Genomic DNA, 114,431 nt, shown 5'->3' on the forward strand with positions numbered 1-114,431 from the left:
CCGCCCCGTACCCGCGCTCGCCCCACGCCTCCAGCCAGCCGCCGTGCAGCCGGGCGTCCTCCAGGCTGATCGACAGGCCCAGCCCGGTGCCGCCGGTGCGCCGGTTGCGCGACGGGTCGGCCCGCCAGAACCGGTTGAACACCAGGTCCGCCTCGCCGGGCCGCAGGCCGACGCCCCGGTCCCGCACGGTCACGGCCACCGCGTCGTCGTCGCCGCGCAGCGTCAGCTCCACCGGCAGGCCCTCGCCGTGGTCGATGGCGTTGGCGAGCAGGTTGCGCAGGATGCGCTCCACCCGCCGCGAGTCCAGCTCGGCGGTCACCTCGTGGTCGGGCAGGTCCATCACGATCTCGGTGCCGCTGCTGTTGGCGATGGCCCGCACCGAGTCGTGCGCGCGGCGCGCGAGGACGCGGATGTCCACCAGCTCGGCGGCCAGCTCCTCCACGCCCGCGTCCAGGCGGCTGATCTCCAGCAGGTCGCCGAGCAGCGACTCGAACCGGTCCAGCTCGTCCACCAGCAGCTCGGTGGAGCGGGCCAGGCCGCTCGGGAACTGCTCGCGGGACGCGTGCAGCACGTCCGCCGCCATCCGCACCGTCGTCAGCGGCGTGCGCAGCTCGTGCGACACGTCGGAGGTGAACCGGCGCTGGAGCTGGCCGAACTCCTCAAGCTGGTGGATCTGCCGCTGGATGCTGGCGGCCATCTCGTTGTACGACTCGGCGAGCCGCGCCACGTCGTCCTCGCCGACCACGGGCATCCGCTCGTCCAGGCTGCCGTCGGCGAACCGCTCCGCGATCTCGGCGGCCTGCCGCACCGGGCGCACGACCTGCCGCGTCACCAGGTTCGCGATCACCGCGAGCAGCAGGAGCAGCACCAGGCCGCCGACGACCAGCGTCGACTGCACGACCTCGGCGGTGGCCTGCTCGCCGGTCAGCGGGAACAGCAGGTACAGGTGCATGGCGCGGGCCGAGCTGTTCACCAGCTTGCCCACCACCAACAGGGTGGTGCTGCCGGTGCTGCGCTCGACGGTGACGATCTGGTAGCCCGCGCTGCCCCGTTCGAGCAGCTTGGTCAGGCCCTCCGGGACGTCCTGCCACGGACCGACGGCGGTCGGCAGCCCGTCCGCGCCGACGCCCGCCGGGTCCAGCAGCACCGGCTCGAACGCGCCCGCGCCGGACGACGTCGCGTCCAGCCCCGACCCGGCCGCGTTGATCTTGTTCAGCGCGGCGGTGAACCGGGACTTCACGCTGTCCGGGCCGGGGTTCAGCCCGGACAGGTCCGGCTGCACGGCCGCCGCGCTCGCCTCCGCCTGCCGGATCGCCGCGTCGGTCTTGGTCTCCAGCAGCTGGCCGGTGATCTGCACCTGGAGCACCATGCCCAGCACGAACACCACGGCGGAGGACAGCGCGAGCGTGCTGACCACGACCCGCAGCTGGAGGGACCGCCGCCACAGCTCGCCGAACGCGGCGGCGCCGCGCCGCGCGCCCTCGACCCCGCGGCGCAGTTCGCGGACCGCGGAATCAAGCGCGCTCATCGGGCACCGATCACGGAGGACCCGCCTTGTACCCGACGCCGCGGACGGTCAGCACCACCTCGGGGTGCTCCGGGTCGCGCTCGACCTTGGAGCGCAGGCGCTGCACGTGGACGTTCACCAGCCGGGTGTCCGCCGCGTGCCGGTAGCCCCACACCTGCTCCAGCAGCACCTCGCGGGTGAACACCTGGCGCGGCTTGCGGGCCAGCGCCACCAGCAGGTCGAACTCCAGCGGGGTGAGCTGGATCGGCCTGCCCTCGCGCAGCACCTCGTGACCGGGCACGTCGATGGTCAGGTCCCCGATCTGGAGCACCTCGGCGGGCTCGGCCTCGGTGCGGCGCAGGCGGGCGCGGATGCGCGCCACCAGCTCCTTCGGCTTGAACGGCTTGACCACGTAGTCGTCCGCGCCGGACTCCAGGCCCAGCACCACGTCCACGGTGTCGCTCTTCGCGGTGAGCATGACGATCGGGACGCCCGACTCCGAGCGGATCGCCTTGCACACGTCGATGCCGTTCATGCCGGGCAGCATGAGGTCGAGCAGGACCAGGTCCGGTTTCAACTCGCGGAGCGCGGGCAGCGCGCGGGCGCCATCGGCCACCACCGCGGTATCGAAACCCTCGCCCCGCAGCACGATGGTCAGCATCTCCGCCAGAGCGGGGTCGTCGTCCACCACGAGCACGCGTGCCTTCATACCCGACATCGTCCCACTCGCGGTCGGGCCCCCACGCACCACCCGGTGCTCATCACCGCTGGTCGCCGCACGGGTCCGCACGGCCATCGTCCTGGGTCGCCGTTCCACGTGCCCCACCTCGCCTCACCGCGCGCTCCCCGTCAGCGACTCATCGGCCTGGTGGTCACGTTTCGTTACCTCATGGAGTCCAATGGGTGAAATGCCGGTCGAGCAGACCCTCCACCCGCACCTCGGCGGTGCCGTCGACGACCTCCCACGGCGACAGCCAGTGCGCGGCGGCGAGCCCGTCGTACACGGACGCGCAGCGGCCCTGGAGGTCGTCGTCGGACTCGTAGAGGTCCCGCTCGCGCCGCTCGGCGCTCTCCCGGTGGGCGGCCCGGTCCGCCGCGACGGCCCTCGGCACGCGCAGCAGCAGCTGGAGGTCCGGGACGGGCACGCCGAACCGGTCGACCTCGAAGGCGCGCACCCACTCGACGAACGCGCCGTCGGCGCCCTGCCGGAGGCGGGCCGCGCCGTAGGCGGCGTTCGAGGCGACGTACCGGTCGAGCAGGACGACGTCGTGGTCGGCCAGCTCCTGCCGGAGCCGGTCGGCCGCGCCCCGGCGGTCGAGCGCGTAGAGCACCGCCATCCCGTGCACGGAGTCCGTGAGGTCGCCCAGCCTGCCGTGCAGGGCGTCCCGCACGAGATCGGCGTGCACGTCCTCGTCGTACCGGGGGAACGCGCCGGTGGCGACCTTGCGGCCGCGGGCGGTGAGCGCGTCGGTGAGCGCCTTGGCGAGGGTGCGCTTGCCCGCGCCGTCCAGACCCTCGATCACCACGAGTTTTCCCACGCCACCACCCTAAGGGGCGGCGCGAAACCTCGATCGGCGGCATCATGTCGCCCAGTCGGGTGACTGGAGATCTTTCTCTCACCAGATCGAGTGACTACGGTGAACCCCATTTCAGGTCCGTGCGAAAGGGTGGTGGCCGCGGTGACCGCGGATTCCGGACCGGTCGACCATCCGGTGGTCCACCCACCAGCCCTGCCCAGCGCCCTCGCCGAGACCCTGCGCTACGGCCCGTTCCACCGCGCGCTGCACGACGCCATCGCCCACCGGGGGCTGTCCCTGGCGCGGCTGCGGGCGCACCTGGAGCAGCAGGGCGTCCAGGTCGGGCAGTCCACCCTCAGCTACTGGCAGCGGGGCCTGCGCCACCCCGAGGTGCCGCGCGCCATCGCGACCGTGCGCGCGCTGGAGACGGTGCTGCGGCTGCCCGCCGACTCGCTGGTGACGCTCGTCGGCAACCGCCCGCAGCCGAGGCTGCCGCGCCCGGCGTTCACGGAGCTGGCCAACGCGTGGGTGCGGACCGCGCCGCTGCTGGCCGAGTTCGAGGCCGTGCCGGAGAGCGCGCGGGCCAACGCCGACCTCGAAGTGCTGTCCGTGCACGACACCGTGCTCGTCGGGGCGCAGCGCGAGCAGCGCTCCATCAGCACGCGGCTCGTCGTGCGGGCGCTGCGCGGCGGACCCGACCGGTACCTGGCCGTGCACCAGGGCGACGAGGGGTGCACGATCGACAACGCCCTGGTGCGGCCCGCCGAGGGCTGCCGGCAGGGCAGGCTGCGCCGGCAGAGCGCGTCGCGGGGGCTGGCGTTCGAGCTGCTCTTCGACCGGCGGCTGGCGGAGGGCGAGGAGCACGTCTTCGGCTTCACGGTGGTGGACGACACGGGCGGCCCGACCCCCGGCCACCACCGGACGTTCCGCGAACCGTGCCGGGGCTACCTGCTGCAACTGGCGTTCAACCGCCGGGCGCTACCGGCGCGGTGCACCAAGCAGTTCCGCGCGGACGCCAGGGCCATGCCGGTGGACGTGGAGGAGCTGGTGTGCGGGCTGGGCGGGGTGGCCAGCGCGTACTTCACCGACGTCGGTCCGGGCATAGCCGGCATCGGCGTGGAGTGGAGTTGAAGAGCGGGGGTGGGGTGAAGAGGGGGGCGAGCGAGGGTCAGGGGCGAGCGGAGAGCGGGGCGGTTGGGAAGAACAGAAGCGGGTGCGGTTGGGCAGGGCGTAGAGCTGTGTTTAATTTGCCGCTCCTCCGTCGCGGCGGCTCGGCCGCCCTGTGGTCGGGCCGTCGCGCCTGATTTCCCGCCGATCTAAAAGCGTGATCGGCGGGAAATGAGGCGCGACAACCCGACGGCGGCCTCGCGGCGCGGGAACGAGTCGGGGGTGAGGGCGACGACTTGGTCGGGCCAGGGCCGATCCTGCTCCCGCGCCGCGAGGCCGCGTCGGGGTGTCGCGCCTCATTTCTTCGCGATCACGCTTTTCGATCGCGAAGAAATCAGGCGCGATGGCCCGACTTCAGGCGGCCGAGCCGCCGAGGCGAAGCCGAGGCAAATCAAACACAGCTCTAGTCACTGTCTCACCGCTCCCGCTTCGCTCTTCCCCCGCTCCCGCACCGCTCCCGCACCGCTCCCGCTTCGCTCCCCCGCCGCGACGGCGTCGCAGCGATCAGTACCGGTAGTGCTCGGGCTTGTACGGGCCCTCCACGTCCACGTCGATGTACTCCGCCTGGTCCTTCGTCAGCTTGGTGAGCTTGCCGCCCAGCGCCTCCAGGTGGATGCGCGCGACCTTCTCGTCCAGCTTCTTCGGCAGGCGGTACACCTCCTTGTCGTACTCCTGGTGCTTGGTGAACAGCTCGATCTGCGCGATCACCTGGTTGGAGAACGAGTTCGACATCACGAAGCTCGGGTGGCCGGTCGCGTTGCCCAGGTTGAGCAGGCGGCCCTCCGACAGCACCAGGATCGACTTGCCGTCCGGGAACACCCACTCGTCGACCTGCGGCTTGATGTTGATCCGCCGCACACCGGGGTAGCGCTGGAGGCCGGCCATGTCGATCTCGTTGTCGAAGTGGCCGATGTTGCCCACGATCGCCTGGTGCTTCATGGCGGCCATGTGCTCGACGCGCACGACGTCCTTGTTGCCCGTCGTGGTGATGATGATGTCGGCCTTGTCCAGCACGTCCTCCAGCACCTGGACGTCGTAGCCGTCCATCGCCGCCTGGAGCGCGCAGATCGGGTCGATCTCGGTGACGATGATGCGGGCGCCCTGGCCGCGCAGCGACTCCGCCGCGCCCTTGCCGACGTCGCCGTAACCGCAGATGACCGCGACCTTGCCGCCCATCAGGACGTCGGTGCCGCGGTTGATGCCGTCGATCAGCGAGTGGCGGATGCCGTACCGGTTGTCGAACTTCGACTTGGTGACCGCGTCGTTGACGTTGATCGCCGGGAACAGCAGCTGGCCCGCCGCCGCCAGCTGGTACAGCCGCATGACGCCGGTCGTGGTCTCCTCGGTGACGCCGCGGATGCCCTCGGCGATCTTGGTCCACTTGCCCCGGTCGGCCGCGAGGGACGCGCGCAGCGTGTCGAGGACGATCTTCCACTCCTCGGGGTCGTTCTCGTCCGCGGACGGCACGACACCGGCCTTCTCGTACTCCGCGCCCTTGTGCACGAGCAGCGTCGCGTCGCCGCCGTCGTCCAGGATCATGTTGGGGCCGCCGCCGTCCGGCCACGTCAGCATCGACTCGGCGGTCCACCAGTACTCCTCCAGCGTCTCGCCCTTCCAGGCGAACACCGGCACGCCCTTCGGCTCCTCCACGGTGCCGTGCGGGCCCACGACGACCGCGGCCGCGGCGTGGTCCTGCGTCGAGAAGATGTTGCACGACGCCCAGCGGACCTCGGCGCCGAGCGACACCAGCGTCTCGATCAGCACGGCGGTCTGCACGGTCATGTGCAGCGAGCCGGAGATCCGGGCCCCCTTCAGCGGGTACGCCCCGGAGTACTCGCGCCGCAGCGCCATCAGGCCCGGCATCTCGTGCTCGGCCAGGCGGATCTCCTTGCGGCCGAACTCAGCCAGGGAGAGGTCGGCGACGGCGAAATCGATGCCGTTGCGGTTCTGGAGCCTCTCGGCGGTCATCGCGGGTTCCTCCAAATTCGGGGTTCGACCGACCCTACCGCCCGCCACGCCGGTGGGCTCGGGTCGACGGCGACTGGGCAGTCATGCCCCACTATGGCTTGGCCGACGTGAGTCTCGCTGGAGGATTTTCGTGCTGATGCCCGGCCCCGACACGCGGGTCGTCGAACTGCGGGTGCACGGTGTCCAGGGCACGACGCCGCAGTCACTGGTGGACGCGGTCGCCGCGGTGGACGTGGCGGGCGACGGCCTGGGGCGCGTGGTGCGCCCGGCCGACCGACTTCGCAGACCCGCACCGGGTCCGGTGCTCCAGGCGAACGGCCGGCCGGTGTCGCGCGTGGTCGAGGGTTACGTGTGGGGCCGCATGACCTCCGGCGGCTGGGCGAAGGCGACGTGGGCGCTGCTGTTCCCGTTCTCGCTGGCGAACGTGGCGCACTGGATGCTGCCGCCGACGCCGTCCGGCTCCGTGCCCGCGCACCTGCTGGGCGCCTGCCTGCGCGCGCTGCTGCGGCTCGCGGCGCTGCTGCTGACCGTGCTGCTGGTGGCGCAGCTCGCGGTGATCAGCCTGGACCTGGTGGCGAGCCAGTGCCTCGCGCCGGGGTCGCCGTGCCTGGGCGGTCCGTCGTGGCCGGCGGAGGTCCCGTGGGTGCGGTCGGTGTCGGGGATGACGCCGATCGCCTTGCTGCTGCTGGTGCTGCACCGGGTGTCGAGCGTCGACTGGCGGATCGAGCGGAAGGCCGTGCCCGCGTCCTCCGACGGCGCGTCGGGGCTGCCCGGCGCGCACGTGGCGACGGACCCGGACACGCCCGCGTTGCGCGTGCTGCACCTGGTGGCGGGCCTGGGCACGGCGGTGGTGCTCGCGCTGGGCGGTCCGCGCGGACCGCTGCTCGCGCCCGGAGCGCACGGCGTGGCGCTGACCGCGGCGTGGGTGCTGGGCGTCGCGCTGGTGGGCTGCGCGGCGCTGGCGGCGATGCTGCTGGACGACCCGACCGGCGGCGCGCCGCACCGGGGCGGTCGGTGGCTGCGGGCGGCGCTGGGGCGGCGGCCCCGGCGCGTGCTGCTGACCGGCGCGTGGGTGTTGTTCCTCGTCTCGACGGCGCTGCTGACGCGCCTGCCGGCGCGGCTGCCGGGCGCGGACCTGGCCGTGCAGCTGGTGGCGGCGCTGGTGGCGCTGGTGTGCCTGCTGATCGGGCTGCTGCTGGCGCCCGCCGCGCTGCTGGCCCGCCGGACGTGGCGGGACCAGCCGCGGGCGCTGCGGCCGTGGGCGGGCGGCTGGATGGCCGCGCCCGTGGTGGCGATCGCGGCGCTGCTGGGCGGCGGCTTCGGCGCCGGGGTGGCGCTGGCGCTGCGGCGGGCCCTGGGGCACGGCGAGCTGCCGCGCGGGTACGACCACCTCGCGCTGCTGTGGGGCGTGGCCGGCGTGCTGGCGCTCGTCGCCGGGATCGCGATGGCGGCGACGACGGGCGCGGTGCGCTGGAGTTCGCTGCGGCGCGGCGAGGAGTGGGCGCGCGAGGCCGCGCTGCTGCACGCCGGCCGGGCACGCGACCTGCGGCGGGCGGCGCGGGCGTGGTGGTGGGCGCGCTGGGAGCAGCGGCACAGCCACCACGTGGTGCTGGTGGCCGCGGGCGTGCTGGTCGCGGGCGCGGTGCCGGCGACCGTGCTGAGGCTGCGCGGGATCGACCCGCCGGCGTGGGCCCGGCCGCTCACCGGGGTCGGGGTGGTGGTGCTGGCGGTGCTGGCGATCGCGCTGCTGCGGGCGGTCTACCTGGCGGCGCGGCGGCCGGACAACGCCCGGCAGTTGGGCGTCCTCGCGGACCTGGCGGCGTTCTGGCCGCGCGAGGCGCACCCCGTGGTGCCGCCGTGCTACGCGTTGAAGGTGGTGCCCGAACTGGTGGCGCGGGTGCGGGAGCACCTGGCCGACCCCGGCACGCGGGTGGTGCTGGCCGGGCACTCGCAGGGCAGCCTGCTGGCGGCGGTGGCCGCGGCCCGGCTGCTGGAGGAGCTGCCGCCGGCGGATGCGGCGCGGCTGGGGCTGCTGACGGCCGGTTCGCAGTTGCAGTGGGCGTACCCGCGCGCGTTCCCGGCGGTGGTGCCGCACAGCTCGCTGGCGGCGCTCGCGGGCGGGTTGGCCGGTCGCTGGCGCGCGCTGTGCCGGGGCACGGACCCGCTGGGCGGCGCGGTGACGACGTGGGACCGGCAGGTGTTCGACGGGATGCTGCTGGGCACCGGCTTCCTGCCGGACGGCACGACCGGGGCGCTGCCGCCCGCCTCGCGCGGGCCCACCGGCGCGCTGGTGCTGGGTGGCGACCACTGGCTGCCGGACCCGCAGCACGGGCCGTTCCCCGGACGGCGGTGGGCGGCGGGCGTGAACCGGCACGCGGACTACACCTCCGACCCGGAGTGGGACCGGGCGGTGGCGATCGCGGCGGGGCTGGAGGGCGTGACGACGGCCGCGCCGCCGCCCGGCCCGGTGCTGCCGGTCGCGCGCCGGGGCCCGGTCGTGGCGACCGGCTTCGAGGCCGGACCGAGGGGCGGCTCCCCGGTCCGGGAACCGGGGCCGGCCGAGCCGCGCACGGGGTCCGGACCGGCCGGACGGGCGGAGGACGCCACCCCGGGCGCGTGAAGGCGCTCGCGGGGCGCGGCCCCCGTCACCCCAGGTGCGCGAGGAGGCGGTCGGCGACCGCCACGCGGCCGGCGCCGGCGAGCAGACCCGCGGGCGCCAGCACGTAGTCCCGGTCCACCACCACGTCCGCCTCCTTCAGCACCGGTCGGAGCAGCGGGTCGGCGCGCAGCAGGCGGACCGCGCCGCCCACGTCGGGCGCGTGGCGGAACACCCCGCCGGACAGCACGAGCCGCCCCGCCCCGCGCGGGCCCAGCCGGCCCGCCACGAGCCGGAGGTGCCTGCGCAGGGCCAGCACCACGGCGAGCCCGGCCAGCCGGAGGTCCACCGCCGGGTCGTCCGCGAGCCACGTCACGTCGGCCGCCCGCCGCGCGGCCTCGCCGCGCAGGGCGTCGGCCTCCGCCGGGTCCACCAGCCGCTCGGCGACGGCCTCCGCCACCACGCCGGGCGCGGACCACCGCAGGCCCAGGTCCCCCTCGACCGTGCGGCGGTCCGGCGGCAGCGCCACCGCCCGCTCCGCCGCGCCGTCCTCGGCGGACACCGCCGAGTACACGTCCGTGGTGGCCCCGCCGACGTCGACGACCAGCACCGCGCCCTCGTGGTCCCGCGCGGCCAGCCGGGACACGCCGCCCAGCACCGCGTCCGGCGTCACCGCCCGGACCAGCCGGCGGAAACCGGCGCCGCGCGAGAGGCCCTTGCCGCCGATGACGTGGCGCAGGAACACCTCGCGGATCGCGCCGCGGGCCGGGCCGGGCGCGAGTTCGCCGACGTCGGGCAGGACGTTGTCGGTCGGCACGACCGTCCGGCCGGCCAGCAGCGCCACCGCCTCGGCGCGGGCGTCCGCGTTGCCCGCCAGCACGATCGGGCACGCGATCCGGTCGCGGCCCAGCCGGTCCGCGTTGTGCAGCAGCACCGAGCGGTCGCCGCCGTCCGTGCCGCCGACCAGCAGCACCAGGTCCGCCCGCGCCGCGCGCAACGCCCGGACGCCCGCGCCGTCGAGCGGGCCGGACGACACGTGCACGACCCGCGCGCCCGCCGACAGCGCCACCCGGTAGCCGGCCTCGGCGCTGACCAGCCGCTCCTGCCCCACCACCGCGAGCCGCAGGCCGCCGCCCGCCGAGGAGCACGCCAGCACCTCGTCGGCCGCGCCGAGCGCGCGGGACACCTCGGCCACGGCGGCCATCACCTCCGGCGGCGACGTGGGCCGCTGGGCGGTGCCGAGCAGCGCGCCGTCGGCGGACACGAGCGCGCCCTTGGTCCACGTGGAGCCGACGTCCAGGCAGAGCACGGTCATGTCCGGCAAAGTACCCGGAGGTTCCGTCGCCACGACCCGTCGCGGCCCGAACCTCTAGGGTGAGCAGCCGGAACACACGCTCGACGAGGAGGAGAAGCACCGTGCCGGGGAACGGGCTTTGGCGCACGAAATCGATCGAGCAGTCGATCGCGGACACCGACGAGCCGGACACCAGGCTGCGCAAGGACCTGACCGCGTGGGACCTCACGGTCTTCGGCGTCGCGGTGGTGGTCGGCGCGGGCATCTTCACGCTCACCGCGTCCACCGCGGGCAACCTCGCCGGGCCGTCGGTCTCGCTGGCGTTCGTGCTCGCCGCGATCGCCTGCGCGCTGGCCGCGCTCTGCTACGCCGAGTTCGCGTCGACGGTGCCGGTGGCGGGGAGCGCGTACACGTTCTCCTACGCCACGTTCGGCGAGTTCATGGCGTGGATCATCGGGTGGGACCTGGTGCTGGAGTTCGCGGTCGGCGCGGCGGCCGTGGCCAAGGGCTGGTCGGTGTACCTCCAGACCGTCCTGGAGCAGCTCGGGCTGTCGCTGAAGACCACGGCGACCGTGGGCGGCCTGGACGTCGACTGGGGCTCGCTGCTGCTGGTGGCGACGCTCACCGTGCTGCTGGCGCTGGGCACCAAGCTGTCGTCGCGGGTCAGCGCGGTGATCACGGCGGTGAAGGTCGCCGTGGTGCTGCTGGTGATCGTGCTCGGCATCGGCTACATCAACACGGCGAACTACAGCCCGTACATCCCTCCCGCCGAGACGGGCGGCACGACCGGGACCGGCCTTGAGCAGTCGCTGTTCAGCCTGGTCACCGGCTTCTCGGGCAGCACGTACGGCGTGCTGGGCCTGCTGGCGGCGGCGTCGCTGGTGTTCTTCGCGTTCATCGGGTTCGACGTGGTGGCGACGACCGCCGAGGAGACCCGCAACCCGCAGAAGGCCGTGCCGCGCGGCATCCTGGGCTCGCTGGCGATCGTCACCGTGCTGTACGTGAGCGTGTCGCTGGTGATCACCGGGATGCTGCCCTACGACCGGCTCAAGACGCAGCCGGACGGCAGCCGGGCGACGCTCGCGACGGCGTTCTCGGAGAACGGCGTCGACTGGGCGGCGACGGTCATCTCGATCGGCGCGCTGGCCGGTCTGACCACCGTCGTCATGGTGCTGATGCTGGGCCAGTCGCGGGTGCTGTTCGCGATGTCCCGCGACGGCCTGCTGCCGCGCGGCCTCGCGCGGACCGGCAAGCACGGCACGCCGTTCCGGATCACCGTGATCATCGGCGTGCTGGTCGCGATCGCGGCGGGCTTCTTCCCGGCCGGCAAGCTGGAGGAGATGGTCAACGTCGGGACGCTGTTCGCGTTCGTGCTGGTGTCGGCGGGCGTGCTGGTGCTGCGCAGGACCCGGCCGGACCTGCCGCGCGGCTTCCGGGTGCCGCTGGTGCCCCTGGTGCCGGTGCTGGCGATCGTGGCGTGCATCTGGCTGATGCTGAACCTGACCGCGCTCACCTGGGTCCGGTTCCTGGTGTGGATGGCGCTCGGCGTGGTCGTCTACTTCGTCTACAGCCGCCGGAACTCCCTGCTGGGCAAGGAGCACGGTGCCACCGCCGTGCCGGTGGTGAAGCCCGACGAGCGGCCCTGACCCGGTCCGACCGCCGACGCGGAGCGGGGCCCACCTCGACGTCCCGAGGTGGGCCCCGCTCGCTGTTCCGACGGCTCGCGGCTCGTGCCGAGCGCTACGACTTGGCCATGGTCCGGTCCAGGTCGGGCTCCAGGTAGATGAGCCGCGCCGCGGGCACCTTGTTCCGCACCCGCAGCTCGGCGTCGTCGATGGCCCGAGCCACCTCCGCCGCGGGCAGGCCGGGGCTCAGGGCGATCTTCGCGGCCACCAGCAGCTCGTCCGGCCCGATGTACTGGGTGCGGATGTGGATGACGCGCTGCACCTTGCCCGCCGCCAGCTCGTCCACGATCGCGTCCAGCTCCGCCGGCGCCGCGCCCTCGCCGATCAGCAGCGACTTCATCTCCACGATGAGGATGATCGCGATCACGCCGAGCAGCGCGCCGATGCAGATGGTGCCGACGGCGTCCCACACCGGGTCGCCGGTCAGGGTCGACAGGCCGACGCCGAGCAGGGCCAGCACCAGGCCGAACAGCGCGCCGGCGTCCTCCAGCAGCACGACCGGCAGCTCGGGCACCTTCGACTGGCGGATGAACTGCCACCAGGTCGCGTCGCCCTTGATCAGCCTGGACTCGGCGATCGCCGTCTTGAAGCTGTAGCTCTCCAGGCCGATCGCGACCACCAGGATCACCACCGCCACCAGCGGCGACGACAGCGGCTCGTGCGACTCCAGCTTGTGGATGCCCTCGTACAGCGCGAACACCGAACCGAGGCTGAACAGCAGCAGCGCGACCACGAACGAGTAGAAGTACCGGTCGCGGCCGAACCCGAACGGGTGGTTCAGGGTGGCCTTGCGCCGGGACGTCCGCTGACCCAGCAGCAGCAGGCCCTGGTTCGACGTGTCGGCCAGCGAGTGCACCGACTCGGCCAGCATCGACGACGAGCCGGTGATCAGGAAGCCGACGAACTTCGCCAACGCGATCCCGGCGTTGGCGACCAGCGCGGCGATGATCGCCTTGGTACCGCCTCCTGCTGACACGTGTGCTCCCTCGCGCGAAGGTCCGTTCTGGCCGGGTTGACCGGTTCGGGGGTGACCCTAATGCGCCGACCCTAATCCGTTCCGGCGGTTGCCCGGAAAAGGCGCGTCGGCTCGTCGGCGGTGATCACGACCGCCGGGTCGGACGCGGGCAGCCACACCGACCGGCCCCGGTCCACCGCCAGCGAGCCGCCCGCGGCGTCGGACAGCACCGCCCGGCCCTCCGTGACCAGCAGGATCTGCGGTCCGTCGTGGTCGACCACGGCCTCGCCGCCCGGCGGCAGCTCCAGCCGGGACAGCTCGAACTCGGGGCTCGGCGTCGGGTAGGTCCACAGGCCGGGCGCGGTGTTCACCCCGGTCTGCACCGGCATGTCGCCGCACGTGAAGTCCAGCACGCGCATCAGCTCGGGCACGTCGACGTGCTTGGGGGTCAGGCCGCAGCGCAGCACGTTGTCCGAGTTCGCCAGGATCTCCACGCCCGTGCCGTGCAGGTAGGCGTGCAGGTTGCCGGCGGGCAGGTGGATGGCCTCGCCCGGCTTGAGCACCAGGCGGTTGAGTAGCAGCGCCGCGAGCACGCCCGCGTCACCGGGGTACGCCTCGCCCAGCTCCAGGGCGGTGCGGCACTCCAGGTCGAACTCGCCGCGCTCCTTCACGTGCAGCACGCACGCGTCCAGCACCTGCGGCAGCAGGGCGTCCAGCGCGGTCTGCGGCAGCGTGATCAGGGTCGTGAACAGCGCGCGCAGCCCGTTGGCGTCCGGCTGCTCGGCCAGCAGCTCGGTGTACGGGGCGAAGTCCGGGGCCTCCAGCGACCGCAGCAGCGCCACCGTGCGGTGCGGGTCGCGGAACCCGGCCAGCGCGTGGAACTCGGTCAGCGCGCAGATCAGCTCCGGCTTGGCCGACGGGTCCTTGTAGTTGCGCACCGGCGAGTCCACCGGCACGCCCGCCGCCTCCTCGGCGGCGAACCCGAGCGCCGCCTGCCGCGCCGACGGGTGCGCCTGGAGGCTCAGCGGCTCCTCCGCCGCCAGCACCTTGAGCAGGAACGGGAGCCTGCCGCCCCAGCGCTCGGCGCACCGCGCGCCGAGCTGGCCCGCCGGGTCCTCGGCCAGCAGTTCGAGCAGCGAGCGGGAACCGTCCGGCCGGACCACGCGGGACGGGTCGCCGGGGTGCGCGCCCATCCACAGCTCGGCCTCGGGGTGCGGCGCCGGCACCTCCTTCCCGAGCAGCTCGGCGATGGCGGTACGCGATCCCCACGCGTACGCCCGCACCGCGTTGTGCAGCAGTTCCACAGCGAACGTCCCCTCACACGGCCGGCGCGTACAGCCCCGGACCGCCCAGCGTTCCCGCCGCCAGGCCCAGGTACAGCGCGGCCAACTCGAACCGCAGCGCGAGCAGCGCGGAGCACACCGCGTCGCCGCCGGTCACTTCCTCGGCCGGTTCGAGCACGTCGGCTCCCGGCAAGGTCTCCATCGCGGCCCGCCGCGCGTACTCCGCCGACCGGCCCTGGCGCACGGCCAGCAGCAGCACGCGCACCAGTCCCTCCCGCTCGTCGTCCGGGTCGGCGAAGATGTCGGCGCCGGAGGAACCGTGCACCGCCCGCCGGTGCAGCACGGACTTGGTCAACGCCTGCGGGTACCCCGCCACGTCGCTGACCAGTCCCGCGTAGCACGCCAGCACACCGGCGCCGTGCGCGGCGACGGCCGTGGCCGGGTCGTCCAGGCCCCACAGCAGCGGCGTCCGGTCGGCGACCCGCAGGGCCAGCGACTTGGCCGGGTTCACGAACGACTCGTGCATCGGGTGGTCGCGCTCGGCCTCGCGGTCCAGCTCGTCGGCGACCAGCTGCACGTCCACGTCCAGCAGGCGCAGCGCGTTCAGCGCCACCACCCAGGCCGCGAACCCGCGGGCGAACCCGAACCCCCGCGGCACGGGCACGCGCGGCGGGACGAGCAGGGCGTGCCGCGCGGCGGACGCGGCCACCGGGCCGTCCGGCTCGGCGGTCAGCAGCACCCGCGCGCCCCGGCGGGCGGCCCGGTCGACGGCCTCGGCCAGCACCACGTCACCGGCGTCCTCGGTGTGCGCGAGCACCACGTCCAGCGCGCCCACCCAGCCGGGCACGTCGTCGGTCACCACCACCGGCACCGGGCACCCCGGCCCGAGCAGGGCGGTCACCAGCTTCGCCACGGACGGCGCGACGCCGGGGCGGGTCACCAGCACCAGCGCTCGCGGCCGGTCCTGGAACACCCGGCGGACGCCCAGCTCCTCCGCCGCCTCCGCGGTGGCCCTGACCTGCGCGCCCGCTCGCGCGGCGGCGCGCAGCAGGCCGCCCGTGTCGGCGTCGGCGAGACGGGCCTGGTCGTCCAGGAGGCTGTCGTCGAGCACGTGGGCTCACCCCGCCGTCGGCGGGAGGGCCTCGTCCAGCAGGAGCACCGGGATGCCCTCCCGGACCGGGAACGACCGGCCGCACGCCGTGCACGTGAGGAAGTCGGCCTGCGGGTCGTCGGCGGTGCCGGGCCGCAGCGGCGCGTGCTCCGGGCACGGGCAGGCCAGGATCTCCAGCAGCTGTGCGTCGAGTTGGACGACCACGGCGCTCATCCCCTCACGATCGCCAGGACCTCGTCGCGCAACGCCGCGACCGAGGCCGCGTCGGCGGCTTCGACGTTCAGCCGCAGCAGCGGCTCGGTGTTGGAGGCGCGCAGGTTGAACCACGAGCCGTCCGGCAGGGTGACGGTCAGGCCGTCCAGCTCGTCCAGCTCGACGCCGTCCCGCGCGCCGAACTCGGCCTTGATCGCGGCCAGCCGGCCTGCCTGGTCGGCGACCGTCGAGTTGATCTCGCCGGACGCGGCGTAGCGCGCGTAGTCGGCGGTCAGGGCCGACAGCGGGCCGTCCTGCTCGCCCAGCGCGGCCAGCACGTGCAGCGCGGCCAGCATGCCGGTGTCGGCGCGCCAGAAGTCGCGGAAGTAGTAGTGCGCGGAGTGCTCGCCGCCGAAGATCGCGCCCGTGCGGGCCATCTCCGCCTTGATGAACGAGTGGCCCACGCGGGTCCGGACCGGCTTGCCGCCGTGCTCGCGGACGATCTCGGGCACGGCGTGCGACGTGATCAGGTTGTGGATGATCGTGCCGCCGGGGTCCTTGGCCAGCTCGCGCACGGCCACCAGCGCCGTGATCGCGCTGGGCGACACCGGCTCGCCGCGCTCGTCCACCACGAAGCACCGGTCGGCGTCGCCGTCGAACGCGACACCCGCGTCCGCGCCCTCCTCCCGCACACGGGCCTGGAGGTCGACGATGTTCTTCGGGTCGAGCGGGTTGGCCTCGTGGTTGGGGAAGCTGCCGTCCAGCTCGAAGTACATCGGGACGACCTCGACGGGCAGCCCGTCGAACACCGAGGGCACCGTGTGCCCGCCCATGCCGTTGCCCGCGTCCACCACGACCCGCAACGGCCGCGAGGACGACAGGTCCACCAGTTCGCGCAGGTAGGCGGCGTACTCGGCGAGCATGTCGCGCTCCGACACCGAGCCCGGCGCCACGCCCTCGGCGTCCGGGACGCCCTGCTCGACGTCCGCGCGGAGCTGCGCGAGGCCCGTGTCCTGGCCCACCGGCGAGGCGCCGGCGCGGCACAGCTTGATGCCGTTGTACTCGGCCGGGTTGTGCGAGGCCGTGAACATCGCGCCGGGCAGGTCGAGCTTGCCGGACGCGAAGTACAACATGTCGGTGCTGGCCAGGCCGATGCTGACCACGTCGACGCCCTGCCTGGTCACGCCCTCGGCGAAGGCCGCCGCCAAGCCGGGCGAGGACTCGCGCATGTCGTGGCCCACGACCACGGAGGGGCCGCCGACCAGCCGCGCGAACGCCGCGCCGAACTCCCGGACGACCTCCGCGTCGAGCTGCTCGCCGACGACACCGCGGATGTCGTACGCCTTGACGATGCCGGACAGATCACGCACGGCCACACTCCCGGTTCGGCTCTTGACGTGGGCGTCGAAAGCCTACCGGCGCGACTGCACGGGTCGTGCCCGGTACGTTCAGTCGTCGCGCGGGTCGGGCAGCACCCGCAGGTGACCACGCCGGACGGTGCCCGCGGGCACCTCGGGAGGGTCCACCGGCCGGTCGGCCCGGCCCGCTTCCCGCACCGCCTCGGCCAACGCCGTCAGGTCGTCCACGGTCGGCTCCGGGGCCACGAACTCGCCCTGGTGCCGGACCACCTCCCAGCCGCGCGGCGCGGTGAGCCGCAGGGCGTGCTCCTCGCACAGGTCGTAGCTGTGCGGCTCGGAGTAGGTGGCGAGCGGCCCGACGACCGCCGTCGAGTCCGCATAGGCGTACGTGAGCGTGGCGACTGCCGGGTTAGCGCACCCGGTTCGCGAGCACCGTCTCACGCTCCGCACGGCGGGGACGATATCGCGTCGCGGCTGAGGTGTGTTGGATTACCTACGGCGCGGCGGTCGAACGGGACAACTCCGCAGGTCGCCGACAGGCTGTCACCCCCGCCAACTACCCTCTACCCCGTGGTGATGGCAAGGGGTTCGCGACGTCAGGGCTCTCCGAGGCGGCGCAGCCGCGACCGCCACGGCCGAGGGCTGCGCGGACCGCTGTACCCGGCGACCCTGCCGGCGGCGCGGAGCCGGGCGGAGCGCTTCGACGCGCTGGTGCTGGAGGCGCTGGAGCCCATCGAGGCCAGGTGGCGGACGGAGTTGACCCAGCTCGACGTGGCCGTCGACGACGTGCCGGACGTGCAGGCGGCCTCCGACGACGGCGACGTGGTGGAGGACGGCAACGTCCCCCTGGCCCGCCTGCTGCCCGCCGGGACCGACCGGCGGGCGCGGATCGTGCTCTACCGGCGGCCGCTGGAGGCGCGGGCGAAGGACGGGGCGGACCTGGCCGACCTGGTGCACGACGTGCTGGTCGAACAGGTGGCGAACTACCTCGGCCTGGACCCGGACGTCATCGACGGCGAGTGAGATTCATATCACACACAGTCGTGCGGGGGCACTGCCCCAGACCTCTGGCCTCGCCCTTCCCCTCCTTGGCGGCCTGCCCAGCGGCGAGCGCTTCTTTCCGCTTTTGATCACTTCCGCTTCCGAGAGCCGATCCCCCACGCCCTTCACCGCCGTCGCGCCGGGATCGCCGTCAACACCGTGAACAGCACCGCCGCCGCCTGCACCAGCAGCAGCAGCTCCCGCACCGTCCCGGTCACCTCGACCCGCACCTCCGCCCCGCCCGCCGGCACCGGCACACCCACCAGGTGCCCCCAAGCCCGCACCACGGCGACCGGCCGCCCGTCCACCGTCGCCCGCCACCCCGGCTCGTCCTCCGCCGCGATCACGAGCAACCGCCCCTCGGGCCCCTCCGACACGCGGACCCCGACCTCGGGCGGCGCGGAGTCCACCGGCGCGGTGCCCGGCGCGCCCAGCGCGTCCGGCGGCGTGCCGCCGGTCCGGGCGCGGCGCGCCAGGTCGGGCGACAGCAGTACCGCGTTGCCGGCCGCCAGCTGGACCCGCAGCACCGGCCGCCCGTCCGACATCGGCGGCGCCTCGGCCACCAGGTCGCCGACCAGGTCGCGCAGCCGCTGCCCGGTCGCCCGGTCCGGCACCACGACGAACGCCACCCCGCCCGCCGCGGCTCCGGCCAGCGCCGCGCGGGCCTCGTCGGCCGTGCCCGAGGTGAGCTGCCGGTGCCACCGCTCCAGCCGGGACGCGGCGGCGGACGCCGGTGCGAGGTCGTCGTCGCCGAACGCGGGCAGCCGACCGGCGACCTGCCGCGTCGGCGTGCCCAGCACCAGCACCGACCGCCCGGTCCTGGGCAGCTCCTGCTCCACCGTCGCGGGCAGCCGCGCGGTGGACGCGGTCAGCGGCCCCGTCCGCAGCCCGACCAGGCCGAGGCACGCCATCCCGAACACGCCCGCCGCCCCGAGCACGGCGGCGGCGCGCGGCCACCGCACCGGGACGGCGTCCTTGCGGCACGCGGCCAGCACCACCCACAGCAGGCCCCAGGACGCGACGACCAGCGGCGCGCCGGCCCACCCCACGACAGCCGGGCCGCCGGTCGGCGGCGTCGCCGGCACCGCCCGCAGCACGATCACCGCGAACCCCGCCAGGACGACCGCCGCCACGCCCGGCAGCATCGCCCGCGACGGCCGCAGCACCGCGGCGGCGAGCGCGAACACCACCACCAGCACGCCCACGTGCGCCACCGCCCCCGGCCCGCCGGGTCGCAGCGCCAGCAGGTCGGCCCACCCCACCGGCGGGGTGTCGGGGTGCGCCCCGACGCCGTGCAGCACCACCGACGGGTGCCGCAGCAGCACCGCGGGCCAGGGCAGGAGCAGCGCCACGGGCAGCAGCACGACGGTGAACAGCCCGGCCACGCGCCGCCGCCCGTCGCCGGCCCGGCCGGGCACGACGACGAACCCGGCCAGCGCGCCGAGCGTCGCCAACGCGTGCACGAGCGGCGAGAACGCGCCCACCACCGCGACGGCCAGCGCCGTGCCGGACGCCACCGGCAGCCACGCCGCGCCCGCGCCGCCGCGCAGCACCGAGCGCACGCCGACGAACACCACCGGGGCCAGGACGTGCACCACGACGACGTCCAGCCGGCCCTGCGCGACCGCCGAGGTGGCCGCGGGCAGCAGCCCGTAGGCCGCCGCGACCACCGCGCGCGCGGGTCGCCGCACCGGCACCCGCCGCGTCGCGGCGTAGGCGAACAACCCGGCCAGCGCCGCGTCGCCGACGAACAGCACGGCCACCACCACGGGCGGACCGCCGAGCACCGCGCCGAGCGTCCCCAGCACGGCCAGCGCGGCCGGCGCGGGCGCGGTGGTGCCGCCCGCCACGGGGTGCCAGGACGCCAGGTAGGTCGACCACGTGGTCGCCAGGTCCGGCACCGGCAGCAGCCGGCCGCCGGACAGGTCCGCCCCGATCCGGCCGGTGTTGGCCAGGACGCCGAACACCACGAGCCCGAGCACGAGCACCAGCGGCGGCCCGAGCACCAGCGACCACAGCACCCGCGCCCGGTCGACCTCCACGAACACGACCGACGGCGCACCGCGCGGCGCCGGTGAGGGCCGGGGCCGGGGCGAGGGCCGCAGCGTGCCGGGCAGCGCCGCGTCGACGGGCACGGTGGTCGCCGGCAGGCGCAGCCCGCCGGTGGGTCGGACCGGTCGCCGCCGGGACAGCGCGCCGGCGGGCAGCGCCGACGGGCCGACCGCGCGACGCTCCACTTCGGACGGAGGCGACCAGTCCACCGGCCGGACGTCGTCCTCGGGCAGCCGGCCCAGCGCCGCGTCCGCCTCGACGCGCCGCCGGATCAGGTAGGCGGACACGGCGGCGACCGCGTTGCGCAACCGGGTGACCCGACTGGTGAACAGGCCGCGCACCACGCCCTTCACGGGCCGCGCCGCGCGGGCTTCCCGCAGCCGCGCCCGCCCGCCGAGCAAATAGCCCAGCGCGCCCAGCTCGGCGCGGGCGTCGGCGAACCGCCGCAGCACCGCGAAACCCGCCGCGCGCAGCAGTCCCAGCACCGCCAGCCGGGGCAGCCCGAGGACGAACGACAGCGTGCCGCAGTTGACCAGGAACGTCCGCAGCCCGTGCGCCCGGTCCACGCCGCGCGGCGGCGGTCCGGGCCGGTCCGCCGCCGCGTCCAGCCCCCGCGCGCCCCGCGCCGCCGCGCGCGCGTGCCGCAGCCGGGCCGCGGGCACGGACAGCACGAGGTGCCCGGCGAGGTTGACCCGCCACCCGAAGTCGACGTCGTCGCGCAGCAGCGGCAGCCGCCGGTCGTACCCGCCGACGTCCTCCCACACCGAGCGCCGGACCAGCGACCCGGCCGACGACACCGCGAGCGCCTCGGTGCTCTGCCGGAACGACCCGGCGAGCGCGACACCGCCGATCCCGGTCTGCCGGTGCCCCGACGCGTCCGTCGACACCCCGGCCTCGACCACCAGCCGCGGGTCGGCCCAGTCCAGGCCGAGCGGCCCGAGCACCGCCGCCGACGGCGACACCTCCGCCGCCGTCAGCAGCAGCGCCAGGCAGTCCGGCTCGGGCGCGCAGTCGTCGTGCAGCAGCCACAGCCACGCGCCCGGATCGCCCCACCGCTCCACGGCGTGCGCGACGGCCGCGTGCACCGCCTCGCCGAACCCCGTGCCGCGCGGCAGCGCCAGCACGCCGTCGATCACCCGATCGGGACCTTCGGCGGCTCCCGCGAGCAGCGCGGCGGTGCCGTCCACCGACCCCGTGTCGACCGCCACCACGTGCCGGGGCCTTGGTCGTTGCCCGCGCAGCGCGGACAGGGCCGTGCCCAGCCAGCGCTCGCCGTCGTGGCACACCAGCACTGCCAGCACGGGCGCGGTGCGCAGCCGTGGAGTGGTGCCGCTCGTCAACTGCCGCACCCCGTTCGTGTCGACTACGCCGTGGGACGCCCACGGTAAGCCGGCGCGATCAGCGGCGGATCACGCTGTGATCAGCGGCGTATCACACGGCGCGCTTTTTGAGCTTCCTCCGCTCGCGTTCGGACAGTCCCCCCCAAATGCCGAACCGCTCGTCGTGCTGGAGCGCGTACTCCAGGCATTCGGAGCGCACCTCGCAGCCCAGGCAGATCCGCTTGGCCTCCCTGGTGGAGCCGCCCTTCTCGGGGAAGAACGCCTCGGGGTCGGTCTGCGCGCACAGGGCGCGCTCCTGCCAGTCCTGCTCGTCGGTCGCGTCGAAAAGGTCGGTCAACACGACCGGCTCCTGCGCCGGCGCGTCACCGTCCACGTCACGACCCCCGTCGAATTCCCGCATACCGTCCGCCTCCTCGCCTTCCGCTCTCCCCGGTTGGCGGACACCACTCGCCGTCCCCACAACGACGAATGACACCGATGTGATTACACCTGTGTCACAACACGCGGTCAAGCCGAGTCCACAGGACGGGGGATATTCGCGCAGTTGACCGCGAAAGCCTTGACTAGCAGCACAGACGGTGATTTAGGCGGCACGCCGAGCGATAATGGCCGCGCGGCAGGCCCGCGCCCGCCCCTGTGAGCGACGGGGCCGGGGAGGCCACACTGGAAGGGTGAAGCGATCAGCGGTGCGACCGAGTCCACTGTTCCTCAGCCTGCTCGCGGTGACGGTGGCAGGCGCCGTGCTGACCCTGTTCGACGACTCCGACGCCGCCCTGATCGGCGGAACCGTCCTGTTCGTGCTCGGCGGGTGGGCGGTTTCGCTGTGCCTGCACGAGTTCGGGCACGCGATCGTGGCCTACCGGGGCGGCGACCACGCGGTGCGGGCGAAGGGCTACCTGACGCTGGACATCCGCCACTACACCGACCCGGTCATGTCGATCGTGCTGCCGCTGGTGCTGCTGGCGTTCGGCGGGATCCCGCTGCCCGGCGGGGCGGTGTGGATCAACCACCACGCCTTGCGCAACAAGCGGGTCGAGTCGATGGTGTCGCTGGCCGGCCCCGTGAGCAACCTCGCACTCGGCGCGCTGCTGAGCCTGGCCGTGCTGCTGTTCCAGCCGCCCGCCGGCCTGGCCGCCGCGCTGTCGTACCTGGCGCTGCTCCAGGTCTTCGCGTTCGTGCTGAACATCCTGCCGATTCCGGGCCTCGACGGCTGGGGCGTGATCGAGCCGTACATGTCCTACCAGGCGCGGCAGTTCGGCGCGAAGGCGCGGCCGTGGGCGCCGCTGGTGCTGTTCGCGGTGCTGATCGGGTTCCCCAGCGTCGCGCGGGTGTTCTTCGACCTCGCGGACGCGGTGTTCGGGCTGGTCGGCGGTGAGCAGCTCTGGGCGCGGTTCGGGCAGTCGACGTTCATGTTCTGGCGCTGACGGTCGCACCGCGGCACCCGACGCGGGCGTTCGCACCGCGCCGGCAGGCGTCCGCGACCGCCCGGCGACGGGCGCCGCGTCGCCGGACCGCGTCCCGGCGTCGGCCGCGCGGGCAGCGTGGGAGGATGGCGTCCCGTGAAGGTCGTCGTACTGGTGGGTGGGGTCGGCGGGGCGCGTTTCCTCGTCGGACTGAAGTCGTTGTTGGGTGCGCCCGAGCACGAGATCACGGCGGTGGTGAACACCGGTGACGACGTGTGGATGCACGGGTTGCGGATCTGCCCCGACCTGGACACCTGCATGTACACCCTGGGTGGTGGCATCGACGTCGAGCGCGGCTGGGGGCGGTCGGGCGAGACGTGGGCGGTCAAGGAGGAGCTGGCGGCCTACGAGGCGGACCCGACGTGGTTCGGCCTCGGCGACCGGGACATCGCGACGCACCTGGTGCGGACGCGGATGCTCCGCGCGGGCTACCCGCTCTCGGCCGTGACGGAGGCGCTGTGCCACCGCTGGCAGCCCGGCGTGCGGCTGCTGCCGATGTCGGACGACCGCGTCGAGACGCACGTCGTGGTCGACGACGGCGACGGGACCAGGGCCATCCACTTCCAGGAGTGGTGGGTCAAGCACCGGGCGGGGCTGCCCGCGCGGTCGTTCGCGTCGGTGGGCGCGGAGACCGCCACGCCCGCGCCCGGCGTGGTGGACGCGCTGCTGGACGCCGACGCCGTGCTGATCGCGCCGTCGAACCCGGTGGTGAGCGTCAACACGATCCTCGGCGTGCCGGGCGTGCGGGACGCGCTGCGCAAGACGGAGGCCGGCGTGGTCGGCCTGTCGCCGATCGTGGGCGGCAAGCCGCTCCGCGGCATGGCGGACGCGTGCCTGACCGCGATCGGCGTGGAGACCTCCGCCGAGGCCGTCGGCCGGTACTACGGCTCGCGCAGGACGACCGAGAAGGGCGTGCTGGACGGCTGGCTGGTGCACACCGGCGACCGCAGCGACGTACCCGGCGTGGCGGTGCGCGCGGTGCCGCTGCTGATGTCCGATGTGGACGCGACGGCCGCGATGGCGCGGGCCGCGCTGGAGCTGTCGGGGGCCCCGGTTGGCTGACCACGCCGCGACCGGCGGGCTCACCGTCCTGCCCGTGCCCGGTCTGCCCGAGTTCCGCCCCGGTGACGACCTGGCGGCGGCGCTGGCCTCGGCCGCGCCGTGGCTCGCCGACGGCGACGTCGTCGTGGTGACCAGCAAGGTGCTGTCCAAAGTGGAGGGACGGCTGGTCACCGTGCCCGCCGACCCGGAGCGGCGGGACGCCGTCCGGCGGTCCTACGTGGAGTCCGAGGCGGTCCGCGTCATCGCCCGGCACGGCCGGACGCTGATCACCGAGAACCGGCTGGGCATCGTGCAGGCGGCGTCCGGCGTGGACGCGTCGAACGTGGCGGGCGACGAGATCGCCCTGCTGCCGGTCGACCCGGACGCGTCGGCGGCGGCGCTGCGGGCCGCGCTGCGCGCCGCGCTGGGCGTCGAGGTGGCCGTCGTGGTCACCGACACGATGGGCCGGGCGTGGCGGGTGGGCCAGACCGACGCGGCGATCGGCGCGTCCGGCCTGGCCGTGCTGCACCGCTACGCGGGCTCGGTGGACGGCCAGGGCAACGAGCTGGTGGTGACCTCGGTGGCGGTGGCCGACGAGATCGCCGCCGCCGCCGACCTGGTGAAGGGCAAGCTGGGCGCGGTGCCGGTGGCCGTGGTGCGCGGGCTGGCGGTGGCCGACGACGGCTCCACCGCCCGCGACCTGGTCCGGCCCGTGGCGGAGGACCTGTTCCACCTGGGCGTGGCGGAGGCCGTGGCGCGGGGCCGCGCGGAGGCGGTGCTGGTGCGCCGGTCCGTGCGGGAGTTCACGGCCGACCCGGTGCCGGTCGAGGCGCTGCGCCGGGCCGTGGGCGCGGCCCTGACCGCGCCCGCGCCGCACCACACCCGGCCGGTGCGGTTCGTGCACCTGCGCGCCCGGCGGGACGCGCTGCTGACCGCGATGCGCGAGCGCTGGGCGGACGACCTGCGCGGTGACGGCCTGCCGCCCGAGCAGGTCGAGCGGCGGCTCGCGCGCGGCGACTTCCTGCGCGACGCGCCCGAGGTCGTGCTGCCGTTCCTGGTCGCCGAGGGCGCGCACGCGTACCCGGACGCGAGGAGGGCGGCGGCCGAGCGCACCATGTTCACCGTCGCCGGCGGCGCGGCCGTGCAGGGCCTGCTGGTGGCGCTGGCCGCCGAGGGCCTCGGCTCGTGCTGGGTGTCGTCGACGATCTTCTGCGCCGACGTGGTCCGCGCGGTGCTGGACCTGCCCGCCTCGTGGGAGCCGCTGGGCGCGGTGGCCGTTGGCCACCCGACCGAACCGCTCCTGCCCCGCCCGCCCCGTTCCCCGGACGAAGGGTTCGTCGAGCTGTGAGCCTGCACGCCGACACGACGTCGGTCCTGACCGACTGGCGACCGCCGAACCGCGACCAGGAGGCGCTGCGACAGGCGTTCCTGGGCTTCCTGGCGGCCCGCCCGGACGCGTGCCTGCGGTCCTGCGAGCCCGGTCACGTCACCGCGTCCGCGCTGGTGCTGGACGCGACCGGCGAGCGGGCCCTGCTCACCCTGCACCCGAGGGTGGGCCGCTGGCTCCAGCTCGGCGGGCACTGCGAGGAGTCGGACGCGACCCTGGTCGGCGCGGCGCTGCGGGAGGCGGCGGAGGAGTCCGGCATCCGGGGCCTGCGCGCGGAGCCGGTGCCGATCCACCTCGACGTGCACCCGATCACGTGCTCGCTCGGCGTGCCGACCCGGCACTTCGACGTGCGCTTCCTGGTGCGGGCGCCGGTCGGCGCGAAGGCCGTGCGCAGCGCGGAGTCCGTCGACCTCCAGTGGTGGCCCCTGGACGGCCTGCCGTCGAACGTGGACGACCTGGGCCCGATGATCGAGGCGGCGCTGAGCCGCCTGCGCTGACCGGGGCCCGCGGGCAGGCCCGAGCCCGAGCACGGGCGCGGTCGGTCAGCCGTCGCCGCTGAGGCGCTGGGTCAACCCCGGCGGGCGCTGCTCCTGGCCGCCCGACAGGCGCTGCGACAGCGACGGCCGCGACGTCTCCACCTGCTGCACCGTCGGCACCGGCCCCGGCGCGACCCGCAGTTCGGGCTGCGGCGGCGGTTCCGGCGCCGGTGCGGCCTGCGGTGCGGCCTGTGGCGCGGGCGCGCGGCCCGACGCGACCTGCGCCGACAGCACCATCGTCGAATCCGGGTCCGCCAGGCGGGGGTCGGCCGCGTCGACCATGCTGCGCGGGATCTGCTGGGTGGCCGACGAGTCCATCGGGGACGTCATGTTGTCCGGCGTCACGACGTGGATGCCACGTGCACGAGCACGGGCGAGCGCCGCGTCGGCCCGGGCGCGGGGGTCCATCCGGATCTCTCCTGCGTGTGCCTTGGGCCGGCGATCACGCCGGCGGTGCCGATCGGGGACGCTCGCCGACACGGGGCCTGAGCCCGTGTCGCCAAGGTGCTCGTGCCAGAGTATTCGCATCCACGGGCGGAAGTAAGCGGAGGAGGAAAAACGGCATGTCGGAGCTGCAAGGCGCCGAGGCGGTGGTCCTGGTCGGGGGCAAGGGCACCCGGCTTCGACCGCTGACCCTCTCAGCCCCCAAGCCCATGCTGCCCACGGCCGGGGTGCCGTTCCTCACCCACCTGCTGTCCCGCATCCGGGAGGTGGGCATCACGCACGTGGTGCTCGGCACCTCCTACAAGGCGGAGGTGTTCCAGGAGCACTTCGGCGACGGCTCGGCGCTGGGCCTCGACCTGGAGTACGTGGTGGAGGACGTGCCGCTGGACACGGCGGGCGCGATCCGGAACGTCGCGCACAAGCTGCGCGAGCCCGACGTGATGGTGTTCAACGGCGACATCCTGTCCGGCGTCGACCTGCGCGGCGTGCTCGACACGCACCGGTCGTCGGGCGCGGACGTGACGCTGCACCTGGTGAAGGTGGAGGACCCGCGCCGGTTCGGCTGCGTGCCGACCGACGCCGAGGGCCGCGTCACCGCGTTCCTGGAGAAGACCGAGAACCCGCCGACCGACCAGATCAACGCCGGGTGCTACGTGTTCCGCCGGTCCGTGGTCGACGGCATCCCGGCGGGCCGCCCGGTGTCCGTGGAGCGGGAGACGTTCCCCGGCCTGCTGGCCGCGGGCGCGCGGCTCCAGGGGCACGTCGACACGTCGTACTGGCTCGACCTGGGCACGCCCGCCGCGTTCGTGCGCGGCTCGGCGGACCTGGTGCGCGGCGTCGCGCCGTCGGCCGCGCTGCCGCCGGTGACCGGCGAGGCGATCGTGCTGGCCGGCGCGACCGTCGACCCGGCCGCCGAGGTGACCGGCGGCTCGACCATCGGTGCGGGCTGCACGGTGGCGGCGGGCGCGACCGTGGTCGGCTCGGTGCTGTTCGACGGCGCGGTGGTCGGCGAGGGCGCGCGGGTCGAGCGCAGCGTGCTCGGGGCGAACGCCCTGGTCCAGGCGGGCGCGGTGCTCTCGGACGCGGTGATCGGCGACAACGCCGTGATCGGCGCGCGGTGCGAGCTCGTCGGCGGCGCGCGGGTGTGGCCCGGTGTCGTGCTGCCCGAGGCCGGGGTGCGGTTCTCCACCGATGCCTAGGACGTGGCGTCCCCCGTTCCCGCTGGACGTGGCCGCGGTCCTCGGGCCGCTGCGGCGCGGTGCGGGTGACGTCGCGTTCCGCGTGGAGGGCGGCGGCGTGTGGCTGACCGCCAACACGCCGGTCGGTCCGGGGACGCTGCACGTGGTCGAGGCGGGCGACGTCGTGGGGCGGGCGTGGGGCGACGGCGCGGACTGGCTGCTGGACCGCCTGCCCGCGCTGCTGGGCGCGGACGACGACGATTCGGCGTTCCGGGCGCACCACCCGCTGGTCGCGGAGACCCGCCGCCGCCTGCCCGGCATCCGCCTCGGCTCGACCGGCCGGGTGTGGGACGCGCTGCTGCCCGCCGTGCTGGAGCAGAAGGTGACGCTCGTCGAGGCCCACCGCTCGTACCGCGAGCTGTGCCGCCGGTTCGGCGACGCCGCGCCGGGGCCCGCGCCGGCCGGGATGGTGGTGCCGCCGACGCCGCGGGCGGTGCTCGGCATCACCGACTGGGAGTGGCACCGCGCGGGCGTGGACGGGGCGCGCCGCCGCGCCCTGGTCGCCGCCGCGCAGGTGGCGCACCGCCTGGAGGGGGCGTGCGAGCTGCGCGGCGAGGCCGGGCGGGCGCTGCTGCGCAAGGTGCCCGGCGTCGGCCCGTGGACCGCAGCCGAGGTGGCGCAGCGGGCCTGGGGCGACCCGGACGCGGTGAGCTTCGGCGACTTCCACCTGGCCGGGCTGGTCGGCTGGGCGCTGCTGGGCCGCCCGCTGGACGACGCCGGGATGGCCGAGGTGCTGTCGCCCTACCAGCCGCAACGCCACCGCGCCGTGCGCTACGTCGAGGCGTCCGGCGCGCGCAAGCCCCGCTTCGGCCCCCGCTTCTCACCGCGCGACTACCGCGCGATGTGACCCCGCCGCGATGTGACCCCGCCGCGATGTGACCCCGCCGCGACTCCAGCGCGATGCGACCCCACCGGACCGGGAGTTCGCGGCGGGGAGGGATCGCCCGTGCCCCGCGCCACGACAGCCCGTGCCACGACAGGGGGCCGGTACCCCCGACGGGTCCGGCTTCAGGAGCGGCGGCCGGTGACCAGCTTGAGCCGCAGCCCCAGCCCCGCCCGCACGGCCAGCCGCAGCGGTCCCCACAGCGGGCCCTGGTGGCGGTCGGCCAGGTAGCGGTACGCGCTGCTGTGGTGCGCCGCCAGCATCCGGTCCGACGCGCGGGCCGTCGAGTGGCCGCCGATGTGGGTCACCTCGGCCTCCGGCACGTACACGTTGAGCCACCCGGCCCGGCCGATGCGGTCGCCGAGGTCCACGTCCTCGAAGTACATGAAGTAGCGCGGGTCGAACCCGTCCACCGAGTCGAACGCCTCGCGGCGCAGCAGCAGGCACGACCCGGACAGCCACCCGGCGGTGCGCTCCTGGACCGACGCCTTCTCCTGCCGGTACTCGCGCGTCCACGGGTTCGCGGGCCAGACCTTGGCGAACACCGCGTGCCCGAGCCCGCGCCCGAGCGACGGCAGCTGCCGCGCCGACGGGTACACCGCGCCGTTCGGCTCCCGGATCAGCGGGCCGAACGCGCCGCCGCGCGGCCACCGCTTGGTCGCCTCCAGCAGCACGTCGAGGCTGCCGGGCGACCACGACAGGTCGGGGTTCGCGACCACGACCCAGCCGACGTCGTCGGGCAGCGCCGCGACGCCCCGGTTCGCGGCCGCGCCGTAGCCGAGGTTGCCGCCGGTCGGCAGGAACGTCACGTGCTCGTGCGCCTCGGCCGCGCGCTCCGGCACCCCGTCGGTGGAGCCGTTGTCCGCCAGCACGACGGTCACCGGGCGCGTGGTGGCACCCGCCAGGGTGTCGAGGAAGCCGGCCAGGGTCTCCCCGGGCGAGTAGGTGACGGTCACGACCGCCAGTCCGTCTCCGTAGCGCGTCACGCCGGCCACCCTAGTGGTGGTGCAGGTGGTGCACGACGGCGTGTCCCTTGCCGCGCGCGATGAGCCACCGGTTGACCGGCACCGTCAGCACGAAGGCCACCGCCAGCGAGAACGCCAGCGCGCCCCAGAAAAGCGCACTGGCGAGCCCGGCGTCCATCGCGCCCGGCACGACGAGCATCACGGCGTTGTCCACGACCTCCATGACCAGGATCGACACGGTGTCGGCGGCGAGCGCGGTCTTCACGGCGACCCGGAACCCGACGCCCGCGCGCAGCACGCCGCGCAGGGTCAGGGCGTAGCCGAAGAAGAAGGCCAGCGCCACGGCCAGCACGACCGTTCCCCAGGCGGGCAGGCCGAGCGCGGTGCCGACGACCATGCCGAGGACCTCGCCGATGGCGCAGCCGGTGAGGCAGTGCAGCGTCGCCGAGGCGGCGGTCTTCCACGATGCGTCCATGCCGGGGACTATACCCCCCTGGGGTATGTGTCGCACACGTGAGGGTGAAAGATCCACACGACCGTGGCACGACTCGGCGGTCGGCGGGTCAGCGGCCGGGCACGACTCGGGGGTCCGTCGTGTTGCCCACGGTCGGTGGTGCGGCCGGCGGTCGGCAGTGCGGCCCGCGTCGGGCGCGGCTCAGCGGCGGTGCGCCCGCGCGGCCCGCTCGTAGGCCACCCGGTGCCGGGCCGCCGACGTCGCCCACGAGAAGTCCTTCGCCCGCACCAGGGCCGCCGCCGACAGCGCGTGCCGCCGCGCCGGGTCGTCCAGCAGCCCGCCCAGCGCCGCCGCGATGTCGCCCGCGCCGACGCCGCAGTACGCGACCGCGTCCCCGCCCACCTCGGGCAGGCTCAGCCGGCGGGTCGTCAGCACCGCCGCGCCGCAGGCCATCGCCTCCAGCACCGGCAGCCCGAACCCCTCGCCCAACGACGGGTACGCCACCACCTCGGCGCCGCCGAGGAAGCCCGCCAGCCGCGAGAACGGCAGGTACCCGGCCCGGATCACGCGGATGCGGTGCGGCACGGCGTCCAGCGCCCGCTCCACCTGGCTGTCCCACCCCGGCTGGCCGGCGAGCACGAGCGTCGGCGGGTCGGCGCGCCCGCGCGACGCCTGCGCGAACCCCCGGATGAGCGCGGGCACGTTCTTCCGGGGCTCCAGCGCGCCGAGGAACGCGACGTACGGCGAGCTGCCCAGCGACAGCGACGCGCGCACCGCCGCGACCTCGTCCGGCGTCGGCGGGTGGAACCGCTCGGTGTCCACGCCGTGCTGCGCGATGTGCAGGGCCCGCCGGTCCGCGCCGGCCACCCGCGCCAGCTCGTCCGCCGTCGCCCGGCTCGGCACGATGCACAGCGCCGCGCGCCGCAGCGACGCCCGCGTCCACGCCCGGAAGAACCGCGCCTTCACCGACGAGTGCAGCGCGGCGTCGGTGAAGAACGTCGCGTCGTGCAGCGTCACCACGGACGCCGCCCGGTTCGCCAGCGGCACCGTGTAGTGCGGCGAGTGCACGACCTGCACCCCGAGCCGGGCGGCCAGGCGCGGCAACGAGGTCTGCTCCCACGTCAGGCGGGCGGTGCGGGTGGCGACGGCGTCGGCGGCGGTGACGATCCGCGACCGGGGCGCCAACCTGCCGTACAGCTCGGCGTCCCTGGGCTGGCAGACCACGCTCAGCCGCGCCCCGTCCGCGTCCAGCGCCGCCACCAGCGAATCCACGTACCGCCCCACCCCGCCCCGGTCCGTGGGCACGGCGGTGGCGTCGATCAGCACGCTGGGTTCGACGGGTGACACGCGCAGAAGAGTACGGGTGGCGGCTCGGCGGTTGCCGGGGAATGGCTCAAACGGGACGCGGCCATCCGAGGGACAGGTGGATCGACCACACCTCACGCGCCGCATTCGCCCAGGTGAACGCTTGCGCGCGGGCCAAACCCGAAGCGACCGCGCGTTCCGCCACCCCGGCATCCCACAACACGGAGCGCAACGCCGACACCAGCGCGGCGTGATCACCGCGCGCGGCGATCAGCCCAGCGCCACCCGCCACTTCGACCAGCGCGGGCGCGTCCGAATGGACCACGGGCACCCCGGCGGCCATCGCTTCCACGACGGGCAGGCCGAACCCCTCGGCGAGGCTCGGCGCGGCCAGCACCGCCGCGCGACGCAGCACGTACGCCAACCTGGCGTCGTCCACCCGGCCGAGCAGCCGGACGTGCGGCGCGCGCAGGTCGACCCCGCCCCACCCCTGCGGCCCGACGACCACCAGCGGGACGCCCAACTCGGCGGTCGCGGCCACCAGCGCCTCGAACCCCTTGCGCGGCTCGACCGTGCCGACGGCGAGCACGTAGCGGGGAGGCAGGTCGGGCACCGGCTCCTCCGCGCCGAACCGGGTCACCCCGTTGTGCACGACCCGCACCGGTACGGGTCCGGGCGCGTGCCTGCGCAGCTCGGCGGCGACGGCGGCGGTCGGCACGACGATCGCCGCCGCCCGGCCCACCGCCCGGCCGATGGCCTTCCGGTGCCACGCCACGCCGCGGGCGGTCAGCGTCTCGGGGTGCGTCCAGGGCACGACGTCGTGCACGGTCACCACCACCCGACCGCGCGGCGGGGCCAGCGGCGTGGGCGCGTGCACGGCGTCGCCGCCGGGCCAGTACGGCACACCGTGCTCCCAGGCCGCGATCAACGCGCGGCGCGGCAACGGCAGCACACGCGGACCCGCCACACCCGGCACCACGGCCGCACTCACATCGGCCTGCCTGCTCACCACACCCGTCACCTCCCACCCCTGCGGGGCGGTCACGGCCAACGCGGCGGCCAGCTCACGCGTGTACCGACCAGTGCCACCCGGCACCGGGGCCAGCAACTGCTCGGTCAGCACAACCAGGTTCGGCACGTCACACCTGTCGATTCGATGCGCGGGTCAGGTGGAGCGCGAGGCTAGCCGACCCGGCGACGCGGGGATGGGCGGAGATGCCGGTCGGGGTACCGGTGCTACGAGAGGGCGAGCCACCCCGGACGAGCCGAGGTGCCTCGCCCGGTGATCGTCAGTCGCGCTTCAGCCCCGTGAGGAACGCCCCGAACGCGCTCGGCGGAAAGATCAGCGCCGGCCCCTCCGCGTTCTTGCTGTCCCGTACGGCCGTGCCGCTTCCGACGGTCGCGAGTTCGACGCACTGAGCCCCGCCACCGTTGGATCGGCTGCTCTTGCGCCACCGTGCACCCTGGAGGGCGGTGGCAGTCGTCCACATGGCTTGCTCCCTAGCTGTAGTTGCGGTCAGCGATCCTGTCCCCCAGTATCGCCGCCGACTCGTCTTCGGAGATCGCGATGTTCCACGCCTGCTCGAACGCCGTCACGTACGGCGCGGATGCCTTGATGTAGTCGGAGCGGGTCAACGACTCGACGTACGCGAGCGTCTTCGACTCGACCTCCAGCAGTGTGAAAGGGCAGACGAGTGCTGGGACGATCCCGGCTGTCGTCGACCGGGACAGCACGCGGAAGCGAACGTTCGGCATCGCGGCGACCTGCCGCAGGTGTTCGAGCTGCCGGCGAAGCACGTCCGGCCCGCCGTTCGCCCGGTCGAGCGCGTCCTCCCCGAGCGCGATCCGCACCTCCGGACCATCCGGTCGAATCACCCGCGCGCCACGTTCCGCACGTTCCCGAGCGAAGCCCGGCAGGTCGGCAGCCGTGATGACCGGCGAGAGCGACAGCGCGGTAAGGGCGAACTCTTCCGTCTGGAGCAGACTCCGTCATGGGGCCGGCGGCGTGGGCGCGTGCACGGCGTCGCCGCCGGGCCAGTACGGCACGCCGTGCTCCCAGGCCGCGATCAACGCGCGGCGCGGCAACGGCAGCACACGCGGACCCGCCACACCCGGCACCACGGCCGCGCTCACATCGGCCTGCCTGCTCACCACACCCGTCACCTCCCACCCCTGCGGGGCGGTCACGGCCAACGCGGCGGCCAGCTCACGCGTGTACCGACCAGTGCCACCCGGCACCGGGGCCAGCAACTGCTCGGTCAGCACAACCAGGTTCGGCACGTCGCGTACCGTCTCACGCCGTGTCGATCCCCAGCACGACGGTGGTCGTGGTGACGTGGCGCGGCCGTGACCACATCACGGCGTGCCTGGACGCGCTCGCGACCCAGCGCCCGCACCGGGTGGTCGTGCTGGACAACGCCTCCGACGACGGCACCGCCGCCCTGGTCGCGAACCACCCCAGCGCGCCGCGGACCGTCCGGCTGCCCCGGAACCTCGGTTACGCGGGCGCGCTGGCCGCCGTGCTGCCCGAGGTCGACACCGAGTACGTCGCCTGGCTCAACGACGACGCGGAGCCGCAGGACGGCTGGCTCGCGGCGCTTGAGGACGCCCTGGACGCCGAACCCGGGGCCGCCGCCGCCACGTCGACCCTGCTGCGCGGCGACGGCTCCACCCAGTCGGTCGGCGTGGCGCTGACCGCCGACGGCCACGGCGCGGACCTCGAAGCGGCCGGCCGCGACGTGTTCGGCTTCTGCGGCGGCGCGGCGCTGCTGCGCACCGGGGCGCTGCGGGCGGTGGGCGGCGTGCCCGCCGGGTTCTTCTGCTACTACGAGGACACCGACACGGCGTGGCGGCTGCGCTTGGCAGGACACCGGGTCGTCTCGGTGGGCGCGGCGCGGGTCCGCCACCGCCACGGCGCGAGCACCGAGCCCGGTTCGCCCCGGTTCCACCGGTGGAACGAGCGCAACCGCCTCCTCATGCTGCTCCGCTGCGCGCCCGCGCGCGTGGCGCTGACCCAGTTGGCCCGGTTCGCGGCGCTCACCGCCGTGCTGCCGACCCGGCGCGGTCCGAAACCGGCGAACTTCCGGGTACCCCTCCGGTTGCGGGTGCTGGCGGAGGTCGTGGTCCGGCTGCCGTCGACCGCGGCGCAGCGGGGCGCGATCGGCCGCCGCGCGGAGGTGCCGCGCGCCACCGTGTGGCGGGACTGGGCCGGGCGGTAGCGGGCAGGCCGGTCACGGCTCGTTCACCGCGGTCGCGCCACGTCGTTCCGCCCCGCCCGCGCGACCGGCATGATCTGACCCTCCCGCCGGGCCGTTCGCCGGCCCGGTCCGTCGAGAGGAGCGACGTGGTCGAGTACGTCAAGGTGCGCACCGAGTCGGGCGAGTACGTGCCGTTCGAGCTGGACGAGGAGTTCGACGGCCCCGTCCGCGCCGGACGCCGGTGGGACGCCGTCTCCGGAGCCGTGGACGACACGCTGGAGGCGGGTGTCGAGCGGGCCAGGGAGGTGGCCGGGGCGGTGGCCCGCAAGATCGGCGGCATGTCGGCCCCGCGGCCCGACAAGGTCGGCGTCGAGATCGGGTTGAAGGTCAGCGCGAGCGGCGCGTTCGTGGTCGCCAAGTCGGCGGTCGAGGCGCACGTCAAGATCACCGTCGAGTGGCGGCGGGACAGCCTGCCCGCGCCGCCGCCCGAGGACGGGCCGGACCGCCGCGACACCGGGGTCGACCCGGCCGACGGCGCATAGGGCCCCTGCGTCGAACGCGCCGGGGCGGCATGAGGCAGGCTTAGCGCGTGGAGCGAGCGAGCCTGCCCGACGTGTCGGTGGTCGTGGTGAACTACCGCGGGGCCGACGACACCATCACCTGCCTGCGCGCGTTGTTCGCCGACCTGTCCTACCCGGCGGACAAGCTCCAGGTGGTCTGCGTCGACAACGCCTCGGGCGACGGCGGCGCGGAGCGCATCCGGGCCGCCGTCCCGCGGGCGGTGGTGGTCGACGCGCCGACGAACCTCGGGTTCGCCGGCGGCTGCAACCTGGGTGTCGAGCACGCCACCGGGTCGGTCCTCGCGTTCCTCAACAACGACGCCCGCCCGCACCCGGACTGGGTGCGGGCCGCGGTCCGCGTGCTGCGCGCCGAGCCCACCGTCGGCGCGGTGGCGAGCAAGGTGCTGGACTGGGAGGGCCGGGACGTCGACTTCGTGGACGGCGGCCTGACCTGGTTCGGCATGGGCTACAAGCGGCACGCCGGGCAGCCCGACGACGGCTCCCACGACGTCCCGCGCGACGTCCTGTTCGGCACCGGCTCGGCGCTGCTGGTCCGCGCCGCGCTGTTCCGCGAGCTGGGCGGGTTCGACGAGCGCTTCTTCATGTTCTACGAGGACGTGGACCTCGGGTGGCGGCTGAACCTGCGCGGCTGGCGGGTCCGCTACGAGCCGGCCTCGCTCACCTACCACAAGCACCACGCCTCGATGTCCACAGTGGACACGAGCCGTGAGCTGTTCCTGTTGGAGCGCAACGCCCTCGCCGCCCTCTACAAGAACGTCTCCGACGAGACCCTGGCCAAGGCGCTGCCCGCCGCGCTGGCGCTCGTGGTGCGCCGGGCCACGGCGCGCGGCGAGATCGACCCGACCCAGCTGGAGATCACCCGCCGCCCGGCCGACCCGGCCGACGACGCCGCGCCCGTGCCGGTGTCGCGCCAGGCGCTCGCCGGGTTCCTGGCGATCGACCGGTTCGTGGAGCTGCTGCCGGCGCTGGCCGAGTCGCGCGGGGTCGAGCAGGCCGCCCGCCGGGTGTCGGACGCCGACCTGGTCCCCTTGATGCGCAAGGCGTTGGAGCCCGCGTACCCGCTCGAACGCTACCTCGCCGCGCACGACGTGCTGGTGGACGTGTTCGGCATCGAGGAGCTGTACGGGCGACCGCGCCGCGTCCTGATCATCACCGGCGACGCCATCTCCGACAAGATGGCCGGGCCCGCGATCCGGGCCTGGAACATGGCCGACGTGCTGTCCGACGAGCACGAGGTGCGCCTGGTCACCCTCAACCCGCTGTGCGACCCGCCCCCCGCGACCTTCACCGTGTCGGGCGTCCGCCCGCGCGACGTCGACCCGCACCTGGTGTGGGCCGACGTGATCGTGCTCCAGGGCCACGCGCTGGAGTTCCTGCCGCAGTTGAAGGCGCCGGGCTCGACCAAGGTCGTCGTGTGCGACATCTACGACCCGATGCACCTGGAACTGCTCGAACAGGGCCGCGACGACACCGACGAGCAGCGCGAGAAGGACCTCGTCGGCGTGACGAAGGTCCTCGACAACCAGTTGCGGCGCGGTGACTTCTTCCTGTGCGCCTCGGAGCGGCAGCGCCACTTCTGGCTGGGTCACCTGGCGGCGATGGGCCGCCTCACGCCCGCCCTGTACGACACCGACCCCACGGTGCGGTCGCTGCTGGCCGTCGCGCCGTTCGGGTTGTCCGCCAAACCGCCCCAGCGCACCGGTCCGGGCCTGCGCGACGCGCTGCGCCTCGCCACCGGGGACAAGGTCGTGCTGTGGGCGGGCGGCGTCTACAGCTGGTTCGACCCGCTGACCCTGATCCACGCCGTGGACCGCCTGCGCGGCGAGCACGCCGACGCGCGGCTGGTGTTCCTGGGCATGAAGCACCCCAACCCCGAGGTGCCGGACATGGGCATCGCCGGGCAGACCCGCGCGCTGGCCAAGCGACTGGACCTGGTCGGGTCGCACGTGTTCTTCAACGAGACCTGGGTGCCCTACCAGGACCGGCAGAACTGGCTGCTGGACGCGGATTGCGGCGTCACCACGCACTACGAGCACGTGGAGACGACGTTCGCCTTCCGGACCAGGGTGCTGGACTACCTCTGGGCGGGCCTGCCGATCGTGACGACCGACGGTGACTCGTTCGCCGACCTGGTCGCGCAGGAGGGCTTGGGCGTGGTCGTGCCGTCCGAGGACCCGGACGCCCTCGCGGCGGCGCTGGAGAAGGTGCTGTACGACGAGTTCTTCGTCGCCGCGTGCCGCGAGCGGATCGCCGAGGTGCGCGAGCGCTACACCTGGGAGTCGGTCCTGGCCCCGCTGGTCGACTTCTGCCGCAACCCGAGGCCCGCGACCGACCGCCTGTCCGGCATCGCGCCGATGGTCCGCAACCGCCCGCTGGGCACGCGGGAGAAGCTCCAGCGGGACGTGCGGCTGGTGCGCGAGTACCTCAACCAGGGCGGCGCCGGCGAGGTCGCCAAGCGGGCCACCGGTCGCGTGCTGAAGAAGCTGCGCGGCCGTGGCTGAGCCGCTCCGGGTGCTGATCGACGGCACGCCCCTCCTCGGGCACCGGACCGGGATCGGCCGCTACACGTCGGCGCTGGCCGAGGAGCTGGCGTCGATGCGGGACGACGTCGACGTGCGGGCGGTGGCGTTCACCCTGCGCGGGTGGCGCGCCCTGCGGACGGTGCTGCCGCACGAGGTGGTGGCGCGCGGGCTGCCGGTGTCGGCGCGGTTGCTGCGCCAGTGCTGGCTGCGCGGGCCGTTCCCGCCGGTCGAGTTGCTGGCCGGCCCGACGGACGTCATGCACGCGACGAACTTCGTGCTGCCGCCGACGATCCGGGCCGGTGGCGTGACGACGATCCACGACCTGGCCTTCCTCGACGCGCCGCAGGACCTGCCGCCGTCCGACCGGCGGCTGCCCGAACTGGTCCGCAAGTCCGCGCGGCGGGCGGACGTCGTCTGCACGCCCACCCAGGCGGTGGCGTCCGTCGTCGTGGAGCGGTTCGAGGTGGACCCGGACAAGGTCGTCGTGACGCCGCTGGGCGTCGACCCGGCGTGGTTCGCGGCGCGGCCACCGTCGACGGGGCTCCGCGCGCGCTTGGGGCTGCCCGGCGAGTACCTGCTGTTCGTCGGCGCGGACGGGCCTCGGAAGGGGTTGGCCACCCTGCTGGCGGCGCACGCGGCGAACCCGGCGCTGCCGCCCCTCGTGCTGGTCGGTCCGGGGCGGGCCGGCGCGGACGGTCGGGTGCTGCGCACCGGGTACCTCAACGACGTGGACCTGCGCAGCGTGGTGGCCGGCGCGGCGACGCTCGTGCTGCCTTCGCGCGACGAGGGTTTCGGGCTGCCGGTGCTGGAGGCGTTGGCGTGCAACGTGCCCGTGGTGTGCACGGACGTCCCGGCGCTGCGGGAGGTGGCCGGCGGGCACGCCGTGCACGTGCCGGTCGGTGACGCGGAGGCGCTGGGACAGGCCCTGGTGGACTCGGTGGGTACGCCGCCGGAGCCGGCGGAGCAGGTGGCGCGGCGGACGCACGCGGCCGGGTTCACCTGGCGGAGGACGGCGGAGAAGACGGTGGAGGCTTATCGCTTGGCGGCTGCCGCGCGGCAGTGACAGCCGGACAGGCGGACCGCGCCGACGCCCATCGGCGACCACCGCTCACCCGTGCCCCCGCAGTCGTCGCACGGCTCGACCTCCCGGCTGACGTCCGCGACCAGCCGGTGGGCCGCCGTTTCCGTCAGGCTCAGCAGGACTTGGTCCGGCGCGTGGCCGACGGCCACGAGGACCGTCTCCGAGTCGCGATCGGTGTGCGCGGTGATCGGCGTGTCGCTCCCTACGTGCACCAGGTGAACGGCCACAACCCCTCCTCGATTGGGTGGAATATCTCCTGATAGGTTGCCGCCGTACCGAACATCCCACAAGCTGAATCGGAATGATATTCCGAAGTTCACGCTTTTGAGGGATGGCATGACACCGAAACAACGACGTCTCGCCCGCCGACTGCGCCAATTGCGCCACAACGCGGGGATCAGCATCGAGGATGCAGCAACCCGTCTCGGCTGCAAGCAACCCAAAGTCACCAAGATGGAACTCGCCCAGCTCGGCGTGAAGCCCGAGGAGGCGCGGGCGTTGTGCGAGTTGTACGGCGCGAGCGAGGCCACCACCGCGAGCATCGTGTCGCTTGCCCGCAACGCGAAGGTACGCGGCTGGTATCAGAGCTACGACGACGCGGCCAGTCCCGAGAACATCGAGTTCGTGGACCTGGAGACCGACGCGGTCAGCGTGTCGAACTTCCAGATCGACCTGGTTCCGGGGCTGCTCCAGACGCGTGAGTACGCCCGCGCGGTGCTCCGTGCGGCCCACCCCGACCTCATCGACGAGGTGCTGGAGCAGCGGGCCGATCTCCGCATCAAACGACAGGACCGCGTGCTCGACTTCAGCCTCGCCGTCTGGGCGATCGTCACCGAGGCCGCTTTGATCCGTGCCGTGGCAGGTCCGGACGTGCATCGTGCTCAGCTCAAGCATCTGACGGGACTCGCCACCATGCCCAACGTCCAGTTCCAGATCATCCCCACCCGCGAAGGCGAGCACATGGCGATGGGCGTGCCGTTCGACTGCTTCCGGTTCGATGACGGCTGCGGGACGGTGGCGATCGACCACCTGACCGGCACCCTCTTTTTGGAGGATGAAACCGACGTAGAGCGGTATAGGCTGGCGTTCCAGCACTTGTGTGGTGTTGCGTTGAGCCAACAGGACTCGCTGGCCATGCTTCACCGCTACGCCAAGGAGGAACACAGCGAATGGCAACGCCGGAACTGATCTTCGGGACTTGGCGCAAGTCGTCCTTCAGCGGCGGCAACTCAAGCTGCGTCGAGGTGGCCCACGCCCCCACCGTCGTCGGCATCCGCGACAGCAAGAACCCCGAAGCAGGCCACCTCACCCTCCCCCGCACCACCTGGCTGACCTTCCTCGCCGCCATCAGGTGACCTCTCTCGCCGCTGTCGCGCACACGGCACCAACCAACCCGAACTGAGCCAGGCCGTCGCCACTTTCACCGAGGCGTACCAACAAGCCCAGCAACTCCTGCTCCAGGCCATCACCCTCCGCGACACCCTCCACGCCCTCGCCAACCGCCTGGCGAACCCGACCGCACCACCCCATCCGACACCCCCGCCACCCCACCCACCCGACCGCATCGACCAGATCCGCCGCTCGATACCGGCAGGACTTCCTCGTGCCCAAGCTCAAGGACGGTGGCTTGGGCCGGGGACTGACGTGACAGTGGTGAAAAGCGGCCCAGGAGACGAGTGGCACGCCAAGGCGTTGGCAGCAGCGCCTCAGCTTCTCCCGCCCCATCTGCGGCGTGCGGTCCGACTCGCCACACACATCGAGGTGAAACTCGCCGTCCGTATGCGGGAAGAGGAGCGCTCGCACGAGACGGTGCTCATCGACCGGGGGGTGTGCGGGCGTGGCGCGATGGACCGAGATGAACCGCTTACCTGCGATAAGACACTCAAGTACTTCCTCCCTCCCGGTGCGACACCGACCGTGGTCGAAAGCGATGGCAGCCGCGTGACATATCGAGGACGAGGATGAGCTTCACCGCGTACTGGCGCATCTACGACGAGACGGACCTACGGGCCGGCGCTCGGATGACGGTGACCACCCCGGCTGACGTCGAGGTGCTGGTCGCGCGGTTGGCCGAGGACACCGCCGAAGCCGCCAAGATCGAACACCACGGCCGTGCCCGGCTGACATTCGAAGGCGAGTCGGCACCCGACCACATCCTGGTCGCAGGCGTCGCCGGCGGGTACGGGTACTTCGAGTACGCCGACGACGACCACGAGCCGAGCCGGCCGGTCGGCGACCCGGCTTCGCCGGTGTACCACTCCGACTCCGACGAATACCCCGCCGGGAGCGGCCTGCCGATCGAGGCGTTCACCGCGGCGTTGTGCGAATTCCTCGCCACCGCCCGCAGACCGGCCTGCGTGGACTGGCGACCGGCGCTATGAGGTGCGCACCGGCCGGGTTGAAGGCGTGCCGGTGAGCACGCTCCACGACACCTGCCGCGACCCCGTCAAGGCGCAGACGCACCGGAGGAATCGTTGGCGTTCCCGATCGGAACGCGGTGCGGGGGCATCCGGGGGTCGCCCGTGGTCGGACATGACGGAAAGGTTCTCGCACCGGCCGCGCGCAAAACCAGTGCGTTGAGACCGCTCCACTCCAACGGCCCAACCGGGCGTCCCAGGTGGTCACTCACCGCATCCACTGGGATGATGCCGGCCATGAGCTTCACGGCTGTGTGGCCGATCGCCAACCCCGACGGCACCGAGACCGCGGACGAGCTGACCGTCGACGCCCCGGAGGACGTGGACGCCCTGCTGGGCCGCCTCGCCGAACCCGGCGCGGGCCCGGCGGTCGTCGAGCACGGGGACCGACCGCTGCTCGACGACACCGAGGGGCTGCTCGGCGCGCCGGGCCGCGCCAAGATCCCGGACCACGACGTCGCGGCGGCCGTCCACGGCGGCTACGGCTACCTCACCTACGCCGACCCGGACCACGACTACTCCACTCTGGACGGTGACCCGGACTCGCCGGAGTACCGCTCCGAGTACGTCGACTACCCGGCCGGCTCGGGCGTGCCCGTCGGCACGCTCGCCTTGGCGCTCAAGGACTTCCTCGCCACCGGCCAACGGCCGACCTGCGTGGGCTGGCAAACCGCCTGACGCCGGCGGCCCACGCGACCACAACGACCACAACGCCCGCCGGCCACCCCGCGCCTCGCCTCAGGGCACCCCGCGACCCCGCCTCAGGGCACCGCGCGGCTCGCGAACGCGGCGCTCAACGCCTCCCGCCAAGGGCGCAACGGCCTCAACCCCGCCGCCACCCACGACGCGTTGGACAGCACCGAGTACGCCGGGCGCGGCGCCGGGCGCGGGAAGTCCTCGGTGCCGCACGGGCGCACGCGTTCCGGGTCTTCGCCCAGCTCCACGAGGATCGCGCGGGCGAAGCCGCACCACGTCGTCTCACCGCCGCCGGTCGCGTGCAGGACCCGCGCCGCGGGACCGCCGCGCACCGCCAGGCACGCCAGCGACACCAGCCCCTCCGCCAGGTCGAGCGACCACGTCGGCGAGCCGCGCTGATCGTCCACAACGGACAGCGTCTCGCGCTCGCCGGCCAGCCTGGCGATGGTCTTCACGAAGTTCGCCCCGCTCGCCCCGTACGCCCAGGCGGTGCGCACCACCCAGGACCGCTCCCACGTCCGGAGCACCCGCCGCTCGCCCTCCAGCTTGGTGCGCCCGTACGCGGAGCGCGGCCCGGTCTCGTCGTCCGGCTCGTACGGCCGGTCGGCGTCGCCGGGGAACACGTAGTCCGTCGACAGGTGGATCAGCGGCACGTTGTGCTCGCGGCACGCCGCCGCCAGCAGCTCCGGCCCCAGCGCGTTGACCGCCAGCGCCCGTTCCTCGTCCGCCTCCGCCGCGTCGACCGCCGTGTACGCGGCGGCGTTCACCACGACCGGCTTGAGGCCGCCGTCGCGCGCCGACCACGCGAACGACGCCACCGCGTCCGCCACCACCGACCCGTCGGTCAGGTCCAGCTCCGCCGACGACGGCGCGTGCACCAGGCCGTCGAGCGGCGCCGACGCCACCAGGTCGTGCCCGAGCTGCCCTCGGCCGCCCGGCACCAGGAGTCCGATCACCCGTCAGCCCGCCAGCGCCGCGCGCTGCTTCAGCGGCTCCCACCACGACCGGTTCTCCCGGTACCACTCGACGGTGGCGGCCAGCCCGGACGTGAAGTCGACCCGCGGCGCGTAGCCCAGCTCGGTGGAGATCTTGGTGATGTCGACCGAGTACCGGCGGTCGTGGCCCTTGCGGTCGGTCACCGGCTCCACCGACGACCAGTCGCGGCCGGTGGCGGCCAGCAGGCGCTCGGTCAGCTCGCGGTTGGTCAGCTCGGTGCCGCCGCCGATGTTGTAGACCTCGCCGGCGCGCCCGCCCTCCAGCACGAGCTGGATGCCGCGGCAGTGGTCGTCCACGTGCAGCCAGTCGCGGACGTTGAGGCCGTCGCCGTAGAGCGGGACCTTCTTGCCGTCCATGAGATTGGTCACGAAGAGCGGGATGACCTTCTCCGGGAACTGGTACGGCCCGTAGTTGTTCGAGCACCGCGTGATGCACACCGGCAGCCCGTGCGTGCGGTGGAACGCCCGCGCCAGCAGGTCCGAGGACGCCTTGGACGCGGAATAGGGCGAGTTCGGCTCCAGCGCGTGGTCCTCGGTCCAGGAGCCCTCGTCGATCGTCCCGTAGACCTCGTCGGTGGACACGTGGACGAACTTCGCCACGTTCGCCTCCAGCGCCGCCTGGAGCAGCGTCTGGGTGCCGAGGACGTTCGTGAGCACGAAGTCCGCGGACCCGGAGATCGAACGGTCTACGTGCGACTCGGCCGCGAAGTGCACGACCGCGTCCGTTCGGCCCATCAGGTCCGCCACCAGCTCGCGGTCGCAGATGTCGCCGCGCACGAACGTCAGCCTCGGGTCGTCGGCGACCGGGGTGAGGTTCGCCTCATTGCCCGCGTAGGTCAGCTTGTCCAGCACCACCACCTCCGCGTCGGCATAGGCGGGATACGCGCCGCCCACCACCTCCCGCACGAAGTGCGAGCCGATGAAGCCCGCCCCACCCGTCACCAGCACGCGCATGGTCAATGCCTCCCGCAGCGGTCGTAGATCCCAAGTCTGTCACGGTCCTTACCCGTGCAACCCACTCCGCCGTTACAGCGTCTCCCGTATTAAAGGAAAAGGCAGTCCGGGGTACCTGTCCGCGACTAACCTGTCAACGGCAGCGCAGGACACGGGGGAGGCAGCGCCAGTGGACACCCGTCCACCCGGATCGGCCGCGGGTTCGGCCGTTTTGCGGGTCCTAGTGCTCACCGGGCGTTCGCTCCTGGCGCTCGTGTCGGCCGCTGTGCTGCTCGTCACGTGGTACGGGTGGAGCTACCTGCGCGACATCGACGAGGGCATCGCGACGACCGACGTCATCCCCTCGTCGGTGGCCGAGCAGGGCGCGGCGCGCAAGCCGCTCGACGGCGCGATCGACATCCTGCTGGTGGGCAGCGACAGCCGCACCGACGCGCAGGGCAAGCCGCTGTCCGAAGAGGTGCTGGCGCTGCTCAACGGCGGCAAGGCGGACGGCACGCTGAACACCGACACCATGATCCTGGTGCACATCCCGCAGGACGGCACGCGGGCGGTGGCCATCTCGTTCCCGCGCGACTCCTACGTGGAGATCGCGGACGGCTTCGGGAAGCACAAGCTGAACTCGGCCCTGGCGCGGCAGAAGAACGACACGTCGCAGCGGCTGCGCGAGGAGGGCATGACGGACGAGGCGCGGATCGAGCGCGAGTCCACCCAGGCCGGCCGGCGCACGCTGATCAGGACGATCGAGGGCCTGACCGGCGGCGCGGTCACCGTCGACCGGTACGCCGAGGTCAACCTCGCGTCGTTCTACGAGGTGACGAAGGCCATCGGCGGCGTCGAGGTGTGCCTGAACCAGGCCACGCGGGACTCCGACTCGGGCGCGGACTTCCCGGCGGGGCGGCAGACCGTGGCGGGCGCGGAGGCGCTGTCGTTCGTGCGGCAGCGCAACAACCTCCCCGGCGGCGACCTGGACCGGATCGTGCGGCAGCAGGTGTTCATCGGCGCGCTGGCCCGCAAGGTGCTGTCCACCGGCACCCTGACCGACTTCGCCAAGCTCGACCAGCTCGTGGCCGCGGTGAAGAGCTCCGTGGTGCTCAGCGAGCGCTGGAACATCTCGGAGTTCGCGGAGCAGATGCAGGGCCTGGTGTCGGGCAACATCGAGTTCCGCACCATCCCGGTGGGCCCGCCGACGGACACCTGGAGCGACGGCAACGTGCTCCCGGTGGACCCGGTGCAGGTGCGCTCGTTCATCAAGGGCCTGGCCGCGGACCCGGCGCCGCCGTCCGGCTCGTCCGTGCCGTCCACCACACCCGCCGGACCGCCGCCGTCGGCCGTCACCGTGCAGGTGATCAACTCCTCGGGCATCGCCGGGCAGGCCACCAACGTGCTGGAGATGTTGGTGGGCAAGGGTTTCCAGCGCGGCCAGGCCACGCCCGGCAACTACCTGGACGCGACCGTCGTGCGCCACGCGCCGGGCGAGCAGGCCAGTGCCGAACGGGTGCTCTCCGCGCTGGGCGGTAACGCCACGACGACCGAGGACGACTCCGTGCCCGGGGGACAGGTCCTGGTCTACGTCGGTGCGGACTTCGCGCCGGCCGACAAGCCCGACACGTCCTCGGCGGGCGCCGCGCGGACGCTCGCCGTGCCCACCGACAACCCCACACCGCCGATCACCGCCGGCGGTGTGGCCTGCGTCAACTGAACCACGCTGCCTCCCGGCGACACCGGCGTCCGACCGGCCGAAGGCGGTTAGCCCGATCGGACACCGTCGACCGCCTGAGGAGGACCGCCCGTGAAGGCCGCGGTGATCACCGGACGCGCGCTGCTGGCGCTGCTGTCGGCGGCCGTCCTGGTGGTGGCGGGGTACAGCTGGTCGACGGTCCAGCGGGTGCAGCAGAGCGTGAACAAGACCGACGTGCTGGCGGAGCTGTCCGACATCCCGAACGCGCCGCCCGCCGAGGACGGCGCGCTGGACATCCTGCTGGTGGGCAGCGACAGCCGCACCGACGCGCAGGGCAGGCCGCTACCGGACCGGGTGCTGCGCGAGCTGCGCACCGAGGCGACGGACACCGTCAACACGGACACGATCATCGTCCTGCGGGTGCCCCGCAACGGCGGCCAGGTGCACGCGGTGTCCATCCCGCGCGACGTGTCCGTGCCGCTGCCGGACCACGGCGAGCAGAAGATCAACGGGGCGTACGGGCTCACCAGGTTCACCACGATGGAACGGCTCGCCGCGGAGGGCGTGGGCGACCTACAGGAGCGCGCCAAGCTCGGCGACCAGGCGGGGCGGCGGGCGCTGGTGCAGGTCGTGCAGGACCTGACCGGTGTCCGGGTCGACCACTACGCCGAGATCAACCTGTACGGGTTCTACCTGCTGACGAAGACGATCGGCGGCGTCGAGGTGTGCCTGAACCGCGCCACCAGCGATCCCGACTCGGGCGCGTACTTCCGGGCGGGCGTGCAGACGATCGCGGGCGGCGACGCGCTGGCGTTCGTGCGGCAGCGCAAGAACATCCCCGGCGGCGACCTGGGCCGGATCACGCGGCAGCAGGTGTTCCTGAAGGCCGCGGTGTCGCAGTTGCTGTCCGCGGGGACGTTCGCCGACCCCGGCAAGCTGAGCGGGCTGCTCGACGCGATGTCGAAGTCGGTCGTGGTGGACGAGAAGTTCGACCTGTCGACGCTGGCCGAGCAGGCGCAGAGCCTGGCGGGCGGCACCGTGGAGTTCAAGACCATCCCGGTGACGAGCGTCGGCACGCTCAACGAGCGCGGGCAGAGCGTCGTGACCGTGGACCGGCCGCAGGTGAAGGCGTTCGTGGCGGAGGTGCTGGGCGAGAAGACCCCGACGCCCACGGCGACACCCACGGCGACACCCACCGCGACGCCCACGGCGCCGGCGACGCCGCTCGCGACGCCCACGGCGACGACGCAGCGGTTCGGCGGCGGGCAGGCCGTGTCGTTCGAGGGGCAGGGCGGGTCCTCCGGCGGGCGGGGCATGCCCTCCGACGGGCCGAGGCGGCAGCTCGCCGCGCAGGGACCGCCCTGCGTCGACTGACCTGCCGCCCGGCGTCCGATGATGATCACCCGGACCCCCGGCTGCGGACGGGTGCGGCCGGATGGCAGGGTTGGCGCCATGACCGTCACGGAAGCCCTGTTGACGCCCCTGTTCGCCGCCGGTCCCGGCAAGCCCCTGATCACGCACTACGACGACGCCGCCGACACGCGGGTCGAGCTGTCGCGCGCCACGATCGGCAACTGGGCGGCGAAGACGGCGAACTGGCTGCGTGACGAGCTGGACGTGGAGCCGGGCGACCCGGTGGCCGTGCTGCTGCCCGCGCACTGGCAGACCGCCGGCGTGCTGCTGGGCGCGTGGTGGTGCGGCGCGGCGGTGACCGACGACCCGGCGGGCGCGAAGGTGGCGTTCGTGCCGCCCGGCGTGACGGTGAGCGGCGCGGGGCAGGTGGCGACGGTGTCGCTGCACCCGATGGGCGTCGGCTGCGGCGCCGAGTTCGACTACGTGGACGAGGTGCGGGTGTTCGGCGACGAGTTCGTGCCGTGGGCGCCGGTGCCGGGTTCGACGCCCGCGCTCGGCAGGTCCACGGTCGACGAGGTGGTCGCCGAGGCGCGGCAGCGGGCGGCGACGCTGGGCATCACGGCGGAGGTGCGGGTGCTGTCCACGGTCGAGTGGACGCAGCCGGACGGGCTGCTGAACGGCTTCCTGGCCGTGCTGGCGGGCGGCGGGTCGCTGGTGCAGTGCAGCAACGCGGACCCGGACCGGCTGCCCGCGCGCCGCGCGAGCGAGCACACGTCGCTCGACCTGGTGGGCTGAGCCCGCCGACGCCGGAACCGACCGCGCCCCTCCTCACCGACCGCGCACACCGCACCGGCCGGGCCGGCGGGTTGCCCGCCCGGCCCGGCCGGTGCCGGTGTCAGGCCGCCGCGGGCTGCTTGCGGCGGATCAGCCGGTCGACGGTCAGCGAACCGCCGTTGAAGCCCAGCGCGAGCGCCGCGACGCCGAGGGCCAGCACGAGTTCGTAGCCGCCCTGGCCCAGCAGGCCGTTGGGCAGGTGCACGATGATCAGCGCGCCGAGCATGTCCAGCGCGAGCAGCACGCCGACCACCGGCAGCGCCGCGCCCGCGATCAGCAGCGCGCCGCCGGCCAGCTCGACGATGGCCGCGAACCACGCCGACAGGGTGGGCAGCGGCACGCCCATCCCCTGGAAGGCTTGGGCGGTGCCGTCGAGGCCCCACTCGGTGAACTTCTGCCAGCCGTGGGCGATGAACACCACGCCGACGCCGATCCGCCCGATGAGTGCCGCCACGTCCCGAACCATGCCTGCATCCCCTTCCTCCGTTTGCAGTACGCGACCGACGTTATATGAAGATTCAACAAGTTTCGGGACCGGGACCGGGTTGACAGGTTCCCGACAGGCGCGTAGAAAACCAGTCAGTTAGATAACCAAGTGGTTAGGTAGCGATGGCAGACGATCCGCTGAGCACGGTGTTCGCGGCGCTGGCCGACCCCACCCGACGGGCGATCCTGGCCCGGCTGGCGGAGGGCGCGGCCACGGTGAAGGAGCTGTCCGCGCCGTTCGCGATGAGCGGGCCGGCCGTGTCCAAGCACCTGCGCGTGCTGGAGCGGGCGGGGCTCATCGTGCGCGGCCGGGACGCCCAGTGGCGTCCCTGCACGCTCGACGCGACGCCGTTGCGGGAGGTCAGCGAGTGGGCCGACGGGTTCCGCCGGTTCTGGGACGACAGCTACCGCCGACTGGACGCGTACCTGGAACGGATGAAGGAGCAGGAAGATGGCCACTGACACCGCCGCGCTGTGGAGCACGCCGTCCGACGTGGAGGTCGCGGTCACGCGGACGTTCGACGCGCCGCAGCACCTGGTCTTCGACGCGTTCACCAAGCCCGAGCACATCGTGCACTGGATGCTCGGCCCGGACGGCTGGACGATGCCCGTGTGCGAGGTGGACCTGCGGGCGGGCGGGCGGTGGCGCATGGTGTGGCGCCGGGCGGACGGCACGGAGATGGGGATGACCGGCACGTACCTGGAGGTGACGCCGCACTCGCGCATGGTGCAGACCGAGGCGTGGGGCGAGGGCTGGGCGGAGACGGTGAACACGACCGAGTTCATCGCGGACGGCTCGCGGACGACCGTCGTGCAGACCATGAAGTACCCGTCAAAAACCGACCGCGACCGGGCGATGGAAAGCGGCATGACGGACGGCGCGGACACCAGCTACGACCGGCTGGAGAAGTACCTGGCCACCAACCCGACCGCCGCGTAACCCGCCGGCACCCGCCTTGACCGAGCACCCGACCGCGGCCCGGAGACCCCGATCGAGCAGGTCGGGTGCCTCCGGGCCGCGGTCGGGTCGTCGGTTCAGCCCTTGAGCAGGGCGCGCGACATCACGACGCGCTGGATCTGGTTCGTGCCCTCGTAGATCTGGGTGATCTTGGCGTCCCGCATCATGCGCTCCACCGGGAAGTCGCGGGTGTAGCCGGCGCCGCCGAACAGCTGCACGGCGTCCGTCGTCACCTCCATCGCCACGTCCGACGCGAAGCACTTCGCCGCCGCCGTGATGAACCCGATGTTCGGCTCACCGCGCTCCGCCTTCGCCGCCGCCACGTACACCATGTGGCGGGCCGCCTCGATCTTCATCGCCATGTCCGCGAGCATGAACTGCACGCCCTGGAACTCGGAGATGGACTTGCCGAACTGCTTGCGGTCCTTCACGTACGCGATCGCGGCCTCCAGCGCGCCCTGCGCGATGCCCACCGCCTGCGCCCCGATCGTCGGGCGGGTGTGGTCGAGCGTGCGCAGCGCCGTCTTCAGGCCGGTGCCCGGCTCGCCGATGATGCGGTCCGCGGGGATGGCGCAGTTCTCGAAGTGGATCTCCCGCGTGGGCGAGCCCTTGATGCCGAGCTTGCGCTCCTTCGAGCCCACGACGAACCCCGGATCGTCCTTGTGCACCACGAACGCCGAGATGCCCTGCGACTTCTTCGGCGCGTCCGGGTCGGTCACCGCCATGACGGTGTACCAGGTCGACTCGCCGGCGTTGGTGATCCAGCACTTCGTGCCGTTCAGCACCCAGTGGTCGCCGTCGAGCCGCGCCCGCGTGCGCATCGACGCCGTGTCGGAGCCCGCCTCGCGCTCGGACAGCGCGTAGGACGCCATCGCCTCGCCCGACGCGATGGACGGCAGCACCTGCCGCTTCAGGTCCTCCGACGCGGACAGCAGGATCGGCATGGTGCCGAGCTTGTTCACGGCCGGGATCAGGGACGACGACGCGCAGACGCGCGCCACCTCCTCGATCACGATGCACGTGGCCACCGAGTCGGCGCCCTGGCCGTCGTACGCCTCCGGCACGTGCACGGCACCGAAACCGGCCTTGACCAGCGCGTTCAGCGCCTCGACCGGGAAGCGCTCCTGCTCGTCGACCTCGGCCGCGTGCGGGGCGATCTCCTTGTCGGCGAGCGACCGGACCGCCTCGCGCAGCGCCTCGTGCTCCTCCGCGAGCTGGTAGGTACCGAAACTCGGGTCCACGTTAAGTTACCTCCCGGTAGGGCCTTCTACCGAGATGTTAGCGCGCGTTCACCGCGGCGAGCCCCGCACCGTGGGCAACAGGCCCCGAACCGACTAGAGCGACGCCCGCAGCGCTTCGTCCTTCTCCAGCACCAGGCGCTCCAGCGACGCCTGGAACTCGGCCATCCGCGTCCGCAGCGCCGCGTCCGCCGCCGCCAGGACGCGGACCGCCAGCAGGCCCGCGTTCCGCGCGCCGCCCACGGACACCGTCGCCACCGGCACGCCCGCCGGCATCTGCACGATCGACAGCAGCGAGTCCATGCCGTCCAGGTACTTCAGCGGCACCGGCACGCCGATCACCGGCAGCACGGTCGCCGACGCCACCATGCCCGGCAGGTGCGCGGCGCCGCCCGCGCCTGCGATGATCACCTGGAGCCCGCGCCCGGCGGCCGACGCCGCGTAGTCGAGCATCCGCTGCGGCGTCCGGTGCGCGGACACCACGCTGACCTCGAACGGGACGTCGAACTCGGCCAGCGCCTCGGTGGCGGCCTTCATCACCGGCCAGTCCGAGTCGCTGCCCATGATCACGCCGACTGACGTCACTGCTGTCCTCCGTGGATGTCGTACCCGTCGAGCCACACTCCGTCGGACAGCCAGTGCGCCGCGAGCCGGGCCCGCTCGCGCACCTCGGCCATCCGCTCACCGAGCACCGTCACGTGGCCGATCTTGCGACCCGGCCGCTCGGTCTTGCCGTACAGGTGCACGTGCGCGTCGGGGAACCGGGCGAACAGGTGGTGCAGCCGCTCGTCCGGCCCCAGCTCGGGCGCGTCCGCCGCGCCCAGCACGTTCGCCATCACCACGGCGGGCGCGACGAGGTCGGTCGCGCCGAGCGGGTAGTCCAGCACGGCCCGCAGGTGCTGCTCGAACTGGGACGTCCGCGCGCCCTCGATGGTCCAGTGGCCCGAGTTGTGCGGGCGCATCGCCAGCTCGTTCACGACGAGCCCGGACGCGGTCTCGAACAGCTCGACGGCGAGCAGGCCCACGACGCCCAGCTCGTCCGCGACCCGCAGCGCCAGTTCCTGCACCTGCTCACCGGGGGCGTCGGGCGCGGGCGCGAGGACCTCGACGCAGATGCCCTCCCGCTGGACGGTCTGCACGACCGGCCAGGCCGCGCCCTGCCCGAACGGCGACCGCGCCACGAGCGCGGCCAGCTCCCGCCGCATCGGGACGCACTGCTCCACCATCAGCGGCGTGCCGGCGGCCAGCAGCTCGGGCACCGCGCGCCGGGCGCTCTCCGGGGTGTTGAGCATCCAGACGCCCCGCCCGTCGTACCCGCCGCGCACGGCCTTGAGCACGCACGGCCACCCGTGCTCGGCGCCGAACCGCACCACGTCCGCCACGTCCCCCACCGCGCTGAACGGCGGCACCGGCAGGCCCAGCTCGGCGAGCTTGACGCGCATGACCAGCTTGTCCTGCGCGTGCTCCAGGGCCGCCGGGGCGGGGTGCACCTTGACCCCGTCCGCGACCAGCGCCTTCAGGTGCTCCTGCGGCACGTGCTCGTGGTCGAACGTCAGCACGTCACAGCCCTTGGCGAACGCCCGCAACGCGTCGAGGTCGGTGTGCTTGCCCAGCTCCACGTCCCGCGCGACGAGGGCGGCGGGGTCGGAGTCGGACTCGGCGAGCACGCGCAGCGACTGGCCCAGCGGGATCGCCGCCTGGTGCGTCATGCGGGCCAACTGGCCACCGCCGACCATGCCGACGACGGGGAGACGAGTACGGGAGTCCACGGGGAGGGCAGTCTACTGTGTTGGATGGCCGCTGCTCCGCAGACGGCGGGCGAGGCCGCCTGGAAGTCGGCCCATCGCGCCTGATTTCCCGTCGATCGAAGAGCGTGATCGACGGGAAATCAGGCGCGACAGGCCGACGCGGCCTCGCGGGTTCGGGGTGTGGCCGGGTGAGGCGGGAGGCGGGGCGGGGTCAGGTGGTGGGGGTGGTTCGGCGGGGTGAGCGGGGTAGGCCGAGCCTGAACGCCAGTACCAGTAGGGCTGCCGCTGCGATGACGAACAGGGCGGTCTCGATGAGCTGGAAGGGCACCACCCGGTCCACCGGCTGGTAGTCGAGGTAGGTGTTGACCACGCCGTGCTCCCGCATGCAGGTATCGAAGCCGTTGTCGGGACCGGCCGACCGCACGTTGCACTCCAGCGGGTACTCGACCGGGTTGCCGGCCGCGTCCGTGTAACCCGACTTGACGTACATCACCCCGTCGTCGATGCGGTCGGAACTGCCCTGGTCGCGCGTGCCGAACGGCCAGAGCACGCGCTCCGGCGCCTGGTAGTGGGGCCGCCAGAACTTCGCCACCGCGAACCGCGTCGCGACGAACGCGCCGAGGGTCACCGCCATCGAGAGGACGGTCCGCCGCGTGACCGCGCTGAACGCCAGGCCGAGCGCGAAACCGAACGCCGCGTACCCGATCTGTAGGAGCGGCATGGCCTCGAAGTGCTCGTCCTCGAACGCCCGGTACGCCGGGTGACCGCCGGTCACCGAGTTCATCGCGTGCTGCGCGGTCAGCACGGCCGACCCCAGGGCCGCCGCCAGTCCCACCGCGGGCACGCCGAGCAGGACCACCTTGCCCACCAGCCACCGGGTGGGCGTGAGGTCCTGGCTCCACACCACGACGTAGGTCTTCTGCTCGTACTCGCGGGCCAGCAGCGGGGCCGCCCAGAACACCGCGATGACACCGCCGAACGCGACCGGGAGGAGCGAGGCCAGCTGGATCGCCCCGCCGAACCCGCCGAGGCCGAGGAAGCCGTGCAGTGCCGTACCGGTGGCGTTGATGGTCCACGCGATGATCAGGCAGGACAGCGCCACGACGGCGACGGCCGCGCCGAGGCCGCCGAGCTGCCACCGGTGCTGCCGCCAGGTCAGCCAGGCCAGGTCGCCCCAGCCGACCCCGGTCCGCCGCCGCGGCGGGGTGGACACCGGTGCGGTGGTGGTGGCGGTCATGCGCCGATCCCCTTCCGGGTTGCCGCGAGCTGCGCGAGCACGTAGTCCTCCAGGGTCACGGGCCGTTCGGCCCAGTGGCCGGCGACCACCGGCCGGGACTGCCCCTCGGGCAGCTTGACGAGGAACGTCGACTGGCCGCCTCGGTGGCGGGCCTCCACGACCTCGCCGACGACGGGCGGCGCCTCGGACCGCGGCCCGGTGTAGCTGACGTGCTGCGCGAGCAGGTCGTCCAGGTCGCCGCCGGCCAGCAGCCTGCCGTGCGCGAGCAGCAGCAGGTGGTCCGCGACGCCGCCCAGCTCGGCGACCACGTGCGTGGACAGCAGGACGGTCATGCCGGTCTCCGCGACCTCGGCGAGCAGCTCGCCGGTCACCTCGCGGCGGGCCAGCGGGTCGAGGTTGGCCAGCGGCTCGTCCAGCATGAGCACGTCCGGGCGGGAGCCGATGGCCAGCGCGAACGCCACCTGCGCCTGCTGGCCGCCGGACAGCTTGCCGCACGCCCGGTCCAGCGGGACCTCGAACCGCTCCAGCCAGCGCACCGCCCGCTGCCGGTCCCACAGGAGGTTGAGGTGCGCGCCCATGCGCAGCACGTCGTCGGCGGTGAAGTTCCGGTACACCGGCTTCTCCTGGGACACGAACGCGACCCGCCCGGCGGTGCCCACCGCGCCCTCGTCGGCCGCGAGCAGGCCCGCGAGCACGCTCATCAGGGTCGTCTTGCCCGCGCCGTTCGCGCCGACCAGCGCCGCGACCTTCCCGGCGGGCAGCTCGAACGTGCAGTCCCGCAGCGCCCACTTGGTGCGGTAGCGCTTGCCCAGGCCCCGCGCGCGCACCGCGGCGGCGGTGTCGACGGGCTCCTCGACGGTAGTGGTCATCGGACCGCCACCCCTTCTCCCTCGGTCGTCTGTTCGCCGGCTGGGCCGGCGCTTCCCGGTCCGCCCGGCGGTTGACCACCGTCGACGTTGGCCAGCACGGACCGCACCAGCGCGTCCACGTCCTCCGCGTCCAGGCCGGCCGCCCGCGCTTCCCGCACCCAGTCGGCGAGCCGCTCCCGCAGCTCCGCCATCACACCGGGGTCGGTCGACCCGAGGCCGGTCTTCACGAACGTGCCCGCGCCCTGGCGCGCTTCGACCAGGCCGGACAGTTCGAGTTCGCGATACGCCTTGAGCACGGTGTTCGCGTTGACGCCGCCGCTGCGGACCGCGTCGCGCACGGTGGGCAGCCGGTCCCCCGGCTCCAACCAGCCCAACCGCAGGGCCTCCCGGACCTGCCGCACGAGCTGGAGGTACGCGGGGAGGCCGCTGGACCGGTCGATGCGGAACTCCACCCGACGCCTCCAAAGTGTTCTAGTCAACTAGAACAGTAGACAACCAGCACACCACCTCCTTGTCAACGCCACCACCCCACACCCCACTCCCCACACCCCACTCCCCACACGCCACACCCCACACGCCTACCTGCCGACTCGCCCCTTGCCGTGCCGCCTCGCCCCCGCTCCCCCCGCTCCGCCGCTCCCTCGCCCTCGCCCCCGCACTTCCCACTTGCTCCCGCCCCCCACTTCCCACTTGCTCCCGCGCCCGCGAGGCCGCGTCGGGTTGTCGCGCCTCATTTCCCGTCGATCACGCTTTTCGATCGACGGGAAATCAGGCGCGACGGCCCGACAAAAAGGCGGCCGAGCCGCCGCGACGAAGTCGCGGCAAATCCAACACAGCCCTACCCCTGTCTCACCGCTCCCGCCTCTGTTCTTCGCGCGCCCTTCCCGCTCCCGCCCTGCTCTTCCCTCCCCTCTCCCTCCCTCCCCTCTCCCTGCCCCCTCCCCAGCCCCACCTACCGCCCAATCCCCCCATCCACCGAGTAACGGCAAAGCAACTCGCCAACCTCCTCGTACGTGGCCGGCAGCGGCTCCAGCCAGACCTCCACCGGCCCCGTGGACGCCACGTGCGGGTCGACCGCGAGCCGGTCCGCCGCCAGCAGGCGGAGGTTCACGACCGACCGGTGCAGGTTCGCGTCGGGCTTCAGCAGCACCGCGGCCACCGAAGGGCCCACCGAAGCGATCGTCTGGCCCGAGTCGAACACCTCCCGCAACGCGTCCGCCAGCAGCGTCATCGCGACCACGCGGGACCAGCCGGTCGTGCGGCCCAGGTCCAGCGACACGAACACCAGCACGTGGTCCCGGCGGCCGGACGTCCGCGCCTCCGCGTACACCTCGCGCAGCCTGGTCCGCAGGTACGCGCCGGTCGCCAACCCGGTCAACGGGTTGTCCGCGGCGCAGCTCGCCGCCTGCGCGCTCATCACGTCGCCCCAGCCCAGCGCGGTCGTCCGCAGCATCCGGGCCGGGATGGCGTCGACGTTCGGCGACACGATCCCGGCCGAGCCGACCGGCTCGGCCAGCACCGCGTGCAGCGCGGCCAGGTCCAGCAGCGTCTCGGCCAGCCCCGCGCCCGCCTCCGCCCGCGCGGCGCCCAGCCGGTACAGCTCGTGGCCCGCGTCCGCACCCGCGAGCACCACCGCGCAGACCTCGTCGACCTCCTCCAGCGGCCAGTCCGCCGGGTACGACCACCCGGCCGCCAGGCTCGCCGTGCGCCACCGGGACCTGAGGGCACGCACGTCCGCGCCGCACCGACGCGCCACCACCGGATTGCCCGCGCCGTCCGCCGCCGCTTCCCGAACACCCACCCGGATGCCTCCCTCTGCCTCGGGTCTCCCCTACGAGACGTCGCGACGGCTCCGCCATGACGGCACAACGGCTCGTCGGTTGGGGGGTTCCTGGTGACGGCCCGCCACCCCGTGAGTCACACTGGGCGGCGCGCGAGGAGGGGAAATCACGTGGCGACCGTTCCTGCTGACGTCCAGGGACCGAGCGACGCGGAGCTGATCGACTCCGTGCGCGGCGGGGCGACCGACGCCTACGGCCAGCTCTACGAACGCCACGTGGGAGCGGCCTACAACCTGGCCCGCCAGCTCGCGCGGTCGTCCGCCGAGGCCGACGACCTGGTGTCCGACGCGTTCGCGAAGGTGCTGGACACGCTCCGGGCCGGCCGCGGGCCGGACTCGGCGTTCCGCGCCTACCTGCTGACCGCGTTGCGGCACACCGCGTACGACAAGACCCGGCGGGACCGGAGGGTCGACCTCGCCGACGACGTCACCGCCGTGGCCGGCGCGACCGAGGCGACGTCCGTGCCGTTCCGGGACACCGCCGTGGCCGGCCTGGAGCGGTCGCTGGCCGCGCGGGCGTTCGCCCGGCTGCCCGAGCGCTGGCAGACCGTGCTGTGGCACACCGAGATCGAGGGCCAGTCGCCCGCCGAGGTCGCGCCCCTGCTCGGGCTGACCGCGAACGGCGTGTCCGCGCTGGCCTACCGCGCCCGCGAGGGCCTGCGCCAGGCGTACCTCCAGGTGCACCTGGCCGAGACCACCGCGGACCGCTGCCGCGCCACCGTGGACCGGCTGGGCGCGTGGACCCGCGGCGGGCTGTCCAAGCGCGAGACCACCCAGGTCGAGACGCACCTGGACGAGTGCGCGGACTGCCGCGGGCTGGCCGCCGAGCTGGCCGACGTGAACGGCGCGCTGCGCGGGTTCATCGCACCGCTGGTGCTGGGCACCGGCGCGGCGGGCTACCTGGCGACGACGGCGTCCGCCGCGAAGGCCGCCACGGCCGCCGCCGTCGGGGCGGGCGCGGGGGCAGGTGGCGCGGCGAACGCGGCGGGTTCCGTGCCTCGGCAGCTCTTCGGCGCGGCGGTCTCGGCGGCGGTGCTGGTGATCGCCGTGACGATCGGGCTGGCGTCCGGCGGCGAGCAGGAGACGCCCGTCGCGCGGAGCGTGCCGCCACCGGCGACGAGCGCGACCCGGTCACCGCAGCCGTCGGTGCCGCCGCTGCCGTCGCCGCCGACGCAGGACCCGCCGGCCACGACGACCGAACCCCCGGCGACCACCACGCAGGCGCCCACGACCACACCCGTGCCGACGACCACACCGGCGCCGACGACCACGCCCGCACCGACGACCAGCGCGTCACCGGGACCGACACCCACCCCTTCACCCGAACCGGAGCCGGAGCCCGAACCGGAACCCGAGCCGCCGGTGCTGGTGCCCACGGTGCCCAGCGGGTTCACGCTGACACCCGACTCACCGCCGGTCGACCTGCCGATCACCGTGCGCAACACCGGCGGGACTGCCTCGGAGCCCGCCACCGCGGCCCTGACGCTGCCGCCGGGCGTCCGGTCGGTCGGGCCGGCCGCGTCGCTGACGGGCCTCGGGCTGCTGCGGCTCGACGGGGCGGCCGACCGGACCGTGGACTGCCCGGCGGGCGGCGGCGCGATCACCTGCGCCGCGCCGGGCGGCATCCCGCCCGGCGGGTCGGTGACCTTCCGGTTCCGCCTGCGCGCCGACCACGACGCGACCACCGGGCTGATCACCGGCACGGTCAGCGCGGGCTCCGCGATCTCCGTCGGCATCCGGGTGGACGTGGCGATCCGGCCCGCCGACGACGACCTCGACCTCCAGGTCCGCAAGGGCCACCACGGGCACTGGGACCCGCGCCTCGACATCAAGGCCACCAACACCGGCGGCCGGGCGGGCAGGCTGGAGCTCGTGGTCGAGTCCGACCGCCACGTGGTGCTCGTCGCCCTGCGCCCGGACTGCCACCGGACGCGGCACCGGGTCGTCTGCGCCGAGCACCTCGACCGCGGTGAGGCGTTCCGCCTGTCGGTGTGGGCGCTGGGGCTGCCGTTCGGGGGCGGCACCGTGACCGTCACGGCGACCCTCGGCTCGGCGTCGAGGACCGTCGAGGTGCCCGTCCACCCGCACCCCGGCCACGGCGACACCCCGGAGCGGCCCGCCGCGCCCGGCGCGCCGACGACCACCAGCCCACCGGCCACCACCGCACCGGCCACCACCGCACCGGCCACCACCCCGCCGACCGCGCCACCGCCCGCCGGGGACCCCTCGCCCGGCGACCCGACGGAGCCCGGCGAACCCGGTCGGACCACCGATCCCGGCCCGCCGCCCGACCCGACCCAACCCGGCTCGCCCCAGCCCGGCCCGCCCACCGGCACGACCGAGCCCGGCGCGCCGCCCACGACGACGCCACCGCCGCGGACCGCCGAGCCGCCGCCCGCCACCGAGCCGCCGCCCGCGCGCCCGGGGCCGCCGTGCGCACCGCTGCCGCCGTGGTGGCCGCCCGGACAGCGGGACCAACTGCCGCCGGGCACGTGCCCGACCCCTTGGTGATCGCCCCGCCGCGCCGCCGGTAGGCTGCCCCGGTGCTGCCAGTCGTGCGCAGGATCTTCAGCGGGCTACCCGAACCGGTGCGCTTCTTGATCAACAAGCACCGCGAGCTGATCAGGTTCGCCGTCGTCGGCGGCACCACGTTCGTCATCGACAACGGCATCTGGTACGCCCTGAAGCTGACCGTCCTCCAGGACAAGGTGGTCACGGCCAAGGCGATCGCCGTGCTGGTCGCCGTGATCGCGTCCTACGTGCTCAGCCGCGAGTGGTCGTTCCACACCAGGGGCGGCCGGGAGCGCCACCACGAGGCGGCGCTGTTCTTCCTCGTCAGCGGCATGGGCATCGGCGTGAACCTGCTGCCGCTGTACGCCTCGCGGCACGTGCTGGACCTGCACAGCGAGGTGGCCGACTTCGTCAGCGGCTCGGTGATCGGGATGCTGCTCGCGACCGCGTTCAAGTACTGGTCGATGCGCAAGTTCGTGTTCCCGGAGGCGGGCGCGCGGCCGTCCGTGCGCACGCTGCGGGTCGTGCCCGAGCAGCGCGACGTGGCCTGAAACACGCGCCGGCAAGGTCGTCTGAACAGCGCTTTCACCCGTCCTCCGTAAACTCGGCCGGGTGTCCGTAGTCGAGAACTTCGTCCATCGCCTGCCCGAACCGCTCCGGTCGCTGGCCCTGCGGCACCGGGAACTGGTCAAGTTCGCGGTGGTCGGCGGCACGTGCTTCGTGATCGACACGGCGATCTTCGTGACGCTGAAGACGACGATCCTGGTCGAGAAGCCGGTGACGGCGAAGGTCGTCGCGACGCTCGTGGCCACCATCGTGTCGTACGTGCTCAACCGCGAGTGGTCGTTCCGCACGCGCGGCGGGCGGGAGCGGCACCACGAGGCGGCGCTGTTCTTCCTCGTCAACGGCGTGGGGATCGGCCTCAACTCCCTGCCGCTCGGCGTGTCGCGGTACCTGCTGCACCTCCAGGAGCCGCACCTGAGCCGGTTCGGGGAGGAGGTCGCGGACTTCGTCAGCGCCCAGATCATCGGCACGCTGATCGGGATGGCGTTCCGCTGGTACGGGTACAAGAAGTGGGTGTTCCCGGAAGCCGACGCGCGGCCACGGGCGAAGAAGTCCTACGACTCCTGACCACGGGCGACCCCCGGCCGCCCGACCCGCTCGAAGTCCCGACCCGCCCGCCGCCCGCGCCGGGCCGCCTCGACCCGCCGTCCCCGACCCCTACCCGCGCAACAAGCCCAGCGCCGCGTCGTGCAGGTGACCGTTGGTGGACAGCACGTTCCCGCCGTCGAACCGCTCCACCCCGGACAGGTCGCTGAACCGACCGCCCGCCTCGCGCACCAGCACCTGGAACGGCGCGACGTCCCACGGGTTCACGATCGGCTCCGCGGCCACGTCGATCGCGCCCTCCGCCACCAGGCAGTGCTGCCAGAAGTCGCCGAACGCCCGGTTCTCCCAGCACGCGTCCGCCAGCCGGAGGTAAGCCTCGCGGGAGTGGTGCTCGACCCACGTCCCCAGGTGCGTGGTGGACAGGTACGCGTCGGACAGGTCGCGCACCCCGGACACCCACACGCGCCGCTCGCCCGCCGCGTCCAGGGTGAACGCGCCCTCGCCCGCGGCGGCCCACCAGCGGCGGCCCAGCGCCGGCGCGCTCACGACGCCCACCCTCGGCTCGCCGTCGACCACGAGCGCGATCAGCGTCGCCCACACCGGCACGCCGCGCAGGAAGTTCTTCGTGCCGTCGATCGGGTCCACGACCCACGTCCGGCCCTCGCCCACCGCCCCACCGCGCTCCTCGCCCGCGACGCGGTCGCCGGTCGGCGCGAGCACCTCGCGGATCGCGTCCTCCACGGCCACGTCGGCGTCGGTCACGGGGGTGCGGTCGGGTTTGCTCTCCACCACCAGGTCGCGCGCGCGGAAGCGCGCGGTGGTGATCGCGTCGGCGGCGTCGGCGAGTCGGAGGGCCAGCGTCAGATCGGTGGACACGCGGGGATCGTGCCACGCCTACGCTGGGTGCCGTGAGCGTGGTCTTGTTGGCCGAGGACGACCCGGCGATCGCGGAACCCCTCTCCCGCGCGTTGCAGCGGGAGGGGTACCAGGTGCAGGTGGTCGGCGACGGTCCCCACGCCCTGGACGCGGCGGCGCACGGCGGCATCGACCTCCTGGTGCTCGACCTGGGCCTGCCCGGCATGGACGGCCTGGAGGTGTGCCGCCGGCTGCGCGCCGCCGGGCGCGGCATCCCGGTGCTGATGCTCACCGCGCGGTCGGACGAGGTGGACTTCGTCGTCGGGCTCGACGCCGGCGCGGACGACTACGTGGCCAAGCCGTTCCGGCTGGCCGAGCTGATGGCCCGCATCCGGGCCCTGCTGCGCCGCCGCGCGCCCGGCACGCTGGAGGTCAACGGCGTGCGGATGGACCTCGCCGCGCGGCGCGTCACCGTGGACGGGCATGAGATCCAGCTGGCCAACAAGGAGTTCGAGCTGCTGCGCGTGCTGATCCAGCGGGCCGGCCAGGTCGTGCACCGGGACGAGATCCTGTCCGAGGTGTGGAACGACCCGGAGCTGAAGAGCAGCAAGACGCTGGACATGCACATGTCGTGGCTGCGCCGGAAGCTCGGCGACGTCCGGTCGGTGGAACGCCGCATCGCCACCGTGCGCGGCGTCGGCTTCCGCTTCAACACCGCCGACTGATGCGCAGCCGGATACTGCGGGCCATCCTGCTGGCCGTCGCGGTCACCGGGTTCGCCCTCGGCATCCCCCTCGGGCACACCGCGCTGCGGCTGGTGGAGGACGGCGCGCGCGGCGACCTCACGGAACGGGCGCAGCGCATCGCGGCGGCGATCGACGACCAGATCGCGTCCGGGCGGGCGATCAGCCTGGAGAAGGTGGCGGTCGCCGTGCCGGAGGGCGGGCACCTCGTCGTGTCGGCCGCGACCGGGCAGCAGGAGCTGGGCAGGTCGCCGGGCGGCGACGCGCTGAGCGTCGAGGTGCCGATCGCGCAGCAGGGCCACGTGCGGCTGGAGGTGTCGTCCCGGCAGATGCACACGTCGCAGTACCAGGTGGCGGCGCTGGTGGTGCTGCTCGTGGTGCTGTCGGTCGGCACCGGGACCGTGGTGGCGACCGTGACGGCGCGCAAGCTGGCCATGCCGCTGCGGCACGTGGCGGTGCGGGCGGCCCGCCTGGGCGCGGGCGACTTCCGGCGCGACGACCGCAGGCACGGGGTGCCCGAGCTGGACCTGGTGGCCGACGCGCTGGACCGGTCGGCGGGCGCGCTGGCGTTGCTCGTGCAGCGGGAGCGGGAGCTAGTCGGCGACGTGTCGCACCAGCTGCGCAGCCGGCTGACCGCGTTGCAGCTGCGGCTGGAGGCGTTGGCGGAGCACCCGGAGCCGGACACGGCGGCCGAGGCGCGGGCGGCGCTGGAGCAGGCGGAGCGGCTCGCGGAGGTGCTCAACGAGCTGCTCGCGGCGGCTCGCGCGGCGCGGGCCGTCGGCGCGGAGCCGCTGGACCTGCGCGTGGAGCTGTCGGCGATCGCCGAGGAGTGGCGGGAGCCGCTGCGCAGCGTCGGGCGGGCGCTGCGGGTGCGGGTGCCGGAGGGCCTGCTGGCCCGCGCCACGCCCGCGCGGTTGCGGGAGGCCATCGGGGTGCTGCTGGACAACTCGCTGCGGCACGGCGAGGGCCAGGTCGTCGTGTCCGCGCGCAGCGACGAGGGGACCGTGGTCGTGGAGGTGGCCGACGGTGGCGCGGGCGTGCCCGACGAGCTGGCCGGGCACATCTTCGAGCGCGGGGTGTCCGGTGGCGGGTCGACCGGTGTCGGGCTGGCGCTGGCGCGGGCGCTCGTCGACGCCGACGGCGGGCGGCTGGAGCTGTCCACCGCGCGGCCGGCGACGTTCGCGGTCTACCTGCCGGTGCCGAAGGCCGACGACGTGGTGGGCGTGACCTGGCGCTCGGACCTCACGCCTCGGTAGGGGGCGCGGACGGCACGGGCTCCGGGCGGTGCGCTTGGGTCGACGGTGCGGCGGCCGTCGGTGCGGCGGCGGTTGGTGCGGCGGCGGTTGGTGCGGCTGCCGTCGGTGCGGTGCGTTCCTGGTCTGGTCGGGGCAGCAGGCCGACCGCGCCGCGCACGACCTGCGCCCACACCAGGCGGCCGAACAGGTAGTGGCAGGCGACGTCCTCGCTGGTGAACCGGGCCCAGTCGTACCGGTTGCCCTGTTCGCGCCAGAACACCTCGACGCCCTCGTCGTCGGCCACGAGGCACCAGGCGTTGTCCGCCTCGGCCCCGATCGACACGACCTCGGCGGGCACCCCGACGGCCAGCAGCCACCCCTGGATCGACTCGGCGTTCAACGGATCTCCTCCAAGTGCCCCAGCGCGACCAGGTCGGCGACCGGGTGGGTGGTCCGATAGCGCACCCCGCCACCGGTCTGGCCGAACCACTGCGCGGACAACGTGAACCACACCGGCAGCTCCCGCGCGACGCGGTAGCGGTGGTACCCGGCCGCCAGCGCGGCGGGCGGCAGCGACCGGTTCGTGAACGGCGTGCCCGCCTCGGACAGGACCCGCCCCTCGGGGCCGCCGAACCGGTCCAGCTCGACGCCGACCGCGAGGACGCCGGGCTGCCCCGCCTCGTACCCGCCCTCGGGGAACAGCTCGGCGGGCGGCCACGCGTACTCCGGCGGGTCGAGCCGCACGAGGAACCGCCGGTCCCAGTCCCGCTCGTGCATGCCGGCCTGCGGGTCGTAGCCGTCGGTCAGCGCCGGGTCGGGTTCGACCGGTGGCCCGAGCCGCGGCCTCGGCCGTTCGCGCGCGGACACGTCGACGAGGTGCCCGTCGGGGTGCCCCTGCGGCTCGAACCGGAGACCGGGCGCGAAGTCCCGATCCCCTGGCGGCACGGGCAACTGCCGGGCGGGCTCGGACCGGGCGGGCGGCAGCACGCCGCCGGGGAACATGTACAGGTGGAGCAGCGCGGCGGCTTCGCTCGTCGGCCGCGCGTCCCGCGCGGGGCGCTGCGGCGGGCCGACGAGTTCGGTGGGCACCACCGCACCCGGACCGGTCCCGATGACCCCCGACATGGAGCGGAACGGCGAACCGGCCGCCCGAACACCTCGGGACGGCACGCCCCCGGTCCCCACGACGCCGTGGAACCCCTGCCCCGTGCCGCCGAGCCCTTGCCCCGCACCAGCGGGTCCCTGTCCCGCACCACCGGGCCCGTGCGCCGTGCCACCGGGCCCCGGAACGCCCGTGATCCCCTGTGCGGGCGGGGCCCCCTGGCCGGGTCCGCCGCGCACCACCGTGTCGCGGCCCGCGCCGAGCGGCAGCACCGCGACGCCGAACGCCAGTTCGTCGCGCGACTTCGCCGGGGCGTCCGGCCGGGCGGCGTCCTTGGCGGCCTGCGCCACGTCCTTCGCCGGCGCGCCCTGCCCGGCGTCCTTGGCCTGGCCGCTCGGGTTGCCCTGCCCGCTGTGGTTGCCCTGCGCGGGCTGGCCGCCCGGTTGGCCGGGCTCCTTGAGCGGAAGCTGACCGGGACCGCGCTGGTCCGCCCGCTGGCCGCCCTGCTGCGCCGCCTGGGGCTGCTGGCCGGACGACGGCTGCCCCGTCGCCTGCTGGTGCGCCGCGCCCGGCTGACCCGCGCCCGACTGACCCGGCACCGACTGGCCCGGCACCGACTGGCCCGGCACCGCGCCGGTCTGCGCCGGTGCTCCCGTCGACGCACCCGCGCCGACCGCACCCGCGCCGAGCGCACCGCCCGCACCACCGACCGGGCCCGAGGGCACGCCACCACCGGGTCCACCCGATCCACCGAAACCGGGCACCTGCGGCCCGTTCGCACCCGGCGCGGGAGCGATGGGCTGCTGAGGGGCGGGGGCGTGCGCGTCCACCGGGAGCACCGGGCGGTCCAGCACCGCCGCCGCCGAGGACGTCACCGTGTCCGCGGCCCGACCGACCGTTTCCACGACCGGTCCGACGTGGACCGGTCCGCCGCCCACGACCGGCGCGCCGACCGGACCAGGCCCGTTCCCGTGCCCCGGAGCGCTCCCCGGCCCATGAACCGGTCCGTGGCCCTGCCCATGACCCGAGCCCTGGCCGGGGTCCGGCGCGTGGCCAGGGCCGTGGTCGGCACGTCCGGGAGCGATGACGTCCGCCGCGCCCTCCACGGTGCGGTCCACCGCCTCCACCGCCCCGTGCACGACGTCGCCGGCCGTGTCGAGCACCGGGTCGACCACCGCGCCGACGGTGTCGGTCACGCCGCCGACGACGCCACCGACCAGGCCGCCGCCCCCACCGCCGCCGTCCCCACCGCCGCCGCCCAGGACGGCCCCGAGCAGACCGCCACCCCGGCCACCGGACCGCCCTTCACCCGACTGGTCCCCGCGACCGCCCTGCCCCTCGCCCTCGCCGTCCTGACCCGCACCGGAAGAACCGCCGCCCGGACCATCGCCGCCCTGTCCGTCACCGCCCTGACCGTCACCGCCTCGGCCATCCCCGGACGGACCACCGCCGCTGAGCAGGTCGCCCACCAGCCCACCGCCGGACCGCCCGTCCTCGCCACCGCCGAGCAGCCCGTCCAGCAGGTCACCGACCAGGCTGCCCTCACCGGACCGGCCCGGACCGCGCCCCGGCGCGCCCTCGCCCGGCACACCGGACCCGTCGGGCCCGTGGACGCCGGGGTTCGCGTGCACCGGGTTCCCGCCGACGCCGATCTCCACGCCGGAGTCGAGGCGGATCGCGTCGGCCAGGGTGCTCGCCAGGTGGCCGACGTTGGCCGCCGCCGCGCGCACCAGCGCGTCCAGGCCGAGCAGCGCCGCCGGGTGGCCTGCCGCCGCCGCCCGCGTGGCGGCGTCGTGGTTCTTGGCCAGGTCGACCAGTTCCCGCACCATCTCCACCTTGGCCGCGCCGACCTGCCGGGCCGCGTGGTCGAGCCGGTCGGCGGCGGCGTGGCACCCGCGGACCACCTGGTCCAGGCGGCCGTCGGGCGCGGTGAACGCGTTCCAGTGGCCGCGCGCCGCGTCGCCGGTCGCACCGGACATCGCGGCCAGCGCCTTGGTCGCCGAGCCGTCGGACTCCCCGGCGAGCGTGCCGAGCTTCGCGCCCGCGTCCCGCCAGGCGGCGGCCGACGAGCGCAGCGCGTCCTCGTCGGCCTGCGGCCAGGCGACCCCGGCCTTGGCGGCGACCTCGGCGAGTTCGGCCGGCAGCTCGATACCCATGTCGGTGGCCCCCTGTGTCAGATCGCGCCGAGCGCGGTGCCGTTGCCCTCGTCGACCTCGCGGTAGGTGCGCGCGGTCTCGGCGAACCGGTCGCCGACACCGCCGAGCGCCTGCCCGAGGTCGCCGATCCCGGTCAGCGCCTCCGCCGCCGGGCGCACGTGCGACGACGCGAAGCTCCGGCCGACCGCGTCGTCGCCCCAGCACGCGCCGAACGAGTCGAGCGCGCCGCCGAGGTCGCCGAAGATCCGCTCGGCCCGTTCGGCGTAGTCGCCGAAGTCGGCCGCGCCGGCGGCGAGCTTGGCGAGGTCGGTCCGGAAGCCGGTCATCTCGTCCCCCCGTTGAGCCAGTCGCGCTGGTCGAAGTCCTCGTCGTCCTCGACGACCCGGGGTCGGGCCACCGGCGGCGCGACCTCCTCCGGCCGCAGGTCGGCCGTGCCGCGCACGAGCGCCTCCGGGTCGGTGCCGGCGGGCAGCACCGACCCGAGCGCCTGGTAGGTCCGCTCGGCGGCCCGCGCGGCGGCGTCCTGCGCGGTACGCACGATCAACTGCGCCAGCCGGTCGGGGCGCAACCGGTAGGCGGCCTCGGTCAGCTCCAGGTCGGTCAACGTGCCCCGCGCGCCGACCGTGGCGGTCACCGCGCCGTCCGGGCTGGTCGCCGACGCGCTGATCACCGCCAGCTCCCGCTGCACGGACGCGAGCCGGTCGCGGCTGCGGCGGTAGTCGGCCAGCAGCTCGTCGACCCGGGCGCGGTGATCGGTCACGGCCACCTCCGGTCTGCACCGTCGCCGGGCATGGTCGTCGGTCGCGCGTTGGACGTCGCGACGCGAGCGCCGGTTCCCACCGGCCGTCGGCGATTTTCCGCCACGCGGCCGGAACACGGCGGACGCCGCGCCGAGACGGACACCGACGAACCACCGTTCCGGGACGGGTCGCCGACGAACCGTCAGCCCCGCAGGGCCCGCACGACCCGCGACGGGCTGGGACGGCCCAACCGCTCGGCCATCCACGCGCTCGTGTCGCACAGCTTGTCCAGGTCGACGCCGTGCGCGATGCCCAGGCCGTCGAGCATCCACACCAGGTCCTCGGTCGCGAGGTTCCCGGTGGCGGACTCCGCGTAGGGGCAGCCGCCGAGCCCGCCCGCCGACGAGTCGACCGTCCGCACGCCCGCGAGCAGCGCCGCGTAGGTGTTGGCCAGCGCCTGCCCGTACGTGTCGTGGAAGTGCACGGCGAGCCGGTCGACCCGGTCGAACGCGCCGATCAGCGCGGTGACCTGGCCGGGCGTGGCGACGCCGATCGTGTCGCCCAGCGACAACTGGTCGCAGCCCAGGTCGAGCAGCCTCTTGGCGACACCGACGACCTGCTCGCGGGCGACCGGGCCCTCCCACGGGTCGCCGAAGCACATCGACACGTACCCGCGGACGCGCAGCCCCTCCGCCCGCGCCCGCGCCACCACCGGGTCGAACATGGCGAACTGCTCGTCCAGCGACGAGTTGAGGTTCTTGCGCGCGAACGTCTCCGTGGCGCTGGCGAAGATCGCGATGTGCTCGACGCCGGCCCGCAGCGCCCGGTCCAGGCCGCGCTCGTTGGGCACCAGCACCGGGTACGCGACACCGGGCCGCTTGGTCAGGCGGGCCAGCAGCTCCTCGGCGTCGGCCAGCTGCGGCACCCACTTCGGGTGCACGAAGCTGGTCGCCTCCAGCACGGTGCCGCCCGCGTCGGCGAGCCGGTCCAGGAACTCCAGCTTGACGTCGACGGGCACGATCGCGCCCTCGTTCTGGAGGCCGTCGCGGGGGCCGACCTCCCAGATGGTGACGCTCTCCGGGAGCCCTTCGCCCACGACCCGGTCCGGCAGTCCGATCTCACGCGCGCCCATCGATGACCCTGTCCTCCGGCCGGAAGTCGTCGTCCGGGTTGTCGTTGATGCCCCGGTGCAGCGCGGCGTGCACCCGCTCCACGCCGGGGATGTCGTCGAACTCCAGCGGCTCGTGCGACGCCGACTCGACGAACAGCGTGCCGCAGCCCAGCACGCGGTCGAACGGGCCGTGCTCGAACCGCACGCCGTCGATGCGCGCCAGCGGGATGTCCAGGCCGGTGCGCTTGAGCACGCCCTCCCGGTACATCACGCGGTCGGTGGTGACGACGAAGTGGGTGGTGCGCCAGCGCAGCGCGGGCGCGAGGGTCAGCCACGCCACGAGGAGGAGCACCACCGCGGCGAGGACGGCCCTGGCCGTGGACGTCCAGGGCAGCCCGGACACCAGGCCGGCCAGCCACGCGCCGCCGCCGACCACGAGGAGCAGCGCCAGGACCGGGGCGAGCAGCACCTTCCAGTGCGGGCGCCGGTGCAGCACGACGTGCTCGCCGGGGCGGAGCAGGTCGTCCGGGTAGGCCACGACGGTCCTTTCGCCACGCGCTGGTGCCGCCCCTCACCGTACCCGGAGGTGCACCACGTCCCCGGCGGAAATCTCGTGGTCCGCACCCGCGTCGTCACGCACCACGATGGTGCCGTCGAGCCCCACGGACCGGGCGGTGCCGGACAGCGCGCCGCCGGGCAGTTCCACGCGGACCCGCTGCCCGAGCGTGCCGCAGTGCCGGCGGTACTCGTCCAGCAGGCCGGTGTCCACCGGGTCGCCGTGCGCGTCGCGCCAGGTCCGTTCGAGGTCGGACAGCTCGCGGAGCAGCGTCACGGCCACCTCGGCGCGGTCCAGCGGGCGGCCCGCGTGCTCTTCGAGGCTGGTCGGCCGCAGCCCGCCCGCGCCGGGGTCGACGTCCGGCGGCAGCCGGGCGACGTTGAGCCCGATCCCGACGACCACCGCGCGCGCCGGTGTCGTCTCGGCGAGCACGCCGGCCGCCTTCCGGTCGCCGACGAGCAGGTCGTTGGGCCACTTCAGCGTCGCCCGCACGTCGAACGAGGCGGCGGTGCGCACCAGCGCGACCCCGGCGAGCAGCGTGAGCCACGGCAGGCGTTCGGCCGGGACGCCGTCGGGCCGCAGCAGGACGCTCAGGTAGAGCCCCCCACCGGGCGACGCCCACCCCCGCCCGCGCCGACCCTGGCCGGAGGTCTGCTCCTCGGCGATCAGGACGGTGCGGTCCACCGCGACGTCCCTCAGGTCCGCGTTGGTCGAGCCGGTGGAGGCGACGACGTCGAGGCGGGCGTACGAGCCGGCGAGCCGGTCGCGCAGAACGGAGGCATCCAGTGCAGTGCTCACGCCCGCAGCCTAAGAGCGACCCGCCCCACGCGCTTCGTCGGAGCGGTGTGGATGGTGGAGCGGGCCGCCAAGATCACCCTGCACCCTCCACCGAACTAGAGGTCAAGCCTCTTGGGTTCGCCGCCTGCAAAGCAGCGGCCACCCGGCACGGCCGCCGTCGGGGTGTCGCGCCTCATTTCCCGCCGATCACGCTTTTCGATCGGCGGGAAATCAGGCGCGACGGCCCGACCACAGGGCGGCCGAGCCCGCCGTCTGCGGAGCAGCGGCCATCCAACACAGTGAACTCTGCTACTCACGGGTCACCCCGCTTCACCGGCCGGCTAGGCTGCCCGTTCATGAGCAGTGCGACCGACCTCAGCGGCGAGGAGCCGGACGTCCACACCACGGCGGGCAAGCTGGCCGACCTCGCCCACCGCAGGGACGAGGCCGTGCACGCGGGTTCCGCCCGGATGGTGGAGAGGCAGCACGCCAAGGGCAAGAGGACCGCCCGCGAGCGGATCGACCTGCTGCTCGACCCCGGCTCGTTCGTCGAGCTGGACGAGCTGGCCCGGCACCGCTCGACGAACTTCGGCCAGGAGCGCAACCGCCCGTACGGCGACGGCGTGGTGACCGGCTACGGCACGGTCGACGGCCGCCCGGTCTGCGTGTTCAGCCAGGACGTCACGGTCTTCGGCGGTTCGCTCGGCGAGGTGTACGGCGAGAAGATCGTCAAGGTCATGGATCTGGCGATCAAGACCGGCCGCCCGATCATCGGCATCAACGAGGGCGGCGGCGCGCGCATCCAGGAGGGCGTCGTCTCGCTCGGCCTGTACGGCGAGATCTTCCGCCGCAACGTGGCCGCGTCGGGCGTCGTGCCGCAGATCTCGCTGATCATGGGCGCGACCGCGGGCGGCCACGTGTACTCGCCCGCGCTGACCGACTTCGTCGTGATGGTCGACAAGACCTCGCACATGTTCATCACCGGTCCGGACGTGATCAAGACGGTCACCGGCGAGGACGTGGGCTTCGAGGACCTGGGCGGCGGACGCACGCACAACACCAAGTCCGGCAACGCGCACTACCTCGGCAGCGACGAGGAGGACGCCATCGCCTACGTGAAGGAGCTGCTGTCCTTCCTGCCGGCGAACAACATGTCCGAGCCGCCGGTGTTCGACGCGCCGGGTGCCGCGGCGGGCGGTTCGGTCGAGGACTCGATCACGGACGAGGACCGCGAGCTGGACACCCTGATCCCGGACTCGGCGAACCAGCCCTACGACATGCACGAGGTCGTCACCCGCGTGCTGGACGACGGCGAGTTCCTGGAGGTCCAGCCGCTGTTCGCGCCGAACATCCTGGTCGGGTTCGGCCGCGTGGACGGCCACTCGGTGGGCATCGTCGCCAACCAGCCGACGCAGTTCGCGGGCTGCCTGGACATCGACGCGTCGGAGAAGGCGGCCCGGTTCGTGCGGACGTGCGACGCGTTCAACATCCCGGTCCTGACGTTCGTGGACGTGCCGGGTTTCCTGCCCGGCACGGACCAGGAGTGGAACGGCATCATCCGGCGCGGCGCGAAGTTGATCTACGCGTACGCCGAGGCGACCGTCCCGCTGGTCACCGTGATCACCCGGAAGGCGTACGGCGGGGCGTACGACGTGATGGGGTCCAAGCACCTGGGCGCGGACATCAACCTCGCGTGGCCGACGGCCCAGATCGCGGTCATGGGTGCGCAGGGCGCCACGAACATCGTGTACCGCAAGGCGCTGGCGAACGCCGTCGAGCAGGGTGAGGACGTCGACGCGCTGCGCGCCCGGTTGCAGCAGGAGTACGAGGACACCCTCTGCAACCCCTACACGGCCGCCGAACGCGGCTACGTCGACGCCGTGATCGCCCCGTCCGCCACGCGGTCGCACATCTCGCGGGCGCTGTCGATGCTCCGCGACAAGCGCGAGGTGCCGCCGCCCAAGAAGCACGGGAACATCCCACTGTGAGCACTCAGCCGTACCTGAAGGTCGTCCGGGGCGCTCCGGACGACGTGGAACTGGCCGCCCTGACGGCGGTGGTGGCCGGGCTGGCGACGGCCCGCGGCGGCGACGCCGGGGCACGGCCGCGGCGCTCGGCGTGGGCCGACCGCTCCCGGCTGGTCCGCACCGCCCTGTCGCACGGTCCGGGCGCGTGGCGGTCGTCGGCGCTGCCCCGCTGAGGCAGCGCGGCGATCGCGGGCTCGGCCCCGCAGGGGGCCGCCCCCGGCCCGAGTCGCCTCGCCGCGCGGACCAGCCGCCGCGTCGGACCACCCGGTTCGCGGGTCACCCGCGCCGGGTCGCGCGGCGCGTCAGCACTCCACGCGGCGGCTGTTGACCTGCACACCGTCACCCAGGACCCGCACCTCGCGGCAGCGGGTGCCGTCCGGCAGCCGGAAGCGCAGGCGCATCCACAGCCCGCCGCCGGGCACCTGCGAGCGGGTGTCCAGCACCTCCACCCCGTCCGCCGCCACCGCCGACGGCACCCGCGCGGGGTCGCCCTCGGCGCGCACGGCCGCCGTCACGGTGCCCATCACCCGGTGCTCGGCCTGGTCGGAGCCGTTCGCGAACGGCCAGAAGGGCAGCCCGTAGCCGATCGGGTCGGTGGACACGACCTGCGCCGCCACCACCAGCAGGAGGGCGGCGGGCACGCACCACCACCACCGGCCCCGACCGCGAGCCCGGTCGGTCCGGCGGACCACCAGAGCCCAGCGCTGCACACCACCGAGGTTGCCCAAGGTCGTCCGCACGCGCATCGGTAGTTCTACGCACGAGCACCGCCCGATCCCACGCGACCGGGCCACGCGCGCCTGCGGCTAGGGTGCGGACGTGCGATTCGTGCTGGCCTCCGCCTCCCCCGCCCGGTTGACCGTCCTCCGCAACGCCGGCGTCGAACCGGTCGTCCGGGTGTCGGGCGTGGACGAGGACGCCGTGGCCGCCGCGCTGACCGACCCCGCGCCCGCCGACCTGGTCACCGCGCTCGCCGTGGCCAAGGCCGAGGCCGTCGCGGCCGACGAGCGGGACGCCGTCGTGGTCGGCTGCGACTCGATGCTGCTCACCCCCGACGGCAGCGTCGAGGGCAAGCCCGGCGCCGTCGAGGTCGCCCGCGAGCGGTGGGCCCGGATGGCCGGCCGCACCGGCACCCTGCTGACCGGTCACGCCGTGCTGCGGGTCGCGGGTGGCGAGGTCGTCGACCGGGCCACGGACCACGAGGCCACGGTCGTCCGGTTCGGCACGCCCACCGCCGACGAGCTGGAGGCGTACCTGGCGTCCGGCGAGCCGCTGGGCGTCGCCGGCGCGTTCACGCTCGACGGCCGGGGCGGCTGGTTCGTGGACGGCATCGACGGCGACCCGTCCAGCGTGATCGGGATCAGCCTGCCGCTCACCCGCCGGCTGCTCGGCCGGATCGGCGTCCGGGTGTCCGACATCTGGTAGCCGTTGTCACATTTCCGCTGATCGGGGAAGCTCCCCCGGACGCACCGCGTTGGGGGAGCCGATGAACGAATTGCTGACGCGCCGCCGTCACATCGACTTCGGGCGCAGGACGAACACGGGCTGTCACGGCTGACCGCCGTCCCCGTCACGTCCCCGCACACCCCGGAGCCGACATGTCGTTCATCCGCACCTACACCAAGCCGAAGGTCTTCGGCGTCACGGTGCTCGCCGCCCTCGTCCTGGGAGCGCTCGCGGGCTACTTGGCGAAGACCGCGGGACTGGCCTGGCTGACCACCACCCTGGAGAAGGTCGGCGACGTCTTCACCAGCCTCCTCCAGTTCACGGTCATCCCCCTCGTCTTCACGGCGATCGTCGTCGGCATCACCAGCCTCCGCAGGCTCGGCGGCTCCCGCGCCGCCCGGCTCGGCGGGAAGACCCTGCTGTGGTTCGCCCTGACGTCGCTGATCGCCGTGCTCGTCGGCCTGGTGATCGCGCTGGTGTTCAAGCCGGGCACGGGTGTCCAGGTGACCCCGAGCGAGGCCGCGGTCAAGCGGCTGGCCAGTCGGGACGGCGGCTCGTGGAGCACGCTGCTGGACACGCTGGTGCCGTCCAACCTCTTCAGCGCCTTCACCGAGGGCAAGGTGCTCCAGGTCGTCTTCATCGCGATCCTGGTCGGGTTCGCCGCCTACGCGCTCGGCGAGAAGGCCGCGCCGTTCGTCAACCTCACCCGCTCGGCGTTCGACCTGATCCAGAAGATCGTCGGCTGGATCATCCTGCTCGCGCCGCTGGGCGTGTTCGGCCTCATCGGCACCGCGTTCGCGACCTACGGCAACTCGTTCGTCGGACCGCTGTTCAGCCTGATCGCGACGGTCTACGGCGGCACGCTGTTCGTGCTGTTCGTGGTGTACCCGGTGCTGCTGCGGTTCGTCGGCAAGGTCAGCCCCGTCACGTTCTTCAGCAAGGCGTGGACGGCCATCCAGTTCGCGTTCGTGTCCCGCTCGTCCGGCGCGACGCTGCCGCTGAGCCGCCAGACCGCCGCCAACCTGGGCGTCGACAGCGACTACGCGTCGTTCGCCGTGCCGCTGGGCACCACCACCAAGATGGACGGCTGCGCCGCCGTGTACCCGGCGATCGCGACGGTGTTCATCGCGAACCTGTTCGGCATCCAGCTCGGCGTGTGGCAGTACGTGGCGATCGTCGCGGTGGCCGTGTTCGGCGCGCTGGCGACGGCGGGCACCACCGGCTGGTTCACCATGCTGACCCTGACGCTGGGCGCGGTGAACCTGCCGCCGGAGGTCATCGCGACCGGGGTGGCCGTGGTGTACGCGATCGACCCGATCCTGGACATGGTCCGCACCGCCACCAACGTGGCCGGGCAGATCGCGGTGCCGGTGCTGGTCGCCCGCTCGGAGGGCCTGCTGGACGACGAGGTGCTGCGCACGCCGAGCACCCCGCCGCTGCTCGACGGCCCGCGCGAGGCCGTGCCCGCCTGACGGACCCCGTCCGCCACCACCGCTCCGGGCCGGCCGGGTCCGCCGACGGACCCGGCCGGCCCGTTCCGCGCACCCACCCGGTCACTCGTCCACACGGCACTCGACCGCAGGTCGTTCGGCAGCGGACACGATCGACGGCAGAAAGATCGGCGGGAGCGGCGTCCGGCGGTCGGGTGTTCGGCTGACCGAAGCTTCCGCCGGGGCCGGACCAGGGCCGGCGCGGGCAGGGCACGCCAGGAGCAGCGGCGCCGCGCGCGGCCGTGCCACGATGGCGATCGTCCCCACCCGCACGTGAGCTGTCTCTCCGCACCCGGTTACCGACGGGTCACTAAACTTCCCGCCGTTGCCACTTCCGTACCAGCGTTGCCAGGAGGTAGGACGTCGTGTCGCTGCGCAAGGTCCTCGTCGCCAACCGCGGCGAGATCGCCGTCCGGGTCATCCGCGCCTGCCGGGACGCGGGTCTGGCCAGTGTCGCCGTGTACGCGGACCCGGATCGCGACGCGCCGTTCGTCCGGCTCGCCGACGAGGCGTTCGCCCTGGGCGGCGGCACGCCGGGCGAGAGCTACCTGTCGTCGGACAAGCTGCTGGACGTGGCCAAGCGCGCCGGCGCGGACTCGGTGCACCCCGGCTACGGCTTCCTGTCCGAGAACGCCGACTTCGCGCAGGCCGTCCTGGACGCGGGCCTGACCTGGATCGGGCCGACCCCGCAGGCGATCCGCGACCTGGGCGACAAGGTGACCGCGCGGCACATCGCGCTGCGCGCGGGCGCGCCGCTGGTGCCCGGCACCAAGGACCCGGTGTCCGGCCCGGACGAGGTGGTCGCGTTCGCACGGGAGCACGGCCTGCCGGTGGCGATCAAGGCGGCGTTCGGCGGCGGCGGGCGCGGCCTGAAGGTGGCCCGCACGCTGGAGGAGATCCCCGAGCTGTTCGACAGCGCGGTGCGCGAGGCCGTCACGGCGTTCGGGCGCGGCGAGTGCTTCGTCGAGCGCTACCTGGACAAGCCACGCCACGTGGAGGCGCAGGTGCTGGCCGACCAGCACGGCAACGTGGTGGTCGTCGGCACGCGCGACTGCTCGCTCCAGCGCCGCCACCAGAAGCTGGTGGAGGAGGCGCCCGCCCCGTTCCTGACCGACGAGCAGCGCGCGGCGATCCACACCTCGGCGCGGGCGATCTGCCGGGAGGCCGGCTACCACGGCGCGGGCACCGTCGAGTACCTGGTCGCGCTGGACGGCACGATCTCGTTCCTGGAGGTCAACACGCGCCTCCAGGTCGAGCACCCGGTCAGCGAGGAGACCGCGGGCATCGACCTGGTGCGCGAGCAGTTCCGCATCGCGGCGGGCGAGCGGCTGCGCTTCACCGAGGACCCGACCCCGCGCGGCCACTCGATCGAGTTCCGGATCAACGGCGAGGACGCGGGCCGGAACTTCCTGCCCGCGCCGGGCACGGTGACGCGGTTCGTCGCGCCGGCCGGCCCCGGCGTCCGGGTGGACGCGGGCGTGGAGAGCGGCACCGTCATCGGCGGCCAGTTCGACTCGCTGCTGGCGAAGCTGATCGTCACCGGCGAGGACCGCGCGCAGGCCCTGGAGCGGGCGCGGCGCGCCCTGGACGAGATGGTCGTGGAGGGCATGGCGACCGTCCTGCCGTTCCACCGGCGCGTCGTGCGCGACCCGGCCTTCGTCGGCACGGGCGACGGCTTCACCGTGCACACGCGGTGGATCGAGACCGAGTTCGACAACACCGTCGAGCCGTTCACCGACGCCGCCGAGGCCGGGGCGGACGAGCCGCGCCAGACCGTGGTCGTCGAGGTCGGCGGGCGGCGGCTGGAGGTGTCGCTGCCCGGTGACCTCGCCGTGGCCGCGACGCCGAGGGCCGGTGCGGCGAAGGCCAAGCCGCGCACGCGCGCCGGCGGCCGGGGCGGTGCGGCGGCGTCCGGCGACGCGGTCACCGCGCCCATGCAGGGCACCATCGTGAAGGTCGCCGTGGAGGACGGCGCGCAGGTCGAGGCGGGCGACCTGATCGTGGTGCTGGAGGCCATGAAGATGGAGAACCCGGTGACCGCGCACAAGGCGGGCACCGTGACCGGCCTCTCGGCCGAGCCCGGCGCGACGGTCACCCAGGGCACCGTCCTGTGCGAGCTGAAGGAATAGGCTCTGCGGCGTGGACGAGCGGGGCATCCGGGTCGGCGACGCCGAGCGCGAGCAGGCGCTCCGGCTGCTCGGCGAGCACCTGGGCGAGGGTCGGCTGGACGTCGACGAGTACGGCGACCGGTCGGCCCGCGTGACCACCGCGAAGACCCGCGAGGAGCTGCTGGCGCTGTTCCGGGACCTGCCCGAGCCGCAGCCCCGGTTCGCGCGGGTCGCCCCGCTGCCGTCGCCCGCCGCGCCGGTCCGACGCGGTTCCCGGCTCGACCCGAGGGTGGTCGCGGGCGTCGTGCCCGTGGTCGGCATCGCGTGCGTGGTGCTGTTCCTCACGGGGTTCCGGAACCCGCTGATCTTCCTGCTGGTGCCGGCGGTCGCCCTGCTGGTCGGACGGCTGGGTGACCGGCGTTGAGGCTCGGGTGGGTCGGGCGACCGGTGTCGGGGTCCCCGCCGCGCGAACGGCCGGGTGACGGGCGTTGAGGCTCCTGCTGCTCGACCTGGACGGCGTGCTCCGCACGTTCGGCCCGGATCACCCGATCGAGGACGACTTCGGGTTGCCGCGCGGCACGCTGGCGTCGGTGGCGTTCTCGCTGGCCGGGCCGGCCCTGGTCGGCGAGGTGTCCGACGAGGAGTGGCGGGCCGCCGTGCGCGACCGGCTCGCCGACGACCTCGGCCCGGCCGCCGCGCGGGCCGCGGTGGCGGCCTGGAGCCGGGTGGGCGAGGTCGTCCCGGAGGCGTTGGCGCTGGTCCGGGAGGTCCGGCGGCGACACCGCGTCGTGCTGTTCAGCAACGCCACCACCCGGCTGCCGGACGACCTGCGCGCGCTCGGCCTCGACCGCGAGGTGGACGACGTCGTGACGTCGGCGCTGATCGGGGCGGCCAAGCCGACCGCGGCGGCGTTCCGGCGGGCGTTGGCGCAGGTCGGGGCGACCGCCGAGGAGACCGTGTTCTGCGACGACCGTGCCGACAACGCCGCGGGCGCGGTCGCGGTGGGCATCGACGGGGTGCACGTGCCGGACGTGGCGGCGCTGCGCGCGGCGCTGGCCGACCGGGGGCTGCTCGGTGGCTGACTTCCTGCTCCTCGTGCTGCACGACCGGGACGAGGCCGAGGAGCTGGCGCGCGGGCTCCGCGCCGCCGGCTGGGCGCCCTGCGCCGTGCACAAGGACCTGCTGGCGGGCGAGGACGACGCCGAGGACGCCGACTGGGTGGTCGAGGTGGCCACCGCGCCGGGCGGCGCGCCCGCCCACACCCGGCGCGCGGAGTTGGAGGCGCTGCTCGAACCGCGCGACGGGTTCGTGACGGACTGATCCCGCGCTCACCGCACGGGTGAACTCCGCCACCCACGAACGGGTGAAATCCGGTCAGCGCCACCTCCGGCCGTCCGGACGCCTAGTGTCGACCGGATGGAGCCGGTGCCGCTCGACGCGGGCGCGTTCACCCTCGACCAGCTGACGGTCGCCGACGGGCCGGCCCTGCTCGCCGCCCTGGCGGACGGGGAGATCCGGCGGCGGCTGCCCGGCTACGCGTTGGCCGACGCGGACGCCGCGCGGGCGTTCATCGGGTTCCGCGCCTGGCAGTGGGCCACCGGCGAGCGGTTCTCGTGGGCGGTGCGGGACGCGGGCGGCGCGCTCGCGGGCGAGGTCGGGCTGCGCGACGTGAACCCGCGCGACCGGGCGGTGTCGGTGTTCTGCTGGACCGCCGCGGCGCACCGGGGCCGCGGGGTGGCGGCGACCGCGCTGACCGCCGCGCTGCGGTACGCCTTCGACGTCGCGGGCGCGCACCGGGTGGGCTACCGGCACGCCGCGGGCAACCACGGGTCCCGCCGGGTGGCCGAGAAGTGCGGTTTCACGCTGGAGGGCACGTCGCGCGGCGCCGAACTCGTCGACGGGCGGCACCACGACCTGCTCCAGTGGTACCGGCTCGCCACCGACTAGTCTCCCGCGTCGTGGAGCCGGTCGAGGTCAACGCGGGCGAGTACTACCTGCGGCAGCTGCGCGACGACGACCGGGTGGACGACCGGGCCCCGTTGGTCGCGGGCGGCAGGTTCACCGGGACGGGTGAAGCCGGCGCGCACATCGCCGAACGGCGACGGCAGTGGGAAGCCGACGAGACGTGCTCGTGGGCGATCTGTGAACAGTCGTCGAACACCGCGATCGGCGAGATCGCGCTGTCGACCGACGGCGAACTGTTCTGCTGGGTCGCGCCGGACCAGCGCGGGAATGGCGTCGCGACGCGCGTGACCGCCGCCGTCTGCGGGTTCGGGTTCGGTTTTCTCGACCTCGACCGGATCGTGGTCGAACCGCCCGACAATGCGGCCGAGCGGGTCGCGCACAAATGCGGCTTCCGCCACGTCGGTTCACGTGGGGTGTGGATGCGGCTACGGTAGGTGCTCATGAGGGCTGCACGCCTGATCGTCGCGCTGACCGCATCGACGCTCGTAGCGTGCACGCCCTTACCCGAGAAGAAGGCCGACGGCCTTCCCGACGGGTCACTCAACGTGACCACGACCACCCAGCTGTCGCTGCCGCCGCGCCCGAGGGAGCTCCGGCTGGACGACGTGGACCCGTGCGCGGTGCTCTCGGCGGAGCAGCGGACGCAGCTGAGCTTGGACAACCCGCCCGGCGCGTACGTGGAACCCGGCTTCGGCAACGCGCGGGCGTGCACCATGCGGAGCAACATCAGCGGCAACGTGGTCCGCCTCGCGCTGGTCACCGTGGAGGGCGTCGGCGTGTGGCTGTCGGAGAACGCGCAGGTCGACGCGCGGTCGACGGCGGTGGCCGGTTTTCCGGCGCTGATCGTGCGCACGCCCGGCCTGGAGGAGATGTGCACCGTGGAAGTCGACGTCGCGGAAGGGCAGTTCCTGGACGTGATGTTCCGCGACGGCGGCAACAAGGCCAGGATGAAACAGGACTTCCTCTGCGAAGGCGCGCAACGCACGGCAGAAGCGGCGGTCGCCGGTTTGCTGCAACGGGGCTGACCCACGTGGGGGATGTCGGCTGCAACCACTCCCCGCTGTCGGACCTGATGGCTAAAGTGACCTCGCTGACGCAACACGCCGGACATCGGGCAGCGGAATGACGGGGAGGACGTCCATGCCGTCGGAAGACCACGGTCATGGTGGGGACACCGGCGGCACGCCGCCGCTGTCGCACACCCTGAGCGTGGAACCCACCGCGATACCCAGTCTCCGCAGCGCGTTCGCGGGCGCGTTGACCAAGTTGGACAAGCAGATCGAGCTGGCGATCACCGAGGTCAGGGTCCGCCCCTGGGCGGGTGACCCGGTCAGCGCGGACGCCGCCGACCGGTTCAACGACCGGTCCGTCGAGTCGGGCGACTCGGCGCTGGCCGCGTTGCAGAGCTACCAGCAGCAGCTCAAGGGCGCGATGGACGCGTTGACGCTGGTGGAGCAGCAGTACCGGTCCATCGAGGACGACAACACCGGGTTGATGGAGCAGCAAGGCGGCTGCTGAGCCCGCCGCAGGCAAGGGGAATCTTCATGCCCGATGGGCACCGCTGGAGCGGGTACAGCCACGAAGAGCTCTACGAGAAGATCAACGCCGGGCCGGGCCCGCAGGCGTCCCACGCGTCGATCGAGCGCTGGGAGGGCGTCTCGGCCGCGCTGGCCGAGATCAACTCCGAGCTGCACGCGGGTGTGCTGCGGTCCGGCGCGACGTGGGAGGGCGCGGCGGCCGACCAGGCGCGCACGGGCATGAACCCGTTAGCCGCGTGGGCGGACGACGCCCGCGGCGGCGCGGAGATCATGCGCCTGTCGGCGGAGCTACAGGCCGACTACATCGCGAAGGCCCGCGCCGACATGCCGCCGCCGGTCAAGGTGACGGCGGAGGACCCCGGTCTGCTGCTGACCGGCCTGACGCACCTCGTGGGCGGCCAGACCGACTACGAGAAGCAGGAGAAGGCGCACAACGCGGCCGAGCAGCGGGCCCGCGAGGTGATGACCACCTACGCGTCGTCCACGACGTCGAACGTCAACACCCTCGGCCAGTTCCACCAGCCGCCGCAGCTGGTCGTCACGACCACCGAGGTGGTGCGGAACGACCAGCCCGGCGTGGGCGCGCCCGTCTTCCACGGCGGCGGTCCGCGCGGCGGGCGCGGTGCCGGCCGCGGGCGGGGCAGGCACGGTGGCCGGGTCGGCCGGGGCTGGCAGCCGTCGCAGCCGGCGCAGCCCAGGCCCGCCACCCAGCCCGGCGGCGCGACGACGAACCCGTCGACGTCCGTCGGCACGACCAACCCCAGCTCGTCGACCCGGCCGGCGAACAGCGTGCCCACCGGCGCGCCGGGCCACCCGGCGCTCGGTCCGGGCGGCGTGGTCGGCGGCGTCGCGGGCGGCGGCGTCGCCGGCGGTCGCGACCGCGACCGCCGGAAGTCGTCCGACACCACCACCGCCGAGCAGCACCAGGGCGCCAACGCGGCGACCGACCCGCTGCTCGGGCGCGGCAGCGGCACGACGACGATCAGCTCGGCGGAGTTCGGCGCGCTCGCCGCGACCAACGCCCACCACGTCGCGGCCGGTCCCGGCGCCTCGCCCGGCGGACCGCTCGCCGCGGGCCAGCAGGGCGGCAACGACACCGTCCACAAGCGGACGGTCGCGACGCCGGGGCCGCAGCAGGCGTTCGACCCGTTCGGCGGGCTGGGCCGCGCGCGGGCCGAGGAGGAAGAGGACGGCGAGCACGACGGCGCCGACTACCTCCGGGAGACCGACGACATCTACGGCATCGGCGGGACCGTCTCGCCACCGGTGATCGGGGAGAGCACCCTTCGCTGATGACGACGTTCGGTGTGGACTTGGGCGTTGACCACGTGCGTGAACCGGTGACGATCTCCGCGCTGGAGTTCGACGTGCTCTGGGAGCACCTGCGGCTGGAGACCATGCCGCTGGTGCTGAAGGTGCCGTCGCCCGGCAAGACCAACGCGGAGCGGGCGGAGCTGGAGCGCCGGGTGTGGGCCGGGCTGGACGCCCGCGGCCTGGGCCGGCCGGTGTCGCTCGACCCGATGCTGGAAGACCTCCTGCACCTGCTGAACCGGCCGCAGCACGAGGTCGACGGCAGGCTGTGGCTGGGGCGCAGCGTGCGGGTCCTCGCGGCGGCCAAGGGCCAGTCGGCGGTGCTGGCGGTGCTCGACGGCGAGCAGTTGACGCTGCGCCCGGCGTCCGCCGAGGGACTGCCCCGCGAGGCGCTGGGCGTGCTGCCGCCCGCACCGCCCGGTCCCGGCCACTCGGTGACCCTGCCGAGCGCCGACCTGGACGCCGCGGCGGAGGCGGCGGGCACCGCGGACAACCTGGAGGCGGCGCTGCGGTCGCGTGGCGTGCGGCAGGAGGACGCGCACACCCTGACCGAGATGTTCCGCGACGCGGGCCACCGGGGCCAGTTCGGCGCGGCGGCGCGCGACAAGTGGGGCAGGCGCGTACGACCGGACCACGTGGTGGGCTTCTTCGACAACCCGCACGGGCGGTACGTGCAACTGCGCCGGGCGACGCCGGGGCAGCAGCCGTGGAGCACGGTGTCGCCCACCGACTCGCGGCGGTTGGTGCAGCACCTGACCGACCTGTTGGCCGAGGTGTGCTGAGGGCTGTGTTTATTGGCCGCGACTCCGTCGCGGCGGCTCGGCCGCCTGAAGTCGGGCCATCGCGCCTGATTTCTTCGCGATCGAAAAGCGTGATCGCGAAGAAATGAGGCGCGACACCCCGACGCGGCCTCGCGGGCGCGGGAGCGGTGGCGGGGCGTGAGAGCCCGACTTGGCCTCGGGAGCGGTGCGGGGGTGAGGCCAGGGGGTCGGGGTGGGGATGGGGGGTTAGGGGCCGATGCCTCGGCAGGGGCGGGTGCGCAGGTCGGCCACGTAGTCGTCCGGCGCGCCGGCTGCTTCGGCGGCGTCCGCCACCACGCCGATGTAGCGGGCCGACGGCAACCCCCCTTCGTAGGCGTCGAGCACGTACAGCCAGGCCGTGACCGAGCCTTCGAGGGTCTGGACGCGCAGGCGGATCTTCTTGTAGAGACCCAGCGCGCCCTCCCAGCGGTCGAGGCGGGACTCGTCGCGCGGGCTCACGTCGTACAGGACGGCGAAGACCTGCGAGTTAGGGTCTTCCACGATCGTGGCGAGCGCGCCTTCCCAGCCCAGGTCCTCGCCACCGAACGTCAGTCGCCATCCGGCGAGCCATCCGGTCCCCGCCATCGGGGAGTACGGGGCTCGCTCCATCATCTGGTTCGGGTCCATGTTGGACCCGTACGCGGCATAGAGCGGCACGCCGACAGCCTAGCGACCTCGCGATCACCCGGAGGAACCAGAAGACCGGACGACACGCTCCCGAACCCGACCGCGTACGGTTGACCGGCCCGGAGCAGAACGCGAGGAGGACGTGTCGTGACCCGCATCGTCATCATGGGCGGTGGTCCCGCAGGTTACGAGGCGGCACTGGTCGCGGCCCAGCACGGCGCCGACGTGACCATCGTCGAGCGCGAGGGGCTGGGCGGCGCGTGCGTGCTCTACGACTGCGTGCCATCGAAGACCTTCATCGCCTCGGCGGGTGGCCGCAGCGCCTTCCGCAACGCCGGTGAGCTGGGCATTCGCACCGACGACACGGAGGCGGCCGTCGACCTGCCGGTCGTCCACGGCCGCGTGAAGGGCCTCGCGCTGGCGCAGTCCGCCGACGTCCGCGCCCGCCTCCAGCGGGAGGGCGTCCGGATCATCACCGGCACGGCGAAGTTCGGCGACGACGAGCGCGGCCTCGCCCAGCACCGCGTGGTCGCGACCGCGGACGACGGCACGACCGAGACCCTGCCCGCCGACGTGGTGCTCATCGCGACCGGCGCGACCCCGCGCGTGTTGCCCGGCGCCGAGCCGGACGGCAAGCGCGTCCTGAACTGGCGGCAGATCTACGACCTGCCCGAGCTGCCCGAGCACCTGGCCGTGATCGGCTCCGGCGTGACCGGCGTCGAGTTCGCCTCGGCCTACACCGAGCTGGGCGTCAAGGTGACGATGGTGTCGAGCCGGGACCGCGTCCTGCCGCACGAGGACGCCGACGCGGCGGTCGTGCTGGAGGACGTGTTCGCCGAGCGCGGCACCGCCGTGGTGAAGCACGCTCGCGCGGAGCGCGTGGAGAACGTCGGCGACGGCGTCCTGATTCACCTGGAAGACGGTCGCACGATCGAGGCCAGCCACGCCCTGATGACCGTCGGCTCGGTGCCGAACACGGCCGACATCGGCCTGGACAAGATCGGCATCGAACTCGGGCGCGGCGGCTACATCCCGGTCGACCGGGTGTCCCGCACGAACATCTCGGGCGTCTACGCGGCCGGCGACTGCACGGGCGTGCTGCTGCTCGCGAGCGTCGCCGCCATGCAGGGTCGCATCGCCATGTGGCACGCGCTGGGCGAGGGCGTCAGCCCGATCAAGCTCAAGACGGTCGCCGCGAACGTGTTCACGAACCCGGAGATCGCGTCGGTCGGCATCAGCCAGCAGGCGATCGACTCCGGCGAGGTGCCCGCGCGGACCGTCATGCTGCCGCTGGCGACCAACCCGCGCGCGAAGATGGAGGGCCTGCGCCGGGGCTTCGTGAAGCTGTTCTGCCGCCCGGCGACCGGTGTGGTCATCGGCGGTGTGGTCGTCGCGCCGAACGCGAGCGAGCTGATCCTCCCGATCGCCCTCGCGGTGCAGAACCAGCTCACCGTGGAGGACCTGGCGACGACGTTCTCGGTCTACCCGTCGCTGACCGGGTCGATCACCGAGGCGGGCCGCCAGCTCATGCGGCACGACGATCTGAACTGAGTGGGATTTGCTGTGTTTGATGGCCCGACTCCGTCGGGCGGCTCGGCCGCCTGGAGGTCGGCGGCTCGCGGGGCGACTTCCGCCGATCGAAAAGCATGATCGTCGGAACCCGCGCCACGAACCACCGACGCGGCCTCGCTGTGTTGGATTTGCCCTCCTCCGTCGGGCGGCTCGGCCGCCTGGGAGTCGGCGGCTCGCGGGGCGACCTCCGCCGATCGAAAAGCGTGATCGGCGGCACCCGCGCCGCGAACCACCGACGCGGCCTCGCTGTGTTGGATTTGCCCTCCTCCGTCGGGCGGCTCGGCCGCCTGGGAGTCGGCGGCTCGCGGGGCGACCTCCGCCGATCGAAAAGCGTGATCGGCGGCACCCGCGCCGCGAACCACCGACGCGGCCTCGCGGCGGGCGGTTGGGTTGGGGTTACTCGACCCAGTTCAGGGTGCGTGACACGGCCTTCTTCCAGAAGTGGTAGAGGCGGTCCCTGGTCTCGGCGTCCATCGTCGGTTCCCACTGCTTGTCCTGCGCCCAGTTCTGCCGGATGTCGTCCTCCGAGGCCCAGAACCCGACCGCCAGGCCCGCCGCGTAGGCCGCGCCCAGCGCCGTCGTCTCGTTGACCACCGGGCGGATCACCGGCACGTCGAGGATGTCCGCCTGGAACTGCATGAGCAGCTCGTTGACCACCATGCCGCCGTCGACCTTCAGCGACGTCAGCGCCACGCCCGAGTCGGCGTTCATCGCGTCGATCACCTCGCGGGTCTGGAACGCGGTCGCCTCCAGCACCGCGCGCGACAGGTGGCCCTTGTTCACGAACCGCGTCAGGCCGACGATCGCGCCACGCGCGTCCGAGCGCCAGTGCGGCGCGTACAGCCCGGAGAACGCGGGCACGAAGTACGCGCCGCCGTTGTCCTCCACCGACCGCGCGTACCGCTCCACCTCGCCGGCCGTGCCCAGGATGCCGAGGTTGTCGCGCAGCCACTGCACCAGCGACCCGGTGACGGCGATCGACCCCTCCAGCGCGTACACCGGCGCGGACGCCCCGATCTGGTAGCAGACGGTGGTGAGCAGGCCGTTCTCGCTCATCACCTTGTCCGTGCCGGTGTTGAGCAGGACGAAGTTGCCGGTGCCGTAGGTGTTCTTCGCCTCGCCCGGCGACAGGCACGCCTGCCCGAACGTCGCCGCCTGCTGGTCGCCGAGGATGCCCGCGATCGGCACGGAGGCCAGCGCGCTCCGCTCCCGGACGTGGCCGTAGACCTCGGACGACGACCTGATCTCCGGCAGCATGGACATCGGGACGCCCATGTCGGCGGCGATCTCCGCGTCCCACGACAGCGTGTCGAGGTTCATCAGCAGCGTGCGGGACGCGTTGGTCGGGTCGGTGACGTGCACGCCGCCGTCGACGCCACCGGTCAGGTTCCACAGCAGCCAGGTGTCCATGTTGCCGAACAGCAGGTCGCCCGCCTCGGCCCTGGCCCGCGCGCCCTCGACGTTGTCCAGCACCCAGCGGACCTTCGGGCCCGAGAAGTAGGTCGCCAGCGGCAGCCCCGTCCGGTCGCGGTAGCGCTCCTGACCGCCGCCCAGGTCCGCCAGGTCGCGGCAGATGCGGTCGGTCCGGGTGTCCTGCCAGACGATCGCGTTGTAGACCGGTTCGCCGGTCGTCCGGTCCCAGACCACGGCCGTCTCGCGCTGGTTGGTGATGCCGACGGCGGCGATGTCCTCGGTGGTCAGGTCGGCCTTGGCGAGCGCGCCCGCCGCGACCTGGCGGGTGTTGGTCCACACCTCGCGCGGGTCGTGCTCGACCCAGCCCGCGCGGGGGAAGATCTGCTCGTGCTCCGTCTGGTCGACCGAGACCACGTGCCCGGAGTGGTCGAAGACCATGCACCGCGTCGACGTGGTGCCCTGGTCGATCGCGGCCACGTACTTCGTCATGCTGCGTCCTTTCGTGCCGTCGTCCGTCAGACCGGGAGAGCGAGGTAGAGCAGCGCGGCGAGCACGCCGCCGGTGAGCGGGCCGGCCACCGGTATCCAGGAGTAGCCCCAGTCGGCGTCCGCCTTGCCGCGGATGGGCAGCACCGCGTAGGCAATGCGCGGCCCGAGGTCGCGCGCGGGGTTGATCGCGTACCCGGTGGGGCCGCCGAGCGAGTTGCCGATGCCGATGACCAGGAACGCCACCGCCGCGTAGCCCAGCGCGGAGTTGCCGAACTGCGGGACGCCGTCCTCGGCGGCCTTCGCGCCGGGGCTCAGCAGGATCCAGATGACCAGGACGAACGTGCCGATCACCTCGGTGACGAGGTTCCAGCCGACGTTCGGCACGGTCGGTGCGGTGCAGAAGATGCCGCGGGTGTTCGCCGGCTCGTCGTGCGCGTCGAACTGCGCCTTGTAGGCCAGCCACGCGAGCACCGCGCCGAGGAACGCGCCGACGAACTGCCCGGCGAGGTAGGCGGGCACCAGGCCCCACCCGACCTTGCCCGCGACCGCGAGCCCCAGCGTGACGGCGGGGTTGAGGTGCGCGCCGCTCGGCGCGGCCAGGCTGGCGCCCGCGAAGACCGCGAACCCCCAGCCCATGTTGACCAGGAGCCAGCCGCCGCCGTTGCCCAGCGAGTCCTTCAGGACGGTGTTGGCGACCACACCGGCGCCCAGCAGGACCAGGATCGCGGTGCCGAGGGTTTCCCACACGAGGACCGAACCACTGCCCATCCGCCGACCTCCTTGCCTTCAGGCAGGGGGCGACGCACTGTCCGGGGTCCGGCGGCGCTGCCCACCCAACGATGTGCTCAGACGCTAGTTCGGGGGCTGATCAGCTGTCTACGGTGGCGTACCAGCGGGTAACGTGATCCAGTCAGTCCAGGTCGGACCGTTCGTCAGTATCAGGGAGGCGTTGACCCGTGGCCACGCGCAAGCCGCCGACAGACCCCGCCGCCCCTGCCCGCCTCGGCCCGTCGGAACGCGAGGAGGCGTGGGCGCGCCTGGAGTCCGAGACCTTCGACCTGGTGATCATCGGCGGTGGCGTCGTCGGCGTCGGCGCCGCGCTCGACGCGGCGACCCGCGGCCTCCGGGTGGCCCTCGTCGAGGCGAGGGACCTGGCCTCCGGGACGTCCAGCCGCTCGTCCAAGCTGTTCCACGGCGGCCTGCGCTACCTGGAGCAGTTGGAGTTCGGCCTGGTGCGGGAAGCCCTCCGCGAGCGCGAGCTGATGCTCACCCGGATCGCACCGCACCTGGTGAAGCCGGTCAGCTTCCTCTACCCCCTGACGCACCGGATCTGGGAGCGCCCCTACACGGCGGCGGGCCTGCTGATGTACGACACGATGGGCGGCGCGCGCTCGGTGCCCGGCCAGAAGCACTTGACGCGGGCGGGCGCGCTGCGCATGGTGCCCGCGCTCAAGCGCAACGCCCTGGTCGGGGGCATCAGGTACTACGACGCGCAGGCCGACGACGCCCGGCACACCATGATGGTCGGCCGGACGGCGGCGCACTACGGCGCGGTCGTGCGGACGTCGACGCAGGTGGTCGGGTTCCTGCGCGAGGCGGACCGGGTCTCGGGCGTGCGCGTGCGGGACGTCGAGGACGGGCGGGAGACCGACGTCCGGGCCCACGCGGTGATCAACGCGACCGGTGTCTGGACCGACGAGCTGCAACGCCTGTCCGGCAGCCGGGGCCGGTTCCGGGTGCGGGCGAGCAAGGGCGTCCACGTCGTCGTGCCGAGGGACCGGATCGTCTCGGAGTCCGGCCTGATCCTCCGCACGGAGAAGTCGGTCCTGTTCGTCATCCCGTGGCGGAATCACTGGATCGTGGGAACCACGGACACGGACTGGAACCTCGACCTCGCGCACCCGGCGGCCACGCGGCACGACATCGACTACATCCTCGACCACGTCAACAAGGTGCTGGCGACACCCCTGACGCACGACGACATCGAGGGCGTCTACGCGGGCCTGCGACCGCTGCTGGCGGGCGAGAGCGAGTCGACGTCCAAGCTGTCCAGGGAGCACGCGGTGGCGCGCGTGTCGCCCGGCCTGGTCGCGATCGCGGGCGGCAAGTACACGACCTACCGGGTGATGGGCGCGGACGCCGTGGACGCGGCGTCGGTCGACCTGCCGGGCCGCATCCAGGCGTCGATCACCGACAAGGTGCCCCTGATCGGGGCCGACGGTTACCACGCCCTGGTGAACCAGGCGGACCAGCTCGCGAGCCGCTACGGCCTGCACCCGTACCGGGTGCGCCACCTGCTGGACCGCTACGGCTCACTGGTGCACGAGGTCCTGGCGACGGCGGACCCGGAACTGCTCAGGCCCGTGCCCGACGCGCCGGACTACCTCCAGGTGGAGATCGTCTACGCGGCGTCCCACGAGGGCGCGCTGCACCTGGACGACGTGCTGACCCGCCGGACCCGGATCTCGATCGAGTACCCGCACCGGGGCACGGCCTGCGCGCGGCCGGTGGCGGAACTGATGGCACGGGTGCACGGCTGGGACGAGTCCCGGATCGCCCACGAGATCTCCGTCTACACCGCGCGCGTGGACGCGGAACGCGCCTCCCAGACCGAACCGGACGACCAGGCGGCCGACGCGGTACGAGCAGCCGCCCCCGAAGCCCGCCCGCACATCACCGAACCCGTGAGCTGACCCCGCCGCCGAGCGCACCAGCGGTGGCGCGCCACGCGCACACCTCACCCGAGCGTGTCATCCCCGTATGGCCTGCCCGCAGGGGACCGCGCTTGGTCAGGCAGGTCAAGCACGCCCTTCGCTTGACCTGCCTGACCAAGCGTAGTGGTCTTCGACCAGGCCACACGGGGATGACACGCGACGCTTCACCCTTGCACCGCGCCGCACCGAAGGCACGCCCGAGGGTCATCCTCGGTGGCCGGCCCGTCCGGCGAGGACGCTTTTCACGCTTTGCCCCGCCCCGGAACCGCACCCCCGAGCCGCCACTCACACCAAGGCGGGCCGAGCCACCCACACCAACACGGGCATCCTCGGGACACGAACGCCCCCAGGCAGAGAATCACACGCGAACGCAGGCGTCCCCGAGAAGTGAGCGCCCCCGACACTCACCCAACCACGCGGGTACGACAATCCCCAGTCATCCCTGAGAACAGCCCCCAGCCTTCTCAGGCAACACCCTGACCGACAACGCTCCCCCAGCAATGTCCCCCCAGCAATGCCCCCCAGCAGCGCTCCCCCCAAGAACGCTCCCCCAGCAGCACTCCCGACCCTCCGGCAGCGCCCCTAAGCCAGCGATGCCAACGATGCCAACGCGGCGTGCACCATCACCCGGATCCCCACCATCAACGCGCGCTCGTCCAGGTCGAACCCCGGCTGGTGGAGGTCGCGCTGCTTCCCCACCCCGTCCCACACGCCCAACCGGCCGAACGAGCCCGGCACGTGCTCCAGGTACCACCCGAAGTCCTCACCACCGGAGGACTGCTCGGTGCCCGCCAGCGCGTCCTCGCCCAGCGCGGCCTCGATACCCGCCCGCAACACCACCGTGCTCTCGCGGTCGTTCACCACGGGTGGCACGCCGCGCCGGTGGAGCAGGTCGAAGCCCACACCCGTCGGCGCGAGCAGCGCCCCGACCAGTTCCTTGATCAGCGGCTCCAGCTCGGCCCAGATGTCCCGGTCGCCGGTGCGCAGCGTCCCCCGCAGCACACCGTCCTGCGGCACGGCGTTGGCGGCCTCGCCCGCGTGCACCGCACCCCACACCAGCACGGTCCCGGACCTGGGGTCCACCCGCCGCGACAGCAGCGTGGGCAGCCCCGTGATGACCGTGCCCAGGGCGTGCACCAGGTCCGCGGTCAGGTGCGGCCGGGAGGTGTGCCCACCGGGCGAGGTGAGGCGCAGTTCGAGCAGGTCGCTGGCCGACGTGATGGCGCCGATGCGCGTCCCGACCCGGCCCACCGGCAGCCGCGGGTCGCAGTGCAGGCCGAAGATCCGCTCCACGCCGTCCAGGCCGCCCGCGGCGAGCACGTCCAGCGCGCCGCCGGGCATGACCTCCTCGGCGGGCTGGAAGATCAGCCGCACGCGGCCCGGCAGCTCGGTCGCCGACGCCAGCGCCAGCGCCGCGCCCAGCAGGACGGTCGTGTGGGCGTCGTGGCCGCACGCGTGCGCAGCACCCTCCACAGTGGACGAGTAGGGCGCGCCGGTGCTCTCGGTCAGCGGCAGGGCGTCGATGTCCGCCCGCAGCGCCACGCACCGCGGCCCGCTGCCCACATCGCACACGAGCCCGGTGCCGCCGGGCAGCACGCGCGGCTTCAGGCCCGCCGAGCGCAGCAGGCGCGAGATCAGCTCGGTGGTGGCGTGCTCCTGGCGGGACAGCTCCGGGTGGGCGTGCAGGTGCCGCCGCCAGGCGACCACCTCGGCGGCGTTGGCGCTCAGCCAGTCGTCCAACCAGGAGGGGCCCCGCCCCTCACCCGGATCTTCCACAGGGGCAATGCTGACCCCGCGTTCGGTCAACAGCACCTCGGGCTCCTCCTCCCCCGGCAGCTCTGGGCGCGAGTCGAGGACCGTCATCCCGCACCGCCCAGGAGCCGGTTCCGCTGCTCGTCGTCACGGGCGGCCGCGATGGTTGTCCAGGCAAGGGCGAGTGCTCCGTCGAGCACGGCCCGGTCGGCTGATGCCGACGCACAGGCGGTTGCGAACTCGAATTGGTGGTTCACCGCGTCTCCGCAGTCGATGGCGATGGTCGGGTGGATGGCAGGCAGCGCACGGGTGACGTTGCCCATGTCGGTGCTGCCCAGCCGGTGAGCCCGCTCCTCGGCGGGGCTCAGCGGGGTGCGCCCCAACTCGGTGGCGGCACGCCGGTAGGCGTCGGCCAGCCACTGGTCGGGGGTCAGCTCGGCGTAGACGGGCGAGACCTTGACGACCTCGTGCGTGCAGCCGGTGGCCAGTGCGCCGGCCTCGAAGCAGCGGTTGACGCGCTCCTCCAGCCGGCTCAGGGACTCCAGGTCCTCGGCGCGCAGGTCGAACATCGCCGACGTGCGGTCGGGCACCACGTTGGGCACGGTGCCGCCGCGCGTGACGATGCCGCTGACCATCTGCCCCGGCTCCAGGTGCTGGCGGGCCAGTCCGATGGCGACCTGCGCGACGGTGATGGCGTCCGCCGCGTTCACCCCCAGGTGCGGCGCGGCGGCGGCGTGCGACGGCTTGCCCGCGTAGTGCACCTCGACGTCGGTGATCGCGAGCGAGCGCGCCGCGACCGCCTCGTACGGCGCGGGGTGCACCATCATCGACAGCGAGACGTCGTCGAACACGCCCCGTTCGAGCATGAGCACCTTGCCGCCGCCGACCTCCTCGGCCGGTGTGCCGATCACCCGGACGGTGAGGCCCAGTTCGTCGGCGACGTCACGCAGGGCCAGCGCCGCGCCCGCCGAGGCGGCGGCGATCACGTTGTGCCCGCACGCGTGCCCCACCTCGGGGAGGGCGTCGTACTCCGCGCACAGGCCCAGCACGAGGTCGCCCGAGCCGTAGGAGGCGGTGAACGCCGTCTCCAGCCCCGCGACGCCGCGCTCGACCTCGAAGCCCTCGGCGGCGAGCAGATCGGCCACCTTGGCCGCGCTGCGGTGCTCCGCGAAAGCCAACTCCGGCTCCGCGTGGATGCTGCGCGAGAGGTTCACCAGCGCATTCGAGTACCGCTCGATGGCCGAGCGCGTCCTCATCCTGAAGTCGGTACCCATTTGCGTCCATCCTGCATCAAGCCCTGCCGGCCCCGTCGCCGCTCGCGTTGATCAACCGCCGGCCGGTCGAACGGCTGCGCCAAGCGGTGCGCGAGTTTCGGTCAGACCGATCAAGTCCGCGCAGAAACCCCTACAGGAGGACCAGATAACGACGAGTGAATCTCATGTTCTGGGATTCAGGTCGCCCCCACGACCTCTCAGCCGGCTTTCTTGGCCTTCCGCCACTTGTCCCACCGCTTCTTGTTACGCCAGTAAACGAGGGCGAACAGGACCAGCGCGATACCACCGATCCACAACTTCCTCCTGGTCTCGGTGGTGACGCCCGTCTGGTCCTGCTGGGGTGCGTCGACCTCCGGCCCAGGTTGGACCGATTCAGTCGGCTGGGCCGCGGCGACGTGGGCGGTCCGGTCCGGGAGGGTGGCGTTCGCCACACCGGTCACGCCGAACGCGCCGACCACCACGAAGAGGCACGCCGCGAGCACAGATCGCAACAGGGTCACGGTCACCAACACTAGTCATCGCCCACTCTGGATACCACTGTCAGTGGTCATCCAAACCGGTGGCTTCTTCACTTCCCGTGAACGCCGCCAGGATGCGCTCCGCCGCCAACGTCGCGGTGAGTTCCCCTTCTCGCACCCGGCGCTCCAGTTCGGGCGCCAACGCCCGCACCGCGGTATTCGCGCGCAGGCCGCGGAGCACCTGGTCCTCGACCATCGCCCACGTCCACTCGACCTGCTGGCGGCGGCGGCGTTCCGCCAGTTCCCCGGCGTCCCGCAAAACCTCCTGGTGCTTCTCGACCTGCCGCCAGACGGTTTCCAGCCCGTCACCGGTCAAGCCGCTGCACGTCAACACCGGCGGGTGCCAGCGGTCCTCCGGCGGGCGCAGCAGGCGCAGTGCGCCCGCGAGTTCGCGGGCGGCTTTGCGCGCGTCCGATTCGTGCGGGCCGTCGGCCTTGTTCACCGCGATCACGTCCGCCAGTTCCAGGACGCCCTTCTTGATGCCCTGGAGTTGGTCGCCGGTGCGCGCGAGCGTCAGGAAGAGCGAGCAATCCGTCATGTTCGCCACCGCGACCTCGGACTGGCCGACGCCGACCGTCTCGACCAGGACCACGTCGTAGCCGGCCGCCTCCACCAGGACGATCGACTCGCGGGTGGCCCTGGCGACCCCGCCGAGCGTGCCGGACGTCGGCGACGGCCGGATGAAGGCCGCGGGGTCCACCGCCAGCCGCGCCATCCGGGTCTTGTCGCCGAGGATCGAGCCGCCGGTCCGGGTGGACGACGGGTCGACCGCCAGCACCGCCACGCGGTGGCCCAGCCCGGTCAGCATCGAGCCGAACGCGTCGATGAACGTCGACTTCCCGACGCCGGGCACGCCCGTGATGCCGATCCGGTGCGCGCCGCCCGCGTGCGGCAGCAGCTCGACCAGCAGCTCCTGCGCCCGCGCCCGGTGGTCCGCCCTGGTCGACTCGACCAGGGTGATCGCCCGCGCGAGGGTGCCCCGGTCGCCGGCGAGCACGCCCTTCGCGTACTCGCCGACGTCGACCGCCCTAGGCATGTCCGGGCTGACCGTGCCCCAGCCGCGCCGAGAGCCTGGCCAGCAGGTCGCCCGCCGCGTCCGCGATCACCGTGCCGGGCGGGAAGATGGCCGCCGCGCCCGCCGCGCGCAGCGCGTCGAAGTCCTGCGGCGGGATGACGCCGCCGACCACGATCATGATGTCCTCGCGCCCCAGCGCGGCCAGCGCCGCCCGCAGCGCGGGCACCAGCGTGAGGTGCCCGGCGGCCAGCGACGACACGCCGACGATGTGCACGTCGGCCTCCACGGCCTGGCGCGCCACCTCGTCCGGCGTCTGGAACAGCGGGCCGACGTCCACGTCGAACCCGAGGTCGGCGAACGCGGTCGCGATCACCTTCTGCCCGCGGTCGTGCCCGTCCTGGCCCATCTTGGCGACCAGGATGCGCGGCCGGCGGCCCTCCTCCTCCGCGAACGCCGCGACCGCGGCCTGCGTGCCCTCCACCGCCGACCTCCGCTCCGGGGACACCGTGCCGACCTCCTGGCGGTAGACGCCGGTGATCGTGCGGATCTGCGCCGAGTGCCGCCCCCACACCTTGCCCAGCGCCTCGGAGATCTCGCCGACGGTCGCCTTCGCCCGCGCCGCGTCGATGGCCAGCTCCAGCAGGTTGCCGTCCGAGCCCGCCGCGCGGGTCAGCGCCGCCAGGGTCGAGTCCACTTCGGACTGGTCCCGTTCTTCGCGCAACCGCGCCAGTTTCGCGAGCTGCTGGGCGCGCACGCCGGCGTTGTCCACTTTGAGCACCTCGATCTGCTCGTCGGACTCCACCTGGTACTTGTTCACGCCGATCACCGGCTGGCGGCCGGAGTCGATGCGGGCCTGGGTGCGCGCGGCGGCCTCTTCGATGCGCAGCTTGGGTATGCCCGCGTCGATCGCCTTCGCCATGCCGCCCGCCGCCTCGACCTCCGTGATGTGCGCCCACGCGCGGTGCGCCAGGTCGTGCGTGAGGCGTTCCACGAACGCGCTGCCGCCCCACGGGTCGATCACCCGCGTCGTGCCCGACTCCTGTTGCAGCAGCAGCTGGGTGTTCCGGGCGATGCGCGCGGAGAAGTCGGTCGGCAGCGCCAGCGCCTCGTCCAGCGCGTTGGTGTGCAGCGACTGCGTGTGCCCCTGCGTCGCGGCCATCGCCTCCACGCAGGTGCGGGCCACGTTGTTGAACACGTCCTGCGCCGTCAGCGACCAGCCGGACGTCTGGCAGTGCGTGCGCAGCGACAGCGACTTGGGCGACTTCGGCCCGAAGCCCTTGACCAGCTTGGCCCACAGCAGCCGCGCGGCGCGCAGCTTGGCGACCTCCATGAAGAAGTTCATGCCGACGGCCCAGAAGAACGACAGGCGCGGCGCGAACGCGTCGACGTCCAGCCCCGCGCCCCGGCCCGCCCGCAGGTACTCGACGCCGTCCGCCAGCGTGTACGCCAGCTCCAGGTCGGCCGTCGCGCCCGCCTCCTGCATGTGGTAGCCGGAGATCGAGATCGAGTTGAACTTCGGCATCCGCCGCGAGGTGAAGGCGAAGATGTCCGAGATGATCCGCATGGACGGCTGCGGCGGGTAGATGTAGGTGTTGCGGACCATGAACTCCTTGAGGATGTCGTTCTGGATGGTCCCCGCCAGCAGTTCCGGCGCGACGCCCTGCTCCTCCGCCGCCACGACGTAGAGGGCGAGGACGGGCAGCACCGCGCCGTTCATGGTCATGGACACCGACATCCGGTCCAGCGGGATGCCGTCGAACAGCTGCCGCATGTCGTAGATCGAGTCGATCGCCACGCCCGCCATGCCGACGTCGCCCGCGACGCGCGGGTGGTCGGAGTCGTAGCCGCGGTGCGTCGCCAGGTCGAACGCCACCGACAAACCCTTCTGGCCGGCCGCGAGGTTGCGGCGGTAGAAGGCGTTCGACTCCTCGGCGGTGGAGAAGCCCGCGTACTGGCGGATGGTCCACGGCTGGTTGACGTACATCGTCGGGTACGGGCCGCGCAGGAACGGCGCGATGCCGGGGTAGGTGCCGAGGAAGTCCAGGCCCTCGGTGTCGGCGGCGGTGTAGACGGGCTTGACGCCGATGCCCTCGGGCGTCTCCCACACCAGCGCGTCCGCGCCCTTGCCGGTGGCCTCGTGCAGCGCTTCCTGCCACTGCCCGGCCGTGCCCGCGGGCGGCTCGCCGAGGTCGATCGAGGCGAAGTCGGGGATCATCGCTCCACTCCGAGGAACTCGAGGGTGTGCTCCAGCACCCGCAGCGCCGGACTGCCGGTGTGGACGTACTCGTCGATCCGGGCGGCGGACTCCTTCCCCGCCAGCAGGACGCGCTCCGCGCCGGCCGCGCGCAGCGCCTCCGCGACGGGCGCGGCCAGTTCGGCGTAGGCGCTCTCGCTACCGCACAGGCAGGCGATCCGCGCCCCGCTCCGCCGGAACGCCGCGACGACGTCCTCGACGGTCTCGGTCGCGCCCGCCTGCGGCGTCGCGATCCCGCCCGCCTGGAACAGGTTCGCGGCGAAGGTCGCCCGCGCGGTGTGCGCGGCGACCGGGCCCAGCGTGGCGAGGAAGACGGCGGGTCGCTCGGGCGCGGCGTCCGCCGCGTCCCGCAGCGCCTCGAACGCCTGCGCGTACCGGACGCGCGGCAGGCCGCCGGACGGTTCCGCCGGCGCGGGCCGCCGCACCACGGGCGCCTCGTCCGGGTTCGGGAACTCGCTGACCCCGGTGATGGCGTCGGTGCGGTCGGCCAGGTTCGCGACCCGCCGCTCCCAGGTGGCCGCGATCCGGTCCGCCACCAGGTCGAACGCGCCCGGCAGGCCGCCCGCGGCCTCGATCTCCCGGAACCACGCCCAAGCCGCGTGCGCGAGGTCGTCGGTGAGCCGCTCGACGTACCAGGAGCCGCCCGCCGGGTCGATGACGCCCGCCAGCCTGGACTCCTCCAGCAGCAGCGCCTGGGTGTTGCGCGCGATGCGCCGCGAGAAGTCGTCCGGCAGGCCGATCGCGTGGTCGAAGGGCAGCACCGTCACCGCGTCCGCGCCGCCGAGCCCAGCCCCGAAGCAGGCCACGGTGGTGCGCAGCATGTTCACCCACGGGTCGCGGCGGGTCATCATCGCGGGCGACGTGACGGCGTGCTGCGCCTGCGGCGCCGGCGCGCCCGCGACCTCGGTCACGCGGGCCCACAACCGCCGCGCGGCGCGGAACTTCGCGATGGTGAGGAACTGGTCGGCGGTCGCCGCGTACCGGAACTCCAGCAGCCGCGCCGCTTCCGCCGCGGACAGGCCGAAGCCGGTGAGCGCGCGCAGGTAGGCGACACCGGCCGCGAGGGACGCGCCCAGTTCCTGCGCGTCGGAACCGCCCGCCTCGTGGAACGGCAGGCCGTCCACCACGACCACGCGCAGCCCCGGGAACCGCCGCGCCCGCGCCACCAGGTCGCGCAGCGCGGCGAGGTCGGCGTCCGCGCCGGTGCGCGCCCGCACGCCGAGCGGGTCCGCGCCCACGTTGCCCCGGACCTCGCCGGCCGGCACGGGCCGCCGGTCCCAGACGTCGAGCATCGCGAGCCCGGCCGCCCGGAAGTCCGCGCCGGCGTCGACCACGACCGCCGCGAGGTCCAGGTGGACGTCGGCGAGCAGGTCGTCCAGGCGGTCGGCGGGCACGTGCCTGAGCCACAGCGACGTGACGCCGTTCTCCAGGTCCGCCAGCAAGGCGGCGGGGTCGGGGGCCACGTGCTGCTGCCGCACGTCCCAGCCGCCGGTGACGCCCTGCGGCCGGCCGCCCCTGGTGAACGGCGCGAGGCCCGGAAAGCCGCTCGGCGGGGCGGTGTCGGCGGCGGTGTAGAGGGGCTGGACGCGGATGCCGTCGTAGGTCGTGGTCACCAGCGACTCGAAGTCCGCGCCGGACTTCCGGAGCACGCCCTGGACCAGTTCCAGCCACTGCTCCCGGTCGGGAGCGGGGAATTCGGCGGCCAGCGCCAGTTCGCCAGTCGGCTCCATCATGCTCCGCAGGTTACCCACTAGTAGTGCGGCGGCCGTGTGAGTTCCACCGCCGGAAACGATGCAGTCAGTGTTCCACGTGGCGGGGGCGCGCTGGTGGAGAATGCTCCAGGTGGACACCGAACGCCTGGTCGCGGGCCGCTACCGGCTGCGCCACGTCCTGGGCAGGGGCTCGATGGGCACGGTGTGGGCCGCGCACGACGAGGTGCTGCGCCGCGACGTGGCGGTGAAGGAGGTGCTGGTCCCGCCGGGCATGCCCGACTCCGAGGCCGACCTGCTGCGGGAGCGCACGCTCCGCGAGGCGCGCTCGGTGGCCCAGCTGACTCACCCGAACGTGGTCACCCTGTACGACGTGGCGCAGATCGACGGCGACCCGTACGTGGTGCTGGAACTGGTGCCCTCCGAGTCGCTGGCGGACCTCGTGCGCCGGCGCGGACCGCTCGACGCCGCGCAGGGCGCGGTGGTCGCCGACGCCGTGGCCGCCGCGCTGGAGGCCGCCCACCGGGCCGGGATCACGCACCGCGACGTGAAGCCGGGCAACGTCCTGGTCGCGCACGACGGCCGCGTCAAGCTCACCGACTTCGGCATCGCGCGCAACGTCGCCGAAGCCACCCTCACCGGCCGGGGCATCGCGCTCGGCACGCCCGCGTTCATCGCGCCCGAGGTCGCGGCGGGTGGCACGGTGTCCGCGGCGGCCGACCTGTGGTCGCTGGGCGCCACCCTGTTCGCGGCCCTGACCGGGCGGGAGCCGTACGACGGCGCGAACGTCATGCGGATCATCCACGAGGTGGTCAACGGCGAGCCGCCGCCGGCCGACGAGTGCGGCGACCTGGCGCCGGTGGTGGCGGGACTGCTGGTCAAGGACCCCGAGGCGCGGACGCCGCTGGCCGAGGTCCGCCGCCGGGTGCGCCCGCTGCTGCCCGAGCCGGGCGTGGACGTGTTCCCGGCCGACGCCGACACCCGGCCGACGCCGGTCGCCGAGGCGGTCACCACGCCGGCCGCCGAGGCGGGTGCCGAGTCGGCGGCGGGGCCGCGCCCCTTCGGCCGGCCGCTGGTCAAGGCGCCCATCCCGCCCGACACGCCGCTGGCCGACGACCCCGGACCGCTGCCGTTCGAGGTCGCGCCGAAGCGGGCGGCGCCACGCCCGGCGGTGCCCGCCCTGGTCGTGGTGGCCGCGCTCGCCCTGTTCGTCGTCGGTGGTGGGGCGGGGTTCGCCGTGACCAGGACGTTGGCCGGCGCGTCCCTGCTGCCGCCGGCCGCGGTGGGCGGCCCTTCGCTGCCCGCGATCACCGATGACGCGCAGGTGCGGCCGACCACGGTGTCGGCCGCCACCGCGAACGACGCGCCGGGCGCGCGGTTCACCATCTCGGTGGGCGCGGACTGGACGAGCTTCGTGGAGCAGCGGGCCAACAACGGCCTCGCGCCCAGCACCGTCGTGCACTTCGTCGCGCCGACCGGCGCGCACGAGGTGACCGTGCAGCGGTTCGCCGACTTCTACCCTGGCCGCTCGACCGGCCAGTACCTGTCCCTGGTCCGGGACCGCTGGCCGGAGGGCCGGTACTTCGGTGAGGCGATCGACGTCACCGACCCGCTGGACCCGAACGCGCCCGAGCCGCCCGTGCAGTTCAGCTACCGGACCGTGGAGAAGGCGATCGCGCCGGGCGACGGGTCCGACGGCGCCGGCCCGGACCTGCGGCGGTCGCGGTACTCGCGGGTCCTGCCGCGCGGGGCGGACCTGTGGGTGGTGGAGGTCGTGTTCCCGACCGAGCAGGAGGAGGTCGGCCGCAGCAAGCTGTTCGACACGATCGCGAATACGCTGTGTCCAATTGGCCCGACTCCGTCGGGCGGCTCGGCCGCCTGTTAGTCGGCGGCTCACGGGAATGCGTTGGATTGGCCCGACTCCGTCGGGCGGCTCGGCCGCCTGGAAGTCGGCGGCTCACGGGGCGAGATCTGCCGATCGAAAAGCGTGATCGACAGATCTCGCGCCGTGAACCACCGACGCGGCCTCGCGGGAGTGCGGGCTGGCCCTGCGGGGTGGGCGGCGGCGGGGTGGGGGTTTGGATATTAGGCTCGCGGCCGTGACCGCCATCAGTGAAGACAGCGCCCTCGAAGCGCAGGCCGCCGCCGCGCTCGCCGAGCGGACCGGTGTGGACCGGCACGACATCGCCGTCGTCCTCGGGTCGGGCTGGCGGCCCGCCGCCGACGTCATCGGCGAACCCTCCGCCGAGGTGCCGATGGGCGAGTTGCCGGGCTTCGAGCCGCCCACCGCGTTCGGTCACGGCGGGACCATCCGGTCGGTGCCGGTCGGCGACAAGAGGGTCCTCGTCCTGCTCGGCCGCACGCACGGTTACGAGGGCAAGGGCGTCCAGAAGGTCGTGCACGGCGTGCGGACGGCCGCCGCCGCGGGCGTGCGGTCGGTGGTGCTCACCAACGCGGCGGGCGGGCTGCGGCAGGGCATGTCCGTCGGCCAGCCGGTGCTGATCAGCGACCACCTGAACCTGACCGCCTCGTCGCCGCTGGTCGGCGCGCGGTTCGTCGACCTGACCGACCTGTACTCGCCGCGCCTGCGCGGCCTCGCGCGGGAGATCGACCCGTCGCTGGAGGAGGGCGTCTACGCCGGGCTGCCCGGACCGCACTTCGAGACGCCCGCCGAGATCCGGATGCTGCGCGGGATGGGCGCGGACCTGGTCGGCATGTCGACCGTGCTGGAGGCCATCGCCGCGCGGGCCGAGGGCGTCGAGGTGTTCGGCTTGTCGCTGGTGACGAACCTCGCGGCGGGCATCACCGGTGAGCCGCTCAACCACGAAGAGGTGCTGGAGGCCGGGGCCGCGGCGGCCGGTCGGATGGGCGCGCTGCTGCGGGAACTGGTGACCAGGGCATGACGTTGACCCCGGCGCTGCGGGACGCGACCTTCCGGTGGATCGCCGACGACCCCTCGCCCGAGACGCGCGCCGAGTTGCAGGGCGTGCTGGCGCGGGCGATGGGCGGCGACGCGGCGGCCGAGGCCGACCTCGCGGACCGGATGGCGGGCACGCTGACGTTCGGCACGGCCGGGTTGCGCGGTCCGGTGCGGGCCGGCTCGAACGGCATGAACCGGGCGGTGGTGATCCGCGCCACGGCCGGGCTGGCGGCGTGGCTGACCGCGCGCGGGGAGACCGGCACCGTGTTCGTGGGCCGGGACGCCCGGCACGGCTCGGAGGAGTTCTGCACGGCCGCCGCGTCGGTGCTGGCCGCCGCGGGCTTCACGGTGCGGGTGCTGCCGGGGCCGCTGCCGACGCCCGTGCTCGCGTTCCTGGTGCGCAGGCACCGCGCGGTCGCGGGCGTGCAGATCACCGCGTCGCACAACCCGCCCGCCGACAACGGCTACAAGCTCTATCTCGCCGGCGGCGGGCAGATCGTGCCGCCCGCGGACCGCGAGATCGAGGCGGCCATCGCCCGGGTGCCCGCCGCGGTGTCCGTGCCGCTGTCGGACGACTACCTGCCGGTGAGCGACGCCGAGGTGGACGAGTACGTGGAGCGCGTCGCGTCGCTGCCCCGCGGCACGGCCCGCGACCTGCGGGTGGCGTTGACGCCCATGCACGGCGTCGGCGGCCAGATGGCCGTGGACGCGTTGCGGCGCGCGGGCTTCACCGACGTGCGGGTGGTGCGCGAGCAGGCCGTGCCGGACCCGGACTTCCCGACGGTCGCGTTCCCGAACCCGGAGGAGCCGGGCGCGGCCGACCGCCTGCTGGAGCTGGCCGCCGCCGAGGACGCCGACCTGGCCATCGCGCTGGACCCCGACGCGGACCGGTGCGCGCTGGGCGTCCGCGAGCGGGACGGTTCGTGGCGGATGCTGCGCGGCGACGAGACCGGCGTGCTGCTCGGCTCACTTGTCCTGTCCACTGTGGACACGCCGGATCCCTTGGTGGCCACGACGATCGTGTCGTCGTCGCTGCTGAAGTCGATCGCCGCCGCGCACGGCGCCCGGTACGCCGAGACGCTGACCGGCTTCAAGTGGCTGGTGCGCGCGGGCGACGGCCTGGTGTTCGCGTACGAGGAGGCGCTGGGCAACTGCGTCGACCCGCAGCACGTGAACGACAAGGACGGCATCTCGGCGGCCGTCGTGGCGTGCGACCTGGCGGCCGGGCTGAAGGCGGCCGGGCGGACGTTGCCGGACGCGCTGGACCAGCTCGCGCTCGACCACGGGCTGCACCTCACCGACCAGGTGTCGTTGCGGTTCACCGACCTGAGCCACATCGGCGCGCTGATGGCGCGGCTGCGCGGCGACCCGCCGGCCGGGTTCGCGTTCGAGGACCTGCTGCCCGAGGCGGACGTCGTGCGCCTGACGGCCGACGGCGTGCGGGTCGTGGTGCGGCCGTCGGGCACCGAGCCGAAGTTGAAGGCGTACCTGGAGGTCGTCGAACCGGTCGACGACCTCGCCGACAGCCGGGTGCGCGCGGAGGAACGCCTGGCGGCGCTCCGGGCCAGGGTCTCCGAGCTGCTCGCGCCGCAGTAGCGGGCCCGGTTGCCGAGCTGCTCGCGCCGGTGTGGCGGGCCGGGCTCCCGAACGGTTCGCGCGCCGGTGGCGGATCGGCGGCCGAGCGGCGGGCGGGGTGCTCCGGGTGTCCGGCGCGGTGCCGCGCCGGACACCGTGATCGGGGCTCGCCGCGATCGGGACGCCGTGTCGGTCACGACGCGGCGGCGGTCAGGACGCCGTGTCGGTCAGGACACCGTGTCGGTCAGGACGCGGCGGCGATCAGCAGGCACAGCACCGCGACGGCCAGCGCGCCGCCCGCCACCAGCCACGGCCGCTTGGTGGGCGGGCTGACCCGGTCGCCCGTCACGGCGGCGACCGCGATCCGCCCGGCGATGTAGCTCAGCGTCGACAGCGCCACGCCGGTCGCGAGGATCATCGTGTTGACGTCCCACGGGCTGTGGTCGATGCCCGGCCACAACGCCAGGGCCACCAGCGGCAACCCGATGAGCCCCAACCCGATGCCGACGCCACCACCCCAGGTGATGCGCCGATTCCGCGTCATGGTGGCGATGCTGCGAGTTTCCATGTCTCCCTCCCGGTCACCTACAAGGACGTGCGGGCGCCGTGCCGGTTCCGTCGGTGGGCCGCACGAAGCGCGGGGAGCGTCGTCGGCGCGTCACCTTCCGCGTTGCCGAGCCTACCGAGCGCGTTCTCGCGAGCCGACCTCACCGGACCTCGCGGAAGGGCGCTTCGCGGCGGCCCGACGTCCGGGGTGGGGACAACCCCCGAGGCGGGTGTGGAGCGCGCCGGATGGTTCCGGGCCACGCCCGCTCGTAACTTCGAGCCCGACGCCGGCGCGGGCCGGCGCGGGCAGACGGGGACTCGATGACACGACTCACCACCGCCGCGACCGCGCTGGCCGCGGCGGCCGGTCTGCTGGGCGGTGCCGGCGCGGCGGCGGCCGCACCCGTCGACGCGGAGGGCGCGCGGGGCGGTCTGAGCCGGTACTACCACCAGCGCCTGGACTGGACCGCGTGCGACCACGAGGAGTTGGACGCCGCCGGCGCGCGGTGCGCGAACGTCACCGTCCCGGTGGACTACGCGAAGCCCGGCGGTCGGACCATGACGGTGGTGATCTCGCGGCTGGAGTCGACCGACCGGCAGCAGCGGCGCGGGATCATGCTGTCCAACCCCGGCGGCCCGGCCGCGCCCGGCCTGGCCATGCCGCTGGACATCCGGCAGAAGCTGAGCCCCGAGGTGCGGGCGCGGTTCGACCTGATCGGCATGGACCCGCGCGGTGTCGGGCGCAGCTCGCCCCTGGACTGCGGGTGGAAGGTCGGCCCGGCCCTGCGGTCGGCCGGCTTCGACCGCGCCGGGTTCGACCGCGTCGTCGCGTTCCAGCAGGACCTGGCGCGGCAGTGCGTCGAGCGGGAGGGCGACCGGCTGAAGCACGTCAACACCCGCGCCACCGCGCACGACCTGGACGTGGTCCGGGGCGCGCTCGGCGAGCGGAAGGCCGGCTACATGAGCTGGTCCTACGGGACCTACCTGGGCGCGGTGTACACGCAGATGTTCCCGCACCGCGTCGACCGGGTGGTGCTGGACAGCGCCGTCAACCCGCGCCGGTACGGCTACCCCATGTTCCAGGACATGGGGCCGGCGAGCGAGGCCGCCGTGGACGAGTGGGCGGCGTGGACCGCTCGGCGCGACGCCCAGTACCACCTGGGCACCACGGCCGCGCAGGTGCGCGCCACCGTCGAGGGCCTGGTGAAGCGGGCCGCCGAGCAGCCCATCCGGGTCGGTGACAAGCTGGTGGACGAGCACCTGGTCCCGATGGTGCCGTTCGCGGGCATGATGGGCCCGGAGCGCTGGGACGCCACGGCCACGAACATCCGCACGCTCGTCGACCTCGCCGACGGCAAGCCCGTCACGCCGGGCCCGGCCCTCCTCGGCCTCCTCGGCGCCCTCGACGGCCCGAACCCGGACCCCGACGGCGACAGCGTGAGCGGCGTGCTGTGCGGTGACACGCGCGCGCCGCGCGACATCGAGCACTACTGGCGGGAGATCGAGCGCAACCGCGCCTCGCAGCCGCTGTTCGGGGCGCTGGTCAACAGCATCACGCCGTGCGCCTTCTGGCCGGACCCGAAGGAGGAGCCGACGGTCGTCGCCAACCGCACGCCGGCGCTGATCGTGCAGGCCACCGGTGACGCCCGCACGACCTACCAGCACGGCCTGGACCTGCACAAGGCCATGAAGGGGTCGCGCATGGTCACGCTGGAGGACGTCCCGGTGCACGCCGTGTTCGGCTCCTCCTACTCCAACGCCTGCACGGACGCCGCGGTGAACAAGTACTTCGAGACCGGTCGGCTGCCCAAGTCCGACATCACCTGCCGCGAGGACGAGAAGTAGGGAGGCGGTCGTACGCGGCAGCGGTGCGGTGGCTCCCCGGCCACCGCGCCGCTGACGCGCACCCCCGCCACCGCACGGCTGACGCGCACCCCGGCCACCGCACGGCTGACGCGTCCTCGCTCGTCGCCGAGCCCGCCGAGCGCTTGCGGATCGGTGGGTCGCACGGGAGCCTGGCCGCGTGCCGAGGCTGCTGATCGTCCACCACACGCCGTCACCGAACCTCCAGGCGATGTTCGAGGCCGTGGTCTCGGGCGCGACCGACCCCGAGATCGAGGGCGTGGAGGTGGTCCGCCGGCCGGCCCTCGCGGCGACGCCCTCGGACGTCCTCGCCGCCGACGGCTACCTCCTCGGCACCCCGGCCAACCTCGGCTACATGAGCGGCGCGCTCAAGGTGTTCTTCGACGTCGTGTACTACCCGTGCCTGGACGCGACGCGCGGCCGGCCCTACGGCCTCTACGTGCACGGCAACAACGACACCGTGGGTGCGGTGCGCGGCATCGAGGGCATCGCCGGCGGCATGGGGTGGAACAAGGTCGCCGAGCACGTCCTCGTCACGGGCGAACCGGACAAAGCCGCTCTGGCGGCGTGCCGGGAGCTGGGCGCGACGGTCGCCGCCACCCTGCTGTGACCCGGCCGCCGGGCGGTGCACGACGCCCTCGTGCACCGCCCGCCGTCCTACATGTTCGACAGCCGCAGCATCTCCGGCGGGTAGCGGTCGCCGGCGGCCGCGGGCGCGGCGGCCTCGATCGCACGCAGGTCGTCGGCCGACAGGGTCAGGCTCGCGGCGGCGACGTTCTCCTCCAGGTACTTCACCCGCTTGGTGCCGGGGATCGGCACGACGTGCTCGCCCCGGTGGTGCACCCACGCCAGCGCGAGCTGACCGGGTGTCACGTCGCGCTCCGCGGCCAGCGCCCGGAGCGCCTCCACGATCGCCAGGTTGCGCACGAGGTTGTCCTCGGCGAACCTCGGCATGGCGTGGCGGGAGTCGCCCTCTTCCAGGTCGGCGAGCGACGTCACGCGACCGGTGAGGAAACCGCGCCCCAGCGGGGAGAACGGCACGATGCCGATGCCCAGCTCCGCGCACGCGGGCGCGACGACGGCCTCGATGTCCCGCGTCCACAGCGACCACTCGCTCTGGAGCGCGGTGATCGGGTGCACGGCGTGCGCCCGGCGGATGGTCTCCGCGCCGGCCTCGGACAGGCCCAGGTGGCGGACCTTGCCCTCCCGCACGAGGTCGGCCATCGCGCCGACGGTCTCCTCGATCGGCACCGCCGGGTCGACCCGGTGCTGGTAGTAGAGGTCGATGTGGTCCACGCCGAGCCTGCGCAGCGACGCCTCGCACGCCCGCCGCACGTAGGCGGCGTCACCGCGCGGACGGCGCTCCGGGTCGGCGAGCCCGAACTTCGTGGCCAGCACGACGCGGTCGCGGCGGTCGGCGATGGCGCGGCCCACCAACTCCTCGTTCGCGCCCGCGCCGTAGACGTCCGCCGTGTCGAGCAGCGTCACGCCCAGGTCCAGCGCCCGGTGGACGGTCCTGATCGACTCGGCGTCGTCGCCCTGGCCGTAGGACTGGCTCATGCCCATGCAGCCCAGGCCCTGCGGTCCGACTTCGAGGGTGCCCAGCAGTGTCACGCGGTGATCCCCTTCCACGAACGTGTGCTCGATCCGCTCCTGATGCGCGATCTGGTATTCCAGCACGTCGAGGGGGGACTTCGCGCCGCACTTCCCACGCGGGCGGCCCGGCGGGCGCGCGCCGGGGGCGACCCGTCGGACCGGGCGCCGAGGCCCGCGGGGCCGATCCGACCGGACCCGCGCCGGGGCGAGCGGCCGGGACCCGCGCCGAAGGCGGTCCACCGCGACTCGCGCGCCGAGGCCCGCGGGGGCCGATCCGGCCGGGGGTCAGTCGTCCTTCGGCGTGCCCCACGCCTCCAGGCGGGCGGCCGTGCCGGCCACGTCGATCTGCTCGCGGCCCAACGCCCGGACCAGGTCGAGCGCCTCGTCCTCCTCCGCGTCGACCCACCAGCCGTTGATGTCGCACAACGTCACGGCCGCGACCCAGCCCAGCCTCCAGTTGCCCTCGGCCAGCGGCCGGGTACGCACGATGGAGTCGAGCAGGGCCGAGGCTTTCAGCCAGAGCGTCTCGTATGCCTCGACGCCGAGCACGGTGGCCCGTGGGCGGTGTGCTGCGGAATCGAGGAGACCTAAGTCGCGCACGACCAGATCCCCACCGGTGACGGCGGTCGCCAGCACGAGCAAGTCGCCGGCGTCGAGGTAGTTGACCACTGCTTGACGCGCTCCCTGTCCTGAGCGGCGGGGATTCCGGCACGGCCACACCGCGCCCGGGGTGCCGCCGGCACCACCACCCACCACTTCAGGTCCGTATCGCCTGACCGCCGAACCGGCGGCGAGGATGTTGACGGCCTCGCGGGGCACCGGGGTGCACTCCGGACGCGGCCCGATCTTCAGGGGCGCACCATACCGGGGTGCCGGCGGTCGGCGTGGACGTTCACCCCGGTGCACGCGCGCGTCGGGGTGGTTACCTCGATTGAGCTGCACCAACGCAGACTATCGAACATCAGTTCGAACCGCGGGGCACTTCACTGGAACGTGTGGACCAGTCACGTACGCCGGATGCCGAACACGCGCCTCAAGCCGAGCCCAACCGGTCGAGCAACCCGCGGTACTTCGGCAGCACCCGCCCGAGGACCTCGGAGAGCTGCTCCTCCTTCTGCAACCGCGCCCACCGCTCCGCCAGCGCCAGCCGGACGACCTCCTGCTTGGAGCGGCCCTCGGCGGCGGCCAGCTCGCCGAGCCGCCGGTTCTCCTCATCGCTCAGCCGCAGCGTCATCGCCATGCCCAGGACGGTACCAACTTGGTACCACAGTGGCTAGACCTCGTTTTATAACACTGTTGCGATAAGATGGCCGGGTGCCGCGACCGAAGACCCACGACGACGCCCTGCGGGCGCGCCTGCTCGACCGCGCCGGTGAACTGCTGTCCACCGAAGGACCGGCCGCCCTGAGCTTGCGCAGGCTCGCGGCGGATGTCAACACCTCGACCACGGCGGTGTACTCGCTGTTCGGGGGCAAGCCCGCCCTGCTCGACGCGCTCTACGACGAGGCGTTCCGCCGGTTCGGCGAACGGCTGGCGGCGCTGCCCACGACCGACGACCCGGTCGAGGACATCATCCGGATCGGGCTGGCCTACCGGGCGAGCGCGCTCGCCGACCCGCAGTTCTACCTGGTGATGTTCAGCAAGGTCGTCCCGAACTTCGAGCCGTCCGACGAGACCAGCGCCGCCGCGGCCGAGACGTTCGTGCCGCTGCTGGCGAACGTGGGCCGCGCCATCGAGTCGGGCCGGTTCGTCGACGTGCCGCCCGAGCGGATCGCGCTGGCCATGTGGGGCATGGTGCACGGCCTGGTGAGCTTGGAGCTGAACGGCAACCTGCCGCCGGGCGTGGAGATCGCGCCCGCCTACGAGCAGGCGATCCGCGCGCACGCCGACGGCTGGCGCCGCCGCTAGGCGGGGGTGGGGTCCGGGGAGGCGGCCGCCGCGAAACCTCCCCGGACCCCGGTGGACTGCCCAGTTCAGGACAGTCCGTCTCGGGGGGCGCGGACCGGCGCGCCGACGGCGGCTCCGCCGCCCGACGACCGGGTCGACGCGCCGGTCGACCGGCGCCCTTCGCCGCGGGGCGCGAGGGGCCGGGTCGGCGCGGAAACCAGGAGGGTGGGGCGCACCCGTCTCCTGCTCTTCATGCTTCTCCTCGCGGTGGCGGCGGCAGCGGATCTGTGGTCCAGACCACGGTAAGCGTGAGGTCTAGACCACCTCTACGTCCGAACGGACGAATCCGGGCATACCGGCGAGTTCGCTTCGGATGACCGTTCACAGTCATTGCAAACTTTTGCATGTGCGCGCGGGCGGCACGGCGCGCTACCGTTCCCTTGTTCAAATTTGAATGCCTGCCCACGAGGGGGAATGGTGACGATCCTGGTGACCGGCGCGACCGGCAACGTCGGCCGACACGTGGTCGAACAGCTGGTGGCGCGCGACGTGCCGGTGCGGGCGCTGACCCGCAACCCGGACAAAGCGGGCCTGCCGCGCGGGGCGGAGACTGTGAAAGCCGACCTCACCGAGCCGGCCGGGGTGCCGCTGGACGGGGTGACGGCGATCTTCCTGCTCGCCGTGCTGGAGTCCGGCGACGCGGCGGGCCTCGCGGCCGCCCTGCTGAAGCGGGCGCGGGATCTGCGGCGGGTGGTGTTCCTGTCCAGCGACGCGGTCGCGGTCCAGCGGCCGGGCAGCTGCGAGCTGCACCAGTCGGTGGAGGAGGTCGTCGAGGCGGCCGGCGTCGAGTGGACGCACCTGCGGCCGGGCGAGTTCATGTCCAACAAGATGATCTGGGCGGAGAGCATCAAGAAGGAGAACGTCGTCCGGGCCGCCTACCCGGACGCGGTCGGCACGCCGATCCACGAGGCCGACATCGCGGAGGTCGCGGTGCGGGCGCTGCTGGAGGACGGGCACGCGGGCCGGGCGTACCGGCTGAGCGGGCCGGAGGCGCTGACGACCCGGCAGCAGGTGGCCGCGTTCGGCGAGGGGCTGGGCCGGGAGATCGCGTTCGAGGCGCTGACCTACGGCCAGGCGCGGGCGGCGCTCATCCGGGAGGTGGGGCTGCCGCCGGACATCGCCGAGTACCTGATGGGGTACCAGGCGCAGTTCAACGAGGAGCCCTCGGAGCTGCTGCCGACCTTCGAGGAGGTCACCGGGCGGCGTGGGCGGACGCTGGCGCAGTGGGCGGCCGAGCACGCCGACGCGTTCTCCGTCGTGCGCTGACCGACCGGCTCGTTCCGGGCGCGCGGCAGGGGTTCCGGGTCCGGCGCGGTCATCGCGCCGGACCCGGCCCGGAACCGGGGGCTACACCGCGCCGTACTGGCGGTCGCCCGCGTCGCCGAGGCCCGGCACGATGAAGCCCGAGTCGTTCAGCCGCTCGTCGACGCTGGCGGTCACCAGGCGGACGGGCAGGCCCGAGTCCGCCAGGTGCTCGATGCCCTCCGGGGCGGCCAAGGCGCAGATCGCCGTCACGTCGGTCGCGCCGCGGTCGGTCAGCAGGCGGATCGTGTACGCCAGCGAGCCGCCGGTCGCGAGCATCGGGTCCAGCACGAACACCGGCCGCCCCGCCAACGACTCGGGCAGCGACTCCATGTACGGCGTCGGCTTCAGCGTCTCCTCGTCGCGCGCGAGGCCGACGAACCCCATCTGGGCGTCCGGGATGAGCTTGTGCGCCTGGTCGGCCATGCCCAGGCCGGCGCGCAGCACCGGCACCAGCAGCGGCGGGTTGGCGAGGCGGTAGCCGGTGGTGCGCGCGACGGGCGTGTGCACCCGCTCCTCGGCGACCGGCGCTTCGCGGGTGGCCTCGTAGACGAGCATCACCGTCAACTCGTGCAGCGCGGCGCGGAACGCCGCGCTGTCGGTGCGCGCGTCGCGCATCGTGGTGAGCCTCGCCCTGGCGAGGGGGTGTTCGACGACGAGCACGTCCATGGCCGAACAGTATGTGGTACCAGTGGGCGATGCCCGCCGGTGCGCTGCCGACCTCCGTCGCGCGGTTCGTGGACGGCTCGGGGCGCACCGTCGGCGCGGGCGTCGTGGTGAGCCGCCGGCACCTCTTCACGTGCGCGCACGTCGTCAACCTGGCCCTGGACCGCGATGCGCGCGACGCCACCCGTCCGAGGGATCACGTCCGGGTGGAGTTCGCCGCCCTGCCCGGACTCTCCGCGACCGCGACGGTCCGGGCCTGGGCGCCTCCCCCGCCGCGCGAGGGCGCGCCGGGCGAGGACATCTGCGTGCTGGCGCTGGCCGTGCCGGCGACCGTGACGCCGGCCGGGCTGATCAGCACGCCGCCGCCCGCCGGTCACCCGGTCGACGTGTTCGGCTTCCCCGCCAACCGGCCGGACGGCGCGTGGGTCCGCGCGGTGGTGCGCGGCCAGGTCGCGGGCAGGCTGCTCCAGCTCGACAGCGAGTCGGCGCTGCGCGTGCAGACCGGTTACAGCGGCGGGCCGGTGTGGGACCCGGAGACCGGCCGGGTGGTCGGGATCATCGCGACCGCCGCCGCGCAGGACAGCTACGCCATCCCGGCCGAGCGGCTGCGCGCGGCGCTGCCGGACCACCCGCACGACGTGCGCCGCGACCGGATCACGGTGCTGCACCTGGGTTCCACGCGGTTCGGCGCGGACGAGCAGCCCTGGCGCACCGGCAAGGACGTGGGGTCGCGGCACACCGGCGCGGACGACGAGCCGTGGTACGGCCCGCTGCACGCCGCCGTCGACGGCGTCCGACCGGACCTGGTGGTGTTCTCCGGCGACCTGACCGAGCACGCCAGGCCGAGCGAGTTCCAGCGCGGCTTCCGGTTCCTGGCGCACCTCGCGGAGGCGGTGGAGCTGCCGCGCGGCCGGGTGGTCGTCGTGCCGGGCGCGCGGGACGTGAACCTGCCGGCGTGCCGGGCCTACTTCGCCCACCAGGAGGCGCTGGAACGCGAGCCGGTGTGGCCGTTCTGGCCGAAGTGGGGCCCGTTCGCGACGGCGTTCGACGAGTTCTACGGCGGGGTGGCGACGTTCACGCCGGACGAGCCGTGGTCGCTGTTCGAGGTGCCGGACCTGTCCGTCGTGGTGGCCGCGCTGAACTCCACCCTGCCGGTGAGCCACCTGGGGTCCGGCGCGGACGTCGGCGACCCGCAGGTGGACCGGTTCAACCACCGGCTCCGGGAGTACCGGCAGCGGCGGTGGCTGCGGATCGGCGTGGCGCACGGCCCGCTGTCCTCGCGGCACCAGGTCGACGTGCACCTCGTCCTGACCGGTGAGCCGGCCCCGGAACCCCAGGTGCCCCTGGTCGCGCGGGGTGGCGCGTTCCAGGTGCTGGCCGTCGAGCCGGACGGGTACCGGCTGGCGGCCCACCGCTACGACCCGGACCGGCGGCGCTGGGTCGGCGACACCCGCGTCGACCCCGACGGCACCGGCTCGGTGGTCCACGTGCCCGTGCCGTTCAGCGCGGTGAACGGCACCTTCAGCGACCTGCGGCGGACACCGCGGGCGCACCCGCCCGGCCCGGCGCGGGACACGTTCTTCGACCGGGTGCACGAGGCCACGGTCGTGTCGCACCCGACGGCGACCGTGACGCCACGCCCGGAGAGCCGGTACCTGCGGGTCTCGAAGCCCCGCGCGGGCGGCGGGTTCGAGCAGTGGCCGGTGGGCGTGGCGGACGGCTCCACGCTGCACGACGACGTCGAGGCGTTCATCGGCCACGTCCACCTCTCCTTCGCCGCCGCCGACCCGTCGGTGCCGTCCGAGCTGGTCTACAGCGGACCGCCCGCCGCGCCGGACCTGGTGGCGTCCGCGCGCCGCCGGGGCGTGCGGCTGCGCAGCTTCGTCGAGTACCAGGGCCTGCTGGACCTGCGCCCGCTGGTGCAGCGGCAGGCGCAGCGGCTCGCCGCCGACCTCGCCTACCCGGACGAGCTGTACGTGCCGCAGCGGTACTCGCTCGTCGGCACGTCCGAGGTGTGCGACGACGTGCTGGCCAGGGTGATCGGGTGGCTCGGCCGCGAGAGCGCCCGGTTCGTGGTGGTGCTGGGCGACTTCGGGCGCGGCAAGTCGTTCCTGCTGCGGCAGTTGACCCGGAACCTGCCCGACCACCTGCCGGGCCTGCTGCCCGTGCTGGTGGAGCTGCGCAGCCTGGAGAAGGCGCCGACGCTGGACGAGCTGCTGGCGCAGCACCTGGTCCGCGAGGGCGTCGAGGCGGTCGACGTCGCCAAGCTCCGCTACATGATCGGCAGCGGGCGGCTCGCGCTGCTGTTCGACGGGTTCGACGAGCTGGAGCTGCGCGTCGGCTACGACCACGCGGCGGACTACCTCGGGACGCTGCTGCACGCCGTGACCGACCGGGCGAAGGTCGTGCTGACCAGCCGCACCCAGCACTTCCGCTCCACCAACCAGGTGCTGACCGCGCTCGGGCAGCAGGTGTCCGCGCTGACCGGCAGCCGGGGCGTGGTGCTGGCCGACTTCGCCGACGACCAGATCCGGGAGTTCCTGACCCGGCACTACGGCGGCGACGCCGACCGCGCGGACCGGCGGTTCGCGCTGCTCGGCGGGATCAGCGACCTGCTCGGGCTGTCCCGGAACCCGAGGATGCTGTCGTTCATCGCGGACCTGGCCGAGGACCGCCTGCTGGAGATCCGCAGGCGGCACGGCCGGATCAGCGCGGCCGAGCTGTACCGGGAGCTGGTGGACTTCTGGCTGGTGCACGAGGCGCGCCGGCAGCGGCACCGGTTCGGGAGGCCGTCGCTGGACGACGCCGAACGGCTCGCAGCGTGCACGGCGCTCGCGCTGCGCCTGTGGGAGTCCACGGCGTCGACCGTGCGCACCGCCGACCTGGCGGACGCCGTCGTCACCACCCTGAACCGCCTCGCGGAGCGCGGTTACTCGATCGACCAGGCCGCGCACGCCGTCGGCTCGGGCACGCTGCTGGTCCGCACCGAGGACGGCGGGTTCGCGTTCGTCCACCAGTCGGTGATGGAGTGGCTGGTCGCCAAGGTGGCCGCGGACGACCTGCTCGCCGATCGCCCGGACACCACCGTCTTCCACCGGACGATGTCCCCGCTGATGGTGGACTTCTTCTGCGACCTGGCCGGCCACGACGCCGCCGTGCGGTGGGCGCGGTCCGTGCTGGCCGACCCCGGGGCCGGCGAGGTGCCCAAGCGGAACGCGACCGCCGTCGTGCAGCGGCTGGACGTCCACGCCCGCCTGGAACTCGCCGGCGTCGACCTGCGCGCCACCGACCTGTCGGCGCTCGACCTGCGCGGGGCGAACCTCAAGGGGGCCGACCTGAGCGGCCAGCGGCTGGTGGACAAGGACTTGACGGCCGCCGACCTCAGCGGCGCGGACCTGAGCCGTGTGCGGATGTTCGGCGGTGACCTCACCGACGCGGTCCTGACCGGCAGCACCTGGCGGGGCGCGGCGCTGCTCGGCGTCAGGGGGACCGACCGGCCGGAACTGGCGGACGCGGCGGTCAGCGGGCGCGACCCGGCTTCCGCGATGGTGGCACCGCTCGCGGAGGACGTGGCCGCCGTCGCCTTCTCCCCCGGCGGCGGGCTCGCCGCGCTCGCCCGCGTACACGGGGTCGAGCTGCGCGACTCCAGGAGCAACCGGCCCGTCCGGTTCTGGCGCAGGCACGCGCACCCGGTGGTGGAGGTCGCCTACTCGCCCGACGGCCGGCTGCTCGCGACCGTCGAGGAGGACGGAAGCGCCTTCGTTTGGGACGCGACGACCGATGAGCCGGTGGCCCGGCTCGTCGGCGCGGTACGGGGGCCGCTCACGTTCCTGGCGGACCGCGTCCACCTCGTCGGCCTGGACGGCGAGGGCCGCCTGACGTTCTGGGTCGCGCGCACCGGCGACGTCCGCGACGGTGTGGCAGGTGCGTTCGAGCGGCTGGCGGTGACCCCGGACGGGGTGTGGGCGGCCACCGCCACGGCCGACGGGGACATCCGGACCTGGGCGGTGAGCGGGGAGGTGGCGCAACGGACGACGGTGGGCGCGGCGGTGCGCCGGATCGCGATCAAACCGGGCGCGGAGGTCGTGGCCGTCGCCACCGAGGACGGCGCGGTGGAACTGGTCGAAACGGGGTGGGGGCTGTCCAACCTGCACCTGGAGGCCGAACCGGGTGTGGTCGACGACCTGGCGTACTCGCCGGACGGCACGCTGCTCGCCATCGCCCGGCGTGGCACGGATGTCGTGGTCCTGAACGCCACGACCGGCGCGGAGGTCGCGGCGCTGCCCACCCGCGTCGGCGCGTGCCGGGTGGCCTTCACGCCGGACAGCAGGCGGATCGCCGTCACCGTGGACGACGGCTCGTCCGTCGTCCACGAGATCGGCACGGAGAAGCGCTTCCCCCTGTCCACCGGGTGGCGCACCGCCGGGCCGGTGGCGTTCACGTCCAAGGGTTCCCTGATCACCTCGTACGACCACCACGTCCGGGTCTGGCACCTCGGGAGCGGGGTCGTCGCGGCGAAGACCCACGTCGACGCCGTCGACCGGGTGACGTTCGCGCCGAACGGGATGCGGGCGGCCACCACCACGGCGATGGGCATCGCGGTGGTCTGGCCGTTGCACGGGCTCCACGAGCCGATCCACCTCGACCACCCCTCGGTCCGCGCGGTGGCCTTCTCCCATGACGGCGAGCAGATCGTCACCTGGTCCTCCCGCGGCGTGCTCCGGACGTGGAACAGCCACACCGGCGACCCGTTGGGCATCTTTCGCGGTGGCGACATGCCGCCGGCGAGCGCATTGGCCCACGCGCCCTGGACCAGTGACACCGTGTCGGGGCACGAGGACGGCACGCTGCGGCTGTGGCGGCTGCCCGACGTGACCCCGATCGTGGCCCACGAGGCGGACGTCGAATGCCTCGCGTACGCGCCCGGCGGCGGCCACTTCGCCTCCGGGTCGACCGACGGCACGGTGAAGGTCTGGAAGTTCCACGGCGGACTCCGGGCCACCATGACGGTCGGGCGCACGATCTGGGGCGTGGCGTTCTCACCGGACGGCGACCGGGTCGCCGCCGCGTCCTCGGACGGGTTGGTGCGCGTCTGGGGCCTCGACGGCGACCCGCTGCTCACCCTCACCGGCCACACCGCGCGGGTGGTGGGCGTGGCGTTCTCCCGGAACGGCAGGCACATCGCCTCCACCTCCGACGACGGCACCGCGCGGATCTGGGACGCCGCCACTGGTGCCGAACTCGCGACGTTCGTGCACGGCGGCGAGGGTGAGGTGGTGCTGCTGCCGGACGGGTCGTACAAGAACGTGGGCGCCGGACCGGTGGACGAGGTGTTCTGGTCGGTCAAGCAGTGCCGGTTCCGACAGGGCGAGCTGGACCGCTACTACCCGGAGATCCGGGCGCTCGCGGCGGACGAGCCGTTGCCGGGCCTGAGCTGACCGGGCTTCGCGGCGAGGCGGTCGAGTTCGCGGTGCGCCTCCACCATTTCCACGACGGTGCGGAAGTGCTCGGCCAGCGGGGCCAGTTCGGGTTCCGGCAGCGGCGCGCCGGCGAATTCACCGGCGGGTGGGAGGATGGCCACGGTCAGCTGCCAGTCGGCGTAGGTGCCGGTGATCTTCCACGTTTGCTCCATG

General features: G+C 73.8%; 107 protein-coding genes and 2 pseudogenes (1 of these 109 running past the window's edge). 53 read left to right on the top strand and 56 right to left on the bottom strand.

Annotation, left to right across the window (positions count from 1 at the left end):
- The 3 genes from mtrB to C8E97_RS30840 all read right to left on the bottom strand — a co-directional run.
- Window positions 1-1,528: the 5' portion of an MtrAB system histidine kinase MtrB gene (gene mtrB / locus C8E97_RS30830; protein ID WP_121009181.1), read on the bottom strand. The gene continues 206 nt to the left of window position 1, outside the view; the window shows 1,528 of its 1,734 coding nt (coding positions 1-1,528); its start codon is at window positions 1,526-1,528; its stop codon lies beyond the left edge, outside the window.
- A 10-nt stretch (window positions 1,529-1,538) separates the two neighbouring features.
- Window positions 1,539-2,216, bottom strand: a complete 678-nt coding sequence (gene mtrA, locus C8E97_RS30835; protein WP_121009184.1) for an MtrAB system response regulator MtrA — start codon at window positions 2,214-2,216, stop codon at window positions 1,539-1,541.
- Between the two features lie 178 nt (window positions 2,217-2,394).
- Window positions 2,395-3,045 carry a dTMP kinase gene (locus C8E97_RS30840; protein WP_121009186.1) on the bottom strand — a complete coding sequence of 217 codons (651 nt, stop codon included), beginning with the start codon at window positions 3,043-3,045 and terminating at the stop codon, window positions 2,395-2,397.
- 141 nt (window positions 3,046-3,186) lie between these two features.
- Between C8E97_RS30840 and C8E97_RS30845 the strand changes: the two genes are divergently transcribed.
- Window positions 3,187-4,155, top strand: coding sequence for a hypothetical protein (locus C8E97_RS30845; RefSeq protein ID WP_121012768.1), 969 nt, complete (start codon window positions 3,187-3,189; stop codon window positions 4,153-4,155).
- 540 nt (window positions 4,156-4,695) lie between these two features.
- On the opposite strand, the gene ahcY is transcribed toward C8E97_RS30845, so the two are convergent.
- On the bottom strand, window positions 4,696-6,159 hold the full coding sequence (gene ahcY, locus C8E97_RS30850; protein WP_121009188.1) for an adenosylhomocysteinase: 1,464 nt from the start codon (window positions 6,157-6,159) through the stop codon (window positions 4,696-4,698).
- A gap of 136 nt (window positions 6,160-6,295) precedes the next feature.
- On the opposite strand from ahcY, the gene C8E97_RS30855 reads away from it, so the two are divergent.
- On the top strand, window positions 6,296-8,779 hold the full coding sequence (locus tag C8E97_RS30855) for a hypothetical protein (RefSeq protein ID WP_211347166.1): 2,484 nt from the start codon (window positions 6,296-6,298) through the stop codon (window positions 8,777-8,779).
- Between the two features lie 25 nt (window positions 8,780-8,804).
- On the opposite strand, the gene C8E97_RS30860 is transcribed toward C8E97_RS30855, so the two are convergent.
- Window positions 8,805-10,070 carry a glutamate mutase L gene (locus C8E97_RS30860; protein ID WP_121009190.1) on the bottom strand — a complete coding sequence of 422 codons (1,266 nt, stop codon included), beginning with the start codon at window positions 10,068-10,070 and terminating at the stop codon, window positions 8,805-8,807.
- Window positions 10,071-10,171: 101 nt separating this feature from the next.
- Between C8E97_RS30860 and C8E97_RS30865 the strand changes: the two genes are divergently transcribed.
- On the top strand, window positions 10,172-11,695 hold the full coding sequence (locus tag C8E97_RS30865; protein ID WP_121009192.1) for an amino acid permease: 1,524 nt from the start codon (window positions 10,172-10,174) through the stop codon (window positions 11,693-11,695).
- Between the two features lie 94 nt (window positions 11,696-11,789).
- On the opposite strand, the gene C8E97_RS30870 is transcribed toward C8E97_RS30865, so the two are convergent.
- The 6 genes from C8E97_RS30870 to C8E97_RS30895 all read right to left on the bottom strand — a co-directional run bounded on the left by C8E97_RS30870 (window position 11,790) and on the right by C8E97_RS30895 (window position 17,083).
- Window positions 11,790-12,710, bottom strand: a complete 921-nt coding sequence (locus C8E97_RS30870) for a cation diffusion facilitator family transporter (RefSeq protein ID WP_121009194.1) — start codon at window positions 12,708-12,710, stop codon at window positions 11,790-11,792.
- Window positions 12,711-12,781: 71 nt separating this feature from the next.
- Window positions 12,782-13,993, bottom strand: a complete 1,212-nt coding sequence (manA, locus tag C8E97_RS30875) for a mannose-6-phosphate isomerase, class I (RefSeq protein WP_121009196.1) — start codon at window positions 13,991-13,993, stop codon at window positions 12,782-12,784.
- Between the two features lie 13 nt (window positions 13,994-14,006).
- Window positions 14,007-15,083 (bottom strand): SIS domain-containing protein, encoded by a 1,077-nt coding sequence (locus C8E97_RS30880; protein WP_121009198.1) that lies wholly within the window; start codon window positions 15,081-15,083, stop codon window positions 14,007-14,009.
- A 6-nt stretch (window positions 15,084-15,089) separates the two neighbouring features.
- Complete coding sequence (locus C8E97_RS30885; RefSeq protein ID WP_121012770.1) at window positions 15,090-15,287, bottom strand: Trm112 family protein; 198 nt, start codon at window positions 15,285-15,287, stop codon at window positions 15,090-15,092.
- A 5-nt stretch (window positions 15,288-15,292) separates the two neighbouring features.
- A complete protein-coding gene (locus C8E97_RS30890; RefSeq protein WP_121012772.1) occupies window positions 15,293-16,645 on the bottom strand; it encodes a phosphomannomutase/phosphoglucomutase in 1,353 nt (450 codons plus the stop codon).
- A 78-nt stretch (window positions 16,646-16,723) separates the two neighbouring features.
- Window positions 16,724-17,083, bottom strand: coding sequence for a DUF3499 domain-containing protein (locus C8E97_RS30895; RefSeq protein WP_121009200.1), 360 nt, complete (start codon window positions 17,081-17,083; stop codon window positions 16,724-16,726).
- A 126-nt stretch (window positions 17,084-17,209) separates the two neighbouring features.
- Between C8E97_RS30895 and C8E97_RS30900 the strand changes: the two genes are divergently transcribed.
- Complete coding sequence (locus C8E97_RS30900) at window positions 17,210-17,656, top strand: metallopeptidase family protein (RefSeq protein ID WP_121012774.1); 447 nt, start codon at window positions 17,210-17,212, stop codon at window positions 17,654-17,656.
- A 143-nt stretch (window positions 17,657-17,799) separates the two neighbouring features.
- On the opposite strand, the gene C8E97_RS30905 is transcribed toward C8E97_RS30900, so the two are convergent.
- Together C8E97_RS30905 and C8E97_RS30910 are read right to left on the bottom strand one after the other, a co-directional pair.
- Complete coding sequence (locus tag C8E97_RS30905; RefSeq protein WP_425470625.1) at window positions 17,800-21,075, bottom strand: glycosyltransferase; 3,276 nt, start codon at window positions 21,073-21,075, stop codon at window positions 17,800-17,802.
- Window positions 21,076-21,157: 82 nt separating this feature from the next.
- The gene (locus C8E97_RS30910) at window positions 21,158-21,466 is read right to left on the bottom strand and encodes a WhiB family transcriptional regulator (protein WP_121009202.1); all 309 of its coding nucleotides are present in this window, start codon (window positions 21,464-21,466) and stop codon (window positions 21,158-21,160) included.
- A 271-nt stretch (window positions 21,467-21,737) separates the two neighbouring features.
- On the opposite strand from C8E97_RS30910, the gene C8E97_RS30915 reads away from it, so the two are divergent.
- The 4 genes from C8E97_RS30915 (at window position 21,738) to C8E97_RS30930 (ending at window position 25,454) form a co-directional block, all read left to right on the top strand.
- Window positions 21,738-22,490, top strand: a complete 753-nt coding sequence (locus tag C8E97_RS30915) for a site-2 protease family protein (RefSeq protein ID WP_121009204.1) — start codon at window positions 21,738-21,740, stop codon at window positions 22,488-22,490.
- Window positions 22,491-22,625: 135 nt separating this feature from the next.
- Complete coding sequence (cofD, locus tag C8E97_RS30920) at window positions 22,626-23,591, top strand: 2-phospho-L-lactate transferase (RefSeq protein ID WP_121009206.1); 966 nt, start codon at window positions 22,626-22,628, stop codon at window positions 23,589-23,591.
- Window positions 23,584-24,918 (top strand): coenzyme F420-0:L-glutamate ligase, encoded by a 1,335-nt coding sequence (locus C8E97_RS30925; RefSeq protein WP_121009208.1) that lies wholly within the window; start codon window positions 23,584-23,586, stop codon window positions 24,916-24,918. Before cofD ends, C8E97_RS30925 begins: the two co-directional genes overlap by 8 nt.
- Complete coding sequence (locus C8E97_RS30930; protein ID WP_121009210.1) at window positions 24,915-25,454, top strand: NUDIX hydrolase; 540 nt, start codon at window positions 24,915-24,917, stop codon at window positions 25,452-25,454. The genes C8E97_RS30925 and C8E97_RS30930 overlap by 4 nt, the downstream gene beginning before the upstream one ends.
- A 45-nt stretch (window positions 25,455-25,499) precedes the next feature.
- Here C8E97_RS30930 and C8E97_RS30935 read toward each other — a convergent pair whose 3' ends face one another.
- Window positions 25,500-25,901, bottom strand: a complete 402-nt coding sequence (locus C8E97_RS30935) for a hypothetical protein (protein WP_121009212.1) — start codon at window positions 25,899-25,901, stop codon at window positions 25,500-25,502.
- A gap of 155 nt (window positions 25,902-26,056) precedes the next feature.
- Here C8E97_RS30935 and manB point away from each other — a divergent pair, with 155 nt between their 5' ends.
- Entirely contained in the window at window positions 26,057-27,136 is a 1,080-nt protein-coding gene (manB, locus tag C8E97_RS30940) for a mannose-1-phosphate guanylyltransferase (RefSeq protein ID WP_121009214.1), read from the top strand.
- Entirely contained in the window at window positions 27,129-28,022 is an 894-nt protein-coding gene (locus C8E97_RS30945) for a DNA-3-methyladenine glycosylase family protein (protein WP_121009216.1), read from the top strand. The genes manB and C8E97_RS30945 overlap by 8 nt, the downstream gene beginning before the upstream one ends.
- A gap of 161 nt (window positions 28,023-28,183) precedes the next feature.
- Here the strand turns inward: C8E97_RS30945 and C8E97_RS30950 are convergent, their stop codons facing one another.
- The 7 genes and pseudogenes from C8E97_RS30950 to C8E97_RS30980 form a co-directional block, all read right to left on the bottom strand.
- The gene (locus C8E97_RS30950; RefSeq protein WP_121012778.1) at window positions 28,184-29,044 is read right to left on the bottom strand and encodes a glycosyltransferase family 2 protein; all 861 of its coding nucleotides are present in this window, start codon (window positions 29,042-29,044) and stop codon (window positions 28,184-28,186) included.
- 10 nt (window positions 29,045-29,054) lie between these two features.
- Window positions 29,055-29,498, bottom strand: coding sequence for a DUF4396 domain-containing protein (locus C8E97_RS30955; protein ID WP_121009218.1), 444 nt, complete (start codon window positions 29,496-29,498; stop codon window positions 29,055-29,057).
- Window positions 29,499-29,678: 180 nt separating this feature from the next.
- Entirely contained in the window at window positions 29,679-30,803 is a 1,125-nt protein-coding gene (locus C8E97_RS30960; RefSeq protein WP_121009220.1) for a glycosyltransferase family 4 protein, read from the bottom strand.
- Between the two features lie 67 nt (window positions 30,804-30,870).
- Entirely contained in the window at window positions 30,871-31,920 is a 1,050-nt protein-coding gene (locus C8E97_RS30965) for a glycosyltransferase family 4 protein (RefSeq protein ID WP_121009222.1), read from the bottom strand.
- A gap of 151 nt (window positions 31,921-32,071) precedes the next feature.
- Window positions 32,072-32,272, bottom strand: coding sequence for a DUF397 domain-containing protein (locus C8E97_RS30970; RefSeq protein WP_121009224.1), 201 nt, complete (start codon window positions 32,270-32,272; stop codon window positions 32,072-32,074).
- Window positions 32,273-32,282: 10 nt separating this feature from the next.
- Window positions 32,283-32,765: a DUF5753 domain-containing protein gene (locus tag C8E97_RS30975; protein ID WP_281275497.1), complete on the bottom strand. Its 483-nt coding sequence runs from the start codon at window positions 32,763-32,765 to the stop codon at window positions 32,283-32,285.
- A gap of 9 nt (window positions 32,766-32,774) precedes the next feature.
- Window positions 32,775-33,062, bottom strand: a pseudogene (locus C8E97_RS30980) (glycosyltransferase family 1 protein); the annotation flags it as partial.
- 26 nt (window positions 33,063-33,088) lie between these two features.
- Here C8E97_RS30980 and C8E97_RS30985 point away from each other — a divergent pair.
- The 4 genes from C8E97_RS30985 to C8E97_RS31000 all read left to right on the top strand — a co-directional run bounded on the left by C8E97_RS30985 (window position 33,089) and on the right by C8E97_RS31000 (window position 38,145).
- Window positions 33,089-34,000, top strand: a complete 912-nt coding sequence (locus tag C8E97_RS30985) for a glycosyltransferase family 2 protein (protein WP_246019446.1) — start codon at window positions 33,089-33,091, stop codon at window positions 33,998-34,000.
- A 125-nt stretch (window positions 34,001-34,125) separates the two neighbouring features.
- Entirely contained in the window at window positions 34,126-34,521 is a 396-nt protein-coding gene (locus tag C8E97_RS30990; RefSeq protein WP_121009228.1) for a CU044_2847 family protein, read from the top strand.
- 47 nt (window positions 34,522-34,568) lie between these two features.
- A complete protein-coding gene (locus C8E97_RS30995) occupies window positions 34,569-37,061 on the top strand; it encodes a glycosyltransferase (protein WP_121009230.1) in 2,493 nt (830 codons plus the stop codon).
- The gene (locus C8E97_RS31000) at window positions 37,054-38,145 is read left to right on the top strand and encodes a glycosyltransferase family 4 protein (RefSeq protein ID WP_246019280.1); all 1,092 of its coding nucleotides are present in this window, start codon (window positions 37,054-37,056) and stop codon (window positions 38,143-38,145) included. The genes C8E97_RS30995 and C8E97_RS31000 overlap by 8 nt, the downstream gene beginning before the upstream one ends.
- On the opposite strand, the gene C8E97_RS31005 is transcribed toward C8E97_RS31000, so the two are convergent.
- Window positions 38,115-38,390 carry a hypothetical protein gene (locus C8E97_RS31005; protein WP_121009232.1) on the bottom strand — a complete coding sequence of 92 codons (276 nt, stop codon included), beginning with the start codon at window positions 38,388-38,390 and terminating at the stop codon, window positions 38,115-38,117. The two genes, C8E97_RS31000 and C8E97_RS31005, sit on opposite strands and share 31 nt — an antisense overlap.
- Before the next feature lie 109 nt (window positions 38,391-38,499).
- On the opposite strand from C8E97_RS31005, the gene C8E97_RS31010 reads away from it, so the two are divergent.
- The 5 genes from C8E97_RS31010 to C8E97_RS31035 all read left to right on the top strand — a co-directional run bounded on the left by C8E97_RS31010 (window position 38,500) and on the right by C8E97_RS31035 (window position 41,258).
- A complete protein-coding gene (locus tag C8E97_RS31010) occupies window positions 38,500-39,351 on the top strand; it encodes a helix-turn-helix domain-containing protein (protein ID WP_121009234.1) in 852 nt (283 codons plus the stop codon).
- A complete protein-coding gene (locus C8E97_RS31015) occupies window positions 39,333-39,518 on the top strand; it encodes a DUF397 domain-containing protein (protein WP_121009236.1) in 186 nt (61 codons plus the stop codon). Before C8E97_RS31010 ends, C8E97_RS31015 begins: the two co-directional genes overlap by 19 nt.
- 298 nt (window positions 39,519-39,816) lie before the next feature.
- The gene (locus C8E97_RS36900) at window positions 39,817-40,128 is read left to right on the top strand and encodes a DddA-like double-stranded DNA deaminase toxin (RefSeq protein WP_425470685.1); all 312 of its coding nucleotides are present in this window, start codon (window positions 39,817-39,819) and stop codon (window positions 40,126-40,128) included.
- Window positions 40,125-40,544: an Imm1 family immunity protein gene (locus C8E97_RS31030; protein WP_121009242.1), complete on the top strand. Its 420-nt coding sequence runs from the start codon at window positions 40,125-40,127 to the stop codon at window positions 40,542-40,544. Before C8E97_RS36900 ends, C8E97_RS31030 begins: the two co-directional genes overlap by 4 nt.
- A gap of 273 nt (window positions 40,545-40,817) precedes the next feature.
- Window positions 40,818-41,258, top strand: coding sequence for an Imm1 family immunity protein (locus tag C8E97_RS31035; RefSeq protein ID WP_121009244.1), 441 nt, complete (start codon window positions 40,818-40,820; stop codon window positions 41,256-41,258).
- Window positions 41,259-41,341: 83 nt separating this feature from the next.
- Here C8E97_RS31035 and rfbD read toward each other — a convergent pair whose 3' ends face one another.
- Window positions 41,342-42,232, bottom strand: a complete 891-nt coding sequence (gene rfbD / locus C8E97_RS31040; RefSeq protein ID WP_121009246.1) for a dTDP-4-dehydrorhamnose reductase — start codon at window positions 42,230-42,232, stop codon at window positions 41,342-41,344.
- Between the two features lie 3 nt (window positions 42,233-42,235).
- Window positions 42,236-43,225: a dTDP-glucose 4,6-dehydratase gene (gene rfbB / locus C8E97_RS31045; RefSeq protein ID WP_121009248.1), complete on the bottom strand. Its 990-nt coding sequence runs from the start codon at window positions 43,223-43,225 to the stop codon at window positions 42,236-42,238.
- A 253-nt stretch (window positions 43,226-43,478) separates the two neighbouring features.
- Between rfbB and C8E97_RS31050 the strand changes: the two genes are divergently transcribed.
- The 3 genes from C8E97_RS31050 (at window position 43,479) to C8E97_RS31060 (ending at window position 47,051) form a co-directional block, all read left to right on the top strand.
- Window positions 43,479-44,924, top strand: a complete 1,446-nt coding sequence (locus tag C8E97_RS31050) for an LCP family protein (protein ID WP_246019281.1) — start codon at window positions 43,479-43,481, stop codon at window positions 44,922-44,924.
- 90 nt (window positions 44,925-45,014) lie between these two features.
- Window positions 45,015-46,277, top strand: coding sequence for an LCP family protein (locus C8E97_RS31055; protein ID WP_121009252.1), 1,263 nt, complete (start codon window positions 45,015-45,017; stop codon window positions 46,275-46,277).
- A gap of 78 nt (window positions 46,278-46,355) precedes the next feature.
- Window positions 46,356-47,051: a TIGR03089 family protein gene (locus tag C8E97_RS31060; RefSeq protein ID WP_121009254.1), complete on the top strand. Its 696-nt coding sequence runs from the start codon at window positions 46,356-46,358 to the stop codon at window positions 47,049-47,051.
- A gap of 100 nt (window positions 47,052-47,151) precedes the next feature.
- On the opposite strand, the gene C8E97_RS31065 is transcribed toward C8E97_RS31060, so the two are convergent.
- A complete protein-coding gene (locus C8E97_RS31065; protein ID WP_121009256.1) occupies window positions 47,152-47,556 on the bottom strand; it encodes a DoxX family protein in 405 nt (134 codons plus the stop codon).
- 143 nt (window positions 47,557-47,699) lie between these two features.
- Between C8E97_RS31065 and C8E97_RS31070 the strand changes: the two genes are divergently transcribed.
- Both C8E97_RS31070 and C8E97_RS31075 read left to right on the top strand, forming a co-directional pair.
- Complete coding sequence (locus tag C8E97_RS31070) at window positions 47,700-48,038, top strand: ArsR/SmtB family transcription factor (protein ID WP_121009258.1); 339 nt, start codon at window positions 47,700-47,702, stop codon at window positions 48,036-48,038.
- Complete coding sequence (locus C8E97_RS31075) at window positions 48,028-48,516, top strand: SRPBCC family protein (RefSeq protein WP_121009260.1); 489 nt, start codon at window positions 48,028-48,030, stop codon at window positions 48,514-48,516. The genes C8E97_RS31070 and C8E97_RS31075 overlap by 11 nt, the downstream gene beginning before the upstream one ends.
- Window positions 48,517-48,611: 95 nt before the next feature.
- Here the strand turns inward: C8E97_RS31075 and C8E97_RS31080 are convergent, their stop codons facing one another.
- From C8E97_RS31080 to C8E97_RS31115, 7 genes are all read right to left on the bottom strand, one after another.
- Entirely contained in the window at window positions 48,612-49,775 is a 1,164-nt protein-coding gene (locus C8E97_RS31080) for an acyl-CoA dehydrogenase (RefSeq protein WP_121009262.1), read from the bottom strand.
- A gap of 93 nt (window positions 49,776-49,868) precedes the next feature.
- Window positions 49,869-50,336 (bottom strand): 5-(carboxyamino)imidazole ribonucleotide mutase, encoded by a 468-nt coding sequence (gene purE, locus C8E97_RS31085; RefSeq protein WP_121012784.1) that lies wholly within the window; start codon window positions 50,334-50,336, stop codon window positions 49,869-49,871.
- 17 nt (window positions 50,337-50,353) lie between these two features.
- Window positions 50,354-51,541: a 5-(carboxyamino)imidazole ribonucleotide synthase gene (locus C8E97_RS31090; RefSeq protein ID WP_121009264.1), complete on the bottom strand. Its 1,188-nt coding sequence runs from the start codon at window positions 51,539-51,541 to the stop codon at window positions 50,354-50,356.
- 190 nt (window positions 51,542-51,731) lie between these two features.
- A complete protein-coding gene (locus C8E97_RS31095) occupies window positions 51,732-52,757 on the bottom strand; it encodes an ABC transporter permease (protein WP_121009266.1) in 1,026 nt (341 codons plus the stop codon).
- Complete coding sequence (locus C8E97_RS31100) at window positions 52,754-53,626, bottom strand: ATP-binding cassette domain-containing protein (protein ID WP_121009268.1); 873 nt, start codon at window positions 53,624-53,626, stop codon at window positions 52,754-52,756. Before C8E97_RS31100 ends, C8E97_RS31095 begins: the two co-directional genes overlap by 4 nt.
- On the bottom strand, window positions 53,623-54,078 hold the full coding sequence (locus C8E97_RS31105; protein ID WP_121009270.1) for a GntR family transcriptional regulator: 456 nt from the start codon (window positions 54,076-54,078) through the stop codon (window positions 53,623-53,625). The genes C8E97_RS31100 and C8E97_RS31105 overlap by 4 nt, the downstream gene beginning before the upstream one ends.
- Window positions 54,079-54,578: 500 nt before the next feature.
- Window positions 54,579-55,427, bottom strand: coding sequence for a GGDEF domain-containing protein (locus tag C8E97_RS31115; RefSeq protein WP_246019282.1), 849 nt, complete (start codon window positions 55,425-55,427; stop codon window positions 54,579-54,581).
- Between the two features lie 150 nt (window positions 55,428-55,577).
- On the opposite strand from C8E97_RS31115, the gene C8E97_RS31120 reads away from it, so the two are divergent.
- From C8E97_RS31120 to C8E97_RS31130, 3 genes are all read left to right on the top strand, one after another.
- On the top strand, window positions 55,578-57,977 hold the full coding sequence (locus C8E97_RS31120; protein WP_121009274.1) for a sigma-70 family RNA polymerase sigma factor: 2,400 nt from the start codon (window positions 55,578-55,580) through the stop codon (window positions 57,975-57,977).
- Window positions 57,978-58,012: 35 nt separating this feature from the next.
- Window positions 58,013-58,528, top strand: coding sequence for a GtrA family protein (locus tag C8E97_RS31125; RefSeq protein WP_211347307.1), 516 nt, complete (start codon window positions 58,013-58,015; stop codon window positions 58,526-58,528).
- A gap of 61 nt (window positions 58,529-58,589) precedes the next feature.
- Window positions 58,590-59,108, top strand: a complete 519-nt coding sequence (locus tag C8E97_RS31130) for a GtrA family protein (RefSeq protein ID WP_121009276.1) — start codon at window positions 58,590-58,592, stop codon at window positions 59,106-59,108.
- A gap of 90 nt (window positions 59,109-59,198) precedes the next feature.
- Here the strand turns inward: C8E97_RS31130 and C8E97_RS31135 are convergent, their stop codons facing one another.
- Window positions 59,199-59,963: an inositol monophosphatase family protein gene (locus C8E97_RS31135; protein WP_121009278.1), complete on the bottom strand. Its 765-nt coding sequence runs from the start codon at window positions 59,961-59,963 to the stop codon at window positions 59,199-59,201.
- A 32-nt stretch (window positions 59,964-59,995) separates the two neighbouring features.
- Between C8E97_RS31135 and C8E97_RS31140 the strand changes: the two genes are divergently transcribed.
- Entirely contained in the window at window positions 59,996-60,667 is a 672-nt protein-coding gene (locus tag C8E97_RS31140) for a response regulator transcription factor (RefSeq protein ID WP_211347167.1), read from the top strand.
- Window positions 60,667-61,941, top strand: coding sequence for an ATP-binding protein (locus C8E97_RS31145; RefSeq protein ID WP_121009280.1), 1,275 nt, complete (start codon window positions 60,667-60,669; stop codon window positions 61,939-61,941). Before C8E97_RS31140 ends, C8E97_RS31145 begins: the two co-directional genes overlap by 1 nt.
- A gap of 130 nt (window positions 61,942-62,071) precedes the next feature.
- Here C8E97_RS31145 and C8E97_RS35650 read toward each other — a convergent pair.
- From C8E97_RS35650 to C8E97_RS31180, 7 genes and pseudogenes are all read right to left on the bottom strand, one after another.
- Window positions 62,072-62,320 (bottom strand): annotated as a pseudogene (locus C8E97_RS35650) (hypothetical protein); the annotation flags it as partial.
- On the bottom strand, window positions 62,317-65,178 hold the full coding sequence (locus C8E97_RS36635; RefSeq protein WP_121009284.1) for a glycohydrolase toxin TNT-related protein: 2,862 nt from the start codon (window positions 65,176-65,178) through the stop codon (window positions 62,317-62,319). The pseudogene C8E97_RS35650 and the gene C8E97_RS36635, both read right to left, overlap by 4 nt.
- 17 nt (window positions 65,179-65,195) lie before the next feature.
- Window positions 65,196-65,504, bottom strand: a complete 309-nt coding sequence (locus C8E97_RS31160; protein ID WP_121009286.1) for a WXG100 family type VII secretion target — start codon at window positions 65,502-65,504, stop codon at window positions 65,196-65,198.
- The gene (locus tag C8E97_RS31165) at window positions 65,501-65,938 is read right to left on the bottom strand and encodes a YbaB/EbfC family nucleoid-associated protein (RefSeq protein WP_121012790.1); all 438 of its coding nucleotides are present in this window, start codon (window positions 65,936-65,938) and stop codon (window positions 65,501-65,503) included. The genes C8E97_RS31160 and C8E97_RS31165 overlap by 4 nt, the downstream gene beginning before the upstream one ends.
- A 182-nt stretch (window positions 65,939-66,120) precedes the next feature.
- Window positions 66,121-67,050 (bottom strand): hydroxymethylglutaryl-CoA lyase, encoded by a 930-nt coding sequence (locus tag C8E97_RS31170; protein WP_121009288.1) that lies wholly within the window; start codon window positions 67,048-67,050, stop codon window positions 66,121-66,123.
- Window positions 67,037-67,567 (bottom strand): PH domain-containing protein, encoded by a 531-nt coding sequence (locus C8E97_RS31175; RefSeq protein WP_121009290.1) that lies wholly within the window; start codon window positions 67,565-67,567, stop codon window positions 67,037-67,039. Before C8E97_RS31175 ends, C8E97_RS31170 begins: the two co-directional genes overlap by 14 nt.
- A gap of 33 nt (window positions 67,568-67,600) precedes the next feature.
- Window positions 67,601-68,383 carry a biotin--[acetyl-CoA-carboxylase] ligase gene (locus tag C8E97_RS31180; RefSeq protein ID WP_121009292.1) on the bottom strand — a complete coding sequence of 261 codons (783 nt, stop codon included), beginning with the start codon at window positions 68,381-68,383 and terminating at the stop codon, window positions 67,601-67,603.
- A gap of 335 nt (window positions 68,384-68,718) precedes the next feature.
- Between C8E97_RS31180 and C8E97_RS31185 the strand changes: the two genes are divergently transcribed.
- Complete coding sequence (locus C8E97_RS31185) at window positions 68,719-70,350, top strand: acyl-CoA carboxylase subunit beta (protein WP_121009294.1); 1,632 nt, start codon at window positions 68,719-68,721, stop codon at window positions 70,348-70,350.
- A complete protein-coding gene (locus C8E97_RS31190; protein ID WP_121009296.1) occupies window positions 70,347-70,562 on the top strand; it encodes an acyl-CoA carboxylase subunit epsilon in 216 nt (71 codons plus the stop codon). The genes C8E97_RS31185 and C8E97_RS31190 overlap by 4 nt, the downstream gene beginning before the upstream one ends.
- A gap of 129 nt (window positions 70,563-70,691) precedes the next feature.
- Here the strand turns inward: C8E97_RS31190 and C8E97_RS31195 are convergent, their stop codons facing one another.
- Window positions 70,692-71,030, bottom strand: a complete 339-nt coding sequence (locus C8E97_RS31195; protein ID WP_147455278.1) for a hypothetical protein — start codon at window positions 71,028-71,030, stop codon at window positions 70,692-70,694.
- A gap of 178 nt (window positions 71,031-71,208) precedes the next feature.
- On the opposite strand from C8E97_RS31195, the gene C8E97_RS31200 reads away from it, so the two are divergent.
- The 12 genes from C8E97_RS31200 (at window position 71,209) to C8E97_RS31255 (ending at window position 81,029) form a co-directional block, all read left to right on the top strand.
- Window positions 71,209-71,814: a Maf family protein gene (locus C8E97_RS31200; RefSeq protein WP_121009300.1), complete on the top strand. Its 606-nt coding sequence runs from the start codon at window positions 71,209-71,211 to the stop codon at window positions 71,812-71,814.
- A gap of 173 nt (window positions 71,815-71,987) precedes the next feature.
- Window positions 71,988-73,307 carry a dicarboxylate/amino acid:cation symporter gene (locus tag C8E97_RS31205; RefSeq protein WP_121009302.1) on the top strand — a complete coding sequence of 440 codons (1,320 nt, stop codon included), beginning with the start codon at window positions 71,988-71,990 and terminating at the stop codon, window positions 73,305-73,307.
- Between the two features lie 383 nt (window positions 73,308-73,690).
- Complete coding sequence (locus tag C8E97_RS31210; protein ID WP_121009304.1) at window positions 73,691-75,454, top strand: acetyl/propionyl/methylcrotonyl-CoA carboxylase subunit alpha; 1,764 nt, start codon at window positions 73,691-73,693, stop codon at window positions 75,452-75,454.
- Window positions 75,455-75,464: 10 nt separating this feature from the next.
- On the top strand, window positions 75,465-75,857 hold the full coding sequence (locus tag C8E97_RS31215; RefSeq protein WP_121009306.1) for a DUF1707 SHOCT-like domain-containing protein: 393 nt from the start codon (window positions 75,465-75,467) through the stop codon (window positions 75,855-75,857).
- 64 nt (window positions 75,858-75,921) lie between these two features.
- On the top strand, window positions 75,922-76,515 hold the full coding sequence (locus C8E97_RS31220) for an HAD family hydrolase (RefSeq protein ID WP_121009308.1): 594 nt from the start codon (window positions 75,922-75,924) through the stop codon (window positions 76,513-76,515).
- Window positions 76,508-76,753 (top strand): hypothetical protein, encoded by a 246-nt coding sequence (locus tag C8E97_RS31225; protein WP_121009310.1) that lies wholly within the window; start codon window positions 76,508-76,510, stop codon window positions 76,751-76,753. Before C8E97_RS31220 ends, C8E97_RS31225 begins: the two co-directional genes overlap by 8 nt.
- A 96-nt stretch (window positions 76,754-76,849) precedes the next feature.
- Window positions 76,850-77,380 (top strand): GNAT family N-acetyltransferase, encoded by a 531-nt coding sequence (locus C8E97_RS31230; protein WP_121009312.1) that lies wholly within the window; start codon window positions 76,850-76,852, stop codon window positions 77,378-77,380.
- A gap of 11 nt (window positions 77,381-77,391) precedes the next feature.
- Window positions 77,392-77,832, top strand: a complete 441-nt coding sequence (locus tag C8E97_RS31235; protein ID WP_121009314.1) for a GNAT family N-acetyltransferase — start codon at window positions 77,392-77,394, stop codon at window positions 77,830-77,832.
- A 6-nt stretch (window positions 77,833-77,838) separates the two neighbouring features.
- Window positions 77,839-78,423, top strand: coding sequence for a DUF3558 domain-containing protein (locus C8E97_RS31240; RefSeq protein WP_170212046.1), 585 nt, complete (start codon window positions 77,839-77,841; stop codon window positions 78,421-78,423).
- Window positions 78,424-78,538: 115 nt separating this feature from the next.
- The gene (locus tag C8E97_RS31245) at window positions 78,539-78,916 is read left to right on the top strand and encodes a transcriptional regulator (protein ID WP_121009316.1); all 378 of its coding nucleotides are present in this window, start codon (window positions 78,539-78,541) and stop codon (window positions 78,914-78,916) included.
- 26 nt (window positions 78,917-78,942) lie between these two features.
- Window positions 78,943-80,229, top strand: coding sequence for a PPE domain-containing protein (locus tag C8E97_RS31250; protein WP_121009318.1), 1,287 nt, complete (start codon window positions 78,943-78,945; stop codon window positions 80,227-80,229).
- Window positions 80,229-81,029 carry an ESX secretion-associated protein EspG gene (locus C8E97_RS31255; protein ID WP_121009320.1) on the top strand — a complete coding sequence of 267 codons (801 nt, stop codon included), beginning with the start codon at window positions 80,229-80,231 and terminating at the stop codon, window positions 81,027-81,029. Before C8E97_RS31250 ends, C8E97_RS31255 begins: the two co-directional genes overlap by 1 nt.
- Window positions 81,030-81,254: 225 nt before the next feature.
- Here C8E97_RS31255 and C8E97_RS31260 read toward each other — a convergent pair whose 3' ends face one another.
- Window positions 81,255-81,704, bottom strand: coding sequence for a gamma-glutamylcyclotransferase family protein (locus tag C8E97_RS31260; protein ID WP_121009322.1), 450 nt, complete (start codon window positions 81,702-81,704; stop codon window positions 81,255-81,257).
- Between the two features lie 117 nt (window positions 81,705-81,821).
- Between C8E97_RS31260 and C8E97_RS31265 the strand changes: the two genes are divergently transcribed.
- Entirely contained in the window at window positions 81,822-83,225 is a 1,404-nt protein-coding gene (locus tag C8E97_RS31265) for an NAD(P)H-quinone dehydrogenase (protein ID WP_121009324.1), read from the top strand.
- Between the two features lie 417 nt (window positions 83,226-83,642).
- Here C8E97_RS31265 and glpK read toward each other — a convergent pair whose 3' ends face one another.
- Window positions 83,643-85,148 carry a glycerol kinase GlpK gene (gene glpK / locus C8E97_RS31270; protein WP_121009326.1) on the bottom strand — a complete coding sequence of 502 codons (1,506 nt, stop codon included), beginning with the start codon at window positions 85,146-85,148 and terminating at the stop codon, window positions 83,643-83,645.
- A gap of 26 nt (window positions 85,149-85,174) precedes the next feature.
- Entirely contained in the window at window positions 85,175-85,915 is a 741-nt protein-coding gene (locus C8E97_RS31275; RefSeq protein WP_121009328.1) for an MIP/aquaporin family protein, read from the bottom strand.
- Between the two features lie 188 nt (window positions 85,916-86,103).
- Between C8E97_RS31275 and C8E97_RS31280 the strand changes: the two genes are divergently transcribed.
- Window positions 86,104-87,840 carry a glycerol-3-phosphate dehydrogenase/oxidase gene (locus tag C8E97_RS31280; protein ID WP_121009330.1) on the top strand — a complete coding sequence of 579 codons (1,737 nt, stop codon included), beginning with the start codon at window positions 86,104-86,106 and terminating at the stop codon, window positions 87,838-87,840.
- Window positions 87,841-88,443: 603 nt separating this feature from the next.
- Here C8E97_RS31280 and C8E97_RS31285 read toward each other — a convergent pair.
- From C8E97_RS31285 to C8E97_RS31310, 6 genes are all read right to left on the bottom strand, one after another.
- Complete coding sequence (locus tag C8E97_RS31285) at window positions 88,444-89,724, bottom strand: amidohydrolase (protein WP_121009332.1); 1,281 nt, start codon at window positions 89,722-89,724, stop codon at window positions 88,444-88,446.
- On the bottom strand, window positions 89,721-90,887 hold the full coding sequence (locus tag C8E97_RS31290; RefSeq protein WP_211347168.1) for a M20 family metallopeptidase: 1,167 nt from the start codon (window positions 90,885-90,887) through the stop codon (window positions 89,721-89,723). Before C8E97_RS31290 ends, C8E97_RS31285 begins: the two co-directional genes overlap by 4 nt.
- Window positions 90,888-91,084: 197 nt before the next feature.
- Complete coding sequence (locus C8E97_RS31295; RefSeq protein ID WP_147455279.1) at window positions 91,085-91,393, bottom strand: hypothetical protein; 309 nt, start codon at window positions 91,391-91,393, stop codon at window positions 91,085-91,087.
- Window positions 91,394-91,427: 34 nt separating this feature from the next.
- The gene (gene meaB / locus C8E97_RS31300) at window positions 91,428-92,441 is read right to left on the bottom strand and encodes a methylmalonyl Co-A mutase-associated GTPase MeaB (protein ID WP_121009336.1); all 1,014 of its coding nucleotides are present in this window, start codon (window positions 92,439-92,441) and stop codon (window positions 91,428-91,430) included.
- Entirely contained in the window at window positions 92,434-94,635 is a 2,202-nt protein-coding gene (gene scpA / locus C8E97_RS31305; RefSeq protein ID WP_121009338.1) for a methylmalonyl-CoA mutase, read from the bottom strand. Before scpA ends, meaB begins: the two co-directional genes overlap by 8 nt.
- Window positions 94,632-96,404, bottom strand: a complete 1,773-nt coding sequence (locus C8E97_RS31310) for a methylmalonyl-CoA mutase family protein (RefSeq protein ID WP_121009340.1) — start codon at window positions 96,402-96,404, stop codon at window positions 94,632-94,634. The genes scpA and C8E97_RS31310 overlap by 4 nt, the downstream gene beginning before the upstream one ends.
- A gap of 103 nt (window positions 96,405-96,507) precedes the next feature.
- On the opposite strand from C8E97_RS31310, the gene C8E97_RS31315 reads away from it, so the two are divergent.
- The 3 genes from C8E97_RS31315 to C8E97_RS31325 all read left to right on the top strand — a co-directional run bounded on the left by C8E97_RS31315 (window position 96,508) and on the right by C8E97_RS31325 (window position 100,899).
- On the top strand, window positions 96,508-98,268 hold the full coding sequence (locus tag C8E97_RS31315) for a serine/threonine-protein kinase (protein WP_121009342.1): 1,761 nt from the start codon (window positions 96,508-96,510) through the stop codon (window positions 98,266-98,268).
- Between the two features lie 214 nt (window positions 98,269-98,482).
- Window positions 98,483-99,286, top strand: coding sequence for a purine-nucleoside phosphorylase (locus tag C8E97_RS31320; RefSeq protein ID WP_425470631.1), 804 nt, complete (start codon window positions 98,483-98,485; stop codon window positions 99,284-99,286).
- Complete coding sequence (locus C8E97_RS31325; RefSeq protein WP_121009354.1) at window positions 99,283-100,899, top strand: phospho-sugar mutase; 1,617 nt, start codon at window positions 99,283-99,285, stop codon at window positions 100,897-100,899. The genes C8E97_RS31320 and C8E97_RS31325 overlap by 4 nt, the downstream gene beginning before the upstream one ends.
- Before the next feature lie 223 nt (window positions 100,900-101,122).
- Here C8E97_RS31325 and C8E97_RS31330 read toward each other — a convergent pair whose 3' ends face one another.
- On the bottom strand, window positions 101,123-101,422 hold the full coding sequence (locus C8E97_RS31330) for a hypothetical protein (protein ID WP_246019283.1): 300 nt from the start codon (window positions 101,420-101,422) through the stop codon (window positions 101,123-101,125).
- Window positions 101,423-101,745: 323 nt separating this feature from the next.
- On the opposite strand from C8E97_RS31330, the gene C8E97_RS31335 reads away from it, so the two are divergent.
- Window positions 101,746-103,269 (top strand): alpha/beta fold hydrolase, encoded by a 1,524-nt coding sequence (locus C8E97_RS31335; protein ID WP_121009360.1) that lies wholly within the window; start codon window positions 101,746-101,748, stop codon window positions 103,267-103,269.
- A gap of 178 nt (window positions 103,270-103,447) precedes the next feature.
- On the top strand, window positions 103,448-103,897 hold the full coding sequence (locus C8E97_RS31340; protein ID WP_121009363.1) for a flavodoxin family protein: 450 nt from the start codon (window positions 103,448-103,450) through the stop codon (window positions 103,895-103,897).
- Between the two features lie 47 nt (window positions 103,898-103,944).
- Here the strand turns inward: C8E97_RS31340 and C8E97_RS31345 are convergent, their stop codons facing one another.
- From C8E97_RS31345 to C8E97_RS31355, 3 genes are all read right to left on the bottom strand, one after another.
- A complete protein-coding gene (locus tag C8E97_RS31345) occupies window positions 103,945-104,853 on the bottom strand; it encodes an aldo/keto reductase (RefSeq protein WP_121012798.1) in 909 nt (302 codons plus the stop codon).
- Between the two features lie 315 nt (window positions 104,854-105,168).
- Window positions 105,169-105,552 carry a type II toxin-antitoxin system death-on-curing family toxin gene (locus C8E97_RS31350; protein WP_121009366.1) on the bottom strand — a complete coding sequence of 128 codons (384 nt, stop codon included), beginning with the start codon at window positions 105,550-105,552 and terminating at the stop codon, window positions 105,169-105,171.
- 364 nt (window positions 105,553-105,916) lie between these two features.
- Complete coding sequence (locus tag C8E97_RS31355; protein ID WP_121009369.1) at window positions 105,917-106,123, bottom strand: type II toxin-antitoxin system VapB family antitoxin; 207 nt, start codon at window positions 106,121-106,123, stop codon at window positions 105,917-105,919.
- 74 nt (window positions 106,124-106,197) lie between these two features.
- Between C8E97_RS31355 and C8E97_RS31360 the strand changes: the two genes are divergently transcribed.
- The gene (locus C8E97_RS31360; protein WP_121009371.1) at window positions 106,198-106,791 is read left to right on the top strand and encodes a TetR/AcrR family transcriptional regulator; all 594 of its coding nucleotides are present in this window, start codon (window positions 106,198-106,200) and stop codon (window positions 106,789-106,791) included.
- Window positions 106,792-107,247: 456 nt separating this feature from the next.
- Window positions 107,248-108,096, top strand: coding sequence for an SDR family oxidoreductase (locus C8E97_RS31365; RefSeq protein WP_121012800.1), 849 nt, complete (start codon window positions 107,248-107,250; stop codon window positions 108,094-108,096).
- Between the two features lie 81 nt (window positions 108,097-108,177).
- Here the strand turns inward: C8E97_RS31365 and upp are convergent, their stop codons facing one another.
- Window positions 108,178-108,801 (bottom strand): uracil phosphoribosyltransferase, encoded by a 624-nt coding sequence (upp, locus tag C8E97_RS31370; protein ID WP_121009375.1) that lies wholly within the window; start codon window positions 108,799-108,801, stop codon window positions 108,178-108,180.
- Window positions 108,802-108,830: 29 nt separating this feature from the next.
- Here upp and C8E97_RS31375 point away from each other — a divergent pair, with 29 nt between their 5' ends.
- Complete coding sequence (locus C8E97_RS31375; protein ID WP_147455280.1) at window positions 108,831-114,236, top strand: trypsin-like peptidase domain-containing protein; 5,406 nt, start codon at window positions 108,831-108,833, stop codon at window positions 114,234-114,236.
- Here the strand turns inward: C8E97_RS31375 and C8E97_RS31380 are convergent.
- Window positions 114,182-114,430 carry a hypothetical protein gene (locus C8E97_RS31380; protein WP_121009381.1) on the bottom strand — a complete coding sequence of 83 codons (249 nt, stop codon included), beginning with the start codon at window positions 114,428-114,430 and terminating at the stop codon, window positions 114,182-114,184. The genes C8E97_RS31375 and C8E97_RS31380 overlap by 55 nt on opposite strands.
- Window position 114,431: the final 1 nt, after the last annotated feature.

Origin of the sequence: Saccharothrix australiensis (assembly GCF_003634935.1) — a bacterium.
In the GTDB taxonomy this organism is placed as follows: domain Bacteria; phylum Actinomycetota; class Actinomycetes; order Mycobacteriales; family Pseudonocardiaceae; genus Actinosynnema; species Actinosynnema australiense.

Bases quoted from the DNA above. Each gene is read 5' to 3' on its own strand.
- mtrA (WP_121009184.1), bottom strand. From the start codon at position 2,216: ATGAAGGCACGCGTGCTCGTGGTGGACGACGACCCCGCTCTGGCGGAG.
- ahcY (WP_121009188.1), bottom strand. From the start codon at position 6,159: ATGACCGCCGAGAGGCTCCAGAACCGCAACGGCATCGATTTCGCCGTC.
- C8E97_RS30855 (WP_211347166.1), top strand. From the start codon at position 6,296: ATGCCCGGCCCCGACACGCGGGTCGTCGAACTGCGGGTGCACGGTGTC.
- C8E97_RS30860 (WP_121009190.1), bottom strand. From the start codon at position 10,070: ATGACCGTGCTCTGCCTGGACGTCGGCTCCACGTGGACCAAGGGCGCG.
- C8E97_RS30900 (WP_121012774.1), top strand. From the start codon at position 17,210: ATGGCAAGGGGTTCGCGACGTCAGGGCTCTCCGAGGCGGCGCAGCCGC.
- C8E97_RS30910 (WP_121009202.1), bottom strand. From the start codon at position 21,466: ATGCGGGAATTCGACGGGGGTCGTGACGTGGACGGTGACGCGCCGGCG.
- C8E97_RS30935 (WP_121009212.1), bottom strand. From the start codon at position 25,901: ATGGACCCCCGCGCCCGGGCCGACGCGGCGCTCGCCCGTGCTCGTGCA.
- manB (WP_121009214.1), top strand. From the start codon at position 26,057: ATGTCGGAGCTGCAAGGCGCCGAGGCGGTGGTCCTGGTCGGGGGCAAG.
- C8E97_RS30945 (WP_121009216.1), top strand. From the start codon at position 27,129: ATGCCTAGGACGTGGCGTCCCCCGTTCCCGCTGGACGTGGCCGCGGTC.
- C8E97_RS30955 (WP_121009218.1), bottom strand. From the start codon at position 29,498: ATGGACGCATCGTGGAAGACCGCCGCCTCGGCGACGCTGCACTGCCTC.
- C8E97_RS30970 (WP_121009224.1), bottom strand. From the start codon at position 32,272: ATGTGGACGACTGCCACCGCCCTCCAGGGTGCACGGTGGCGCAAGAGC.
- C8E97_RS31010 (WP_121009234.1), top strand. From the start codon at position 38,500: ATGACACCGAAACAACGACGTCTCGCCCGCCGACTGCGCCAATTGCGC.
- C8E97_RS31015 (WP_121009236.1), top strand. From the start codon at position 39,333: ATGGCAACGCCGGAACTGATCTTCGGGACTTGGCGCAAGTCGTCCTTC.
- C8E97_RS31030 (WP_121009242.1), top strand. From the start codon at position 40,125: ATGAGCTTCACCGCGTACTGGCGCATCTACGACGAGACGGACCTACGG.
- C8E97_RS31035 (WP_121009244.1), top strand. From the start codon at position 40,818: ATGAGCTTCACGGCTGTGTGGCCGATCGCCAACCCCGACGGCACCGAG.
- rfbB (WP_121009248.1), bottom strand. From the start codon at position 43,225: ATGCGCGTGCTGGTGACGGGTGGGGCGGGCTTCATCGGCTCGCACTTC.
- C8E97_RS31060 (WP_121009254.1), top strand. From the start codon at position 46,356: ATGACCGTCACGGAAGCCCTGTTGACGCCCCTGTTCGCCGCCGGTCCC.
- C8E97_RS31065 (WP_121009256.1), bottom strand. From the start codon at position 47,556: ATGGTTCGGGACGTGGCGGCACTCATCGGGCGGATCGGCGTCGGCGTG.
- C8E97_RS31070 (WP_121009258.1), top strand. From the start codon at position 47,700: ATGGCAGACGATCCGCTGAGCACGGTGTTCGCGGCGCTGGCCGACCCC.
- C8E97_RS31075 (WP_121009260.1), top strand. From the start codon at position 48,028: ATGGCCACTGACACCGCCGCGCTGTGGAGCACGCCGTCCGACGTGGAG.
- purE (WP_121012784.1), bottom strand. From the start codon at position 50,336: ATGGGCAGCGACTCGGACTGGCCGGTGATGAAGGCCGCCACCGAGGCG.
- C8E97_RS31095 (WP_121009266.1), bottom strand. From the start codon at position 52,757: ATGACCGCCACCACCACCGCACCGGTGTCCACCCCGCCGCGGCGGCGG.
- C8E97_RS31100 (WP_121009268.1), bottom strand. From the start codon at position 53,626: ATGACCACTACCGTCGAGGAGCCCGTCGACACCGCCGCCGCGGTGCGC.
- C8E97_RS31145 (WP_121009280.1), top strand. From the start codon at position 60,667: ATGCGCAGCCGGATACTGCGGGCCATCCTGCTGGCCGTCGCGGTCACC.
- C8E97_RS36635 (WP_121009284.1), bottom strand. From the start codon at position 65,178: ATGGGTATCGAGCTGCCGGCCGAACTCGCCGAGGTCGCCGCCAAGGCC.
- C8E97_RS31160 (WP_121009286.1), bottom strand. From the start codon at position 65,504: ATGACCGGCTTCCGGACCGACCTCGCCAAGCTCGCCGCCGGCGCGGCC.
- C8E97_RS31170 (WP_121009288.1), bottom strand. From the start codon at position 67,050: ATGGGCGCGCGTGAGATCGGACTGCCGGACCGGGTCGTGGGCGAAGGG.
- C8E97_RS31185 (WP_121009294.1), top strand. From the start codon at position 68,719: ATGAGCAGTGCGACCGACCTCAGCGGCGAGGAGCCGGACGTCCACACC.
- C8E97_RS31205 (WP_121009302.1), top strand. From the start codon at position 71,988: ATGTCGTTCATCCGCACCTACACCAAGCCGAAGGTCTTCGGCGTCACG.
- C8E97_RS31230 (WP_121009312.1), top strand. From the start codon at position 76,850: ATGGAGCCGGTGCCGCTCGACGCGGGCGCGTTCACCCTCGACCAGCTG.
- C8E97_RS31240 (WP_170212046.1), top strand. From the start codon at position 77,839: ATGAGGGCTGCACGCCTGATCGTCGCGCTGACCGCATCGACGCTCGTA.
- C8E97_RS31245 (WP_121009316.1), top strand. From the start codon at position 78,539: ATGCCGTCGGAAGACCACGGTCATGGTGGGGACACCGGCGGCACGCCG.
- C8E97_RS31250 (WP_121009318.1), top strand. From the start codon at position 78,943: ATGCCCGATGGGCACCGCTGGAGCGGGTACAGCCACGAAGAGCTCTAC.
- C8E97_RS31255 (WP_121009320.1), top strand. From the start codon at position 80,229: ATGACGACGTTCGGTGTGGACTTGGGCGTTGACCACGTGCGTGAACCG.
- glpK (WP_121009326.1), bottom strand. From the start codon at position 85,148: ATGACGAAGTACGTGGCCGCGATCGACCAGGGCACCACGTCGACGCGG.
- C8E97_RS31275 (WP_121009328.1), bottom strand. From the start codon at position 85,915: ATGGGCAGTGGTTCGGTCCTCGTGTGGGAAACCCTCGGCACCGCGATC.
- C8E97_RS31285 (WP_121009332.1), bottom strand. From the start codon at position 89,724: ATGACGGTCCTCGACTCGCGCCCAGAGCTGCCGGGGGAGGAGGAGCCC.
- C8E97_RS31290 (WP_211347168.1), bottom strand. From the start codon at position 90,887: ATGGGTACCGACTTCAGGATGAGGACGCGCTCGGCCATCGAGCGGTAC.
- meaB (WP_121009336.1), bottom strand. From the start codon at position 92,441: ATGCCTAGGGCGGTCGACGTCGGCGAGTACGCGAAGGGCGTGCTCGCC.
- scpA (WP_121009338.1), bottom strand. From the start codon at position 94,635: ATGATCCCCGACTTCGCCTCGATCGACCTCGGCGAGCCGCCCGCGGGC.
- C8E97_RS31310 (WP_121009340.1), bottom strand. From the start codon at position 96,404: ATGGAGCCGACTGGCGAACTGGCGCTGGCCGCCGAATTCCCCGCTCCC.
- C8E97_RS31315 (WP_121009342.1), top strand. From the start codon at position 96,508: ATGCTCCAGGTGGACACCGAACGCCTGGTCGCGGGCCGCTACCGGCTG.
- C8E97_RS31325 (WP_121009354.1), top strand. From the start codon at position 99,283: ATGACGTTGACCCCGGCGCTGCGGGACGCGACCTTCCGGTGGATCGCC.
- C8E97_RS31330 (WP_246019283.1), bottom strand. From the start codon at position 101,422: ATGACGCGGAATCGGCGCATCACCTGGGGTGGTGGCGTCGGCATCGGG.
- C8E97_RS31335 (WP_121009360.1), top strand. From the start codon at position 101,746: ATGACACGACTCACCACCGCCGCGACCGCGCTGGCCGCGGCGGCCGGT.
- C8E97_RS31345 (WP_121012798.1), bottom strand. From the start codon at position 104,853: ATGGGCATGAGCCAGTCCTACGGCCAGGGCGACGACGCCGAGTCGATC.
- C8E97_RS31355 (WP_121009369.1), bottom strand. From the start codon at position 106,123: ATGGCGATGACGCTGCGGCTGAGCGATGAGGAGAACCGGCGGCTCGGC.
- upp (WP_121009375.1), bottom strand. From the start codon at position 108,801: ATGGACGTGCTCGTCGTCGAACACCCCCTCGCCAGGGCGAGGCTCACC.
- C8E97_RS31375 (WP_147455280.1), top strand. From the start codon at position 108,831: ATGCCCGCCGGTGCGCTGCCGACCTCCGTCGCGCGGTTCGTGGACGGC.
- C8E97_RS31380 (WP_121009381.1), bottom strand. From the start codon at position 114,430: ATGGAGCAAACGTGGAAGATCACCGGCACCTACGCCGACTGGCAGCTG.